The 101,304-nt window shown below is 72.6% G+C and carries 89 protein-coding genes; 40 read left to right on the plus strand and 49 right to left on the minus strand.

Annotated elements, in window-relative coordinates:
- Positions 1-135: 135 nt before the first annotated feature.
- From FH715_RS24880 to gap, 4 genes are all read right to left on the minus strand, one after another.
- Entirely contained in the window at positions 136-1,395 is a 1,260-nt protein-coding gene (locus FH715_RS24880; protein WP_281290777.1) for an outer membrane protein assembly factor BamB family protein, read from the minus strand.
- Between the two features lie 274 nt (positions 1,396-1,669).
- Positions 1,670-2,929 (minus strand): outer membrane protein assembly factor BamB family protein, encoded by a 1,260-nt coding sequence (locus FH715_RS24885; RefSeq protein WP_281290778.1) that lies wholly within the window; start codon positions 2,927-2,929, stop codon positions 1,670-1,672.
- 280 nt (positions 2,930-3,209) lie between these two features.
- On the minus strand, positions 3,210-3,656 hold the full coding sequence (locus tag FH715_RS24890) for a DUF5980 family protein (RefSeq protein WP_246108962.1): 447 nt from the start codon (positions 3,654-3,656) through the stop codon (positions 3,210-3,212).
- 277 nt (positions 3,657-3,933) lie between these two features.
- Entirely contained in the window at positions 3,934-4,938 is a 1,005-nt protein-coding gene (gap, locus tag FH715_RS24895) for a type I glyceraldehyde-3-phosphate dehydrogenase (protein WP_139649153.1), read from the minus strand.
- A gap of 151 nt (positions 4,939-5,089) precedes the next feature.
- Between gap and FH715_RS24900 the strand changes: the two genes are divergently transcribed.
- Positions 5,090-5,575, plus strand: coding sequence for a MarR family winged helix-turn-helix transcriptional regulator (locus FH715_RS24900; protein ID WP_139649156.1), 486 nt, complete (start codon positions 5,090-5,092; stop codon positions 5,573-5,575).
- A gap of 16 nt (positions 5,576-5,591) precedes the next feature.
- Here FH715_RS24900 and FH715_RS24905 read toward each other — a convergent pair whose 3' ends face one another.
- From FH715_RS24905 to FH715_RS24920, 4 genes are all read right to left on the minus strand, one after another.
- On the minus strand, positions 5,592-6,050 hold the full coding sequence (locus FH715_RS24905; RefSeq protein WP_139649158.1) for a hypothetical protein: 459 nt from the start codon (positions 6,048-6,050) through the stop codon (positions 5,592-5,594).
- Between the two features lie 156 nt (positions 6,051-6,206).
- Entirely contained in the window at positions 6,207-6,593 is a 387-nt protein-coding gene (locus tag FH715_RS24910; RefSeq protein WP_139649160.1) for a DUF7848 domain-containing protein, read from the minus strand.
- Positions 6,590-7,018, minus strand: a complete 429-nt coding sequence (locus tag FH715_RS24915; RefSeq protein ID WP_139649162.1) for a hypothetical protein — start codon at positions 7,016-7,018, stop codon at positions 6,590-6,592. The genes FH715_RS24910 and FH715_RS24915 overlap by 4 nt, the downstream gene beginning before the upstream one ends.
- The gene (locus tag FH715_RS24920) at positions 7,015-7,476 is read right to left on the minus strand and encodes an ATP-binding protein (protein WP_211367764.1); all 462 of its coding nucleotides are present in this window, start codon (positions 7,474-7,476) and stop codon (positions 7,015-7,017) included. Before FH715_RS24920 ends, FH715_RS24915 begins: the two co-directional genes overlap by 4 nt.
- 227 nt (positions 7,477-7,703) lie before the next feature.
- Here FH715_RS24920 and FH715_RS24925 point away from each other — a divergent pair, with 227 nt between their 5' ends.
- From FH715_RS24925 to FH715_RS24940, 4 genes are all read left to right on the plus strand, one after another.
- Positions 7,704-8,576: a helix-turn-helix domain-containing protein gene (locus FH715_RS24925; RefSeq protein ID WP_139649164.1), complete on the plus strand. Its 873-nt coding sequence runs from the start codon at positions 7,704-7,706 to the stop codon at positions 8,574-8,576.
- Between the two features lies 1 nt (position 8,577).
- Complete coding sequence (locus FH715_RS24930) at positions 8,578-8,814, plus strand: DUF397 domain-containing protein (protein ID WP_139649166.1); 237 nt, start codon at positions 8,578-8,580, stop codon at positions 8,812-8,814.
- A 75-nt stretch (positions 8,815-8,889) separates the two neighbouring features.
- On the plus strand, positions 8,890-9,105 hold the full coding sequence (locus FH715_RS24935) for a DUF397 domain-containing protein (protein ID WP_342782191.1): 216 nt from the start codon (positions 8,890-8,892) through the stop codon (positions 9,103-9,105).
- A 108-nt stretch (positions 9,106-9,213) separates the two neighbouring features.
- Positions 9,214-9,819: a GNAT family N-acetyltransferase gene (locus FH715_RS24940; RefSeq protein ID WP_139649168.1), complete on the plus strand. Its 606-nt coding sequence runs from the start codon at positions 9,214-9,216 to the stop codon at positions 9,817-9,819.
- Positions 9,820-9,879: 60 nt separating this feature from the next.
- On the opposite strand, the gene FH715_RS24945 is transcribed toward FH715_RS24940, so the two are convergent.
- From FH715_RS24945 to FH715_RS24960, 4 genes are all read right to left on the minus strand, one after another.
- Positions 9,880-11,136 (minus strand): PQQ-binding-like beta-propeller repeat protein, encoded by a 1,257-nt coding sequence (locus tag FH715_RS24945; RefSeq protein ID WP_139649170.1) that lies wholly within the window; start codon positions 11,134-11,136, stop codon positions 9,880-9,882.
- A 16-nt stretch (positions 11,137-11,152) separates the two neighbouring features.
- A complete protein-coding gene (locus FH715_RS24950; protein ID WP_139649172.1) occupies positions 11,153-12,058 on the minus strand; it encodes a DUF1963 domain-containing protein in 906 nt (301 codons plus the stop codon).
- Between the two features lie 54 nt (positions 12,059-12,112).
- Positions 12,113-12,598, minus strand: coding sequence for a hypothetical protein (locus FH715_RS24955; RefSeq protein ID WP_246108963.1), 486 nt, complete (start codon positions 12,596-12,598; stop codon positions 12,113-12,115).
- Positions 12,599-12,684: 86 nt separating this feature from the next.
- Positions 12,685-13,581 (minus strand): alpha/beta fold hydrolase, encoded by an 897-nt coding sequence (locus tag FH715_RS24960; RefSeq protein ID WP_281290779.1) that lies wholly within the window; start codon positions 13,579-13,581, stop codon positions 12,685-12,687.
- A gap of 93 nt (positions 13,582-13,674) precedes the next feature.
- On the opposite strand from FH715_RS24960, the gene FH715_RS24965 reads away from it, so the two are divergent.
- The 3 genes from FH715_RS24965 (at position 13,675) to FH715_RS24975 (ending at position 15,603) form a co-directional block, all read left to right on the plus strand.
- A complete protein-coding gene (locus tag FH715_RS24965) occupies positions 13,675-14,175 on the plus strand; it encodes a CGNR zinc finger domain-containing protein (RefSeq protein WP_139649174.1) in 501 nt (166 codons plus the stop codon).
- Positions 14,175-14,657 carry a hypothetical protein gene (locus FH715_RS24970; protein ID WP_246108964.1) on the plus strand — a complete coding sequence of 161 codons (483 nt, stop codon included), beginning with the start codon at positions 14,175-14,177 and terminating at the stop codon, positions 14,655-14,657. The genes FH715_RS24965 and FH715_RS24970 overlap by 1 nt, the downstream gene beginning before the upstream one ends.
- Before the next feature lie 226 nt (positions 14,658-14,883).
- Positions 14,884-15,603 carry a hypothetical protein gene (locus FH715_RS24975; RefSeq protein WP_139649176.1) on the plus strand — a complete coding sequence of 240 codons (720 nt, stop codon included), beginning with the start codon at positions 14,884-14,886 and terminating at the stop codon, positions 15,601-15,603.
- 110 nt (positions 15,604-15,713) lie between these two features.
- Here FH715_RS24975 and FH715_RS24980 read toward each other — a convergent pair whose 3' ends face one another.
- From FH715_RS24980 to FH715_RS24990, 3 genes are all read right to left on the minus strand, one after another.
- Entirely contained in the window at positions 15,714-16,088 is a 375-nt protein-coding gene (locus tag FH715_RS24980) for a VOC family protein (protein WP_139649178.1), read from the minus strand.
- 124 nt (positions 16,089-16,212) lie between these two features.
- Positions 16,213-16,641: a hypothetical protein gene (locus FH715_RS24985; RefSeq protein WP_139649180.1), complete on the minus strand. Its 429-nt coding sequence runs from the start codon at positions 16,639-16,641 to the stop codon at positions 16,213-16,215.
- A complete protein-coding gene (locus FH715_RS24990; RefSeq protein WP_246108965.1) occupies positions 16,638-17,810 on the minus strand; it encodes a molybdopterin-dependent oxidoreductase in 1,173 nt (390 codons plus the stop codon). The genes FH715_RS24985 and FH715_RS24990 overlap by 4 nt, the downstream gene beginning before the upstream one ends.
- A 246-nt stretch (positions 17,811-18,056) precedes the next feature.
- On the opposite strand from FH715_RS24990, the gene FH715_RS24995 reads away from it, so the two are divergent.
- Complete coding sequence (locus FH715_RS24995; protein ID WP_139649183.1) at positions 18,057-18,857, plus strand: SAM-dependent methyltransferase; 801 nt, start codon at positions 18,057-18,059, stop codon at positions 18,855-18,857.
- A gap of 457 nt (positions 18,858-19,314) precedes the next feature.
- Positions 19,315-20,220 carry a siderophore-interacting protein gene (locus FH715_RS25000; protein WP_139649185.1) on the plus strand — a complete coding sequence of 302 codons (906 nt, stop codon included), beginning with the start codon at positions 19,315-19,317 and terminating at the stop codon, positions 20,218-20,220.
- A 33-nt stretch (positions 20,221-20,253) separates the two neighbouring features.
- Here the strand turns inward: FH715_RS25000 and FH715_RS25005 are convergent, their stop codons facing one another.
- The 4 genes from FH715_RS25005 to FH715_RS25020 all read right to left on the minus strand — a co-directional run bounded on the left by FH715_RS25005 (position 20,254) and on the right by FH715_RS25020 (position 23,785).
- The gene (locus FH715_RS25005; protein ID WP_139649187.1) at positions 20,254-20,448 is read right to left on the minus strand and encodes a hypothetical protein; all 195 of its coding nucleotides are present in this window, start codon (positions 20,446-20,448) and stop codon (positions 20,254-20,256) included.
- A 182-nt stretch (positions 20,449-20,630) separates the two neighbouring features.
- Complete coding sequence (locus FH715_RS25010) at positions 20,631-21,587, minus strand: glycoside hydrolase family 43 protein (protein ID WP_139649189.1); 957 nt, start codon at positions 21,585-21,587, stop codon at positions 20,631-20,633.
- 372 nt (positions 21,588-21,959) lie between these two features.
- Entirely contained in the window at positions 21,960-23,117 is a 1,158-nt protein-coding gene (locus FH715_RS25015; RefSeq protein ID WP_246108966.1) for a Gfo/Idh/MocA family protein, read from the minus strand.
- Complete coding sequence (locus tag FH715_RS25020) at positions 23,102-23,785, minus strand: ThuA domain-containing protein (RefSeq protein WP_139649191.1); 684 nt, start codon at positions 23,783-23,785, stop codon at positions 23,102-23,104. The genes FH715_RS25015 and FH715_RS25020 overlap by 16 nt, the downstream gene beginning before the upstream one ends.
- Before the next feature lie 419 nt (positions 23,786-24,204).
- Here FH715_RS25020 and FH715_RS25025 point away from each other — a divergent pair, with 419 nt between their 5' ends.
- A complete protein-coding gene (locus tag FH715_RS25025) occupies positions 24,205-27,909 on the plus strand; it encodes a glycoside hydrolase family 38 N-terminal domain-containing protein (protein WP_139649193.1) in 3,705 nt (1,234 codons plus the stop codon).
- Between the two features lie 51 nt (positions 27,910-27,960).
- Here the strand turns inward: FH715_RS25025 and FH715_RS25030 are convergent, their stop codons facing one another.
- The 7 genes from FH715_RS25030 to FH715_RS25055 all read right to left on the minus strand — a co-directional run bounded on the left by FH715_RS25030 (position 27,961) and on the right by FH715_RS25055 (position 35,817).
- Complete coding sequence (locus FH715_RS25030) at positions 27,961-29,175, minus strand: methyltransferase domain-containing protein (protein WP_170184814.1); 1,215 nt, start codon at positions 29,173-29,175, stop codon at positions 27,961-27,963.
- Positions 29,172-29,318 carry a hypothetical protein gene (locus FH715_RS28390; protein ID WP_170184815.1) on the minus strand — a complete coding sequence of 49 codons (147 nt, stop codon included), beginning with the start codon at positions 29,316-29,318 and terminating at the stop codon, positions 29,172-29,174. The genes FH715_RS25030 and FH715_RS28390 overlap by 4 nt, the downstream gene beginning before the upstream one ends.
- 240 nt (positions 29,319-29,558) lie before the next feature.
- Entirely contained in the window at positions 29,559-30,422 is an 864-nt protein-coding gene (locus tag FH715_RS25035; RefSeq protein ID WP_139649197.1) for an alpha/beta fold hydrolase, read from the minus strand.
- A gap of 194 nt (positions 30,423-30,616) precedes the next feature.
- Positions 30,617-32,440 (minus strand): glycoside hydrolase family 2 protein, encoded by a 1,824-nt coding sequence (locus tag FH715_RS25040; protein WP_139649199.1) that lies wholly within the window; start codon positions 32,438-32,440, stop codon positions 30,617-30,619.
- 128 nt (positions 32,441-32,568) lie between these two features.
- Entirely contained in the window at positions 32,569-33,498 is a 930-nt protein-coding gene (locus tag FH715_RS25045) for a carbohydrate ABC transporter permease (RefSeq protein WP_211367765.1), read from the minus strand.
- Positions 33,499-33,500: 2 nt separating this feature from the next.
- Positions 33,501-34,457, minus strand: a complete 957-nt coding sequence (locus FH715_RS25050; protein ID WP_425472775.1) for a carbohydrate ABC transporter permease — start codon at positions 34,455-34,457, stop codon at positions 33,501-33,503.
- Positions 34,458-34,470: 13 nt separating this feature from the next.
- Complete coding sequence (locus FH715_RS25055; protein WP_139649201.1) at positions 34,471-35,817, minus strand: extracellular solute-binding protein; 1,347 nt, start codon at positions 35,815-35,817, stop codon at positions 34,471-34,473.
- A gap of 173 nt (positions 35,818-35,990) precedes the next feature.
- Here FH715_RS25055 and FH715_RS25060 point away from each other — a divergent pair, with 173 nt between their 5' ends.
- The 6 genes from FH715_RS25060 (at position 35,991) to FH715_RS25085 (ending at position 44,431) form a co-directional block, all read left to right on the plus strand.
- A complete protein-coding gene (locus FH715_RS25060) occupies positions 35,991-37,121 on the plus strand; it encodes a LacI family DNA-binding transcriptional regulator (RefSeq protein WP_139649203.1) in 1,131 nt (376 codons plus the stop codon).
- A gap of 262 nt (positions 37,122-37,383) precedes the next feature.
- Positions 37,384-38,535: a CaiB/BaiF CoA transferase family protein gene (locus FH715_RS25065; protein WP_139649205.1), complete on the plus strand. Its 1,152-nt coding sequence runs from the start codon at positions 37,384-37,386 to the stop codon at positions 38,533-38,535.
- A gap of 193 nt (positions 38,536-38,728) precedes the next feature.
- Positions 38,729-39,871, plus strand: a complete 1,143-nt coding sequence (locus FH715_RS25070; RefSeq protein WP_139649207.1) for an acyl-CoA dehydrogenase family protein — start codon at positions 38,729-38,731, stop codon at positions 39,869-39,871.
- Positions 39,872-40,072: 201 nt separating this feature from the next.
- Positions 40,073-41,287, plus strand: coding sequence for an acetyl-CoA C-acetyltransferase (locus tag FH715_RS25075; protein ID WP_139649209.1), 1,215 nt, complete (start codon positions 40,073-40,075; stop codon positions 41,285-41,287).
- Between the two features lie 97 nt (positions 41,288-41,384).
- The gene (locus FH715_RS25080) at positions 41,385-43,667 is read left to right on the plus strand and encodes a 3-hydroxyacyl-CoA dehydrogenase NAD-binding domain-containing protein (protein ID WP_139649211.1); all 2,283 of its coding nucleotides are present in this window, start codon (positions 41,385-41,387) and stop codon (positions 43,665-43,667) included.
- A gap of 173 nt (positions 43,668-43,840) precedes the next feature.
- On the plus strand, positions 43,841-44,431 hold the full coding sequence (locus tag FH715_RS25085) for an RDD family protein (protein ID WP_139649213.1): 591 nt from the start codon (positions 43,841-43,843) through the stop codon (positions 44,429-44,431).
- A 95-nt stretch (positions 44,432-44,526) separates the two neighbouring features.
- On the opposite strand, the gene glgX is transcribed toward FH715_RS25085, so the two are convergent.
- The gene (glgX, locus tag FH715_RS25090; RefSeq protein ID WP_139649314.1) at positions 44,527-46,743 is read right to left on the minus strand and encodes a glycogen debranching protein GlgX; all 2,217 of its coding nucleotides are present in this window, start codon (positions 46,741-46,743) and stop codon (positions 44,527-44,529) included.
- A 297-nt stretch (positions 46,744-47,040) separates the two neighbouring features.
- Between glgX and FH715_RS25095 the strand changes: the two genes are divergently transcribed.
- The 3 genes from FH715_RS25095 to FH715_RS25105 all read left to right on the plus strand — a co-directional run bounded on the left by FH715_RS25095 (position 47,041) and on the right by FH715_RS25105 (position 49,617).
- A complete protein-coding gene (locus FH715_RS25095; RefSeq protein ID WP_246108968.1) occupies positions 47,041-48,231 on the plus strand; it encodes a L,D-transpeptidase in 1,191 nt (396 codons plus the stop codon).
- A gap of 49 nt (positions 48,232-48,280) precedes the next feature.
- A complete protein-coding gene (locus tag FH715_RS25100; protein ID WP_139649215.1) occupies positions 48,281-49,057 on the plus strand; it encodes an enoyl-CoA hydratase/isomerase family protein in 777 nt (258 codons plus the stop codon).
- Between the two features lie 77 nt (positions 49,058-49,134).
- Positions 49,135-49,617, plus strand: coding sequence for an ATP-binding protein (locus FH715_RS25105; protein WP_139649217.1), 483 nt, complete (start codon positions 49,135-49,137; stop codon positions 49,615-49,617).
- A 15-nt stretch (positions 49,618-49,632) separates the two neighbouring features.
- On the opposite strand, the gene FH715_RS25110 is transcribed toward FH715_RS25105, so the two are convergent.
- Positions 49,633-49,941, minus strand: a complete 309-nt coding sequence (locus FH715_RS25110) for a hypothetical protein (RefSeq protein WP_170184817.1) — start codon at positions 49,939-49,941, stop codon at positions 49,633-49,635.
- A gap of 181 nt (positions 49,942-50,122) precedes the next feature.
- On the opposite strand from FH715_RS25110, the gene FH715_RS25115 reads away from it, so the two are divergent.
- Together FH715_RS25115 and FH715_RS25120 are read left to right on the plus strand one after the other, a co-directional pair.
- Complete coding sequence (locus FH715_RS25115; protein WP_139649219.1) at positions 50,123-51,997, plus strand: ABC transporter ATP-binding protein; 1,875 nt, start codon at positions 50,123-50,125, stop codon at positions 51,995-51,997.
- 11 nt (positions 51,998-52,008) lie between these two features.
- Positions 52,009-53,916: an ABC transporter ATP-binding protein gene (locus FH715_RS25120; protein ID WP_139649221.1), complete on the plus strand. Its 1,908-nt coding sequence runs from the start codon at positions 52,009-52,011 to the stop codon at positions 53,914-53,916.
- 129 nt (positions 53,917-54,045) lie between these two features.
- Here FH715_RS25120 and FH715_RS25125 read toward each other — a convergent pair whose 3' ends face one another.
- Entirely contained in the window at positions 54,046-54,426 is a 381-nt protein-coding gene (locus FH715_RS25125; protein WP_139649223.1) for a MerR family transcriptional regulator, read from the minus strand.
- A 64-nt stretch (positions 54,427-54,490) separates the two neighbouring features.
- Here FH715_RS25125 and FH715_RS25130 point away from each other — a divergent pair, with 64 nt between their 5' ends.
- Both FH715_RS25130 and FH715_RS25135 read left to right on the plus strand, forming a co-directional pair.
- Positions 54,491-55,180 (plus strand): alpha/beta fold hydrolase, encoded by a 690-nt coding sequence (locus tag FH715_RS25130; protein WP_139649225.1) that lies wholly within the window; start codon positions 54,491-54,493, stop codon positions 55,178-55,180.
- Complete coding sequence (locus FH715_RS25135) at positions 55,177-56,007, plus strand: TIGR03619 family F420-dependent LLM class oxidoreductase (RefSeq protein ID WP_139649227.1); 831 nt, start codon at positions 55,177-55,179, stop codon at positions 56,005-56,007. The genes FH715_RS25130 and FH715_RS25135 overlap by 4 nt, the downstream gene beginning before the upstream one ends.
- A gap of 65 nt (positions 56,008-56,072) precedes the next feature.
- Here the strand turns inward: FH715_RS25135 and FH715_RS25140 are convergent, their stop codons facing one another.
- A complete protein-coding gene (locus tag FH715_RS25140) occupies positions 56,073-56,726 on the minus strand; it encodes an NADPH-dependent F420 reductase (protein WP_139649229.1) in 654 nt (217 codons plus the stop codon).
- 66 nt (positions 56,727-56,792) lie between these two features.
- Here FH715_RS25140 and FH715_RS25145 point away from each other — a divergent pair, with 66 nt between their 5' ends.
- Positions 56,793-57,212, plus strand: a complete 420-nt coding sequence (locus FH715_RS25145; protein ID WP_139649231.1) for a winged helix-turn-helix transcriptional regulator — start codon at positions 56,793-56,795, stop codon at positions 57,210-57,212.
- Positions 57,213-57,282: 70 nt separating this feature from the next.
- Here the strand turns inward: FH715_RS25145 and glgP are convergent, their stop codons facing one another.
- The 6 genes from glgP to FH715_RS25175 form a co-directional block, all read right to left on the minus strand.
- Positions 57,283-59,859: an alpha-glucan family phosphorylase gene (gene glgP, locus FH715_RS25150; protein WP_139649233.1), complete on the minus strand. Its 2,577-nt coding sequence runs from the start codon at positions 59,857-59,859 to the stop codon at positions 57,283-57,285.
- Positions 59,860-60,202: 343 nt separating this feature from the next.
- Positions 60,203-61,282 (minus strand): ABC transporter ATP-binding protein, encoded by a 1,080-nt coding sequence (locus FH715_RS25155; protein ID WP_139649235.1) that lies wholly within the window; start codon positions 61,280-61,282, stop codon positions 60,203-60,205.
- The gene (locus tag FH715_RS25160) at positions 61,279-62,349 is read right to left on the minus strand and encodes an ABC transporter ATP-binding protein (protein ID WP_139649237.1); all 1,071 of its coding nucleotides are present in this window, start codon (positions 62,347-62,349) and stop codon (positions 61,279-61,281) included. The genes FH715_RS25155 and FH715_RS25160 overlap by 4 nt, the downstream gene beginning before the upstream one ends.
- A gap of 4 nt (positions 62,350-62,353) precedes the next feature.
- A complete protein-coding gene (locus tag FH715_RS25165) occupies positions 62,354-63,307 on the minus strand; it encodes an ABC transporter permease (RefSeq protein WP_139649239.1) in 954 nt (317 codons plus the stop codon).
- The gene (locus tag FH715_RS25170) at positions 63,307-64,311 is read right to left on the minus strand and encodes an ABC transporter permease (RefSeq protein WP_139649241.1); all 1,005 of its coding nucleotides are present in this window, start codon (positions 64,309-64,311) and stop codon (positions 63,307-63,309) included. Before FH715_RS25170 ends, FH715_RS25165 begins: the two co-directional genes overlap by 1 nt.
- Before the next feature lie 97 nt (positions 64,312-64,408).
- A complete protein-coding gene (locus tag FH715_RS25175; protein WP_139649244.1) occupies positions 64,409-66,079 on the minus strand; it encodes an ABC transporter substrate-binding protein in 1,671 nt (556 codons plus the stop codon).
- A 283-nt stretch (positions 66,080-66,362) separates the two neighbouring features.
- On the opposite strand from FH715_RS25175, the gene FH715_RS25180 reads away from it, so the two are divergent.
- The 5 genes from FH715_RS25180 to glgB all read left to right on the plus strand — a co-directional run bounded on the left by FH715_RS25180 (position 66,363) and on the right by glgB (position 76,422).
- The gene (locus tag FH715_RS25180; RefSeq protein WP_425472776.1) at positions 66,363-68,297 is read left to right on the plus strand and encodes a rhamnogalacturonan lyase; all 1,935 of its coding nucleotides are present in this window, start codon (positions 66,363-66,365) and stop codon (positions 68,295-68,297) included.
- Between the two features lie 455 nt (positions 68,298-68,752).
- Complete coding sequence (locus FH715_RS25185) at positions 68,753-70,798, plus strand: alpha-1,4-glucan--maltose-1-phosphate maltosyltransferase (protein WP_139649246.1); 2,046 nt, start codon at positions 68,753-68,755, stop codon at positions 70,796-70,798.
- Positions 70,785-72,488: a maltose alpha-D-glucosyltransferase gene (treS, locus tag FH715_RS25190; protein WP_139649249.1), complete on the plus strand. Its 1,704-nt coding sequence runs from the start codon at positions 70,785-70,787 to the stop codon at positions 72,486-72,488. The genes FH715_RS25185 and treS overlap by 14 nt, the downstream gene beginning before the upstream one ends.
- A gap of 202 nt (positions 72,489-72,690) precedes the next feature.
- Positions 72,691-74,166: a maltokinase N-terminal cap-like domain-containing protein gene (locus FH715_RS25195; protein WP_139649251.1), complete on the plus strand. Its 1,476-nt coding sequence runs from the start codon at positions 72,691-72,693 to the stop codon at positions 74,164-74,166.
- 60 nt (positions 74,167-74,226) lie between these two features.
- Positions 74,227-76,422, plus strand: coding sequence for a 1,4-alpha-glucan branching protein GlgB (gene glgB, locus FH715_RS25200; protein ID WP_139649253.1), 2,196 nt, complete (start codon positions 74,227-74,229; stop codon positions 76,420-76,422).
- Here glgB and FH715_RS25205 read toward each other — a convergent pair.
- Complete coding sequence (locus FH715_RS25205; protein ID WP_139649256.1) at positions 76,398-77,621, minus strand: amidohydrolase; 1,224 nt, start codon at positions 77,619-77,621, stop codon at positions 76,398-76,400. The two genes, glgB and FH715_RS25205, sit on opposite strands and share 25 nt — an antisense overlap.
- Before the next feature lie 549 nt (positions 77,622-78,170).
- Positions 78,171-78,812 (minus strand): TetR family transcriptional regulator, encoded by a 642-nt coding sequence (locus tag FH715_RS25210; RefSeq protein WP_139649258.1) that lies wholly within the window; start codon positions 78,810-78,812, stop codon positions 78,171-78,173.
- A 150-nt stretch (positions 78,813-78,962) separates the two neighbouring features.
- On the opposite strand from FH715_RS25210, the gene FH715_RS25215 reads away from it, so the two are divergent.
- Together FH715_RS25215 and FH715_RS25220 are read left to right on the plus strand one after the other, a co-directional pair.
- Positions 78,963-79,361: a hypothetical protein gene (locus FH715_RS25215; protein ID WP_342782193.1), complete on the plus strand. Its 399-nt coding sequence runs from the start codon at positions 78,963-78,965 to the stop codon at positions 79,359-79,361.
- Positions 79,362-79,398: 37 nt separating this feature from the next.
- Positions 79,399-80,319, plus strand: a complete 921-nt coding sequence (locus tag FH715_RS25220; RefSeq protein WP_139649260.1) for a serine/threonine dehydratase — start codon at positions 79,399-79,401, stop codon at positions 80,317-80,319.
- Between the two features lie 14 nt (positions 80,320-80,333).
- Here FH715_RS25220 and FH715_RS25225 read toward each other — a convergent pair whose 3' ends face one another.
- The 3 genes from FH715_RS25225 to FH715_RS25235 all read right to left on the minus strand — a co-directional run bounded on the left by FH715_RS25225 (position 80,334) and on the right by FH715_RS25235 (position 81,840).
- Positions 80,334-80,603, minus strand: a complete 270-nt coding sequence (locus FH715_RS25225; protein ID WP_139649262.1) for a hypothetical protein — start codon at positions 80,601-80,603, stop codon at positions 80,334-80,336.
- Positions 80,604-80,737: 134 nt separating this feature from the next.
- Positions 80,738-81,349, minus strand: a complete 612-nt coding sequence (locus tag FH715_RS25230) for an Rv1733c family protein (protein WP_139649265.1) — start codon at positions 81,347-81,349, stop codon at positions 80,738-80,740.
- Between the two features lie 167 nt (positions 81,350-81,516).
- A complete protein-coding gene (locus tag FH715_RS25235; RefSeq protein ID WP_139649267.1) occupies positions 81,517-81,840 on the minus strand; it encodes a TraR/DksA family transcriptional regulator in 324 nt (107 codons plus the stop codon).
- 293 nt (positions 81,841-82,133) lie between these two features.
- Here FH715_RS25235 and FH715_RS25240 point away from each other — a divergent pair, with 293 nt between their 5' ends.
- Genes FH715_RS25240 through secD form a run of 4 tightly spaced genes read left to right on the plus strand, consistent with a single transcriptional unit; the run spans position 82,134 to position 86,584 of the window.
- Positions 82,134-83,093, plus strand: coding sequence for a sensor histidine kinase (locus FH715_RS25240; RefSeq protein ID WP_139649269.1), 960 nt, complete (start codon positions 82,134-82,136; stop codon positions 83,091-83,093).
- Positions 83,094-83,110: 17 nt separating this feature from the next.
- Positions 83,111-83,755, plus strand: coding sequence for a response regulator (locus FH715_RS25245; protein WP_139649322.1), 645 nt, complete (start codon positions 83,111-83,113; stop codon positions 83,753-83,755).
- Between the two features lie 57 nt (positions 83,756-83,812).
- Positions 83,813-84,199 carry a hypothetical protein gene (locus FH715_RS25250; protein WP_139649271.1) on the plus strand — a complete coding sequence of 129 codons (387 nt, stop codon included), beginning with the start codon at positions 83,813-83,815 and terminating at the stop codon, positions 84,197-84,199.
- 54 nt (positions 84,200-84,253) lie between these two features.
- Positions 84,254-86,584: a protein translocase subunit SecD gene (gene secD / locus FH715_RS25255; RefSeq protein WP_139649273.1), complete on the plus strand. Its 2,331-nt coding sequence runs from the start codon at positions 84,254-84,256 to the stop codon at positions 86,582-86,584.
- Positions 86,585-86,664: 80 nt separating this feature from the next.
- Here secD and FH715_RS25260 read toward each other — a convergent pair whose 3' ends face one another.
- Positions 86,665-87,690 carry an ATP-dependent 6-phosphofructokinase gene (locus FH715_RS25260; protein ID WP_139649275.1) on the minus strand — a complete coding sequence of 342 codons (1,026 nt, stop codon included), beginning with the start codon at positions 87,688-87,690 and terminating at the stop codon, positions 86,665-86,667.
- Positions 87,691-87,898: 208 nt separating this feature from the next.
- On the opposite strand from FH715_RS25260, the gene pta reads away from it, so the two are divergent.
- The 3 genes from pta to pyk all read left to right on the plus strand — a co-directional run bounded on the left by pta (position 87,899) and on the right by pyk (position 92,731).
- The gene (gene pta / locus FH715_RS25265; protein ID WP_139649277.1) at positions 87,899-90,040 is read left to right on the plus strand and encodes a phosphate acetyltransferase; all 2,142 of its coding nucleotides are present in this window, start codon (positions 87,899-87,901) and stop codon (positions 90,038-90,040) included.
- Positions 90,037-91,239: an acetate kinase gene (locus tag FH715_RS25270; protein WP_139649279.1), complete on the plus strand. Its 1,203-nt coding sequence runs from the start codon at positions 90,037-90,039 to the stop codon at positions 91,237-91,239. Before pta ends, FH715_RS25270 begins: the two co-directional genes overlap by 4 nt.
- Positions 91,240-91,300: 61 nt before the next feature.
- Positions 91,301-92,731 carry a pyruvate kinase gene (gene pyk, locus FH715_RS25275; RefSeq protein WP_139649281.1) on the plus strand — a complete coding sequence of 477 codons (1,431 nt, stop codon included), beginning with the start codon at positions 91,301-91,303 and terminating at the stop codon, positions 92,729-92,731.
- 113 nt (positions 92,732-92,844) lie between these two features.
- On the opposite strand, the gene FH715_RS25280 is transcribed toward pyk, so the two are convergent.
- From FH715_RS25280 to FH715_RS25310, 7 genes are all read right to left on the minus strand, one after another.
- The gene (locus FH715_RS25280) at positions 92,845-94,215 is read right to left on the minus strand and encodes a hypothetical protein (RefSeq protein WP_139649283.1); all 1,371 of its coding nucleotides are present in this window, start codon (positions 94,213-94,215) and stop codon (positions 92,845-92,847) included.
- Positions 94,205-94,756 (minus strand): DUF6114 domain-containing protein, encoded by a 552-nt coding sequence (locus FH715_RS25285; protein WP_246108970.1) that lies wholly within the window; start codon positions 94,754-94,756, stop codon positions 94,205-94,207. The genes FH715_RS25280 and FH715_RS25285 overlap by 11 nt, the downstream gene beginning before the upstream one ends.
- Positions 94,757-94,862: 106 nt before the next feature.
- Complete coding sequence (locus FH715_RS25290) at positions 94,863-95,477, minus strand: DUF6230 family protein (RefSeq protein ID WP_139649285.1); 615 nt, start codon at positions 95,475-95,477, stop codon at positions 94,863-94,865.
- Between the two features lie 467 nt (positions 95,478-95,944).
- Positions 95,945-96,910: a tetratricopeptide repeat protein gene (locus tag FH715_RS25295; RefSeq protein ID WP_139649287.1), complete on the minus strand. Its 966-nt coding sequence runs from the start codon at positions 96,908-96,910 to the stop codon at positions 95,945-95,947.
- 123 nt (positions 96,911-97,033) lie between these two features.
- The gene (icmA, locus tag FH715_RS25300) at positions 97,034-98,743 is read right to left on the minus strand and encodes a coenzyme B12-dependent isobutyryl-CoA mutase large subunit (RefSeq protein ID WP_139649289.1); all 1,710 of its coding nucleotides are present in this window, start codon (positions 98,741-98,743) and stop codon (positions 97,034-97,036) included.
- A 78-nt stretch (positions 98,744-98,821) separates the two neighbouring features.
- A complete protein-coding gene (locus FH715_RS25305; protein ID WP_139649291.1) occupies positions 98,822-99,169 on the minus strand; it encodes a DUF3817 domain-containing protein in 348 nt (115 codons plus the stop codon).
- Positions 99,170-99,196: 27 nt separating this feature from the next.
- Positions 99,197-99,715 (minus strand): MarR family winged helix-turn-helix transcriptional regulator, encoded by a 519-nt coding sequence (locus FH715_RS25310; RefSeq protein ID WP_139649293.1) that lies wholly within the window; start codon positions 99,713-99,715, stop codon positions 99,197-99,199.
- A gap of 175 nt (positions 99,716-99,890) precedes the next feature.
- On the opposite strand from FH715_RS25310, the gene FH715_RS25315 reads away from it, so the two are divergent.
- A complete protein-coding gene (locus FH715_RS25315; RefSeq protein WP_139649295.1) occupies positions 99,891-100,934 on the plus strand; it encodes a glycoside hydrolase family 6 protein in 1,044 nt (347 codons plus the stop codon).
- The last annotated feature ends 370 nt before the right edge of the window (positions 100,935-101,304 follow it).

Consider the following 101,304-nt stretch of genomic DNA (forward strand, 5'->3'; position numbering starts at 1 on the left):
AGCACCCGACCAGCAACAACCCGCCCGCCGCGACGGCGGCTATCCCCCGAAACGTTCGTTTCTTACTTACGCGCTTACGTACCCGCATATCTCCCCGCCGGTTTACGTCAATTGGCACGCCGGGAGCCGAACGGCTCAGTCGGAGAGCTGGTAGGCGACCAGCCTCTCGTGGCGCAACGACCTCTGGTAGAACGCCCCGTCGTGCACGACGGTCCCCCCGTCCCAGTCGGGGCTGTCCCCCACATAGCTCTCCTCCCGGGTGATCTCCCCGGTGCGCGGGTCCCACCAGGTGAGATGGCGCGCGAACCCCCCGTCCACGATGTCCGCCTGACTCCTGAGCGGGGCTCCCCGATGAAAGGTGGGTCCGGGCCGCGCCGGGCCGTCCTCGCTCAGAAGATGCGTGCGGCTCACAGGGTCCACCGCCTCGCCCCACAGGCTCTCCCCGCTCCGCAGATCGAAGGCGGAGATACCCTGCGCGTTTTGGAAGACCAGCGTCGAGTCGCTGACCACCGGGCCGAAGAGGCCCGTGGGGGCATAGGGGATCTGGTTGGTCGCCTCCCCCGTCCCGTCGAACAGGTACACCATGCCATCGTCGGCGACAGCCAGGTCGGGTCCGGGAAGAACCGTCCCGCTGTGGACCGGGTTGTGCGCGAGATCGGACGCCTCGACCCACAGCCGCTCACCGCTGCCGGTGTCGAAGGCCGCGATCTCCGGCTCCCCCTCCGAACAGTCACCGAAGGCCAGGGTGTGCACGTCGGCGTGCCGCCAGTAGACCTCGTAGCACTCGGGGCCCCAAGGGGTTTCCAGGGCCGGCAGCTGTTCCCCGCTCCCGACGTCGACCCTGACGGTCCGGCTGGTGAAGGCGACCGAGACCACGCCCTCGCCCATGATCACCAACTCGTGCCTGCCGCCGGGGTCGAGGCCCTCGCCGGAGTAGCTCCCCTCCAGTTCGCTCTCCCACAGCATCTCGCCGCTGTACGCGTCCACGGCGGCCAGCGTCAGACACTCCGATCCGCTCCGGTACATCACAGCGCCGACGCCGTCGTCGTTCACCTCGAACGAGCGCTCGCAGAACTCGCCCCCCGGCGCCTGGAGCGACCACTCCTCGGCCCCCGTCTCGGGGTCGATACCGACGAGCTCCTCGTCGGACACGAAGACGAGTGGCCCGTCGTCGGGCGACCAGGCAGACAGCCCCGAAACGGTGACGTCGCCGTCCATCTCGGTCTCCCACAGCCGCGCCATCGTCGTCTCCGACGACGCGGATGCCGACTCCTCCCCCTCCGGGCGGGCGCCGTCCCCCTCTTCCCCACCGCCCGACGAACACCCGACCAGCAACAACCCGCCCGCCGCGACGGCGGCTATCCCCCGAAACGCTCGTCCCCCGCGATACCGCACACGTTCCCCCTGTGAGTTTTACGTTAAACGCCACCCCGGAGTATACGCATGGTGCATAGCCCGCGAGGGCAGCGCCCCCGGGCCGGGGCGCCCGCACGCGGCGCGACGAGCGGAAGCGGCAGCGCGCCGGGAGTTCGGCGAACGTCGCGCCTCCGTTGAGCGGGCATCAGGCTGGGGCCGACCGACCGCCCCGGAGAACGCACGGGCGTCCACCGCACCGCGCGTGGAGTTCCGGGAGCGGAACGGCGCGGTGGGACGCCCGGAGCCGAACGGCTCAGTCGGAGAACTGGTACGCGGTCAACAGCCCCTCGTGCAGGGGCCCCTGGTAGAACACCCCCTCGTGCACGACGGACGCTCCGCCCCAGGCGGAGCTGTCCCACGTCTGGATCTCCTCCCGAGTGCTCTCCCCGGTGCGCGGGTCCCACCAGGTGAACTGGACCGTGACCTCCCCGCTTCCCAGGCCAATGACGTCAGCCCCGAACGGGGCTCCCCGCTGGATGGTGATGCCGATCGACGCCGGGCCGTCCTCGCCCAGAACCCTTTTCCTGCTCTGGGTGTCCGCCACCTCCTCCCACAAGAGTTCCCCGCTCCGCAGGTCGTAGGCGCTGACGCCCCGGGCGTCCCGGAAGATCAGAGTCGAGTCATAGACCACGGGCGCGTAGGTGCCCGAGGTCAAGGGGATCCAGCCGGTCTGCTCCCCCGTCTCGTCGAACAGATACACCGCGCGGTCGGCGGAGACAGCCACGTCGGGTCCGGGGAGAAGCTGCCGGATGCCGTGCGGGTCGCCCGCGAACGCGGACTCCCTGACCCACAACCGCTCACCGCTCTCGGTGTCGAAGGCCGCGATCTCCGGCCCTCCTTCCGAACAGTCGCCGAAGGCCAGGGTGTTCGTGTCGGCGTGCCGCCAGGAGATCTCGGGGCACTCGGGGCCCCAGGGTGCCCTCAGGGGCGCCAGGTGTTCCCCTCTGCCGGCGTCGACCCGGACGACCCGGTAGCCGAAGGCGACCGAGATCGTGTCCCCACCCACGACCACCGACTCCTGCTCGCCGCCGGGGTTGACTCTATCGCCGGGGTGGTCCTTCTCCAGTTCGGTCTCCCACAGCATCTCGCCGCTGTACGCGTCCACGGCGGCCAGGGTCAGGCACTCCGATCCGCTCCCGTACATCACGGCGCCGACGCCGTCGTCGTTCGCCTCGAACGAGCGCTCGCAGAACTCACCCCTCGGAGCCTGGAGCGACCATTCCTCGGCCCCCGTCTCGGGGTCGATACCGACGAGTTCCTCGTCGGACACGACGACGAGCGGCCCGCCGTCGGGCTTCCAGACCCACAGCTCCACAGTGCCGAGGTCGCCGTCCATCTCCGTCTCCCACAGCCGCGTCATCGTCGCCTCCGACGACGCCGACGCCGACTCCTCCCCCTCCGGGGCGGCGCCCTCCGCGCCCTTCCCACCACCTGACGAACACCCGGCGAGCAACAACCCGCCCGCCGCGACGCCGGCTATCCCCCGAAACGTTCGTCCCCCGCGATACCGCACACGTTCCCCCTGTCAGTTTTACGTTAAACGACGGCGGGAAGTCTAGCCGCGGGAGGGCGAACACGGAAAACCGGGGGCCGAGCCGATGACCCGCGGGGCAGGTCGGGCGGTGGAGGGCGTCGGGGCAACTCGCCGCGCGCGTGGGGCACGTTGACACTCCGGCCGCTCGGCGTCGGACGGGCGACGCCGAACGGTCACGCGCCGGGGCGCGCGCCGGGTGGCCATGCGCCGGTGGCACGTTGAGGGCCGCGCGCCGGGGCGCGCGCGGCCGGGGCGGCGCTCAGCCCCGCACGTCCGCCAGGCAGTCCTCGCGGGAGGCGATCAGCAGGGGAACGGTCTGGACCTCCGTGCCGTCATCCGCCCAGAGCGTGGCGGGGTAGTCGCCGACGGGGATGGGCGCGATCGACAGGTGGAGGAACCCCGTGGCCCCGTTGATGTGTTCGATCCACTCGTTGGGATGGACCGCGCCGCCGTTGCTGTAGGAGCCCTCGGGCAGGTCCGAGATGCCGGTGGTGATCACGGTCGACCACGTCCCGCGCAACGAGGCGGTGACGTAGGTGTTGGGCCAACCCCGGTCCGGATGAACGCAGACGCGCGCGGGGCTGTCGGGATAGTGCACCAACGTCCAGGTCGACGCCGACGCGGGCGTCGCCCCGGCCAGCGAGAGTGTGCAGGTGGCGAGCAGCCCGGTGAGCAGCCCGACCACACGGCGGGATAACGTCATCATGCCTCCTTGAGAGGAACGCGCGAGGATCTGCCATGGACCTTCCGGCCGGCTCCTCCGCCCGGGAGGTCATGGCGAGTGTCGCGCGCGGCGGCACGCCGCACAAGGGCTGGTTGAACGTTGACCGTTCGGACTTTCCCCGGCTGCGGGCGGAGGCGCCGGCCACCGGTGGCGTCGCGTCAACTACCCGTATACAACGCTCAGTTGGCCGGCCGGCCGCCCTCTCCCGCCACCGCCGGGTCGACGCGCGCGGGGGCGCGGGCGCCGACCCGGCGGCAGATCACAGGGACGCCCCCACGAGCAGCGCCAGGTCGACGAGGCGGTTCGAGTAGCCCCACTCGTTGTCGTACCAGCCGACGACCTTGACCTGGGGGCCGGAGACCCGGGTGAGCGCGGCGTCGAAGACGCAGGAGGCCGGGTCGCCCGCGATGTCGGTGCTGACCAGCGGCGCGTCCACGGAGGACAGCAGCCCCTTGTAGGGCCCCGAGGCCGCCTCCGCGTACGCCTCCCGCACCTCCTCCACGGTGGTGGCGCGGCGGGTGACCACCGTGAGGTCGGTGACCGAGCCGGTGGGCACGGGCACCCGCAGCGCGAACGCGTCCAGCCTGCCGGCGAGTTCGGGCAGCACGAGGCCGATGGCCTTGGCGGCGCCGCTGGAGGTGGGCACGATGTTCAACGCGGCGGCCCTGGCCCGGCGCAGGTCCTTGTGCGGGGCGTCCTGGAGGTTCTGGTCCTGGGTGTAGGCGTGGACCGTGGTCATCATGCCGGTGTCGATGCCGACGGCGTCGTGCAGCACCTTGGCCAGCACGCCGAGGCAGTTGGTGGTGCAGGAGGCGTTGGAGATGATGGTGTGGCGAGCCGGGTCGTAGTCGCCGTCGTTGACGCCCAGCACCACCGTGACGTCCTCGCCGCTGGCCGGGGCCGCGATGATGACCTTCTTCGCTCCGCCCTCGACGTGTGAGCGGGCCTTCGCGGCGTCGGTGAAGACCCCGGTGGACTCGATCACGATGTCCACTCCGAGATCGCCCCAGGGCAGCGCGCCGGGGTCGCGCTCGGCGAGCACCCTGACCGTCCGCTCCCCCACGCGGATCGCGCCGGACTCGGCGGCGACCTCCTCGGGGAAACGCCCCAACGTCGAGTCGTAGGCGAGCAGATGGGCCATCGTGGGCACGTCGCCGAGGTCGTTGACGGCGACGACCTCCAGCTCCGAGCCGCGCGCGGTGGCCGCACGGAAGACGTTGCGGCCGATGCGTCCGAAGCCGTTGATGCCGATGCGCACGGTCATGGGGGTGCTCCTCAGTAGCGCTCTGGGGGTTCGTTGACGCGCCGTTGCGCCGAGGTGGGTCGCGAGCGGTGGGTCGCGTGGATCGCGCCGGTTCGGGGGTTCCGGCGCGATACATAAGGAGCTTATATATATCCGCGATATATTTCCAGGCGTGACTCCCTCCCAGCGCGCCGACGGCACCACCGGCCTCGACGTCGTCGACCTGACCACGGCGATCGAGAACTTCAACCGCTACTACATCCGGCTTCCGTCGGTGCAGCAGCTGTCGTTTACCACCCTGTCCGTGCTGGACGCGCTGGTCTCCGGCGGCCCGAAGCGGCTGACCGAACTGGTCAGGACGGAACAGATCAGCCAGCCGGGACTCACCCAACTGGTCACCCGGCTGGAACGCGACGGCCTCGTGGAACGCCGCCCCGACCCGGCGGACGGCCGGGCCGTCCTCGTCCACCTCACCGAGGCCGGGCGGGCGGTCCGCCAGGCGCGGCAGGACGACCGCGAACGCCATCTGGCCCCGCTGATCGCCCGGCTGACCCCGGCGGAACGCGAGGCCATCGCCTCCGCCCTCCCCGCCCTGACCCGCCTCGCGGAACTCGGCGCCGAAGCCGAGGCGGAGGCCAGGTCCAGGACCGAACGGTAGGCGCGGCTTCGGTGGTTCAGGCGTAGGCGGCGGTGGGGCGGTCGGCGTTGATCAGGAGGGGGAGGCGGCGGCGTTGGCCGGCGGCGATGATGGCGTACTGGTAGAGCGCCGGTGGTTCGTGCAGCTCCCGCATCGGCACCCAACTCGTCCCTTCCTTGGGTTCGTTGGCCGGGAGGTCGGGGAGGACTCCGCCGTCCAGCACCCAGGTCAGGCCGGTCAGCTGACCAGTGGCGTCGGTGGTCGGGGTGAACGCCAGCACATCGGAGAGGGAACGGTCACAGCCGGTCGCGTGCGTGAACAGCGCCCGCGCGGTGGTAATCACGCAACGCCCCTCCGGCACGTCCCCGTGCGGCAACACCCACCCCTCCTCCCCGTCCTCCCGCCTGCCCCGCACCATCAACACGTGGTTGGTACCGGTGGTCGCCAGGATGTGGAACGAGAGAGTGAGCGGGGAGTGGGCAATAGTGGTCAACATGTCGACTTCCTAGGAATCGAGGACTCGCACGGACAGTGGTCACTGGTCGGTGGTCGGTGGTCGGTGGTCGGTGGTCGGTGGTCGGTGGTCAGCTGACCGGTCAACCGGCGAGCTGGTGAACTGGTGGAGGAACTGGTCGCTCCACTGGTCAGTTGGTCAGTTGAGGGCCGCCGGGAGGAACCCGGACAGGGCGGTGAGCAGGCACATCAGCCCGACGAACACCGGACCGAACACCCCGCCGGTGTCCGGCGGGGACGACGCCGGGTCCTCGTCCGGCCGGGGCACCACCCGCCAGTGGGACTCGGTGCGCGCGAGGAACAACGTGTGCTCCGGATGCTCCTGCACGTGCTGGATCGACCACACGGCAACGGGCAACGCATCGTCGTCGAACAACGGCGAGTTCGCCCCACACGCCATGCACTCCGCACCGTGAATCCCCTCCGGGACACCCGGGCCACGCTCCTTCGTCAACACCCAGTCCGCCGCCTTGACCAGCGAGGTCCGAACCGGCTCACCGCGCTCGACACCGTCGACGTCGTTCATGGCGCGTTCCTCTCCCTCGGGGGCGGGTTCGTTGGCGGCGACGCGAGGCGCGTGCCGAAGGTGGTGCGGGCCCGCCGCTCGCGGCGACGACGGACACGCCCCCGGGGCGGCGCCGGCGCGGGTTCACTCGCCGGGTGCGGCTGGTAAAGCGGCACCGGCCGCCCCTCGGCGTCCTGCGGCGCGGCCCATTCGGCCTCGGTGAAGTCCCAGGCCATCGCGTGCAGTCGGTGTAGGCACCCGGCGCAGGCATACAGCGGCGCGTCGACCCCACCGGTGGTCAGGCACCCGATCCAGACGACCGCCCCGACTCGGTGGCCGCAGAAGAACCAACACGGGCCGAACGCCCGGAACTCCTCCCCCGTCACCCACCCCGGCGCCGGTATCTGGAACTCCCACTCCACGCCCCTGGCGTCCGCCGCGTTCACTCGGCGCCCGCCCCGGGAAACGCTCCCCAGCACGAGAACCAGACGACTTTCCCGAGCCGGTACGAGGCGCCGTTGCTGAACGGCATCGGCATGTACCCGAACCCGTCGGCCATCTCCCGCAGCAGCCACAGCCCCCGACCACTCTCCGAACACCAGTCGGGCGTGCGGAGAACGGGCAGCTGTTTGGACTCGTCGAAGACCTGCACCATCACGTCCGCACCCACCCGCACCGTGCGCAGGCAACACCGGCGGTTCACGGTGTGCTTGGCAACGTTGGCGAGGAGTTCGGAGACCCCGAGCCGCGCCAGTTCGACGGCCTCCCGCGTGGCCCGCCAGTCGCTCAGGGCGGCCCCCACGGTGTGCCGCCACCGCTCGATCTCCTCGGCCCTGACCGTTAACGACCAGCTGTGGTCATGGGAGCCGAACGCGGAGTCGACGGAACGGACGGGAACGAGCATCAGACACCTCCAAGGCACGCCAGCGGAAGCCCACTTCGAGGAGTTACCTCTCGGCCGCACAGCGTCGTATCCTCATGATGCGCAGCTTCAAGACACCCCGTCAACGCACTGCATGGCAAATTGCCAAATCTCTGTCTAGCATCCTTCTTTAGGGTGAGAACGGCAGTCGCCGGCCTCATCCCCTACGTAGGCTGCTTGCGCCTCAACTCATGGGAGGGAGCTCGGACATGACCGTGTTGTCCAACGTCAGTCCTCTGACAGCTCGCCGGCGTCTGGGCGCCGCACTCAGGAAGCTCCGTGACGATCACGGACTGACGGCTGATGAGGTGGGAGCCCACATCGGCTGCCACAACTCAAAGGTCAGCCGGTTTGAGTCAGGCAAGCGAACGTGCTCGCCGAAGGATCTCAAGGGACTCATCGAGCTGTACGGGGTGGAGGACGGGAAAGCGGAGGAGCTTGAGGGCCTGCTGAGGCGCGCCAGGCAACGCGTGCCACCGTGGTGGCACGTCTACAACGATGCCATCAGCGTGAACTACAGCGAGTTCATCGCCTACGAGGCCGAAGCGGCTCGCTGCCTGGAGTACCAAAACGTCTTCATCCCCGGCCTTCTCCAGACGCAGGGTTATGCGCACGCGGTCACAGCCGGTGGCTACGCCGCACTCGGTCCCGACCAGGTGGACGACCTCGTCGAGGTAAGGATGCGCAGGCAGCAGCGGCTCGTCGGGGAGGACGCGCTGATCCTCGAAGCGGTGATGAACGAAGCCGCGTTGCGACTGCGGGTCGGCGGTGCCGAGACGATGCGACAGCAACTCTGCAGACTTCGGGAAGTGGCGGAGCTTCCTAACGTCCAGCTTCGTGTGATTCCGTTCGAGGCTGGCGAGAGAGGCGCCAGCCTGGGCGCGTTCACTCTCTTCTCCTCCGAGCAGGACGATGTAGCGGACGTCGCATTCACGGAATCGGCTGAGGCCACCACGAGTTTCCGGGACGATGTGCTGGTGACGAGGCGGCTCAACCGGCTGTTCCGCAACATGACGGCCGCGTCGCTACCGTCAGGCGAAAGCCTCCAGTTGATCCAACGTATCGAAAGCGAGATGGACTGAGATGACCGTGGCAGCAGACGATTCTCCGGTGGCCATCCACACTGGTGACTGGCGCACGAGTAGCTACACGGCGAGCAACAGTAACTGCGTCGAGGTGGCCCGAAATCTCGGCGGCCCGGTGGTCGGGGTGCGTGACACCAAGGACCGTTCCGCACACACCACCATCTCCCCCGGCGCCTGGACCGCCTTCCTCGGCGCGGCTAAGGCCGGGACGTTCGACGAACCTTTCCACGTCTGACCGGCGGGCCGAGGACGGCGCTCGGTTCAGCGAGCGCCGCCCTGCCCCGCACCCGGCCCGAGATCGGAAGGAACCGTGAGGGACCCCATGATCCGGCACGACCTCCCCGCGAATCGCTGGCGCAGCTCGTCGTACAGCGCCGACAACGGGGGCCAGTGCGTCGAGATCCAGACGGTCGACGCGGGGGACATCGCGGTGGGCGACAGCAAGGACCGCACGCGCGGCGCCTTCGTCTTCACCCCCGCCTCCTGGTCCTCCTTCCTCCACCACCTCAAGACCGACGCCGGCTGAACCCCACCCCCGGCCCCTCGGAACCCCACACGACGCGGCCCCTGCCCCACCCGGGCGGGGCCGCGTCCCCGTGCTCGCGGCGAAACGGCCGCACGTAGGGTGACGCCCATGGGAAGGACCGCGAAGAACGAGACCATGCTCGGCGTAGTGGGGAACGTCGTCTACCGGCTGGCGCAGCCCGAGGACGACGAGGCTCTCTCAGAACTGGACGGGTCGTTCACGACGGACGCCGTGTTCGAAGTGACCGTGACCGACGAGGGCTTCAGGATTCGGGAGACGCCGATCGATCCGCCCCTCCACAAGGTCTTCCCCGAGGACGACGAGGAGGGCGCTGACGAGGAGGGCGCTGACGACGAGAGCGAGGACGGCGAGCCGCGCCGGACGGTGGTCGCGTTCGCCGGCGACGAGTTGTGCGGGTTCGTGGAGACGTCCTTCAGCCCGTGGAACCGTCGACTGACCATTCAGGACATCGAGGTGGCTCCGGAGTGGCGCGGCAAGGGGGTGGGGCGGACCCTGATGGGTCACGCCCTCGACTTCGCGAGGGAGCGCGGAGCCGGCCACGCGTGGCTTGAGGTGACCCACATCAACGCCCCCGCCATCCGCGCCTATCGGAAGATGGGCTTCGCCTTCTGCGGACTGGACACCTCGCTCTACGCGGGCACCGAGTCGGCAAATGAACAGGCGCTGTTCATGGTCAGGTGGTTGAACAACTGAGCCCCGCTCCCCCGGAACCCCACCTCACGCAGCTTCATCCACACCTGGATGGGCCCGCGTTCATCTGCCGCGACGTTCAACGGTCTCGTCACGCCCGGCCGGGACCTGGAAGGCCACCACCCCGAGGTCGGTGCGGACGTAGAGCGTTTCCTCTCCCTTCACCACAGCCGCTCCGGCCTGGTCGTAGCTGTCGGTCGGCTCCCGTTCAAACAACGCGTGCGGGTGCGAGATGCGCGCTCCCGCCTCGAAGTTCCACAGAACCCTTCCGGTGGCTGATGCCAGCGCGCTGATCTCACCCTGCTCCGAGGCAACATACACAGTCCCACCGTCCGCCACGGGCGCCGCGGCGATCGCGCCTCCGAACCGCCGCGACCAACGTACCGTTCCGGACGCCGCATCGACCGCGTACAGTGCTCCGCTTTCCTCCGGCTCCTCCGTCCGAGACGGCGGCTCATACAGCGCCGCACCGACGTAGAGAGTGCCGTCCGACACCACGATGGCGCCGGATGCGTACAGCTCGTGTGCGGAGTGGAGACGATGGCACCGACGTTCCACCCCCGTCCGCGGATCCAGACCGACGATCTCCAGGTCGTTCCAGGGGGCGGGATCGTCGTTCTCCCGCCGATGCCCCTCATCGTGGCCGCGGTCGCGCGGCAACCACACCAGCCCCTCCCCCACGACGGCCGGGACCGAGGAGAAAATCAACCAGTCCTCCGCGCCCTCGGACAGCGGGCAACGCTCAACCGCGTCACGCCGGCGGAAAACCTCGTCCCCGGTCGACGGGTCGAAGGCGAGCAGCCCACCGTGTGTGCGCTGTTCCTCGAATCCAAGGACGGCATAGGCCAACTCGTGCTCGTGGACCGTCGGACTCGCGCGCAGCCACCCGGTCCACCCCCTCGACCAGCGCGGTGCGAGGTCCGGCAGCCCGAACGCCCTGACTCCGCCACTTACGTGATGGACAAGGAGAAGGTTCCCGACAACGGTCGGGCAACCATGGTGGGCGAGTTCACCGACGAACTCGCCCGAGCGCAGGTCAAGTATGTGCAATCCTCCGACCGCCTCGACGAAGAGCCATTCGTTCCAGACCGCTGGCGTGACGGAGAACGGCACCCCGTGCTCTCGCCAGTCCTCCACTGGGTCGGCCCTTCGCCAACGTTCCTCTCCCGTGAGGGCGTGAAACGCGTACACGCTGCCGCCGGCATCCGCCACGATCAAGGTCTTGCCACACAGCCGCGGCGAGGCGATCACCGGCGCCGCCGTGTGGGCCGTCCACTTCGCCATCCCTCGCGCCGTCTGCCCGTGCTTTTCCCGCTCCATGTCTCTCCCAGAGCCGTCAGTGGCTCTGCCACGTGAAGCGCGCGTGGTCGAAGCGATGGGCGGCGAGGTCGTCGTCGGTCATAAGCCAGTAGAGGATGCCCGCGTCGCCCCACTCCATTTCGGCGTCCTCGTCGCTGTCGAGCTGGAGGAGGAGCCGCCACCGCGCCGCCTCGGCCTGTATGTCTCCGAGGTGAGGGTTGTCGGGGGTGAACTCCTCCAGGTCCCAGTGCGGCGGGAAGTCGGCGACCGTGTACTCGGGCCCCCAACCGCCGAGTTCCTGCGGGGCGCCGCCGACCTGGTGGCACGCGCGGGAGTGGACCAACTCCTCGACGGCGTCGCGGAACCCGACATACACCGGGTCCGTGGCCACCGTCTCGGCATCGAGACCGAGGGAGGCGTAGAACCGTTCGACCTCGGGCACGTGGAACTCGACCGCCGGCTCGACGCACAGCGGCACGTGCCGGTACGGCTCCAGCGATTCCGGCGTCGGCCGTGGCGCCGTCGGCGTGCCGGCGGGAACGTGCAGCACGCGGGCGCCGGGGGTCGTCGGCTCCGTAGGGTCCACCAGCTGCGCGTAGTTGGCAGCCCGGCCGTCGAAGTAGAAGAACAGCAGCGTGCCGCTCGTCGGCAGCGGCAGCCCGGAGACGGGCCCCTCCCCCGTGGCGGCCAGCGCCGCGCAGTCGAGCGAGGCGACGAACGACAGCGGGCCGTGGCCCTCCCACACCGGCCACTCGGCCGCTTCGGGCAGGGCGGGCTCGCCGCCGAGGGCGCCGCCCCGGGGACGGTCGGGGCCGTGGCCGTCCGGGCCGGTGGCGGCCGAGAGCATTCGGCCCTGTGGCTTCAGTCGGGAACAGAACGCGTCCGCGACCCGGGAGGGCAGTCGTTCGTGCGCCAGCGCGCCCAGATGGTTGAGGCTGATCATGCCGCGATGGTGCCACCCGCCACTGACAGTGGGCTCGTTCGCGGGTCCCGCCCGTCAGCGGTCCGAGCGGAGGCCCAGCCGGCTGTGCTGTATGACCCCGGCGGGCGCATTCGCGGAGCCGGGGGCTTGCCGGGTCAACGCGACCAGCCGCGCGCGGAGTTCGACGGCGGGCTCGCCCAGCACGATCGCGCTGATGACCAGTTCGAGCATCAGGCGGTCATACTCGTCGTCGGTGCCGCGATAGCGCTCGGGGTCCCGTTCCACCTCCGCGCTGGCTATGCGTCGACCGCCGCCCTCGACCGGCTCGAAGGTCGCCGCCACCACCTCGATGCCGGTCCAGCTGCGGTGCAGGTGGACGACGTCGCCCTCCGTGAGGACGTTCCACTTCTCGTCCATGTCGCGCGCCGCGTAGCCCCGTTGAATCCGTTCCCAGTCCTGGTCGGACCAGACCCGCTCGGGCGGTGACAGCGGTCGGGGGGCGGACATCGGCTTGAGGGAGCCGTGGAACCTGGCCCGGGTCACGCGTTCTTCGGCGGTCATGAGGCGATCCTAGGGAGCGCGGGGCGGCGCGGTCGCCCCCGCCGGCCGTCGCGTAAGGCGCGCGACCGGGCGCGGAACGGGGGCGCTCACGCGGGCGGGCCCGCCGCCTCGCGCAGGCGCGGGCGGAAGTCCCTGATCGCGGCGGCGACCTCGTCCAGGTGGCTCTCCAGCAGGAAGTGGCCGCCGTCGAGCAGCACGATCTCCGCGTCCGGGACGTCGAAGCGGAACGCCTCGGCACCGGCCGGGCCGAAGATCTCGTCGTTCCGGCCCCAGATCGCGAGGACCGGGACGCGGTAGGCGCGCAGCCAGGCGTGCACGGCAGGGTAGAGCGCGCGGTTGGTGTGATAGTCGGCGAACAGCGCGAGTTGGGCGCGGTCGACGCCGGGGCGGGCGAGCAGGGCGAGGTCGTGTTCCCAGGTGTCGGGGGCGATCAGGGTGGGGTCGGGGACGCCGTGGGTGTACTGCCACTCGACGGCCTCCCTGCTCAGGGCGGTGCGGACGCGCGCCTCGTTCTCGGGGGTGGGGCCGTCGCCGTAGGCCCAGACCGGTTCCCAGAACTCGGGTACGAAGCCGTCCTCGTAGGCGTTGCCGTTCTGCGAGACCACGGCGAGCACCGACTCCGGGGCGGCCAGCGCGAGCCGCCAGCCGACGGGGGCCCCGTAGTCCTGCACGTAGAGCGCGTAACGGCGCACGTCGAGGGCGTCCAGGAAGCGGCGGGTGACGTCGGCGAGAGCGTCGAAGGTGTAGGGGAACGCGCTGGCGTCGGGCGCGGAGGAGCGGCCGAAGCCGATGTGGTCGGGGGCGATCACCCGGTAGGGGCCGGCCAGCGCCGGGATGAGGTGGCGGAACATGTGCGAGCTGGTCGGATACCCGTGCAGCAGCAGGAGCACGGGGGCGTCCGCCGGGCCCGCCTCGCGGTAGAAGACGTTCAGTCCGTCGACATCCACGGTGCGGTGGTGCACCGGGTGGTGTACAGCGACCACGGTAACCCCTTATTTCGATTTAACCGGTTAGGTTATGCTGATCATGCACAAGGTCCGCGTGGGCTGTCAAGAAGACGTCGCGAGGGGTAGGCCGTGGTCGAGGATGAGGAGCTGCTGCTCGCCGTGCTCAACAGCGCACCGGTGATCGACGGGCGCCCCACGGACGCGCTACGCGGTGAGGGCGCCACGGAGTGGGTGCGGACGACGCTGGGCGGGCGCGGCACGGAGGCGGAGTGCGAGCGGCTGCGCCTGGTGCGCGATGAACTGCACTCGCTCATCAGGGGAACCACTTCGGACACCGCCGCCTTGACCACCACGCTGCGACGGGCGCGGCTGCGACCCGAGGTGTCCTCGGCGGGCGTCGCTTGGGAGTTGGAGACCCCACCGGACGAACGCCTCCCCGTCTGCGTGGTGTTGGCCTGGTCGCGCGTCACGACCGAGCTGGCGGGGCGGCTGCGCGCCTGCGCCAACGAGGAGTGCAACCTGTACCTGGTCGACCACAGTCGTCCGGGCACCGCGCGCTGGTGCTCCATGGCGGCCTGCGGCAACCGCATGAAGGCCCGCGCGCACGCGCGCCGCCGGCGCACGGGGTAGTGGAAACCGGCAAGGAGCCTTCCGCCGCCGTCGAGCCCTTCACTCAGGGGGGCGCCGGGCGAAGGCTGCTGACCTGGATCGCCGAGGTCGCGGAAGAGCCGCTGGTGCTGGACGCGGCCGACCGGTCGGGCGAGCTGGCCGCCAACACCTGGCGGTTGGGCGCGTCGAATGAGGACCGGCGGGCGCTGACGGTCGGGGCGGTGGCCGCCGCGTTCGAGCGGACCGCCGACGGGATCGCGGCGCGGGTCGCCAGCGCGGGGTTCGCCGGGCCGGTGACGTTCTACGTGTGGCACGACGCGCAGGCCGGGCAGTTGCGGTGCTCGACGGGATCGGTGGCACCTGACCGACTGCCGTTCCGCGGCGCGCACGTGCCGGTCGGGGAGCTGGCGCCGGTGCTGGCGCCGTTCCTCGGCGAGGACCCCGAGCCCACCGCCGAGGCGGGGCCGTTGCCGGTATGGGTGCGCGCGGTGGGGCGCCGCTGAGGAACATCCCGGGCAACGCGGCCGGGCAACGCGGCCGGGGAACGCGCTGACCGTCCGGGGCGGGTCTCGCGCGGGGGCGCGTTGCCGCGCGGGCGAGTTCGTCACCGAGCGTAGAGGGGAACGGCAGAGATCTCCCCGAACGGACGATGGCACTCCGCTATACACCCCGTGTATAGTCACGATCGGTAGCGGGCAGCAAGTGCTCCGCGCCAGACCGACGTTCGTCGTGAGCAGAGAGCAGGACACCCACATGACCCACCGCGGAACGCGTGCGCGCAAGGCCCTGATGGCGGCTGCCGGAGCCGTGTTGATCGGGGTTCTGGCCCAGCCGGCCATCGCCTCCGCCTCGCCCGGCTCGACGGGCTCGCCCGACTCAGCGGGCTCCCCCAGCTCGTCTGACTCGTCCGGCTCGTCCCAGGAAGTGGCCGCCACCCCGGTCGAGACCGTGGAGGCGTACGCGCCGATCGAGGTCGGCCCGGACTACCTGATGGCGCTGCTCCCTGAGGACGCGCCGAACTACGTGTTCTCCGGCGTGGAGGACTTTGATCGGGCGTTGGAGTGGGCGAAGGGCAGCGGCGGCGTCCCGCTGAAGCCCTCCAAGATCAGCGGCGACTTCCGACTGGAACCTGACTTCGCCGTGCTCGGCGGCGGTTGGCGCATCGACGGGGCCCCATCCCGGATCGCCGCCGAGGTCAGGAGCGGGGACGAGGTGGAGACCGTCGAGGCGAAGCTGGTCCAGCTTGAAGGCGAGGAGGGCTGGGGCGGCTACTACTTCGAGGGCACCATCCCCGTCGGAGGCGACGTGGACTCCGTCACCGTCCGCGCCTACGACGCCGAAGGACAGGTCTTCGACGAGGTCCTCGTGGAAAACAACGAGGAGGGCGGTGTCGGCCAGGAGTCGCCCGGGACCGGGTCCGCGTTCGGCACGCATCGCATAGCCAACTGACGGGGGCCGTCCGGTGCCCCGGCGTCCCCCGGGCACCGGACGGCACGAACCGCAGGCCGACACGAACGGCCGGCCGACGAGGGGCCACCGTTCGTCAGAGCGAGCCGGTCTCAGGGCCAGACGGTGGCGTGCTCCGTGAAGTCCTCGCTCTGGGTCGGCACCACGCAGAAGACCAGCCCGGTCGGGTCCAGCAGGTGAACGCAGCCGTCGGCCTCCCCGGTTCTGGTCGCGCCCAGCGCCTCCAGCCGGGCCACCTCGGCCGGCACGTCGTCGGTCTCCAGGTCGAGATGGACGCGCGCCTGTCCCTCCTCCATGCGTTGGTGAGCCAGCATCTCCCCACCTTCGAGACGGCTCAGCAAGGTGTACGGCGTTCCCTCCGCCGGCTCGGGCGTCTTCCCCAACGCGGCGCTCCAGAAGGCGATTCCGGCGTCCGCTGTCTCCGGCGGCGAGTCGATCAGGAACACGTGCAGTCTGCTGCGATGCATGAGGGAAATGCTGTCACAGGGACCGGCCGGGGGCCTCGGGTACGCGGGCCGCGACGCAGAACGAACGGCGCGTCGCGAGGGGGCGTCGCCGAGGGGGCGTCGGAGCCGCACGGCGGACCGGCGGTCAGGTGCCGGGGCCGGTGGCGTTCGGCGCGTCACCGCGTCGGCGGGCCCGGCGAACGCCCACCAGGGCCGAGGCCGCGAGCAGGACGGCGGCCACCACGCCCAGCAGGTTGAGCGGGTAGTCGAGCGCGAGCACGGTCGCGTTGCGCGGCGGCCCGGGGCGCAGCAGGATCGGCAGCGTGATCAGCGCCGCGCAGCCGGCGGTCAGCAGCGCGCCCCGGAGCACCCGCCGTTCGGGCAGTCGCCACACCGCCAGCCCGACCAGCGCCACCAGCGGCGCGAGCAGCAGGTCGTGGGCGAGGATCGCGCCGACGAACCACCAGCCGACGTCGAGGGGGGTGCCGGACGGCGTCCCCAGGACCAGCAGTCGCACGCCGGCGAGCATCGCCGCCACGCCGAGCAGCCCGAGGGTCCAGCGCAGCGGCGTCACGCCGACACCTCGATCGTGGTGACCCACTTGGTCTGGAGCACGCCGGGCCGGTTCGGCGCGATGATCCGGGCGGGGAAGCCGTGGTCGAGGGAGAGCACCTGGCCGTTGAGGCGCAGCGCCAGCAGCGTCAGGGGGTCGCGTACGAACTGCGGGGGCAGTTCGCTGACCCCGTAGCCGCCGCGCCGCTGGAGCGAGACGATCCGCGCGCTCGCGCCCGGCGGCGCGCCGACCAGCTCCAGCAGGTCGCGCAGCCGCACGCCCGACCAGTCGGCGGTGGCGCTCCACCCCTCGACACAGGCGATGGGCAGGCGCGCGCCGTGCTGCGGGAGTCGGCGCAGCTCCGCCAGCGACAGCTCCCGTGTGCGGGGACCCGCGAGCCGCAACCGCCAGTTCTCCTCGGAGACTTCGCCGACACCGGCCTCGGCCGCGGTCCGGTTGATCGGCAGGCCCTGCTTCGAGCCGTCGGGGCGGCGCGGCGCCAGCAGCGTCACCCGGCGCAGCGGCGCCACCGTCTGCCCCGCGGTCACCAGCGTGACCGTGGCGACGGCCGCGCCGAGGCCCAGCAGCAGCGACCGGCGTTCGGTTCCCTCCGGGTCGTTCCTCCTGCCCCGCCAGTGGGTGGCGATCGCGGGGGCCTGCACGGCCACGTGCAGCAGCGTCGCCCCGAGGAGCACCCAGGCCAACGCCCAGTGGACGGGCCGGAAGGAGAACGGCCAGGGGTACCACTGGACGATGTTGACCAGTCCGAGGAAGACCTGGAGCAGGGCCGCGCCGACCAGCACCGCGACGGAGAGCCGTTCGAGCGCGTGCCGGAGGGAACGCACCGGGGGGAGGACGAAGAGCCGGGGGTAGACCACCCACAGCTTGACCAGGAGCAGGGGTACCAGGGCGATACCGGTGACGACGTGCGCTCCCTGGGTCAGCCGGTAGCCCCACACCGGGCGGGTGGGCAGCCGGGTGGCCAACCAGTCGCCGGGGTGTTGAAGGCCGTGGCTTACCAGACCAGTAAGAAAGCAGACCAGTACTCCCGCGCCCAACCACCGCCCGACGACGACCGCGGTGCGTTCGTCGTGCAGCGGCGCGGAGAACCAGCGGGTCGGGTCGCCGACCCTGCCCAGCCTCCGTGCCCAGCGGGGCCGGGGGACGCGTGCCATGCCGGAGTCGCTCACCCGGCCAAACTAGGCCGCCGGCGCGGCCGATCAGTGGTCCGATGACCGGACGCCACGATCCAGCCAAACTCATATCGTCAGAACGGCGCATGAGATCATTTCCGCCCAGTCGGCGCTGCGCGAACCCCCTCCACGCGCGCACGACCACGCTCAGCCGCGCCCGCACGCGGGCGGCGACTGAACGGGCGGCGGTGGGGTAGTGCGTCTGCGCGCGAAGGAGCGCGAGAGCGAGACGAGTGGGGAAGCATGGATATACCGACGTACGACGTGCCGCACACCGCCCGGGTCTACGACTACTACCTGGGCGGCAAGAGCCACTACGCGATAGACCGCCAGGCCGGGGACACGGTGATGGGGGTCTGGCCGGGCGCGCGGGCGGCGGCGCGGACCAACAGGCAGTTCATGCACCGCGCGGTGCGCTACCTGGGGCAGCGCGGGGTGCGCCAGTTCCTGGACATCGGGACGGGCATCCCGACCGAGCCCAATCTGCACCAGGTCGCGCAGTCCGTCGCCCCCGACTCCCGGGTGGTGTACGTCGACAAGGACCCGCTGGTACTGACCTACGCGGACGCGCTGATGCGCAGCGCGCCCGAGGGCCGCACGCTGTATGTCGAGGCCGACATCTCGGCCGGCCACGAGGGCATCCTTGAGCAGGCGTTCGAGGTGCTGGACCGCGAAGAGCCGGTGGCGCTCTCGCTGGTGGCGCTGCTGCACTTCGTTCCGGACGAGCAGGGGGCGCGCGAGGTCGTCCGCGCGCTGCTGGAAGCGCTCCCCTCCGGTTCGGCCCTGGTGCTCTCGCACGGCACCCACGACTTCGACGCCACGGTGATGCTGCGGGTCGAGGAGATCTACCGCCAGGGCGGCATGGCCGCGCAGTCCAGGAGCCGCGACGAGATCCTGCGGTTCTTCGAGGGGCTGGAACTGGTGGAGCCCGGCATCGTCCCGCCGCACCTGTGGCGCCCCGACGAGCAGACCCAGCGGGAGACGGTGGAGGGTGACCTGGCCGCGCTGGTCTCGATGTGGTCGGTGGTCGGCATCAAGCCCTGACCCGCCCGGACCGACGCGCGGGGCGGGGTGACCCGGACTGACACCGGTGGTCAACAGGAAGGCGCCGAGGAGGAAGGCGACCGTGGGGCCGTGACACCACCCCGGACATTGAGTTAAGGTAAGCCTTACCTTACCGACAGCTCAATGGAGCTCACTCCCGCACCATGTCGCCTCTCCACCACGTCGAGCCCGACGCAGTCCATCACGCCGCCCCCGGCCCGGTCCATCCCGGCCCGGAGCCGCCGCTCACCTCCGGCTCACCCGGCAGGGCCCGTCGCCGAGGACTCCGCACCGCGCGTGACCGAGGACTCCGCACCGCGCGCCCCCAACAGCACGCCGAGCGCGCGCCGTTCACCGCCGGTCGTCCCGTCGACCGACCCCTCACCGCCGGTCGTCCCGTCGACCGCCCCACCCCCCGGCACGCGCTGCCGTTTGTCGAGAAGGAGCCTGAGGGCCGATGACGCTCACCATTCACCGCGCACTGGTCACCGCGACCCGCCGGCTGACGCCGGGGATGGTCCGGATCACCCTGGGCGGCCCCGACCTGGCCGGATACCCGACGACCGGCGTGGGCGACGAGTACGTCCGGGTGTTCTTCCCGGCCGAGGGCACGCACGAGCCCGAGTTGCCGACGCCCGCCGAGCGCGGCGGCTGGAGCTGGGGCGAGGAGCAGCGGCCGGCGCCGATGCGGACCTACACCATCCGTTCCGTCGACGCCGAGGCCGGCACGGTGGACATCGACTTCGTGGTCCACGACGGCGGGATCGCCGCCGCCTGGGCGCTGGCCGCCAGGCCGGGCGACGCGGTCGGGATGACCTCGCCGACCGGGCTCTACAAGCGTCCGGCGGACGCGCGTTGGCAGATCCTGGTCGCCGACGCGGCGGGGCTGCCGGCCGCGGCGCGGCTGACGGCGCAGACCCCGCCGGGTGTCAGGACCCGGGTCGTGCTGGAGGTCGTCGACCCGCGCCACCGGCAGCCGATCACCCTCGGCGACCCGGAGCGCGACGCGGAGGAGCTGACCGTGGAGTGGCTCTACGCCGGCAACGGGCACACCCCGTCGCGGCTGGACACCGTGATCCGCGACCTCGAACTCCCCGACGAGCCCGGCTATCTGTGGTTCGCCGGCGAGACCGGCGTGATGCGCGCCGTCCGCAAGAACCTTCGCCACCAGCGCGGGCTCCCCAACGGCAGCTACTCCACGGTCGGTTACTGGACGCTCAGGGCCGAGGAGCTGCGCCGGCGCTGGGACGCGCTGAACGAGGAGACCCGCGTGCACCTCTACCGGATGTGGGAGGACGAGACGCGGGACATCGAGGAGATCACCGACGACTACCACGCGCAGCTGGAGCGGCTCGGGCTCTGAACGCGCCGCACGCCGGGGCGCGTTGACGGACCGTCAGCGCGCCTCGGGGTCCCAGGTGAAGTGGCAGCCACGGCACTCGCGGTAGCCGTTGAGCCGGTCGTCCGACTCCACCACCCGACTGAAGAAGCCGCCGCAGGACGGGCAGTGCTTACCACCGCCCTTCCTCCGCGGGAAGCGGGCCCCCTGCCAGCTGTCCAGTTTTACCGCCACGAAGATGGTCAGAGCCACCAGCACGACCATTGACGCGACGACGACGGCGACGACCATCCTGGGCTCCCCCGGTTACCACTGCTGCTGACCAGTTGCCGCTTACCAGCGCGGCGAACGAGAGCATCGTGGCAGGCGGTTGACCGACCCGCCACTCCGGGGGCGGCGGTCGGGCCCCGGCGACCGGGGCCCGACCGGCCGGCTCAGTCCACCGAGGGCGTCGACCCGTCCCAGCGCAACGGCGTCACATACATGCCGCGGACCAGCGGGTCCTCGGAGAGCACCCCGTGGAAGGCGAGCCAGTCACCGTCCTTGCCCGGGATCACGTCCTGGCCGCCGGGGCCGACGATCCCGGTGTTGTCGGTGTTCATCAGCGGCTCGTCGGACTTGGTGAACGGCCCGGTCAGCGCGGGCGCGGTGGCGTAGCCGGTGAAGTAGCTGCCGTCACCGTAGAAGCCGGCCGAGTAGAACAACACGTAGTCGCCGTCCCGCTTGACCAGTGTCGGAGCCTCGATCAGCCCGCCCTCCTCCGGGCGGTCCTGCTTGAGCAGCTCCACCCGGTCACCGGCGAACGACAGCCCGTCCGGGGTGAGTTGCTGGAGGTAGATCCAGGTGTCGACGCCGACCGCGTTGCCGTCGTTCTTGTACAACAGGTAAGGCGTGCCGTCGTCGTCGGTGAAGGTGGTCGCGTCGATCGCGCCGCCCTCGTCCGCCGGACAAACCAGTGGTCCTTCGCCGACCGGGGTGAAGGGGCCGCCCGGTGTGTCGGAGACGGCCGTGCCGATGCACTGCCGTTCGGAGGCGGTGTCCCGGGCCGTGTAGTACATGACATAGGTGCCGTCCGGCTGCGCCGCGACCTCCGGCGCCCAGGTCAGCCCGGTGCGCGCCCAGTCGCCCAGCTCGGGCAGCGCGTCCGCCTGCCGCGTCCACGGGCCCTCGGGCGAGGCCGCGCTGGCGGTCTGCACGTTGCCGCCGGCCGACGAGTTGGTGGCGTACGCCCACAGCTCGCCGTCGGCGACCACCACGTCGGGGTCGGGAAAGTCGGTGTCGATGACCAGTTGGGGGGCCGCCGCGGCCTGCGCGGTCGGCGCGGTCGGTACCAGCGCGGCCAGCGCGAGAGCGCCGGCGGCGGTGAGGGAGCGACGGGCGGAGGGAGACATCCGGGACATGGTGCGGCTCCTGGGGGAACGGAGATGGTCAGTCTCGGGTCGGTCTGCCGTGTCCACCGGCCGACCGGGACCGGGCAACCAACGTTTTCCAACGATGTACAACACGGCCGCCCATAGAACAACACAGGCGCCGAGCGCGTGTCCATACCCGCGCACGCCCCGAATGACCCGGCGCCGCCCCGCGAGAGGGCGGCGCCCACCCCCCGAGAACACCCGGGCGTTCCGCGACGCCCCGGGCGCGGTGGTGCCCGAGGTGGTCCGCCAGCGGGAGGGCCCGCCGCACACCGAGTGGCAGGGGCCGCGCGACGGTCGCCCGCGGCCCCTCCCCTGCGGCGTCTAAGGGCGCCGGCCGCGCCGCGGAGCTCAGTCGACGGCGACCCGAGCCGACTCGGGCACCTGCGTGGGGCGCGCGCACGTGCTCTCGACGGCCACCGCGCGTTCCTCATCGGCCGCCCGCAACAGCGCCTCCATCACCTCCAACACGTGCAGCGCCACCTCGCCGTCCGCCCGCGCTGCCCCGTCCACGCGCACCGCGCGCGCCAGGTCGGCGAGGCCGAGGCCGCGCCCGGCCGCCGCGTAGCCGTGGGTCAGCGGCACGTCGGCCCACTCGCGGGCCGCCCGGGTGGCCAGGCGCACCGGCCCCTCGAAGGTGTTGGGGTCCGGCACCGAGACGCTGCCGGCCGTGCCGTGCACCTCGATCCTCGGCAGCTCGTGGCCGACCACGTCGAAGCTCATCACCACGGTGCTCAACGCGCCGCCCCGATGCCGCAGCACGCCGGTGACATGGGTCGCCACGTCGACGGGGAAGCGCTCCCCGGCGCGCGGGCCGGAGCCGATCGCCCGTTCCGTGCCGCTGCGCACCGCGCCACCGGTGACGGAGGCGATCGGGCCCAACAGCTGGACCAGCGCGGTCAGATAGTAGGGGCCCATGTCGAAGAGGGGGCCGCCGCCCGGCTGGTAGTAGAACTCCGGTGCGGGGTGCCAGCGTTCGTGTCCCGGGCAGGCGAAGAAGGCGGTGGCGGCGACGGGTTGGCCGATCTGGCCGGCGTCGACCAGGGCGCGCGCGGTCTGCGTTCCCCTGCCCAGCACGGTGTCCGGCGCGGCGCCGACCCGCACCCCGGCGCGGCGCGCGGCCTCCAGCACGTCGCGCGCCTCGGCGACGGTGGCGGCGAGCGGCTTCTCGCCGTAGACGTGCTTGCCGCCGGCGATCGCGGCGCGCGCCACGGTGGCGTGGGCGGCGGGAACGGTCAGGTTGAGCACGGCGTCCACGTCGTCCGCCGCGTACAACTCGTCGGGGGTGGCGGTCCTGACGCCCTCGCGTCCGCCGACGGCGTCGGCGGCCCTGGCCGGGTCGAGGTCGGCGACGGCGACCAGCCGCACGCCGGCCGCCGCGCCGTGCTCGTCGAAGTACCGCAGGTACTGGCCGCTGATCGCGCCGGCGCCCACGATGCCGACGCGCAGCGGCGCGCCCGAGGGGTCGTTCACCGAGGCGTTCGGCGAGGCGCTCAACGGGCCGCCCACAGCAGTCCCCTCTCGGTCAGCGTCCGCACCGTGGCGTCGGTGAGGTCGTCGGGCTTGTGGCCGATCGTGCTGACGAACACCCGTCCGGCGCCCCAGCCCCGCGTCCAGACGGCGGGGCAGGTGACGCCCGCGACCTCGTCGGGGACGTCCGGGTCCGTGGTGGAGAAGGTGGTCGTGGCCAGTACGTCGACGGAGGGGTCGGTGTGGACCAGATACTGCTCGGTGTGGAGCGGGATCCGGCCGGGCAGCCCCGCGACGACAGGGTGGTCGGCCCTGTCGGGCCGCACGTCCACCGAGTGGTCAAGCCAGTTCTCCGGATGCATGACGAACTGACCACCGGTCAACCACTGGTAACGGGTGTTGGCTCGGAACGCGTCGCAGATCCCACCGTGCCACCCGGCCAGCCCGGTGCCGGCGCGCACGGCGGCGGACAGCCCCTCCGTCTGCTCGGGGGTGATCTCGCCCATGGTCCAGCACTGGACGACCAGATCGGTCGCGGCGAGCGCCTCGGCGTCCAGATAGGCATCGAGGCTGTCGGAAACGGTCACCTCGAAACCCTGTTCACGCAGAAACGGAAGGAACAGGTCGGTGGTCTCGACCGGGGCATGGCCTTCCCAGCCACCCCGGATCACCAGGGCCCGGCGGGACTGCGCGGCGGTTGACGTCATGCGGACTCCGTTCGACGGGTGCGGGTCGCTCCCGGGTCGCGCGGACGGACGGCCTGGCGGCTTCTCGGGCACCGGGCGCTCCCAAGGGCCTCGCCCCTCGGGGCGGGGTCCGCGGGTCCGGGGCCTCGCCCGGACGGACGGCGTGCCCGTCGCGCCCACCGCGCCTGTCCGAAAGCGCTTGCCGGGACAACTCGGCCCATCCTTCACGGTGGCCGCCGTCGGTGACGAGGGCGCCGAAGCGGGTGTGACAAGGTGCACATAAGGGTTTGAAAGTCGACCGGTCGCGACCACCCTTGCCTTATCGGGCTTTCGCTCCGAGCCCCTCGCGCTGTGCGAACGGGTTCGGTCCGGGCCATTGCCGTGGCCTCGGGCGGGACTTCATGCTGGAGATCGAACAGCCTCGCACATGGAGCACCACGATGCGCCAAGCAGCTGCCCTCTCCTCCTCCCACCCCCTCTGGTCCGTCGGCGCCCCTGGACTGGGCCCGGAACAGTTCGGCGGCTCCTGGCCCACCGGGGAGGCGACGCCCCGCATCGCCTTCGAGGTCGGCGCCGACGACCCGGCCGAGGTCTGGCCCGCGTTCCACCCGGGCCCCTGGGACGCCCAGGGCGGTTGGCGCGGCCACCGGCTGGAGATCGACTTCGCGGTGCCGGAGCCCGCGCCCGGCTCCCCGGCCGACGGCGCCGACCCGACGGCCGGGGGCTGGCTGTTGCAGCTCTTCCTCTTCGCCTCGCACGGCCCCTGCCCCGACCTCGCCATCGAGCTGGACGGCCGGCACCGGGGCGGGTTCCGGCCCCGCATCGTGCGGGAGAGCCGCGCCGAGGTCTGGGGCCAGTCCCCGATCAACGGACACGCCCTCGTCGAAGTCCCCCTGCCCGCCGCCTGGTTGCCCCCTGGGCGGCACCGGCTGTCGGTCACCACCACGCTGCCCGGCGCGCTGGACGGCGACGGGCCGCCGGCCGAGGAACGCCGACGCCACCGCGAGCAGTACGGCAACTGGTTCGGCAGCGGTTTCACCTGGGACTGTCTCCGACTACTACCCGCCGGGCCACCCCCCGAGGCGCCGACCGCGCACCTCCGCGCGACCCCGTTCTACCGGACCCTCGACGGCGTCTCCTGCGAACTCTTCGACCTCACCGTGGAGTTGGCCCCGGGACGGCCGGCTCCACGCCGCGCCCTGGTGCGCGTCGGCGACCACCGGGCCGAACTCGACCTGTCCACCGTGCCGTTGGCAGCCAGTCGGGAGCTCGGGCAGCTCACCATCCGCTTCCCCGTCCCCGAACCGGCCCCGGACGGCGACCGGTCGACGCCGGTCGCGGCCGAGGTCCGCCTGGACGGCGGGCCGGCCACCGCGGCCGAGGTCTTCCCGGCCCGCAAGTGGACGCTGCACCTGGTCCCCCATGTCCACCTCGACATCGGCTTCACCGATTACCAGGCCAAGGTCATAGAGCTGCACAACCGCAACCTGGACCGCGCGCTGGCCGCCGGCGCGCGCGACCCGGAGTTCGCCTACAGCGTGGACGGCGCCATGGTGGTCGCCGAGTACCTCGCCAGCCGCGACGCGGGACGCGCCGAGCGGGTGCTGGCCGCGCTGCGCGAGGGCCGCATGGCGGTGAACGCGTTCCACAGCCTCTTCCTCTCCGGCCTCGCCTCGTTGGAGGAGAGCTACCGGGCCGCCACGGTCGCCGCCCGGCTGCGCGCCGAACACGGCGTCCCGGTCCGGCACGCCAACCTGACCGACGTGCCCTCCTACAGCGCGGCGCTGCCCGGCGTCCTCGCCGAGCTGGGGCTCGACGGCTTCGTCGGCATCATGAACCACGCCAGGGGCGGCAACGCGGACAGCGATCTGCCGCATCTGGACTCCCCTTTCCTCTGGGAGGGCGTCGACGGCACCCGGGTGCTGACCCACTTCGCCGACTCCTACTCACAGCTCCGTTTCATGGCCGCCGATCCGCAGACCCTGGACGGCGGCGCCCAGGCGTTCGACCGTTATGTCGCACGCTATGAACGGGACGACTACCTACCTACGGATCTGGCGTTGATCGGCACCCACGCCGACAACGAGGACCTGGCCGACGGCGACCACGGCTTCGTCGCCCGGTGGAACGCCGTCTACGACTGGCCACGACTCGTGGTCTCCACGCTCCCCGACTACCTGGACGCGGTCCGCCCGCTCGCCGACCGGCTGCCGGTGCACCGGGGCGACGGGGGCAGCTACTGGGAGGACGGCGCCGGAACGGCGGCCACCCTGACCGCCGAACACCGCCTGACGCAGGCCCTGTTGCCGGCGGCCGAGGCGCTCACCGCGCTGCTCGCGCGCGGCGGCTTCGGGCTCTCCCCGCGCACCTGGACGCTCGACGGGGCCTGGGACGACGCGCTCTACGGCTGCGAGCACACCTTCACCTGGTCGCACGCCAACGCCCACCCGGAGGCGCACCAGGTCCACGACCAACTCGACTGGAAACGCAGCCGCGTTCACCGCGCGCACCGCACCGCGCTGGACGAGATCCGGCGTGCGCTCAGCCAGTTGGGCGACCTGGTCACCACTCCGGGTCCCGCGCTGCTGGTGGCCAACCCCGGTTCGACGCCCGTCTCCGGCGATGTCGTCGTCGAACTCCCGGCGGACACCGTGGTGTTCGACGGCGCGGATCGGCCGTTGCCGGCGGAGGTGCTGACCGTTCACACCGGTGGGCTGCGCCGGCTGCGTATCCCCGTTCCCGAGGTGCCGGCCTTCGGCTGGCGGGTGCTGCCGCTGGGTGGCGGCGAGGCCGAGGTGGGGCCGGGTGGGGCGGAGAGTTCGAGGGAGGCGGAACCGGCGGCGGCACGGCCGTTCACCGAGCCGCCGGCGCCGCCGGAACGGCTGGAGACCCCGCGCTGGTCGGTCGAGTTCGACCAGGAGAGCGGACTGGTCAGACAACTGGTCCACCGGGAGTCCGGACGCGCGCTGCTCGACCCGGCGGCGCCCTGGCGGCTCGGCCAGCTGCTCCATGTCGCCGACGGACCCGAGGAGTTGACCAGGGGCGACGGCAGCGGCCCGTTCGCCGGGCACCACCCCCACGACGGGGACGCAGGCGCACACGACGGGGACGCGGACGCACATGAAGGGGAGGCGTACGCACCGATTCCCACCGCGGCGGGTCGGACCACGCTCCACGACCGGCTGCCACCGGCGCCCCCGCCGGCCCTCTCCGTGACCCCGGCGACCACCCGGGCGGTGGGCGTGCGCCGAACCCACGACGGGCACCGGCTGCGGTGGGCCGGCTCCGCGCCCCACATCCCGACCATGGACGTCGAGCTGCTGCTGCGCGACGAGGACGACCGGGTGGAGGTCACGGTCACCCTGGAGAAGGAGGCCGTGCTCTCCAAGGAGTCCGTCTACGTCGCCTTCCCGTTCGCCGCCGAGCGGCCCACCGTCCACTACGACCGCCAGCAGGGCTGGATCGACCCGGCGGTCGACCACACCCCCGGCGCCTGCCACGAGTGGTTGACCACCCAGTACGGGGTGACCGTCACGGAGGGCGGCCCCGAGGGCGCCGGCGTGGTGTGGAGCTCGGCGGACGCACCGCTGTTCACGGTCGGCGACATCGTGCGCGGGACCTGGCCCACCCGCTTCGCGCCGGCCAACGGCACGGTCCTGTCCTGGGTGATGAACAACTACTGGCCGACCAACACCCCGCCGTCGCAGGCCGGTTCACTGACGCTGCGGTACGCGTTCGCCCCGGTCGCGCGCTTCGCCCCGGCGACCGCCGGGGCCTTCGGCCGCCGCCTGCGCCACGGGCTGCTCGCCTCCGAGGTCACCCGCCTCGACCGCCACGAGCACGGCGCCGGCCCTCTCCCGGCCACCGGGACCCTGCTCGACCTGCCGACCCCGCCGCACGTCCAGGCCTCCGTCGCCGCCGCCAGGACCGGCGAGGGGTTGCTCGTCCGCCTCCAGAACCTGACCGAGGACGAACAGGAGGTCACCCTCCCCCACCCCGACCTGACCACCGCCCCCGGGGCCCGCGCGCTGCGCTGCACTGCCGACGAACGCCCCGTCGCCGAACTGCCGTTGGCCCCGGACGGCACCTTCGGCGTGACACTCAGGGGGTACGGAGTGGTCAGCGTGCTCCTGGTCACCGGGTAAACCAACAGGTAAACAGGTCAGCGGACGGGTGGACAGCCGGGGCGCGGAGCCTCACGGCCGGACGGAGCCGGAGGGCAGCGGGCGTTCCGGGGCGTCCAGCCAGAGCCGGGAACCGCCGCCGGCGGGGTCCCGCGAGTAACCGAAGCGGGTCATATCCGGGGAGCCGGCCGCCAGCCACCAGTGCCAGGCGGCGGACACCTCGTCCCACAGCCGCCGCGGGCCCCGCTGACGCACCGTCGTGCGCCCCCCGACCGCCCCGACCTCGACCAGCGCGGTCGAGGCGTCCCCCTCCGCGCGCACCCACAACCGGGCGTGGACGCCCGGCCGGCGCTCCCCCGTCTCCCACGCGTGCCAGACGCCCGGCGCCAGCAGCCCGATCACGAACTGCGCCTGGTAGTCCTCGCCGGCGACGGCCCACGGGGAGAGCGCCGTCGACTCGGGGCGTGCGCCCTCCGTCTCCTCCACCTCCGCCGCGGCCCCCGGGACCGGGTCCGGCACGGGGGCGCCGGCGTTGGCACCGGGCTCGGCGCGGCGCAGCGGCATGTAGGAACCGCCCGGATTCCAACGGCCGGTGGCCGCCCCGTGCGCGTCGGTCTCCACCACGAGCGTGCCGTAGGAGCACCAGGCCGAGTCCCAGGGGGCCACCAGCCGCCCCGGGGAGGCGAGTTGGTCAAGCCAGGCGGGCGGGACCCCGCGCACGGAGCAGGTGGCCACCACCCGCTGGTAGGGCGCGCCGGCCGGCCAGCCCTCGGCGCCGTCGCCGGTCACCACGCGGGGCGTGCGCCCGGCGCCCGCCAGCGCGGCGCGCGCCCCGTCGGCCACCTCGGCGTCCACCTCGACGGTGACGACGCCGCCGTCGCCGACCCGGGCGGCCAGCAGCGCGGCGTTCCAGCCGGTGCCGGTGCCGATCTCCAGCACCCGGTCCCCGGCACGGACGTCGAGCGCCTCCAGCATGGCGACGACCGTGCCGGGCGCCGAGGCCGAGGAGAGCGGGTACGTCCCGCCGTCCGGCTCCCGGGCCAGCCTGGTCACCACGGGCGCGTCCGCGTAGGCCGCCTCCCACCAGCGCTCCGGCTCGCGCGCCCGGTCGCACGGCGCGTGGCCGCCGCGCCCGTCCCGCAGCCACACCCGGTCGGGCAGAAAGCGGTGACGGGGCACGGCGCGCAGCGCCAGGGCCCACTCCCCGGGCACGGGACGGCCCAGGAAGTCGGCGACGCGCGCGAGGAGTCGGGCCTGCGCGCCCTCCTCGGCCGGGGCGGTCGTCACGCGTCGTCCTGCTCCGACGTGTCCTCCTCGCGGCGCGGCGGGTCCGGCTCGTCGGGCAGCGGCGGCGGGATGGGCCGGCCCGGCTGGTGTCCGTCGTCTCCTACGGGTGAACGGTGCTTGCGCCTGGGGATCTGCGGGGACAACGCCACCACCTCCTGGTGCTCGGTTCCGCACGCACCGTAACCCGCCTCCCCGGGGCGCATGAAAGGGCGCAGGCGCGACACCACCCCTGCGCGCCGCTTTCACGCTGAGTGCGCCGCCTCTGTGGGGCACACTCCGTACCTAGGTGCTCACCGCGCGGACGCTTTACCAGTCGCTGCCACTATTACCAGTGGTCACCAACCGTTACCAGTGGCGGTATCCGTTACCCGTGGCGGTATCTCTTACCAGCGGTCGGCATCCGCCCCCGCCGCCACCGCCCGCCGCAGCAACTCCCCCAGCTCCTCCGGCTGTTCGCGCCAGGGCTGGTGACCGGCCGCCGGGAGCAGGTGGAAGCGACCGCGCGGCAGGGCCCGGGCCAGCGCGGAGGCCGGCCCGGCCGGGCGGGGGTCGCCGGCGCCGTGGACGACCGCGGCCGGGGCGGTGATCCGGCGGCAGCGGGCACGCACCCATGCCTCCGACCAGCCGTCGGCCTCGGCGGCCAGGCGCCGGTTGGCCGACCAGTTGATCGCGTGCGGCGCCGCGGCGTCCTCGGCCGCCCACTCCCGCGCCCGCGCCCGGTCCGCGTGGTCGGTGCACCAGGACAGCGTCCTGAACTCCCGCTCCTCCGCGGCGGATCGCGTAGCCAGCCCGGCCAACTCCGCGAGCCGCGCCCGCTCCCGGGCCGTCGCGCGGCGGTCGCGTTCGGTCCGGTAGGCGGCGCGCCACTCGCCGAGACCGGTACCGCTCAGGGCCACCAGCGAGGCGACGCGCTCCGGGTGCGTCCAGGCGTAGGCGAGGGCCAGCGTGGCACCGAACGAGTGCCCCATGACCGTCCACCGTTCATGGCCGAAGTGCCTTCGCAGCGCCTCGATGTCGGCGACCGCGCGCGCCATCCGCTGGTCGTCCGAGGGGTCCGAACGGCCGCAGCCGCGCTGGTCGAAGCGGTGCACCGTCCCGTCGGCTTCGAGGAGTGCGGCGACCGGCCGCAGCTGGTCCCACAGCCCTGGCCCGCCGTGCAGCAGCACCACCGGGCGGACGGCGGCGCCGGAGGGCCCCGTCGTCTCGGTCCACAGCCGCACCCCGTCGTCGGTCATCACCCGTTCCACGGTCCCAGTCTGCCCGGACGCGCGCCGGCGCGACCGTGGACGCGCACGCCCCGCGGCGCGCCGGAAGCGGAGCCGGAAGCGGACACGGACACGGACACGGACGCGGAGACGGCCCCGCGCCCGCGCCGGAGTGCGTGGCACGGGCGCGGGCGCGGGGCCGGTCAGGACGTCGGCGCGTCCAGGACGTCAGCGCGTCACTCCTCGCCGTCCTCGATGGCCGCCGGCCGCAGCTGCGCCGCGCGGACCCGTTCGACGTCGAGCTTGACCGAGCGGTCGAAGCGGTAGACGCCGTTCTGCTCCTGGAAGACGTCGGTCAGCTGCGTGTAGCAGTAGCCGAACATGTCGGGGTCCTCCAGCAGCACCCCGGTCAGCCCGGCGAAGCGGACCTGGAAGTCCTCCTCGTCGCGCGGCCGGTCGCCGTAGCCCCAGGACTCGGCGCGGTCGTCGCCGCGCGCCTCGGCGGCGGTCTCGGGGCACCACCAGATGCCGCCGAACTCGCTGACGAAGTACGGCTGTCCGTTGTAGGGCAGCGACCAGGGCTTGGACGCCTCGTGGAAGTTGGCGTACGGCTCGCCCTTGCTCAGCCCGCCGACCTGCTCGGCGAACTTGGCCGGGTCCTGCTCGTAGTTGTGGGAGTCCCACACGTCGGTCTCCGGGACCCGGTGCGAGTAGCCGGAGGCGTCGAGCACCGGGCGGGTGGTGTCCATGGCCTTGGTGGCCAGGAACATCCCGCGGGTGATGACGTCAAGTTGACCAATCCTGTCGTTCAACTCCTGGAAGGTCTCGTTCAACGGGCACCAGCCGATGATCGAGGGATGGGAGTAGTCGCGCTCCACGGCCTCCAGCCACTGGGAGACGTAGGAGGCGTCGGGCTGCTGGCGGTCGTCGGGGCGGCCACCGAGGTTGCAGCCCCAGTCGCCGAACTCGCCCCAGACCAGGTAGCCCAGTCGGTCCGCGTGGTAAAGGAACCTCTCCTCGAACACCTTCTGGTGCAGCCGGGCGCCGTTGAAACCGGCCTCCAGGGACAGCTCGATGTCGCGCAGCAGCGCCTCGTCGCTGGGGGCGGTCATCAGGCCGTCGGGGTACCAGCCCTGGTCAAGAACCAGTCGCTGGAAGACCTTCTTGCCGTTGATGGTGATGGCCTTGCCGTCGATGCCGACCGAGCGGAGCCCGGCGTAGCTGTCGGCGCTGTCGACCACGGTGCCGTCCGCGTCGAGGAGTTCGAAACGCAGGTCGTACAGGTGCGGGTCGTCCGTGCTCCACACCCGGCGGCGCTCGGCGGGGACGGGCAGGTAGAGGCGCGGGGCCAGGTCGAGGTCGGCGCGGGCGGTCGCGGAGGCCACCTCGCCGTCGGCGTCGCTGAGGACGGCGCGGACCTGGTAGCCCGGGCGGTTGCCGGAGAGCGGCAGCTCCAGGTGGAACGCGGAGCCCGCCAGGTCGGGGGTGATCCGGGGCCGCTTGAGGTGGTCGGTGGCCACTGGTTCCAACCACACGGTCTGCCAGATGCCGGTGGTCCTGGTGTAGTGGCAGTCGGTGTTGGCGTAGCGGATGGCCTGCTTGCCGCGCGCCTGCGGACCGTTCTTCGGGTCCCGGGCGCGCACCACGATGGTGATCTCCTCGCCGGCCGTGGCGACGTCGCCCAGGTCGGCGGTGAAGGGGGTGAACCCGCCCCGGTGGCGGACCACCTCGGTGCCGTTGACCCAGACGGTGGTGTCGTAGTCCACGGCCTGGAAGTGGAGCAGCACGGTGCGGCCGGCCCAGTCGGCGGGGACGGTCACGGTGCGCCGGTACCAGACGGCTTCGAGGAAGTCGGTCTCGCCGATGCCGGAAAGCTCCGACTCCGGGCAGAAGGGAACAGTGATCTCGCCGTTGAGGTCACGTTCTGCCAGTCCTCGGTCGATTCCGCTGTCACCGCGGTCGAACTCGAACTGCCAGGTGCCATTGAGGTTGAGCCAGTCGCCACGGACGAACTGCGGCCGCGGGTACTCGGGCCGCGGGATGGCGGAGGGGGAAGGCACAGGAACTCCAGTGAGATGGGTCGTTCGCGTTGCGAGGTTCCGCAGCGCGCGGGTCGTGCTCGTGGTGCGGGCGCGGGAGCGGCCCCGGTGGCTCCGGGGCCGCTCCCCTTCCGGGACGCGCCCGACGATCAGGTACCGCCCAGGCCCGTGGTGGCCACGGACTTGACGATGCGGCGTTGGAAGAAGAGGAAGACGATGATCAGGGGCGCGGCGGCCAGCAGCGCCGAGGCCATGCTCTGGGCGTAGACCACCCCGTAGGCGTCCTTGACGGTGGCCAGGCCGACCGGCAGCGTCATCAACGCCGGGTCGTTGGTGACGATGTAGGGCCACATGAAGTTGTTCCACGCGCCGATGAAGACGAACACCGACACGGCGGCGACGATCGGCCGGGAGAGCGGCAGCACGATCGACCAGAAGACCCGCAGGTCGGAGGCGCCGTCGATGCGGGCGGCCTCCTCCAGCTCGCGCGGGATGCCGTCGAAGAACCGCTTGAGGATGAAGACCATCATCGGGGCGACCACCTGCGGGAGGATGACCGCCCAGTAGGTGTCCACCAGGTTGAACGCCAGCATCTCCTGGAAGAGCGGCACGATCAGCAGCTGCGGCGGGACCATGATCGAGGAGACGGTCAGCGCCAGCAGCAGCTTCCGGCCCCGGAACGTGCCGCGGGAGAGCCCGTAGGCGGCGAGCGTGGAGATCGCGATGGTGATCGCGGTGACCAGCACGGCGACCAGGATGCTGTTGAACGCCCAGATCGGCACGTTGCCGCGTTCGAGGATGACGCGGTAGGGCTCCAGTGTCAGCGCGCCCTTGATCGGGTTGAGCCCGGGTTTGGCCACGTCCTGTTCCTGTTGGAACGAGGTGGCGATCGCCCATACGAAGGGCAGCAGCCAGAGCACGGCGAAGGTGATCAACGCGCCGCTGGCGAGTACCTTCGGCAGCCGGCCGTGGCCGAGCAGCAGCGGGGCGCCCTCCGGCTCGGCGGACTTCGGGCGGCGGCGCCGGTCCAGCGGGCCTCCGGCGGGGTGGAGACGGGGACGCGTGGTCGTCGCGGACACGGTCAGCCCTCCTGACGCGGGAAGAACCGCAGCTGGGCGATGGAGATGATGATGATCAGGGCGAAGAACAGGTAGGAGATGGCGGAGGCGTAGCCCAGCCGGTAGCCCGTGAAGCCGACGTCGTAGATGTATTCGAGGATCGGGCGGGTGGAGTTATTCGGTCCGCCCTTGGTGAGGATGAAGATCTGGTCGAAGACCTTCAGCGAGGCGAGTACCTGGAGCATCCCCACCAGCGCCGTGGTGCGGCTGAGCTGCGGCAGCGTGACGGAGAACAGCCGCCGCCAGGCCCCGGCGCCGTCCAGCGCGGCGGCCTCGTACAGCTGGTCGGGGATCGACTGGAGGGCGGCCAGATAGAGCAGGAAGTTGAACCCGACCGTCCACCAGACGGTCAGCGCCGCGATGGACCACATCGCGAACTTCTCGTCGGAGAGCCAGCCGATCGGCTCCATGCCCAACGTGTCCAACAACTGGTTGGCCATGCCGAGGTCCGGCTGGTAAAGCCACTGCCAGATCAGGGTGACCACCGTGACGGGCAACAGGAAGGGCGCGAAGTAGGCCAGCCGCCACACCCACTGGCCGGCCAGCCCCGAGTGGACGAGCAGCGCCATGCCCAGGGCCACGACCACCAGCGGGACCACGGTGATCACCGTGAAGAACACGGTGTTCCCGAGGCTGCTCCACACGTCGGGGTCGCCGAACGCCTCGGCGTAGTTGTCGAAGCCGACGAAGTTGGTGCCGTTGAGGGTCAACGACTCGTCGGTGAAGCTCATCCACAGGCCCTGGACGATCGGCCAGACCATGAACAGGCCGAAGGCGAGCGCGAAGGGCAGCACGAAGAGCCAGCCCGTGGAGCGGGTGCGGCGCTCCCTGGCGGCCGGGCTGGACGCGGGGCGAGGCTCGGGGGCGCCGCCGTCCTCGGTCGCGTTGGCACGCGAAGTGGTGGTGCTCACGTCAGACACTCCTTGCCTCTCGTCACGCGACCGGGTTGGGCTGGTCGAGCAGGGACTTGGAGGCGCTGATCATCCGGGCCACGGCCGCCTCAGGCGACGTGTTGCCGAGCAGCGCCGCCGACATCGGCTGCGTCATCTGGTTCTGGAAGTTGGACCCGGAACCGGTGAACCAGTTCGGCGGGTCGAGCACCGCGATCTCGGAAGCGCCTGCGTAGGAGGCCTGCGGGTCCAGCTCGGCGTAGCGGTCCTCGGCGATCACCGGCTGGTAAGCCGGGATATGACCAGCCGAGGCCCAGGTGTAGCTCGCCTTCAACATGGTGGCCACATAACGGTGGGCTTCCCTGCGCCGGGCCTGGTCAACTCGCTCCTGGCGGGGTAGGACGAAGCTATGGGAATCGGCGTTGACGGCCGGCTGGTCGAAGATCTGCGGGAACGGGGCGGCGCCCAACGGCCGGTCCGTGATCCGCAGGTTGGGCAGCTCCCATTCCCCGGCGAAGATCATGGCGCCCCTGCTGCCCTGGAAGGCGGCCATCGCGCCGATGTAGTCCAGGTTGTTGGGGTTGCGCCGCCCGTCGAACATCTCGGTCATGAACGTGAGCACCCGCACGGCCGCCTCCTCGTCGACCTGCGGCTCGCCCCCGTCCGGCAGCTCCCAGACGGCGCCGGTCTGGGCGTAGAGCCCGTTGAAGAGCCGCCAGCACTGGGCCTCGTCGGCGATGTGCCCGAAGAGGACCCCGCTGCCGCCCTGCGCCTCGGCGAGCGCCTCGCTCGCCGCGTACATCGCCTCGGGCGAGCCGATGGGCGCCAACTCGCCCTCGCTGTCGAGGAGTCCGGCCTCGCCGGCGATCTCCTTGTCGTAGAAGACGATGAAGGGGTGGGTGTCCAGCGGGATCGCGAAGACCTCCCCCTCCCACTGGGCGCGTTCCCAGATCGCGGGCGCGAAGTGCTCCTCCTCGACGCCGAACTCGGCCAGGAGATCCAGGTCGAACGGTTCTATGAGGCCGCCCGGCGCGTAACCGGCCATCCGGGAGAGGTGCAGCACCGCCACCTCGGGCGCCCGACCGCCGGCCGCCGCCATGGCGAGCTTGGTGTAGTAGGAGGCGCCCCACTCCAGGATGGTCCGGTCCACGTCGAAGGCGTCGGGCCCGGTGCTGACGGCCTCGATCATCTCGTCCATCAACAGGCCGTCGCCGCCCGAGAAGAGGTCCCACACCCGCAGCGAGGAGGCCCCCGAGGGCGAGGCGGGCGAGGCGCAGCCGGACAGCAGCCCGGGTGCCGCCAGCGCGCCCGCGCCCGCGAGGCCCCACCGCAGGAAGCCCCGACGCCCCATCCTGAGCCGGCCACCATGTCCGGAATGATCAAAGCTCATTTCGCACCTTTCCCACCCGACGCTGGGTTGTTGGTACGTCTTACATCGATGTAAGAAGGTGTGTAAAGAGGTTGCTAAGAGTTTCTTTCTGTTGGAGTTTCCGCACGTAAGGTCACTGTTCGACCAGTCGGTCACCGCGGGTACGATCAGGCCCGGGCAAGAGGGAGGTTCGGGTGGCGAGGCCCAGGATCAAGGACGTGGCGCAGCGCGCCGGAGTCTCCGAGAAGACCGTGTCGAACGTCATCAACGACTACATCCACGTGTCCGACCGCACACGTCAAGTGGTCAGGCAGGCGATCGACGACCTCGGCTACCGCGTCAACCTCGCCGGCCGCCACCTGCGGCGCGGCAGGACCGGCATCATCGCGCTGGTCGTCCCCGAGCTGGACCTTCCCTACTTCGCCGAACTGGGCAACCTGATCATCACCGAGGCCGCGCGCAACGGGCTGACCGTACTGGTCCACCAGACCCGCGCCGACCGCGAGCACGAGCTCGCCGCGCTCGACGGCTTCGGCTCCGACTTCGCCGACGGCGTGATCCTCAGCCCGCTCGCCCTGGTCGACGAGGACCTGAGGGCCCGCCGCGGCGCCCTGCCCACGGTGCTGCTCGGCGAGAAGCTGAACGCCGACCGCGCCGACCACGTCGCCATCGACAACGCGTCCGCCGCCCGCGAGGCCACCGCCCATCTGCTGGCGCTGGGCCGCCGCCGCGTGCTGGTGGTCGGCGGCGTGAACGGCCCCAGCGAGGGAACGGCCGAGGTCCGCACCCGGGGCCACCGGGCGGCGCTCGCGGCGGCCGGCGTCCCGTTCGACCCCGAACTGGTGGCGCCCGTCAGGCAGTTCGCCGCCCCCTTCGGCGCCGAGGCCACCCACGAGGCGCTGGCCCGCGGCCTCGCGTTCGACGCGGTGCTGGCGCTCAACGACCAGATGGCGATCGGCGCGATGCGCGCGCTCCACGAGCACGGGCTGCGGGTCCCCGACGACGTGGCGGTGATCGGCTTCGACGACGTGCAGGCGGGGCGGTTCAACGTGCCCACGCTGACCACGGTGGCGCCCGACAAGACGGCGATCGCCGCGGAGGCGGTCGCGATGCTGATCGCGCGCATAGCCGAGTCCAACGCCCCGGTCGCGGACGGCGCCGAGGACCCGACGGCTTCGCCGAACGGCCGACGCCAGCCACCGAAGGAACTGGTGGTCCCTCACCACCTGATGATCCGCGAGTCCACCGCCGGCTTCCCCGCGCCGCGCGAGGCCCCCGTCTCCCCCGTCTCCGGCGGCGTCCCCGGCCCGCGCGCGGCCCGCTGAGCCTCCCCGACCGGCTCCGGCCGATCCCCTCGGCCCCCGGCCCCGATCCGCCGGTGGCTTACCAGTAGGACGGGCACTGGTTGGTCACGTGGTCAGGTGAGTTTCCGCGCGGTACGCCCGCCGCATCCTCCGCGTGGGGGCGGCGGCCCGGCGGCCCCGCACCGGTCGGCGGCGGAGGTGCCTTGCGCGGGAGGCTACCCGTTCGTAACATCGCGGAACGGGGTGGCGCCGCGGCCACCGTTCGCCGACGGCGGGGAGCCCGATGACCAGCAGCGACACGGCGTTTGGGCCGCTGACCGGAGTGCGGGTCGTGGAGCTGGCCGGCATCGGCCCCGCGCCCTTCGCCACGATGCTGCTGGCGGATCTGGGTGCCGACGTGGTCCGCGTCGACCGGCCGGGCGGGCAGCCCATCGGCATCGACCCCGCGCGGGACGTCACCAACCGCAACAAGCGTTCCGTGCTCGTCGACCTGAAGGCGCCCGAGGGCGCGGCGACCGTGCTGGAACTGGTGGCGGCGGCGGACGTGCTGGTCGAGGGGTTCCGGCCCGGCGTCGCCGAGCGGCTCGGGGTCGGCCCCGAGGAGGCGCTCGCGCGCAATCCGCGCCTGGTCTACGGGCGGATGACCGGCTGGGGCCAGGAGGGCCCGCTGGCCGCGAGCGCCGGGCACGACATCGGCTATCTGGCGACGGTCGGCACGCTGGGCCTGATCGGTGAGGCCGACCGGCCGCCGGCGATCCCGGCCAACCTGCTGGGTGACTACGGCGGGGGCTCTCTCTACCTGGTCAGCGGGGTGCTCGCCGCCCTGCTCCATGTCGCGCGCGGCGGCGAGGGCCAGGTGGTGGACGCCGCGATCGTCGACGGCGCCGCGCATCTGGGCACGATGCTCTGGGGCCTGCTGGGCGCCGGCGCGTGGCGGGACGGGGCCCGCGGCGCCAACCTGCTGGACGGCGGCTGCCCCTACTACGCCGTGTACGCCACGGCCGACGGCGGCTGGATGGCGGTGGGGGCGTTGGAGGATCGTTTCTACAGGGAGTTCGCGCGGCTGCTGCCGCTGCCCGAGGGGGCGCCCGACCGTGCCGACATCACCCGCTGGCCGGAGCTGCGCGCGCTGATCGCGGCGCGGTTCGAGGAGCGGGAACGGGACGAGTGGGCGGCCCTGTTCGAGGGGACGGACGCCTGTGTCGCACCGGTGCTCTCGCTGCGCGAGGCGGCGCTCCACCCGCATCTGGCGGCCCGCGGGACGCTGGTGACGGCGGACGGGCTCACCCAACCCGCGCCGGCGCCCCGCTTCTCGCGCACGCCGGGGGCGCTGCGCCGGGCGCCCGCGCGCCCCGGCGCGGACACCGCGGAGGTGGCCGCCGACTGGGGCGTCGCGGCGCTGCGCGCCGGGGACGAGGGCGAGGTCCGGGGGTGAGGGCGCCGCGGTGCGGCCACGGCGCGAGGAACGAGTTGACCAGTTGAACGGTTGACCAGCTGCACGCTTGACCAGTCGAACGGGTTGACCAGTCGAACGGGCGGCACGGGTGGGCACAGGTTGGCACGGTGCGACGGCGGCGACGGTGGGTACGGCACCGGCCGGCGAGCCGAGAGAGACGGGGAGCTGCGAGATGCGTCGGGAGATCTTCGAGACGGAGCACGAGGCGTTCCGCGAGAGCGTGCGCGCCTTCGTGGAGCGCGAGGTGCTGCCGCACCACCAGCGGTGGGAACGCGAGGGCGCGGTGGACCGCTCGCTGTGGCGGGCGGCCGGCGCGCAGGGCCTGCTCGGCCTGGCGGTGCCCGAGGAGTACGGGGGTGGCGGCTCGCGGGACTTCCGCTTCCCCATGGTGCTGGCCGAGGAGCTGGCCCGGGTCGGGGCGACGGGTCCCGGCTTCCGGGTGCACAACGACATCGTGGGCCCCTATCTCACGGAGTTGGCCACCGACGAGCAGAAACGTCGTTGGCTGCCCGGTTTCTGTGCGGGTGAGACCATCGCGGCCATCGCGATGACCGAGCCGGGGGCGGGTTCCGATCTCCAGGGCATTCGCACCACGGCGGAGGACCGGGGCGACCACTATCTGCTCAACGGCGCCAAGACGTTCATCTCCAACGGCATCCTCTCCGACCTGGTGGTGGTCGCGGCCAGGACGACGCCCGAGGGCGGGGCGAAGGGGCTGAGCCTGCTGGTCGTCGAGCGCGGCATGGCCGGCTTCGCGCGCGGGCGGAACCTGGAGAAGCTGGGGATGCACGCCCAGGACACCGCCGAGCTGTCGTTCACCGATGTGGCCGTGCCCAGGGAGAACCTGCTGGGCGAGGTGAACGGGGGCTTCTCCCATCTGATGGCGCGGCTGCCCCAGGAGCGGCTGACCATCGCGGTGGGCGCGATCGCCGCGGCCGAGGCGGTGCTGGCCGAGACGGTCGGCTATGTGAAGGAGCGGGAGGCGTTCGGGCGACCGCTGGCCAAGCTGCAACACGTGCGGTTCCAGCTCGCCGAGTTGGCCACCGAGACCGCCGTGACCAGGACGTTCGTCGACCGCTGCGTGATGGAGCACAACGCGGGCGGGCTGGACACCGTGCACGCCTCGATGGCCAAGTGGTGGGCGACGGAGCTGGCCAACCGGGTGACCGACCGCTGCCTCCAACTGCACGGTGGATACGGCTACATGACCGAGTACCGGGTGGCTCGGGCGTTCGCCGACAGCCGCGTCGGCACGATCTTCGGCGGGACCACCGAGATCATGAAGGAGATCATCGGCCGCTCGCTGTTGAAATGACCGGCCGACCACTTTGACCAGTTGAGTCGCACCGGTCGTCTCCTCGTCCGATCATTCCCTTGACCACTTCATCACCGGCCACCACCGTGCCTCACCGGTCCTCGACCGTCCGGCCCCACCACCCGTCCCGACCACTCGTCCCCACCACTCGTCCCGACCCCCTCCCCGTACCCCGCACCTCCCCAGAAAGGGGCTCCGACGTTGAGCAACGACGCCTATGTCTACGAGGCCGTCCGCACCCCCCGCGGGCGCGGCAAGGCCAACGGTTCGCTCCACGAGGTCAAGCCGGTCGACCTGGTCGTCGGGCTGATCCATGAGATCCGACGCCGCTTCCCGGAGCTCGACCCGGCGGCGATCGACGACATCGTGCTCGGCGTGGTCACCCCGATCGGGGACCAGGGCGCCGACATCGCCCGCACCGCGGCGCTGGCCGCCGGACTGCCGGAAACGGTGGCCGGCGTCCAGGAGAACCGCTTCTGCGCCTCCGGCCTCGAAGCGGTCAACCTCGCTGCGGCGAAGGTCCGTTCGGGCTGGGAGGACCTGGTGCTGGCCGGCGGCGTCGAGTCGATGTCGCGGGTGCCGATGGGCTCCGACGGCGGCGCCTGGGCGCACGACCCGATGACCAGCTACACCACCGGGTTCGTCCCCCAGGGCGTGGGCGCCGACCTGATCGCCACCGTCGAGGGCTTCGGCCGCGCGGACGTGGACGACTACGCCGTCGAGTCCCAGAACCGGGCGGTCGCGGCCTGGAAGGACGGCCGCTTCGCGCGTTCGGTGGTGCCGGTGCTCGACCGCAACGGGCTGCTGGTGCTGGACCGGGACGAGCACCCGCGCCCCGGCACGACGCGGGAGTCGCTGGCGAAGCTGAGGCCGTCGTTCGCGGCCGTCGGCGAGCAGGGCGGCTTCGACGCGGTCGCGCTCCAGAAGTACCACTGGCTGGAGCGGATCGACCATGTCCACCACGCGGGCAACTCCTCGGGCATCGTGGACGGCGCCTCGCTGCTGCTGGTCGGCTCGCGGGAGGCCGGCGAGCGGTACGGGCTGCGGCCCCGCGCCCGGGTCGTGTCGGCCGCGGTCTCCGGTTCCGAGCCGACGATCATGCTGACTGGCCCGGCGCCGGCGACCAGAAAGGCCCTGGCCAAGGCCGGGTTGACGGTCAAGGACCTGGATCTGGTGGAGATCAACGAGGCGTTCGCCGCCGTGGTGCTGCGCTTCGTCCGGGAGCTGGGCATCAGTCACGACATCGTGAACGTCAACGGCGGCGCCATCGCGCTGGGGCACCCGCTGGGCGCCACCGGCGGGATGATCGTGGGCACCCTGCTGGACGAGTTGGAGCGCAGGGACGGCCGGTACGGGCTGGTGACGCTGTGCGTGGGCGGCGGGATGGGGGTCGCGACCGTGTTGGAACGTCTCTGACCACCCGCCCCGCCCCCGTTCCCTCATTCCGCACGACCGAGCCGTCCCAGCCGTCCCAGCCGACCGAGCTGTCCCAGCCGTCCGAGGAGTAAGCCCCATGTCCACCACCCCGCCCGCGCCCGCCACCCCGCCTGGGCCGCAGGAGTCGGCGCAGCCCGCCTCCTTCACCGCACCGGAACGCGACACCGTCCGCCTGGAGTGGGACGCCGAGGAACGGGAGGGCGCCGGGCGCGTCGTCACCCTGGTCCTGGACGATCCGATGCAGTCGGCGAACACCATGAACGCGGCGTTCATCGACTCGCTGGAGCACGCCGTCGCGCAACTGGTCAGTTCACGTGACCAGTTGCGCGGAGTGGTCGTTACCTCCGCCAAGGAGACCTTCTTCGCCGGCGGTGACCTCAACGACCTGCTGGCCGCGACCCCGGAGCTGGCCGAGGACGTCTTCCAGCGGAGCCTGCGGGTCAAGCGCGCCCTGCGCGCCCTGGAGACGCTGGGCCGCCCGGTGGTCGCCGCGCTCAACGGCACCGCGCTCGGCGGGGGCCTGGAGATCGCGCTGGCCTGCCACCACCGGATCGCGCTGGACGCGCCGAAGGCCAGGTTCGGGCTGCCCGAGGTGACACTCGGCCTGCTGCCGGGCGGCGGCGGGGTGGTCCGCACGGTGCGGCTGCTCGGACTGGCCGACGCACTGGTCAAGGTGCTGCTGGAGGGCAGGCGCTACCGGCCGCGGCAGGCCGTCGAGGTCGGACTGGTCGACGAGATCGCCGCCGACCAGGCCGAACTGCTGTCCCGCGCGCGGGCGTTCATCGAGGAGCACCCGGAGTCCGCGCAGCCCTGGGACGTCCCCGGCTACCGCATTCCGGGCGGTGCGCCGAGCCATCCGAAGCTCGCCGCGCAGCTGCCCGCGTTCCCCGCGCGGCTGCGCCAGCAGTTGAACGGCGCGCCCTATCCCGCGCCGCGCGACATCCTGGCGGCAGCCGTCGAGGGCGCGCAGGTGGACATGGAGACGGCGGCAGTGATCGAGGCGCGGTACTTCACCGAGCTGGTGGTCGGCCAGACGGCCAAGAACATGATCCAGGCGTTCTTCTTCGATATGCGCGCGGTCAACTCCGGTCGTGCGCGTCCGCAGGGCGTTCCCGCCCGGTCCGCGAGCCGGGTCGCGGTGCTGGGCGCCGGGATGATGGGCGCGGGCATCGCGCACGCCTGCGCGGTCGCCGGCCTCGACGTGGTGTTGCGGGACGTCACGGCCGAGGCCGCGGAGCGCGGAAAGGACGCCGTGCGGGACGTGTTGGACCGCGCGGTGAAGCGCGGGCGGCTGAGCGCCGAGGGCAGGGACGAGGTGCTGGGGCGGGTCACCGCGACCGCCGAGGTCGCCGAGGTCGCCGGCGTGGATGTGGTGATCGAGGCCGTCTTCGAGGACCCCGAGCTGAAGCGGAAGGTCTTCCAGGAGGTGCGGGAGGTGGTGGCGCCGGACGCGCTGCTGTGCTCCAACACCTCGACGCTGCCGATCACCCAGCTCGCCGAGGGGGTGCACCGCCCGGAGGACTTCGTCGGGCTGCACTTCTTCTCGCCGGTCGACCGGATGCCGCTGGTCGAGATCGTGGTGGGCGCCCGCACCGGGGAGGCGGCGCTGGCCCGCGCGTTCGACCTGGTGCGCGCGCTGGGCAAGACGCCGATCGTGGTGCGCGACGGGCGTGGCTTCTTCACCTCGCGGGTCATCGGGCACTTCCTGACGGAGGGGCTGGCCATGGTCGGCGAGGGCGTGGCGCCGGCCACCGTCGAGCAGGCCGCGGCCCAGGCCGGTTATCCGGCGAAGGTGTTGGCGCTGCTGGACGAGTTGACGCTGACCCTGCCGCGCCGGATCAGGCAGGAGAGCCGGCGGGCGGTCGAGGAGGCCGGCGGGGTGTGGCCGGAGCACCCGGGGGACGCGGTGCTGGACCGGATGGTCGACGAGTTCGGCCGCGCCGGCCGCTCGACCGGTGCCGGGTTCTATGTGTACGAGAACGGTGAACGGGCCGGCCTGTGGCCGGGGTTGGCCGAGCACTTCGGGCCGGCGGCGGGCGTCGAGGAGGCGCCGCCGTTCGAGGACCTGGTGGACCGGCTGCTGCTGGCCCCCGCGTTGGACGCGGTGCGCTGCCTGGAGGAGGGGGTGCTGACCTCGGTCGCCGACGCCAACGTCGGTTCGCTGCTGGGCATCGGCTTCCCCGCCTGGACGGGGGGCGTGTTGCAGTACCTCAACGGCTTCCCGGGCGGCGTGAACGGCGCGGCGGCCCGCGCGTCCGAGCTGGCCGCGCGGTACGGCGAGCGTTTCGCGCCCCCGGCGCGGCTGGTGCTGCTGGCCGCCGAGGGCGGGCGGTTCACGGACGCGCCGGCCGCGTCCTGAACGGCCTGAACGGGGGGACTCGCCCGCCGCGCCGTCGCCGTTCCCGCCCCCCTGTCACCGCCGCCAGCGCCGCCAACGCCGCCAACGTCGAGGTTTCGTGACGTGCCCGGCACGTGGCCGTCGCCGGGGGGCGCGTAGCGTCGGGGGCGCACTTGTGACACCCGTGACGGGAGATGGCATTGATACCGAAGGAAGCCGGAGGCGGACGCCTCGGCCTGGCGACGTTCCTCGACATACTGGTGGCGACGTTCGGCGGCTTTCTCATCGTCAGACAGCTGGAGGACGGCTCGGTCGACCTCGGGGAGCATGTGCTGACCGTCGCCGGCTACATCGTGGCGGTCGGCTTCGTCAACCAGGTGTTCGGCATGTGGGTGCTGCGGGGCAGCGTCGGCAAGTTGCTGACCGGTCTGGTGGTGATCCGCGCGAAGGACGGCGGGCGGGTCGGGCTGTTCCGGGCCGTCGGCCGGTGGCTGGTGGGCTATGTGCTGCTGGTCGTGATGGTGGCGTTCGGCGAGGGGGACACCATCGGTCAGGCGGCCGGCGTGCGCACGGTGCGCCGCGCTGACCTCCGCGCTCCCGCGCCGGCGCACGCGCCCTACGGCGAGCCGGCCCCGTACGGCGGTCCGGCGCCGGCGCCCCACGGCGGCCAGCCGCCCTCGCCCCACGGAAACCCGCAGCCCCACGGCACCGCGAACCCGTACGGCACCCCGAACCCGTACGGCGGTCAGACCCCGTACGGCGGTCAGCCGCCGGGCCGGCGCTGAGACGACGGGCCCCGAGGGGCCGGACGGGGGCGCGCACCGCGACAGGCGGTGCGCGCCCCCGTTCCGCATCCCACGCCCCGTTTCGCGCCCCCGTCTCACGCCCCCGCGCGGATCTCCGGTGTCGTCGGCTCCACGCGCAGCAGCAGCACCGCCCGCTCCGGGACGCGCAGCGTCGTCCCGCCCAGATGGGTGGAGTCGGGCGGCGCGTCCTGGAGTTCGCGCGAGGTGTCCAGCAGCAGCCGGTAGACGGAGCCCCACGGCGGTCCGGGCAGGGGGAAGTCGGTCGGCTCCTCGCCCGCGTGCAGCACGACCAGGAAGCTGACGTCGGTCACCGGCCGCCCCTTCGCGTCGCGCTGCGGGATGTCCCGCCCGGAGAGGTACATCGCCACCGTGCGGCTCGGCGAGTGCCAGTCCTCCCCCGTCATCTCCCGGCCGTCGGCGGTGAACCAGCCGAGGTCCCTTATCCCCGCGGGCGCCTGCCGGCGCCCGGAGAAGAACGCGCGCCGGCGCAGCACCGGATGCTCCCGGCGCATCCGGATCAGGCGCCGGGTCAGGTCCAGCAGCGGACGCCAGTGGGGGTCGGCCGGCAGCGACCAGTCCACCCAACCGGTCTCGTTGTCCTGGCAGTAGCCGTTGTTGTTGCCGCCCTGGGTGCGCCCGAACTCGTCGCCCGCCACCAGCATCGGCACCCCGGTGGAGAGCAGCAGGGTGGTCAGCAGGTTGCGCAGTTGACGGCGGCGGAGCGCGTTGGTCGCCGGGTCCTCCGTCTCGCCCTCGGCGCCGCAGTTCCACGAGCGGTTGTCGTCGGTGCCGTCGCGGTTCTCCTCGCCGTTGGCCTCGTTGTGCTTGCGCTCGTAGGAGACCAGGTCGCGCAGGGTGAAGCCGTCGTGCGCCGTGATGAAGTTGACCGAGGCGTAGGGCCGTCGGCCGCCCCAGGCGTAGAGGTCGCTGGAGCCGGAGAGCCGGTAGCCGAGGTCGCGCACGTCCGGCAGCGCGCCCCGCCAGTAGTCGCGGACGGTGTCGCGGTAGCGGTCGTTCCACTCCGTCCACAGCGGGGGGAACGCGCCGACCTGGTAGCCGCCGTCCCCCACGTCCCAGGGCTCGGCGATCAGCTTGACCCGCCGCAGCACCGGGTCCTGGGCGATCACGGCGAGGAACGGGGAGAGCATGTCCACGTCGTGGAAGGAACGGGCCAGCGCGGCGGCCAGGTCGAAGCGGAAGCCGTCGACGCCCATCTCCTGCACCCAGTAGCGCAGCGAGTCGGTGATCAGCCGCAGCACCTGGGGCTGGACGACATGGAGGGTGTTGCCGCAGCCGGTGTAGTCCGCGTAGTGGCGCGGGTTCTCGGCGAGGCGGTAGTAGCCGGGGTTGGCGATGCCGCGCAGGGAGAGGGTGGGGCCGCCCTCGCCGGCCTCGGCGGTGTGGTTGTAGACGACGTCGAGGATCACCTCGATGCCGGCCTGGTGCAGGGCCCTGACCATGTTCTTGAACTCGCCGACCTGTTGGCCCCTGGTGCCGGAAGCGCTGTAGGAGGCGTGCGGGGCGAAGTAGCCGATGGAGTTGTAACCCCAGTAGTTGACCAGTCCCCTGCGCAACAGGTGGTCCTCGTGGGCGAACTGGTGAACCGGAAGCAACTCGACGGCCGTCACGCCGAGTTGGACGAGGTGTTCGATCGCGGCCGGGTGCCCGAGGCCGGCGTAGGTGCCGCGCAGCTCGGGCGGGATGCCGGGGTGTCGCATGGTGAAGCCGCGCACATGCAGCTCGTAGATGACCGAGTCGGGCCAGGGCGTCTTGGGCCTGCGGTCGTCGATCCAGGCGTCGGCGTCGTGCACCACCACGCCCTTGGGCACGTGCGGCGCCGAGTCGTGGTCGTCCCGCACGGTGTCGGCGCGCTCGGCGGGCCGGTGGTGCCGGTCATGGGCGTAGACGGCGTCGGGGAGGGCGAACTCGCCGTCCACGGCGCGGGCGTAGGGGTCGAGCAGCAGCTTGGCCGGGTTCCAACGGGCCCCGGCCGACGGGTCCCAGGGGCCGTGGACCCGGTAGCCGTAACGCTGTCCCGGGCGGACGCCGGGCAGGAAGCCGTGCCAGATCTCGTGGGTCAACTCCTCCAGATGGCGGCGGGTCTCGCGCCCCTCGTCGTCGAAGAGACAGATCTCGACGGCCTCGGCGCCGCCGGCCCAGAGTGCGAAGTTGGTGCCCTCCGTGCCGTCGGGGCCCACCCGGAAGCGGGCGCCGAGGGGCTGGGGGTGGCCGGGCCAGACGTCGGTCCTCGCGTGCTCAGGTACCAGGGACACGGGGCGCCCTCCATATATGTCTGTGACCCGATGGTTCCCGGTTCGGGGGTGTCCGCACGCGTGGGTGGCGCCGTGTTCTCCCTCGGCTCCGCCACGGTGCCGCCCCCGGCCCGGGATCACGGCATTTTGCCATGAAATGCCCCAATAACCCGCTCGTGACCGCGCGCACGCCGGGCGCGGAATCACGCGCCCCGGCGCCCAAAGGCGCGCACCGGCCTGAACTGCGACGGAACGGTGACAGGACCGAATCCGTCACACCGGTATTGCTGTGATTATCTGATCACCAATTCCGGGGTCCTGAGGGGAGCAACAGGCGTGCTGACGGGGAGTGGAAGACGGCGCGGGAGAACGGGTGCGCTGCTGGGGGTGTTGCTGCTGGCGTTGACCGCGTGCGGAGGCGACGAGAACGCGAAGGAACAGCCGGAGGGGGACGGGCCGGCGCCCGTGGCCCTCACCATCGCGCCCGAGGACGGCGCCCAGGACGTGCCCACCCAGGGCGAGTTGGCGGTGACCGCCGAGGGCGGGACCCTCACCGGGGTCACCGTCGCCGGCCCCGAGGGCGAGGAGGTGCCCGGCGCGCTCACCGAGGAGGCCGACGCCTGGGCGCCCGACGAGGCCCTGGCCAACGACACCGAGTACTCCGTGACGGCGGTCGGCGAGAACGCCGAGGGCGACGAGGAGACCTCGACCGCCACCTTCACCACCGTGGCCGCCGACGCGACCTTCTCCAGCTACTGGAACATCCCCGACGGCTCCGAGGTCGGCGTCGGCATGGAGCTGTCGGTCACCTTCGACACCCCGATCCAGAACACCGCCGAGGTCGGCGAGGCCGTCCGGATCACCACCGACCCGCCCGTCGAGGTGCGCGGCCACTGGTTCGGTGACCAGCGGATCGACTTCCGGCCCGAGGAGTACTGGGAGCCGGGCACCGAGGTCGAGATCGGCTTCCGTCTGCGCGGGGTCGAGGGCGCGGACGGGGTCTTCGGCACGCTGCGCGAGAACGTCTCCTTCACCGTCGGCCGCGGCCAGGTCAGCACCGTCGACGCGGCGGCGCACACCATGACGGTCACCCGGGACGGCGAGGAGATACGCACCATCCCGATCACGGCCGGCGCCCCCGGCAACGAGACCTGGAACGGGAAGATGGTGATCACCGAGAAGCACAAGGAGACCCGGATGGACGGGGCGACGGTCGGCTTCGGCGGTGAGTACGACATCCCGGACGTGCCGCACGCGATGCGCCTGTCCACCTCGGGCACCTTCATCCACGGCAACTACTGGGCCTCGTCCGGCACGTTCGGCAGCGCGAACGTCAGCCACGGCTGCGTCGGGCTGGGCGACGCGCAGGGCGCGGGCGACCCGGGCACCCAGGGCGCGTGGTTCTACGAGAACTCGATGATCGGCGACGTCGTCGAGGTGATCAACTCCGACGACGACGTGATCGCCCCGGACAACGGGATCAACGGCTGGAACATGGACTGGGCCGAGTGGGGCGCCGGTCAGTGATCCGCCGGAGCCATCCCGGCGTCGGTGAACGTGCCCTAGCCTGAGCGGCATGACGGTACATCTGGAAGTGGCGGACGGCGTCGGCACCCTGCGTCTCGACCGTCCGCCACTCAACGCGCTGGACATCGCGCTCCAGGACCGGATCCGCGCGCTGGCCACCGAGATCGCCGGCCGCGAGGACATCCGCGCCGTGGTGCTGACCGGCGAGGGCAAGGCGTTCGCCGCCGGAGCGGACGTCAAGGAGATGGCGTCCATGGACCAGGCCGCGATGATCGCGCGCGCCCGGGACCTCCAGGACGCCTTCACCTCCGTGGCGAGGCTGCCGCAGCCGGTGGTGGCCGCCCTGCACGGCTACGCGCTGGGCGGCGGGCTGGAGTTGGCGCTGACCGCCGACGTCCGCTTCGCCGCCGAGGGCACCAGGCTCGGCCAGCCGGAGATCCTGCTCGGCCTGATCCCCGGCGCCGGCGGCACCCAGCGGCTGCCCCGGCTGGTCGGCCCCTCCCGGGCCAAGGACCTGATCTTCACCGGGCGGCAGCTCACCGCCGACGAGGCGCTGGCCATCGGCCTCGTCGACCGGGTGCTGCCGGCCGACCGGCTGCTGCCCGAGGCGCACGCCTGGGCGGCCGGGCTCGCGGCGGGACCCGCCACCGCGCTGCGCGCGGCCAAGGAGGCCGTCGACACCGGGCTCGACGCGGGCATCGACACCGGACTCGCCGTCGAACGCACCTGGTTCGCCGGCCTCTTCGCCACCGAGGACCGGGCGGAGGGCTTCCGCTCCTTCGTCGAGGACGGCCCGGGCAAGGCGCGCTTCCGCCGCGGGAGCTGAGCCGGACACCCCCCGGTGCGGGGGCAGTTCTCCCGAAACGGCCCCCGCGCCCGGCCCGCGCCGCCATGATGGGGCACATGGCTGCACCGGCGGACGTCCCCACGAGCGATCTCGAAGCGACCGAACTCCCCGACCGGGACGTCACCGCAGCCCGCCACCGGCTGGAGGACCCCTCCCTCGCCGAGATACTGCTCCCCTCCGAACCGGCGTCCGCCGGGCGCGCACGCCGGCTCACCCGCCGCCAGCTGGGCGGCCGTTGGCTGCTGCCGGAGGAGCTGACGGAGAACGCCGTGCTGCTCGTCTCCGAGCTGGTCGGCAACGCCGTCCAGCACGCCGGGGCCGCCGAGTTCGGCCTGCGGATCAAGCGGCGCAGGGGCTGGGTCCGCGTCGAGGTGCGCGACCCGTCCCGCGCGCTGCCCGCGCTGCTGCCCGTGCGGGACATGGAGGTCATCAGCGGGCGGGGCCTCTTCCTCGTCGACACCCTCGCCGACCGGTGGGGCGTGGACCTGCTCGCACACGGCAAGTCCACCTGGTTCGAGATGCGCGTCCCCCACCGCTGACCCCCTCCCGGCCCCCTACCGCACCTGCCTGCGGCGGGTGCTGGCGCGGCGCCGCCGGTCGTTGCACAGCAGGCAGCGGCCCCAGCCGGGCGGCAACGGGTCCTCCGGGTCACCGTGCAGCGGGTCGACAGCGCCCCTGGGATGCTCACGGCACCCGGTCTCCCCCGGCCCCTCGGTCAGCGCCTGCGCGGCCGACAGCGCCCGGCGCAACGCGTCGACCAGCACGGCGGCCTGCTCGCCTGACGGCGGCTCCTGGTCGAACGCGACGTCGGACGCCGTCGACAGCGCCGCCTGGAGCTCGCGCAGCTCAGCCTGTTGACTCATGGGGCACACAGTAGGCGCCCCCACTGACACCGTGCGCCGGACGTCGCCCCCGCTTCCCTCCCCGGACGCGTCCCATCCATGGAATCCGCAGGTGGACGCGGGTTCCGCCGGCCGTCTCAGCCGCTGGTCCTAGGGCAAAAACCCATGGGCGTTGTCAGTGGCAGCTCGTAGTCTCAAGGAGATGTCTCCCACAGCCTCCTCCCCCGCCGCGCCCACCGCCCCCAGACGAAAACGCTCCGTCGTCCGCGCCCTGCTGCGGCTGTGGCCCTACGTGTACCCGGCGCGCGTCCGCGTCTTCAGCGCCGCCGCCATCGCCGTCGTCGCCGCCTCCATGGGGCTGGCGATGCCCCTGGTGCTCAAGTGGATGGTGGACGGCCCGGTCGCCGACGGGGACACCGGCGGCGTGTGGCTCGGCGGGCTGGTGCTGCTGTTCGTCGGGCTGGCCGAGGCGCTGCTCTTCGGGCTGCGCCGCTGGCTGACCGCCCGCCCGCTGGCCCGGGTCGAGGCCAACATGCGGGACTCGCTCTACCGCCACCTCCAGCGGCTGCCCGTCACCTTCCACGACCGCTGGCCCACCGGGCAGCTGCTGTCCCGCGCCACCGGCGACCTCCAGCTGCTGCGGATGTTCCTGGCGTTCGGCCTGACCTTCCTGATCGTCAACAGCGCCACCATCCTCATCGGCTTCGGGGTGCTGCTCGCCCAGGACTGGACGCTCGGCCTGGTGCTGGTGCTGCCCGTGGTCCCCCTGATCGTGCTCTGCGCCCTCTTCGAGCAGCGGTTCTCCGCGGTCGCGCGCCGCGCGCAGGACCAGATGGGCGACCTGACGACGGTCGTCGAGGAGTCGATCCTCGGCATCCGCGTCATCAAGGGCTTCGGCCGCCACCGCAGCCAGGCCCGCGCCTTCAGGCTGCTCTCCGGCGAGCTGCGCGACACCGAGATGCACAAGGCCCGCCTGCTGGCCGGGATCTGGCTGGTGATCCTCGCGCTGCCCGAGCTGTTCCTCGGCGCCGCGCTGGTCCTGGGCGTCTCCCAGGTCGCCGACGGGCAGCTGACCGCCGGCACCCTGGTCGCGTTCATGGCCACGGCGATGGTGCTGCGCTGGCCGGTGGAGTCCATGGGCTTCCTGCTGGCGCTGTGCAACGAGGCGGCCACCGCGACCGACCGCTACTTCGAGGTGCTGGACACCGACATACCCGACGAGCCGAGCGGATCGGCCGCCGAGGCGTCGCGCGCCGCACCCGAGGATCCGCCGGGCGACGGGCTGCGCCTGACGGACGTCGTCTTCCGCTACCCCGACGCGCCGCCCGACACCCCGCCCGTGCTCGACGGGATCACGCTCCATGTCCGCCCCGGAGAGACGATGGCGCTGGTCGGCGCCACCGGCAGCGGCAAGACCACGCTGCTCGCGCTGCTGCCCCGGCTCCACGAGGCCACCTCGGGCCGCATCACCCTGGACGGGGTGGACACCGCCACCCTCTCCCGTGCCGAGGTGCGCGAGCGGATCGCGATGGCCTTCGAGGAGCCCACGCTCTTCTCCGCGTCCGTCGGGGAGAACGTGCTGATGGGCGGGGAGGACGCCGACGAGGCCGCGCTGGCCAGGGCGCTGCGGGTCAGTCAGGCCGACGGCTTCGTCCGCGCGTTGCCCGAGGGGCTGGAGACCGAGGTCGGCGAGCAGGGCCTGAGCCTGTCCGGCGGCCAGCGGCAGCGGCTGGCACTGGCCCGCGCGGTGGTCGGCAGGCCGAGGTTCCTGGTGCTGGACGACCCGCTCTCCGCCCTCGACGTGCACACCGAGGCGCGCGTGGAGGCCGCGCTGCGCGAGGTGCTCGTCGGCACCACGGCGCTGGTCGTGGCGCACCGGCCCTCCACGGTGCAGCTCGCCGACCGGGTCGCGCTGCTCTCCGAGGGCCGGGTCGCCGCCGTCGGCACCCACACCGAACTGCTGCGCGACAACGCCGAGTACCGCCGGCTGATGACCGGCGAGTCCCAGCTCTCCGGGGGCCGGGGCCGGCCCTCCCCCTCCGGCGGTCCGCTGACCGCCCCGTCCCGATCCGCGTGAGGCGCCCGCCCATGACCACCTCCGTTACCGGCCAGGACACCGACCACGACGACGAACGCCGCCCCGACGACGCGCCCCTCGCCGACGGGCCTGACGAGCCGATCGAGCCGATCGAGCCGGTCGGCTCGTCCGACGACTACACCGACGACCGGCTCCCGACCCCGAAGGGCGCCTCCCGACGGCTGCTGCTCTCCCTGCTGCGCCCGCACCGCGCGCGGGTGGCGCTGGCCGCCGTGCTGCTGCTCGCCCAACAGGCCGCGGTGCAGGCGGTTCCGCTGCTGGTCGCCTACGCCATCGACTCGGGCGTTCCCGCGCTGCGCGACGACGACAACGGCCCGCTGATCGCGGTCGCCGTCGCCTACCTGCTCTGCGCGCTGGGCGCCGGGGTGCTCCAGTCGTCCTTCATCCTGGTCTCCGCCAGGGTCAACCAGAGCGTGCTGCTCGACCTGCGGGGCCGCATCTACCGGCACGCGCAGGCGCTGAGCCTCGACTTCCACGACCGCTACACCTCGGGCCGGCTGATCTCCCGCTCCACCAGCGACGTCCAGTCGCTGCGCGAGCTGCTGAACGAGGGCCTCCAGGAGATGCTGCTGATCCTGGTCTCCGTCACCTACATCGGCGGCCTGCTCTTCTATCTCGACGTCGGCCTCGGCGCCGCCGCCCTGGTCTCCTTGGTGCCGCTGGCGCTGGTGGTGCGGAGCTACCGGCGGCGTTCCGCCGAGAAGTTCAACGAGCGCTCCACGGCGATCGCCGCCGTGATCGTGAAGTTCACCGAGACGGTCAACGGCATCCGGCCGGTGAAGGCGTTCCGCAGGGAGAAGGCCAACGACGCCTCGTTCGACCGGCTCAACCGCCACCACGAGCGGCTCAACGGCGACACCATCATGGAGATGTGCCGCTTCGTGCTGTTCACCCGGCTGATCGGCGCCGTCGCGGTAGCCTCCATCGTGCTCTGGGGCGCGCAGCGGGTGCGGGCCGGCGACATGGAGCTGGGCGCGCTGGCCGCCGGCGCGCTGTACATCCGGCGGCTGTACGACCCGCTGGACCGGTTCGCCATGCTGCTCAACAGCTACCAGGCGGCCGTCGCCTCGCTGCACAAGATCTCCGGGCTGCTGGGCCAGCGGCCCGACGTGCCGGAGCCGCGGGACCCGGCGCCCCTGCCCGAGCGCCCGACCGAACGCCCGGGGCGCGAGGTCGTCTTCGACGACGTCCGCTTCGCCTACCGCACCGGCGGCGACGTGCTGCCGCGCTTCCGGCTGACGCTCGCCGCCGGCGAGACGACGGCGCTCGTCGGGGCGACGGGCGCGGGCAAGTCGACGCTGGCGAAGCTGCTCGCCCGCTTCTACGACCCGACCGAGGGCCGGGTGCTGCTGGACGACACGGACCTGCGGAGGCTGACCACGACGGAGCTGCGGCGCGGCGTGGTGATGGTGACGCAGGAGGCGTTCCTCTTCTCCGGCACCATCGCGGAGAACATCGCGCTGGGCAAGCCCGACGCGACCCGTGAGGAGATCGAGGCCGCCGCCCGCGCGATCGGCGCGCACGACTTCATCGAGGAGCTGCCCGACGGCTACGACACGGACGTCCGCAAGCGCGGCGGCCGGATCTCGGCCGGCCAGCGGCAGCTGGTGGCCTTCGCCCGGGTGCTGCTCGCCAACCCGGCGGTGGTGATCCTCGACGAGGCGACCTCGTCGCTGGACATCCCGGGCGAACGCGCGGTGCAGGACGCGATGGTGACGGTGCTGCGCGACCGCACGGCGCTGGTGATCGCGCACCGCCTGTCCACGGTGGAGATCGCCGACCGGGTGCTGGTGATGGAGCGGGGCCGCGTCGTCGAGGACGGCACCCCGGCCGACCTGGTCGCCGGCACCGGCCACTTCTCCGAGCTGCACCGCGCGTGGCGCGAGTCCCTGGTCTGAGCCGCCGGGACACACGGGTGGGGCGCACCGCACGGGGAACGGCGAGTCCCCGTGCGGCTGCCCGTCTCGGTGCCTGGCACCGCATCGTGCGCGCGGTGGGCCAGGGCCTCATCGAGGCGGCCGGTGCCCTCAGTGCCCCTGCCCCTGCCCCCGCTCCTGCCGCGCCTCGGTCGCGTCACGGAACGCGGCCAGCGCGGCCCGGCGGCGACGCCGCTCCGCGATGTCCGCGTCCATCCGCTCCAGATACGCGGTCATCGTCCGCAGCACCTCCGGGCAGGGCTCGATCCCCGGTCCCGCGTCGGTGACGCACGGCAGCATCTCGCGGATGGCGTCGGTGGTCAGCCCGGCCGCCAACATGCCGCGGATACGGGCGACGACAAACGGGGCGTCGGGCCCGTACACGCGGTATCCGCCGCTGTCGCGGCCGGGTCGCAGCAGGCCCTGCTCCTCGTAGTACCGCAGCAGCCGGGCCGCCACTCCGGTCCGCCGTGACAGCTCGCCTATCAGCACCGACTCTCCTCACCGCGCCCGCCGCTTGACCTTCACACTCATGTGAGGGGTCAACGTATGAGGCATGCGCGTTTCATTCCCCGCCCTCGACACCACCGTCACCGGAACCGGCCCAGGACTGCTGCTCGCCCACGGAGCCACCGGCAGCATCGAGGACAACTTCGCCTCGGTCCTGACCCCCCTCGCCGCCGACCATACCGTCGTCGCCCCGGACTACCCCGGCTCGGGCGACACCCCGGTCGCCGGCGCCCCACTGGACCTCGACGCGCTCACGGACGCGGTCGTCGACTCCGCCGTGCGGCGCGGCGTCGACCGGTTCGCGGTGCTCGGCTTCTCGCTCGGCACGCTGGTGGCGGTGCGCGCCGCCGTACGCCATCCCGAGCGGGTGACCGCGCTCGTACTGACCGCGGGGTTCGCGCGGCCCGACGACCATCTGCTCGGCCTCCTCCCCGGCTGGCGGGCCGAGGTGCCGCCCGCACTCCACCCGCACATCGACGCGATCCCCACCCTGGACGTCACCGGTGACCTGGCCGAAGTCGCCGTCCCGACGCTGGTCGTCGCGACGACCGCCGACAGCATGGTCCCGCCTGCCGGCTCCCGCGCCCTGGCGTCCGGTATCCGGGACGCGCGGTACGCGGAGATCGACAGCGACCACGTGGTCATGGTCGAGCGGCCGGAGGAGTGGCTGGAGCACGTCCTCGGCTTTCTCCGCTCCCTCTCGCTCTCGGAGGGGAAGGACGGTGAGGTGGCGTGAAGCTGCAGGTCGTCCTCCCCAACGAGGCCGCGGGCGCCGACCCGCGCCGACTCGCCGACCTGGCGCGGCAGGCCGAGGACCTCGGCTACGACACGGCCTGGCTCCCCGACCACATCCTGCCGCCCGGCGCGTACGGACCGGTGTACGGAGGGGTCTTCGAACCGCTGGTGACCATGGGCTGGCTGGCGGCAGCGACCACCCGGATCCGGTTCGGCACCTCCGTGCTCGTCCTGCCCCTCCGCAGCCCCTTCGTGGTGGCCAAACAGGTCGCGACCCTCCACGAGCTGACCGGCGGACGGATCGTCCCGGGCGTGGGGATCGGCTGGGACGAGCGCGAGTTCGCCGCCGTCGGCGCGGACTTCGCGAGCCGGGCGGCCCGCACGGACGAAGCCATCGCGCTGCTCCGGCACCTGTTCCGGGCCGGCCGGGGGCCCTTCGAGGGGCGCTGGTACGGCTTCGAGACGGGCGTCTTCGAGCCCCGCCCCGACGGTCCGGTGCCGGTGATGACCGGCGGTGTCAGCGACGGCGCCCTGCGTCGGGCGGCCCGGTACGCCGACGTCTGGCAGGGCGTGCGCCTGGACCCGGCGGCGTTCGCCGAACGGCTGGCGTATCTGCGGGCGCGGACGGACGGCCGCGCGGTGTCCCCCGGCACCCGGATCGACTGGCACGGCCCGGACAGCACCGTCGGCGAGGCCGCCCGCACCGCCGAGGCCTTCCGGGCCGCCGGAGCCGAGCACCTGGCGGTGCACTTCGGCGACCCGGACGGTTACGCCCGACGGATGGAAGCCTTCGCCCGGCACGCTCCCGACTTCCTCCCGCCACGGTGACCCGGTGCCCCGGTGCCCCGGTGCCCCGGTGCCCCACGGCAGCGTCCGGGTCCCGGCCGGCGGGCTCAGCCCTCCGTAGCCGACGGCGGGGCGCCGGGCACCGCGGAGTCGGGGGCGAAGCCGGCGAAGGCCAGGCCGATGACGAACCCGCCCGCCTCCTCCAGCTGGCGGGCGCGGTCCAGCGGGCCGAGCACCGCCGGCGTCCCGCCGACGTCGCGCGCCAGCTCCCCGACGACGCCCAGCGCCGCCGGATCGTCGCCGCACATCGCCACCGTCACCCCTGGCCGGCCGTCCTCCGGGGGGCTCGTCCACTGGTCGGCGGGGAAGAGATGGAACGCCTTGACCACGCGGGCGTCCGGCGCCAGCGCGGCGATCCGCCCCGCCATGGACGCGCCGCGCTCGGTGAGCAGCACGCCGACGCCGTGCGCGACGGCGTTCGTCGGGTCGATCAGCGGGGTCCCCGCGAGCGAGCCCTCCTGCGCCCCCGCCCGTTCCAGCATCTCCTCGACGCCGTCCCAGGCCACGGCGAGCAGCACGGCGTCGCGCCCGGTGGCCGCCTCGCGCGGCGTGACGGCGCGCGTTCCGTGGCCCAGCCGTGCGGCGAGGGCCTCCGCCCTGTCCCGTGACCGTCCGCCGACGGCCACCTCGTGGCCCGCGCGAACCCAGCCCTCCCCGAGGGCCGCGGCCAGTGTTCCCGTTCCCAGAATGCCGATGCGCATCCTCGTTCCCTCTCCGCTGTCAGTCGCTCGGAGGCCCACGCTAGAAAAGGCGTTACGCACCGGACGGTGCGTGACGGGCACGGCATGATGGACGACGAGATGACCGAGCACCGAGACCACCCCGACGAGTGGGTCGCCGACTGCCGGCTGCGCGCGGCCACGGATCTCCTCGCGCACGCCTGGGACCCCGTCGTCCTGGCGGCGCTGCGCGCGGGGCCGCGCCGGCGTCGCGAGCTGCGCGCGGCGATCGGCGGGATCAGCGACAAGGTCCTGACCGACACGCTGCGCCGGCTGCTCGCCCACGGTCTGGTCGACCGCCGCGCGCACGCCGAGGCGCCCCCACGGGTCGAGTACGCCCTGACGCGGCTCGGCGAGAGCCTGGTCGAGGGCCCGCTGGCCGCGCTCGGACGCTGGGTGACCGAGCACGGTGACGCGCTGCTGCGGGCCCAGGAGAACGCGGCGCCGCGCCCCCCGGAGCCGGCGTGAGCCCGTTCCACGCGCCCTCGCCCACCCGCCGGGGCCGGCGGGTGGGCGAGGGTCGGGGAGGGGCAGGGGGTCAGTGGGGCAGGGCCGCGTCCCCCGCCTCCGCGACGAGGCCGAGCTCGGCGCGTGAGGCCAGCAGGGGGTGCGCCGGCAGGACCCGGACCGTGTAGCCGTAGGGGCCGGGCCGGTTGAGGGTCAGCTCGCCCTCGAAGGTCCAGCGGCCCGCCAGGTCGGGACCGCCGGTGGCCTTCAGCGGGACATAGCCGGGCTCGGCGAGCGTGTCGTCGACGTCGACGCGGCCGGTCACCGCCTGCACCTCGACCGCCGACGGCTCCAGGCCACCGAGCGCGACCCGCACCCGCAGCGAGACCGTGCCGCCGAGCGTCGGCGGCTCGTTGCCCGGCTCCACGTGCTCGACGGCGACGCCCGGCCACTCGCCGGTGACGCGTTCGGCGAACGCCGCCAGCTCGCCGGCCGCCTCCGCCGTCATCGCCCGGTGGCCGGCGGCGGCCGGCGCGTAGTAGGTGGTGATGTACTCGCGCAGCATCCGTTCGGCCAGCACCCGGGGGCCCAGCCGGTCCAGCGTCGCGCGGACCATCTCCAGCCAGCGCCCGGGCAGGCCGCTGCCGTTGACGCCCCGGTCGTAGAAGCAGGGCGCGACCTGCTGCTCCAGCAGGCCGTAGAGGGCGGCGGCCTCGATGGCGTCCCTGCGCTCCGGCTCGGCGGCGGCGACACCGTCGGCGGTGGGGATCTCCCAGCCGAAGTCCGGGTCGAACCACTCGTCCCACCAGCCGTCGCGGACCGAGAGGTTCAGGCAGCCGTTGAGCGCGGCCTTCATCCCCGAGGTGCCGCACGCCTCCAGCGGGCGCAGCGGGTTGTTGAGCCAGACGTCGCAGCCGGCGTAGAGCGAACGCGCCATGCTCATGCCGTAGTCGGGCAGGAAGACGATCCGGCGGCGGACCTCCGGGTCGTCGGCGAAGCGGACCAGCTCCTGGATGAGGCGCTTGCCGCCGTCGTCCGCCGGGTGGGCCTTGCCCGCGACCACGATCTGCACCGGCCGCGTCGGGTGCAGCAGCAGCGCCCGCAGCCGGTCCGGGTCCTGGAGCATCAGCGTCAGCCGCTTGTAGGAGGGAACGCGGCGGGCGAAGCCCAGGGTGAGCACGTCCGGGTCGAAGACCTCGTCGACCCAGCCCAGCTCGGCCTGGCCGGCGCCGCGCTGCCGCCAGGAGGCGCGCAGCCGCACCCGCACGTCGTGCACCAGCTGCTCGCGCAGCGAGCGCCGCAGCTCCCACAGCTCGGTGTCGGAACGGCCGCCCTCCGCGGTCCTGCGGGTGGCGTCGGCGGTCCAGGTCGGGGCGTGCACCCCGTTGGTGACCGAGCCGATCGGCGCCTCCCGCTCGTCGAACCCGGGCCAGAGCCCCGCGAACATGCCCCGGCTGACCTCCCCGTGCAGGGTGGAGACGCCGTTGCAGCGCTGCGCGGTACGCAGCCCGAGCACCGCCATGTTGAACGGGGCAGGCTCGCCCTCGTTCACCGGCTGCCCGCCGGGGGCCGCCGCGCCCAGCGGCTCGCGGCCCAGGCCCAGCAGCGCCTGGAGGTCGAGGGACGCCAGCTCGCCGCCGTCGCCGAAGTGCCGGGCGACCAGCTCCTCGGCGAACCGGTCGATGCCGGCCGGCACCGGCGTGTGCGTGGTGAAGATCGTGCCGGCCCGCACCGCGCGGAGCGCGGCGTCGAAGCCGATGCCCAGCTCGCCCAGCTCCCTGATGCGCTCGGGGCCGAGGAAGCCGGCGTGCCCCTCGTTCATGTGGAACACCTCCGGCTCCGGGTGCCCCGTCAGCCGGCAGTAGGCGCGCACGGCGCGCATCCCGCCGATGCCGAGCAGCATCTCCTGGAGCAGCCGGTGCTCGCTGCCGCCGCCGTAGAGGCGGTCGGTGACGTCCCGTTCGGCCGGGCCGTTCTCCGCGACGGACGAGTCGAGCAACAGCAGCGGCACCCGGCCGACCTGGACCTGCCAGATCTGCGCGGTCAGCGTCCGCCCGCCGGGCAGCGCCAGGGTCACCCGGGCGCGGCTGCCGTCGGCTTCCAGCAGCGGGGTCAACGGCAGCTCGTGCGGGTCGATGACCGGATACTGCTCCTGCTGCCAGCCGTCGGGCGACAGGCTCTGGCGGAAGTAGCCGTGCCGGTAGAGCAGGCCGACGCCGATGAGGGGCGCGCCCAGGTCGCTGGCGGCCTTGAGATGGTCGCCGGCGAGGATGCCCAGGCCGCCCGAGTACTGCGGGAGCGCGGCGGTGATGCCGAACTCCGGAGAGAAGTAGGCGATGGCGCGCGGCAGTTCGCCGCCGGCGCGGGCGTCGGTCTGCTGGTACCAGCGGGGTTCGGTGAGGTAGTCGCGCAGATCCTCGACGGCCATGCCGAGGCGGCGCTGGAAGCCGCGGTCGGCGGCGAGCGCCTCCAGCCGGCCTGCCGTGACGGTGCCCAGCAGCCGCACCGGGTCCTCACCGCCGGAGTGCCAGCCGTCGGGGTCGACGGAACGCAGCAGCTCGCGGGTCTCGGGGTGCCAGGACCAGCGCAGGTTGCGGGCCAGTTCCTGGAGGGGTCGGAGGGGTTCGGGAAGGACGGGGCGTACGGAGAAGCGACGGATGGCCTTCACCCCTCGACCGTAGCCGTGCCTCGGGGGCGGTTGTGGGGGATTCCGGCCGATTCAGCACGAACGCCGCCGACAACCACCCCCGGGGACCAGCCGCCGCCCTCCGGGCGGTGCCGGTGGGCGACCACGGGAGTGGGGCTGGCGGGTGCGTCGTCGACCGCGGCGGGGTGGGGGTGGCGGTGGGCGACCACCGAAGTGGGGCTGGCGGGTGCGTCGTCGACCGCAGGCGCGGCGGGGGTTACTCGCGCCGTTCCCCGCACCCCTGGCGCCGCGCGGCTCGGCGCCGGCGACCGCCGTTCCCCGCGTCGCTGACACGGCCGCGGGGCGCGGGGAACGGCGGCGGGGGTTATTCCTTGGTGTCGGCCGTCTCGGGGACGGCCACCGGCTCGTCGTCGGGGATGATCCGTTCGGCCAGTTCCCTGACCGGCTGGATCGTCCCGTCGGCGATCTCCGCCGCGTAGTGGCAGGCCACGCGGTGGCCGTCGGCCAGTTCGGTGAGCGCCGGCCGTTCCGTGTCGCACCGCTCCGGCTGCCGCCAGGGGCAGCGGGTGTGGAAGCGGCAGCCGGTCGGCGGGTTCGCCGGGGACGGCAGGTCGCCGCGGAGCAGGATGCGTTCGCGGTTGTCCTCCACCTCCGGGTCGGGCACCGGGACGGCGGACATCAGCGCCCGGGTGTACGGGTGCCGGGGCTCGGCGTAGAGCAGGTCGCTGGGCGCCTCCTCGACGAGCGCGCCCAGGTACATCACGCCGATCACGTCGGAGATGTGCCGCACCACCGCCAGGTCGTGGGCGATCACCAGATAGGTGAGGCCCATCGACTCCTGGAGCTCCTCCAGCAGGTTGATGACCTGCGCCTGGATGGAGACGTCCAGCGCGGAGACCGGCTCGTCGCAGATGATCAGGTCCGGCTCCAGGACCAGGGCCCTGGCGATGCCGATGCGCTGCCGCTGCCCGCCGGAGAACTCGTGCGGGTAGCGGGAGAGCGCGTCGGCCGGCAGCCCGACCCGCTCCAGGACCTCGACGATCTTCGCGCGGCGCTCGGTGCGGTCCGCGCCGATGCCGTGGGCGGCCATGCCCTCGGCGAGGATCGACTCGATGTTCTGTCGGGGGTTCAGGCTGCCCAGCGGGTCCTGGAACACCATCTGGAGGCGGCGCCTGCTGCGGCGCATCTCCTCGTCGGGGAGCGCCGCCAGGTCGGTGCCGTCGAAGACGACCTCTCCCGAGGTGATCTCGTTGAGCCGCAGCACGGCCCGGCCCAGGGTGGTCTTGCCGCAGCCGGACTCGCCGACCAGGCCGTAGGTCTGGCCCGCGTCGATGGTCAGCGAGACGCCGTCCACGGCGTAGACGTGACCGACCGTCCGGTCGAAGAACACCCCGCGCTTGACCGGGAAGTGGACCTTGACCTCGTTCAGTTCCAGCAGGCTCATTCGGAGGTCTCCTCCTTCTGGGTGACCGGCTCGGTCGGGGAGTCGCCGGCGCCGACGTCGGCGAGGGTGACGGTCTCCAGCCGTTCGCGCACCGGGTTCACACAGCGGACGTGGTGGCCCGCCGGCGCCTCGGTCCCGGCCAGCGGGCCGAGTTCCGGGGTCCCGTTCAGGCACTCCAGGGTGTAGTGGTCGCAGCGCGGCGCGAACGCGCAGCCGTCCGCCCAGGCGATCTGGTCGTTGATGGAGCCGCGCACGGGGTTGAGCGGCTGGCCGCGCGGGGCGTCCAGCCGGGGGATGGAGTTGAGCAGCCCGTGCGCGTAGGGGTGGGCCGGCTCGGCGAAGAGGTTCCGCCGGTCGGCGGACTCCACGACCTTGCCGGCGTAGAGCACGTTGACGTCGTCGCAGAGCCCGGCGACCACACCCAGGTCGTGGGTGATCATCAGCAGGGCGGTGCCCTCCTGGTCGACCAGTTCCTTGAGGAGTTCGAGGATCTGCGCCTGGATGGTGACGTCGAGCGCCGTCGTCGGCTCGTCGGCGATCAGCATGCGGGGCGCGCAGGCCACCGCCATGGCGATCAACGCGCGTTGCCGCATACCGCCGGAGAGCTGGTGCGGGTACTCCTTGAGCCGCCGCGTCGGGTCGGGGATGCCGACCCGCTCCAGCAGCGCGGCGGCCTCGGTGCGGGCGGCCTGGCCGCGCATCCCCCGGTGCCGGCTCAGGATCTCGGTGACCTGGACGCCGATGGGGACCACCGGGTTCAGCGAGGAGAGCGGGTCCTGGAAGATCATCGCCAGCTGGGTGCCGCGCAGGTCGCGCATCGCCGAGGGGCGCAGCGACAGCAGGTCGGTGCCCCGGTAGTCGGCCCGGCCCTCGACGCGCACCCCCTTCTTCGGCAGCAGGCCCATCAGGGCGAGCGAGGTGACGCTCTTGCCGCAGCCCGACTCGCCGACCAGGCCGACGACCTGGCCCTCGTCCACGTCGAAGGAGACCCCGGAGACGGCGGTGCTCGCGCGGCGGCCTTGCCCTTGGAAGGTGACCTTCAGTTCGTCCACGGAAAGCAGGGGCATGGGATCAGCTCCGCAGTTTCGGGTCGAGCGCTTCCCGCATGGACTCGCCCAGCAGGGTGAAGCCAAGGGCGGTGATGATGATGCCGAGTGCGGGGCAGATGGCCATGAACGGCGCCTCGTCGAAGAACCGTTCGGCCTGCGCCAGCATCACGCCCCACTCGGGTTGCGCGGCGTCGGGGTTGCCCAGGCCCAGGTAGGACAGGGCGGCGGCCTCGATGATGGCCGTGGCCAGGGCCAGCGTGGACTGGACGATGACCGGGCCCAGGGAGTTGGGCAGCACGTGCCCCATCACCACGCGCCGGCGGCGCACGCCCAGCGCGCGGGCGGCGAGCACGTAGTCCGCGTTCGCCTGGGAGAGCATCGAACCGCGCAGCAGCCGGGCGAAGATGGGCACCTGCACGACGCCGACGGCGATCATCACCGTGGTGAGGCTCTGCCCCATGACCGCCGCGATGCTCACCGCGAGCAGCAGCGAGGGCATCGCCAGCATCATGTCGATGAAGCGCATCAGCACGGTGTCCAGGCGCTGCCCGGCGCGACCGCCGAAGGCGAGGGCGGCGCCGGAGACGCCGCCGATCAGCGCGCCGACGACGAAGCCGAGGACGGTGGAGATCACGCCCACCATCAGCGTCTGCCGTGCGCCGACCAGCATCCGGGAGAGCTGGTCGCGGCCGAGGTGGTCCAGGCCCAGCCAGTTCTCGCCGCGGGGGCCGACGAACTCGCCCCGGTTGGTGAAGACCTCGTCCCGCCAGAGCTGGGAGGTCGGGTTGTGCGGCGCGATCCACGGCCCGATCAGCGCGATGACCACGAACAGCGCCATGATGGCGACGCCGATCAGGGCCATCTTGCTGGACCGCAGCCGGCGGAACGCCTCCACCCACAGGCTGCCGCCGGTGGTGGTCTCCCGCTGGGCGGTGAGTGCGGCGAGCCGGTCGATCTTGTCGGTCTTGGTGGACATCAGTTCACCCGCACTCTCGGGTCGATCAGCCCGTATGTCAGATCCACCACCAGGTTGATCAGCATGTAGAGCAGGGCGATGAAGAGGATGAAGCCCATCAGCACGGGGTAGTCACGGTCGGAGATCGCCTGCCGGATGAAGCTGCCGATACCGCCGAAGGAGAACGCCGACTCCGTCAGCACCGCGCCGGAGAGCAGGCTCCCGGTGAGCAGGCCGACGGTGGTGACCACCGGCAGCAGCGCGTTGCGCAGCACGTGCCGGCCGCGCACCACGCTCTTGCGCAGTCCCTTGGACTCGGCGGTGCGGACGTAGTCCTCGCTGAGCACCTCCAGCACGCTGGCGCGGGTGATCCGGACGACGACGGCGAGCGGGATCGAGGCGAGCGCGAGCCCGGGGAGGATCAGGTGTTGGATCGCGTCCCAGGAGGCGTCGAACTCGCCGGTCAGCACCCCGTCGAGGACGGCGAACCCGGTCACGTCCGTGGCGTCGATGCCGGTGGTCAGCCGGCCGCCGCTGGGCAGCCAGCCGAGGTTCACGGCGAAGATCGAACGGAGGATCATCGCCAGGAAGAAGACGGGGACGCAGATCCCCAGCAGCGATCCGGAGACCGCGGTGACGTCCAGCCAGCTGCCGCGGCGGCGGGCCGCGAAGTAGCCGAGCGGGATGCCGATGATGACGGCGAACAGCAGGGCGGTGACGCCGAGTTCGAAGGTGGCGGGGAACCGCAGGGTGAACTCGTCCCAGACCGGCTGGCCGGTCTTGACGGAGTTCCCCAGGTCGAGCTCCAGAAGGCGACGCAGCCAGCGGCCGTACTGCACGAGCAGCGGTTCGTTGAGACCGAGTTGCTCCTCGATCTGGCGGCGGGCCGCCTCGTTGCCGCGCTCGCCGAGCAGGGCCCAGGCGGGGCCGCCGGGTAGTCGGTGGATCCAGATGAACAGAAGGACCGTCAGGCCGAACAGCGTGGGTATCAGCTGCAACAGCCTGCGGACGACGAGACGGAGCACCTAGGGGCTCCCCTTTCTCTCTTCGCTACCGGGGAAGGCCGCCGCCCGGCCACGGGTCCCGTGGCCGGGCGGCGGAGCGACCCCTTGCCCGCTGGGGCTACTTGAAGGAAACCTCTGCGAAGTTCTCCTGGGTCAGCGGGGAGACCGTCGGCAGGTTGACGTCGGGCGAGAAGGCGATGGACGGGGGCGAGCTGGAGATCGGCACGCCGGGCAGGAACTCCATGATCGCCTCGTTGGCCTCCTGGTACATGGCCTCACGGGTCGCCACGTCGGGCTCCGTGCGGACCTCGCTCAGCAGGTCGAAGATCTCGTCGTTCTGGAAGCCCCACTCCTTGGTGTAACCGTCGAACCAGGTGCCCAGGAAGTTGTAGGCGTCGTTGAAGTCACCGGTCCAGCCGAGCAGGTACACGTCGCACCCGCCGGACCTGGTGGTCTCCTGGTAGTCCGGGTTCCAGGTGAGCGGCTTGGGCTCGACGGTGATCCCGACGGCCTCCAGGTCGGCGCGGAGCAGCTCGTAGATGTCGGCGGGCGCCGGCATGTACGGGCGGGTGACCTCGGTCGGGTAGCAGAACTCCAGCGTCAGGTCCTCGGCGCCGGCCTCGGCCAGCAGCTCCTGGGCCAGCTCGGGGTCGTGCTCGTAGGTCCGCACGTCCTCGGAGTAGCCGGCGACGGTGTCCGGGATGAACTGGGTCGCCGCGACGCCGCCCTCGGGCAGCTGGGTGTCGACGATGTTCTGCCGGTCCAGGGCGTGGGCGAGGGCCTGGCGGACCTGCACGTCCTCCAGCTCGGGCTGGCGCTCCTGGATGATGCCCATGTAGAGGATGTTGAAGACGCCGCGGATCGGGACCTGGAAGCCCTCCTCCTCCAGCGTGCTGACGTCCGCGGGCGCGACCAGGTCGTAGCCGTGGATGTCACCGGCCTGGAGCGCCTGGCGGCGGGCCGACTCCTCGGGGATGGTGCGGAAGACCAGTTCCTCGACGCCGGCGTCGGTCTCGCCCCAGTAGTCGTCGAAACGCTCCAGGGTGACCTCGCCGTTGCCCTTGTTCCAGTCGGTGACCTGGAACGGGCCGGTGCCGGCGACGGTGCCGGCCTCCTGGCTGTAGCCGGGGAAGGTGATGTTCTCGCCCTCGCCGCTGGGGTCGTCCTCGGCGTAGGCCTCGATGGCCTTGGGCGAGTGGAGGGAGAACGCCTGGAGCGAGAAGCCGCCGGGGTAGTTGGCCGAGGGCTCCGCGACGGTGATGGTCGCGGTCAGCTCGTCGGGCGCCTCGCAGCCGACGTAGTTCGGCTCGGGAACGTCCTCGCTCTCGTTCTCGGCGAAGCCGCCGAAGACGGCCTGCCAGTAGTAGGAGAGCGTGGTGTTCTGGTAGGTGCCGGCCCAGTTGAACCAGCGGTCGTAGTTCTGGCAGACGACCTCGCCGGTGAGCGCCTCACCGTCGTGGAAGGTCACGCCCTCCTCAAGCTCGAACGTCCACTCGGTGCCCTCCTCGTTGGAGGACCAGTCGTGGGCGAGGCCGCCGACCAGCTCGGTGCCGCCCGGCTCGTGGTCGATCAGGGTCTCGAACGCCTGCCTGGTCACGCGGAAGGTCTCTCCGTCGCTGCCCAGGGAGGGGTCGATGGCGGCCGGGTCGCCGGCCGCACCGAAGACGAACACCTCCGAGTCGCCACCGGAGTTGTCGTCGTCGCGCTCGCTCGCGCAGCCGCTGGCGACCAGGCCGATCGCCAGGGCCGCCACGAGCGTCCTCGCGGCGCGGGGTCTTGCTATGCGCATTGATCCACCTCAGAGGGGTCGGGGCGTGTGCCCTGTCCGGTGGACCGCACATTACTGCGCGGGAATTTCACTGTGAACATCGTCAAGCTCGGCGATACCGAGCTGAGACGTGGCGCGCGGGCCGCGCGCGCGGCGTTCTCCGTCCCCGGGGGCCGTACGGGGCGCGGCTCGCGCGGTCGTCCCGCGCCGGCGTGAAGTTCCCCGCCGGGCGCGGCAACCTCGCGCGCCCCGGCGACCACCGGGAGGGGAGAGACCCGCACTCCCCCACGAGCGAGGAGATCCCGTGCCTTCCCGCACACGCGCACGATCCCCCAGGCGCCGCAGGGCGCTGCTGGCCGCCGCCCTCTGCGGCGCGCTGGCCTCCGGCGGCATGGCCGCGCTGGCCCGGGCCGACGAGACGCCCGCGGGCGCCGCACCGGCCGCCTCGGCGCCGGCGGACGGTCTGGGGCGCGGCCTGGTCAGCGTCGGCAACGACCGGGGCAACCTGGTGAGCTGGCGTTCGCTGGCGGCCGACCCCGACGACATCGCCTTCCACCTCTACCGGGACGGCTCCCGGGTCACCGAGGAGCCGCTGACCGGGCTCACCAGCTTCCTCGACGAGGGTGCGCCGGCCGACGCCGCGTACTCCCTGGCCACCGTGGCCGACGGCGTGGAGACGATGGCCGCCGACGAGGCGCTGGCCCTGCCGGCGGCGTCGACCGACATCCCGTTGGACCGCCCCTCGGGCGAGCACGTGCCCAACGACGCCTCGGTGGGCGACCTGGACGGGGACGGCGAGTTCGAGATCGTCGTCAAGTGGGACCCGGAGAACGCGAAGGACAACTCGCAGGCCGGGGTGACGGGCAACGTCTATCTGGACGCCTACACCCTGACCGGCGAGCAGCTGTGGCGGATCGACCTGGGCCGCAACATCCGGGCCGGCGCCCACTACACCCAGTTCCAGGTGTTCGACTACGACGGGAACGGCACGGCCGAGGTCGCGGTGAAGACCGCCGACGGCACGGTGGACGGCGCGGGCACCGTGATCGGGGACGCCGGCGCGGACCACCGCAACAGCGCGGGCTACGTGCTGTCGGGGCCCGAGTTCCTGACCGTGTTCGACGGGGCGAGCGGCGCGGCCGTGGACACCGTCGACTACGCGCCGCCGCGCGGCAACGTCGGCGACTGGGGCGACGACTACGGCAACCGCGTCGACCGCTTCCTCGCCGGCACCGCCTATCTGGACGGCGAGGGGCCCTCGTTGATCATGGCGCGCGGCTACTACACCCGTTCCACGGTCGCGGCCTGGGACTTCGACGGGCAGTCGCTGAGCCAGCGCTGGTTCTTCGACAGCGACGTGTCGGGGAGCCAGTACGCGGGGCAGGGCTCGCACAGCCTCTCCGTGGGCGACGTGGACCTCGACGGCCGGGACGAGATCGTCTACGGCGCGATGGCGATCGACGACGACGGCTCGCCGCTGTGGACGACCGGCACCGGGCACGGCGACGCCCAGCACCTGGGGGACTTCGACCCGACGCGCGAGGGGCTTGAGTACTACAAGGTCTCGGAGAACAGCGGTTCGCCGGCCTCGCTGCTGATCGACCCGGCCAACGGCGACGTGCTGTGGGAGACCCCCGGCGGCTCGGACAACGGGCGCGGTGTGGGCGGCGACATCTGGGCGGACAACCCGGGCGCCGAGTTCTGGTCCAGCGCCGACGGTTCGCTGCGGGACCTGTCGGGCGACGAGATCGGGCGGAAGCCGTCGAGCACCAACTTCCTGGTGTGGTGGGACGGCGACGCGACCCGCGAGCTGCTGGACGACACCCACATCGACAAGTACGGCCCGGACGGCGACGAGCGGCTGCTGACCGCGGAGGGCGTCGCGTCCAACAACGGTACGAAGGCGACGCCGGCGCTGTCGGCGGACATCCTCGGCGACTGGCGCGAGGAGGTCGTCTGGCGCACCTCGGACAACAGCGCGCTGCGGATCCACTCGACGGACATCCCCACGGACCTGTCGTTCCCCGCGCTGATGGAGGACCGCCAGTACCGCACGGGCGTGGCCTGGCAGAACACGGCCTACAACCAGCCGCCGCACCCCGGCTTCGCGCTGGACGCCTCCACCGCCTCCACCGCCTCCACCGCCTCCACCGCTTCCACCGCCTCGACGGCCTCCGGCGTCCTCCCGCCGGACGGCACCCACCGCCCCTCCGCGGAGGACGACATCTCCCACCGGTAGCCCGCCCATCCGGTGATCCCCGCCGAACCGGGGTATCACCGGGGAAACCGGGGGAATGTGCCAGCGGCTCATTCCCCGATTCGCCGTACGCCGGCCCCCGCCTGTTTCCCGCAGGTGGGGGCCGGCTTTCCGTTGTGCGCTTCCGCGAGGGCGCCGCGCGGCACGCGGGCCGTGTTTGTTCCGGCCGTAATGCCGTGCCGTGTATACGACATCACCTGACCTTCGGCGGCGACTCCAGAGTTTTCCCGACCGGATACGTGACGGTCATCGGGGAGCGGATTGTGCGGGGCCCCCGCGTGGGCAGGCTTGCCACACGGCAACCCCCACACGAGTGAACGCGCACCGGAGCGGCCATGCCCGAATCCCGCCATTCAGCGGTTCAGCGGATACAAAGGACGAAGTTCCCTCCCGGTGAGGGAAAAAGCCCGCCCCCGACGCATCCAGGTGATCCCCACATGATCGGTCGTATCCCTGTCCTCGACGTCCAGCCGCGCGTTGACTGCGGGCGCCGCCCGGTGAAGGCCGTTCCGGGCGAGACGTTCTCGGTGACGGCCACCGTCTTCCGCGAGGGGCCGGACGCGGTCGGCGCCAACGTCGTGCTGCGCGACCCCGGCGGTCGCGGCGGCCCGTGGATCCCCATGCGGGAGCTCCAGCCGGGACTCGACCGGTGGGGCGCCGAGATCACCCCCGACCGCGAGGGCCGCTGGACCTTCGCCGTGGAGGCGTGGGGCGACCCGGTCACCAGCTGGCGGCGGCGCGCCGCCCTGAAGGTCCCGGCCGGCGTGGACGTCGAGCTGACGTTCCTGGAGGGCGCCGAACTGCTGCGCCGGGCGGCCGGTGGCGTGCCGAAGAACGCCGGGCGGGAGGCGGTGCTGCGCGCCGCCGACGCGTTGGAGGACGTCGAACTGCCGCCGGCGACCCGGCTGGCGGTCGCGCAGTCCGCCGAGGTGGCCGAGGTGCTGACGGCCCATCCGCTGCGCGAACTGGTCAGCGCCTCCCGGCCGCTGCCGCTGGTGGTCGAGCGTGAGCGGGCGCTCTTCGGCTCCTGGTACGAGCTGTTCCCGCGCTCGGAGGGCGCGCGCGTCCGGCCGCACACGCCCCCCGTCTCCGGCACCCTGCGCACCGCCGCCGAGCGGCTGCCCGCCGTCGCGCGGATGGGTTTCGACGTGGTCTACCTGCCGCCGATCCACCCCATCGGCACGGCGTTCCGCAAGGGCCGCGGCGGCGCGCTCTCGGCGCGCCACGACGACGTGGGCTCGCCGTGGGCGATCGGCTCGGCCGACGGCGGCCACGACGCGGTCCACCCGGACCTGGGCACCCTCGACGACTTCGACGCCTTCGTCGCGCGGGCCGGGGAACTCGGCATGGAGGTGGCGCTCGACTTCGCCCTCCAGTGCAGCCCCGACCATCCCTGGGTGAAGTCCCACCCGGAATGGTTCGCGCGGCGCGCCGACGGCACGATCGCGTTCGCCGAGAACCCGCCCAAGAAGTACCAGGACATCTATCCGATCTCCTTCGAGCAGGACTTCCGCGGCCTGGTCACCGAGACGTTGCGGGTACTGCGCTTCTGGATGGCGCACGGGGTGCGGATCTTCCGCGTGGACAACCCGCACACCAAGCCGGTGGTCTTCTGGGAGAAGGTCATCATGGAGATCAACAGGACCGATCCGGACGTGCTTTTCCTGGCCGAGGCGTTCACCAGGCCGGCGATGATGCAGACGTTGGCGCAGATCGGTTTCCAGCAGTCCTACACGTATTTCACCTGGCGCAACACCAAGGACGAACTGACGGAGTACCTGACGGAACTCAGCGGGTCGGCCGCGTCCTCCATGCGGCCGAACTTCTTCGTCAACACCCCGGACATCCTGCACGCCTATCTCCAGAACGGCGGCCGGCCGGCGTTCCAGACCAGGGCCGTGCTGGCCGCGACGCTCTCCCCGAGCTGGGGGATGTACGCGGGCTACGAGCTGTGCGAGAACACGCCGGCGGCGCCGGGCAGTGAGGAGTACGCGGACTCGGAGAAGTACCAGCTCCGTCCGCGCGACTGGGCGGGCGCCGAGGACTCGGGGGAGAGCATCACGGGGCTCGTCTCGCTTCTCAACGCGCTCCGGCGGCGCCACCCCGCGCTGCGGCAGCTTCGGAATCTTCACTTTCATCGCACCAACAACGAGCACATCCTGGCCTACTCCAAGCGGACGCGGACACCTCAGGCCGACTGCGTGCTGATCGTGGTCAACCTCGATCCCCACCACACCCACGAAGCGACGGTCTCGTTGGATATGGAGCAACTCCATGGGTGCGGCCTCACGCCCGCGCAGGAAGGTGGCGCCGAGCCCTTTCCGGTGTGCGACCAGCTCACCGGGACGACCTACTACTGGGGCAGGGACAACTATGTGCGGCTTGAGCCGGGCCGTGCGGATGCGTACGCCTCCTCGGCCCACGTGCTGGCCCTGCGACCGTCCTCACAGACCGGAGGGTCACCCAACGATGAGCGTCAATGAGCCGGTCCTCGACACCTTCGAGGACACGCCAGCCCGCGACCGCGATCCCGAGTGGTTCAAGCGCGCGGTCTTCTACGAGGTCCTCGTCCGCTCCTTCCAGGACAGCAACGGCGACGGTATCGGTGATCTGAAGGGGATCACCGCGAGACTCGACTATCTCCAGTGGCTGGGCGTGGACTGCCTGTGGCTGCCGCCCTTCTTCAAGTCCCCGCTGCGCGACGGCGGGTACGACGTGTCGGACTACACGGACGTGCTCCCCGAGTTCGGGGACCTCGCGGACTTCGTGGAGTTCGTGGACGCGGCCCACCAGCGGGGGATGCGGGTCATCATCGACTTCGTGATGAACCACACCAGCGACCAGCACCGCTGGTTCCAGGAGTCCCGCAAGGACCCGGAGGGCCCCTACGGCGACTACTACGTCTGGGCCGACGACGACAAGGGGTACGCGGACGCCCGGATCATCTTCGTCGACACCGAGTCGTCGAACTGGGCGTTCGACCCGGTCCGCAAGCAGTACTACTTCCACCGTTTCTTCTCCCACCAGCCGGACCTCAACTACGAGTCCCCGGCGGTCCAGGAGGAGATGATCTCCGCGCTGAAGTTCTGGCTGGACCTGGGCATCGACGGCTTCCGGCTGGACGCCGTGCCCTATCTCTACGCGGAGGAGGGCACCAACTGCGAGAACCTGCCGGCCAGCCACGGGTTCCTCAAGCGGGTACGCGCCGAGATCGACGCGCTCTACCCCGACACGGTGCTGCTCGCCGAGGCCAACCAGTGGCCGGAGGACGTCGTCGACTACTTCGGCGACTACGACAAGGGCGGCGACGAGTGCCACATGGCGTTCCACTTCCCGGTGATGCCGCGCATCTTCATGGCCGTGCGCCGGGAGTCCCGCTACCCGGTCTCGGAGATCCTCGCCAAGACCCCGCAGATCCCCGGCGGCTGCCAGTGGGGGATCTTCCTGCGCAACCACGACGAGCTGACCCTGGAGATGGTCACCGACGAGGAGCGCGACTACATGTACGCGGAGTACGCCAAGGATCCGCGGATGCGCGCCAACATCGGCATCCGGCGGCGGCTGGCGTCGCTCCTGGACAACGACCGCAACCAGATCGAGCTGTTCACCGCGCTGCTGCTGTCCCTGCCCGGCTCGCCAATCCTGTACTACGGCGACGAGATCGGGATGGGCGACAACATCTGGCTCGGTGACCGGGACGCGGTCCGCACCCCGATGCAGTGGACCCCGGACCGGAACGCGGGCTTCTCCTCCTGCGACCCGGGCCGGCTGTCGCTGCCGACGATCATGGACCCGGTCTACGGGTACCAGGTCACCAACGTCGAGGCGGCGATGAGTTCGCCGGCCTCGCTGCTGCACTGGACGCGGCGGATGGTGGAGATCCGCAAGCAGAACCCGGCGTTCGGGCTCGGCACCTACACCGAGCTGCCCTCGTCCAACCCTGCGGTGCTCTCGTATCTGCGGGAGCACGGCGACGACCTGGTGATGTGCGTCAACAACTTCTCGCGGTTCTCCCAGCCGACCGAGCTGGACCTGAGGCCGTGGACGGGTCGGGTGCCCGTCGAGCTGATCGGCGGGGTGCGCTTCCCGCCCATCGGGGAACTGCCCTATCTGCTGACCCTGGCGGGTCACGGGTTCTACTGGTTTCGGCTGCGTAAAGCCTCGGAGTCATAAGGCGTAGAAGGGCGCCGCACGGGCTTACCCCCAGCACGCTGGGGGAAGCCTCCCCCCGGCAGGGCATTGGCCAGGGCCTCCCTCTCCGTTACGGCCCTCACCCGCACGGCCGTTCCTGCACGACACGTCCCGCACGACCAGGCAACTCACGCCTCGATCCGGGACACTTCGTGACATATCCCATGCCCGGGGAAAGGATGATATGTCGGATAGTTCCGCGCCCCGGACCGCTCGGGCATCCGGCTCGCAGGGTCAGTCCGCGCCCCCGCGGGCGCAGGGCAGCGCCCTGTTGCGTTCCCTCAGTGGGCCGCTCGCCAACTGGCTTCCGGAGCAACGCTGGTTCGCGGGCAAGGGGCGGCCCCTCGGCGAGCTGGCGTTGATCTCGGCGACCGAGCTGCTCCCCCTCTCCCCCACGGGCACCGCCCCCGGCCTGCTCCACCTGCTGGTGCGGGCCGGGGCGCGGCCGGGCCGCTCGCCCGAGTCCGCGGCGGGCGACTGCTACCAGCTGCTGCTCGGCGTCAGGACCGCGCTCCCCGACGCGCTCGGCCCCGCGCTGGTCGGCCGCCCCACCGAGGGGCCGCTGCGCGGGCTGGCCGTCTACGAGGCGCTGCACGACCCGCGGCTGGCGGGGCTGCTGCTGGAACGGCTGCGCACCCCCGGCCGCCTCGGCACCCTCACCTTCGGCCGGGCGCCGGGCGCCGCCATCCCCTCCGGCCTCGCGCCCCGCGTGCTCACCGGCGAACAGACCAACTCCTCCGTGGTCTTCGGCGACGCCCACATCCTCAAGCTCTTCCGCCGGGTCTCCCCCGGCGTCAACCCGGACCTGGAGCTGCCGCTGGCGCTGGCCAGGACGGGGTGCGCCCGGGTGCCGGCGCCGGCCGCCTGGTTCGAGGCGCACTGGCCGGGCGGCCCTGAGGAGCCCCTGACGCTCGGGGTGCTCCAGCCGTTCCTCGCCGGCTCGACCGACGGGTGGCAGCTGGCCCAGCGCTCGCTCGCCGAGGGCCCCGACTTCACGCCGGCCGCGCACGCGCTCGGCCGGGCGACGGCCGAGGTGCACGCCGCGCTGGCCGAGGTGCTGCCGACCGACCTGCTGACGGGACGTCGGCTGGAGGGCATCGCGCTGGGCATGATGGAACGGCTGGACCAGGCCGTCGAGGTCGTCTCCGCGCTGCGTCCCTACCGCGACGGGCTGCGCCGTTGCTATGCGGCGCTCGCCGACCACGCGGCGCGCGGCGGTGGCGCCCGCGTCCAGCGGCTGCACGGCGACCTCCACCTCGGCCAGGTGCTCACCGCCGACGGCCCGGTCGGCGAGGCCGGCGCCCACTGGACCATGATCGACTTCGAGGGGGAGCCGGCGAGGCCGCTCGCCGACCGCAGGGAGCCGGGGCCGCCGGTGCGGGACGTGGCGGGGATGCTGCGCTCCTTCGACTACGCGGCCTGCCAGCACCAGGTGGACGGGGACTCGCGGGCCGCCGAGTGGTCCCGCGCCAACCGGGCCGCCTACTGCGCCGGCTACGCGGACGGCGGGGGCGAGGACCCGCTGGCCGAGCGGGAGCTGCTGCTCTCCTACGAGACCGACAAGGCGGTCTACGAGGTGCTGTACGAGGCGCGCCACCGGCCCTCCTGGCTGCCGGTCCCCATGATGGCGATCCGGCGGCTGGCCGAGGCCGCCGCCTGAGCGCGCCCTCTCCCCGCTCCGACTCCCCACCCCCGCCGTTTCCCCAAGGAGACCCGCACCGTGAAGCTTTCCGCACGAGACCGCGCGCTGTTGCTCGAAGGGGCGCACTACGACCCGCACGCGCTGCTGGGGGCGCATCCGGTCGCCGAGGGGACGCTCGTTCGCGCGCTGCGCCCGCTCGCACGCCGGGTCTCGGTGCGCGTCGGCGGCGCGGACACCGCGTTGGAGGCACTGGGGGACGGCTTCTTCGCCGGCGTGCTGCCCGGCCCGCCGCCCGAGGAGTACCGGCTGGTGGTGGCCTACCCGGACGGCTCCGGGTCGGTGGACCACGACGCCTACCGCTTTCTGCCGGCCCTCGGCGAGCTGGACCTCCACCTGATCGCCGAGGGCCGGCACGAACGGCTGTGGGAGGCGCTCGGCGCGTGCCCGATGGTCCACCAGGGGGTGGCCGGCACCCGTTTCACGGTCTGGGCGCCGAACGCGCGCGGTGTACGGGTGGTCGGCGACTTCACCCACTGGGAACGGACGGCGCTGCCGATGCGCTCGCTCGGCGCGAGCGGCGTGTGGGAGCTGTTCGTCCCCGGCGTGGACGCCGGCGCGCTCTACAAGTACGACGTCCTGGGCGCCGACGGCGCGCACTCCCTGCGCGCGGACCCCCTCGCGCGCCGCACCGAGTGCCCCCCGGCCAACGCCTCCGTCGTGCACCGCGGCGAGTACGTCTGGGGCGACGACGCCTGGCTGGCCTCCCGCGCGCGGCGCCGGCCGCACGCCGCCCCGATGTCGGTCTACGAGCTGCACCCCGCCTCCTGGCGCCCCGGGCTCGGCTACCGCGAGCTGGCCGAGGAACTCCCCGCCTACGTGAGCGACCTGGGCTTCACCCACGTCGAGCTGATGCCGCCCGCCGAGCACCCGTTCGGCGGCTCCTGGGGCTACCAGGTGACCGGCTACTACGCGCCGACGGCCAGGCTCGGCACCCCGGACGACTTCAAGCACCTGGTGGACGCGCTCCACCGGGCCGGGATCGGGGTGCTGATCGACTGGGTGCCGGCGCACTTCCCGAAGGACGAGTGGGCGCTGGCCCGCTTCGACGGCACCCCCTGCTACGAGCACCCCGACCCGCGCCGCGCCGAGCACCCGGACTGGGGCACGTTGGAGTTCGACTACGGCCGCCGCGAGGTGCGCAACTTCCTGGTGGCCAACGCCGTCTACTGGTGCGAGGAGTACCACGTGGACGGGCTGCGGGTGGACGCCGTCGCCTCCATGCTCTACCTGGACTACTCGCGCGAGGACGGCGAGTGGCTGCCCAACGCGCACGGCGGCCGGGAGAACCTGGACGCCGTCGCCTTCCTCCAGGAGATGAACGCCACGGTCTACCGCCGCTGCCCCGGCGTCTTCACCGTCGCCGAGGAGTCCACCGCCTGGGACGGCGTCACCCGCTCCACCGACCACGGCGGCCTGGGCTTCGGCTTCAAGTGGAACATGGGCTGGATGCACGACTCGCTGAAGTACCTGGCGGAGGACCCCGTGCACCGGGCGTGGCACCACCACCGGATGACGTTCGCCATGCACTACGCCTACTCCGAGAACTACGTGCTGCCCTTCTCCCACGACGAGGTGGTCCACGGCAAGGGCGCACTGGTCAACAAGATGCCGGGCGACTGGTGGCGCCGCCGGGCCGACCTGCGGGCGGCGCTGGGGTTCATGTGGTCCCACCCGGGCAAGCAACTGCTGTTCATGGGGCAGGAGTTCGCCCAGGGCGCCGAGTGGTCGGAGACCGAGGGCCCGCAGTGGTGGGTGCTGGCCGACGACTACGTGGCCACCGGCGACCACCGGGGGGTGCGCGACCTGGTGCGCGAGCTGAACGCGCGCTACCGCGCGACCCCCGCGCTCTGGGAGCGCGACACCGACCCCGGCGGTTTCGCCTGGGTCGCGGCCGACGCCGCCGCCGACAACGTGCTGGCGTTCCTCCGCTTCGCCGCCGACGGCTCCCCGCTGCTGGCCGTCAGCAACTTCTCCGCCGTGGTCCGCCCCGACTACCGGCTCGGGGTGCCGGGGGCGGCCGACGCCTGGCGCGAGGTGCTGAACACCGACGCGCTCCGCTACGGCGGCGGCGGGGTCACCAACCCCGAGCCGCTGAAGGCCGAGACGGCCCCGAGCCACGGCCAGCCGGCCAGCGTCACCCCGACGCTGCCGCCGCTGGCCACCGTCTGGTTCGCCCCGGCCCCCGACCCCTACGAGCGGCCGTCCTCCCGGTAGAACGGGTCGACGACCTCGCCGACGCCGCGTGCGGTGTCGTAGGAGTAGACCTCGCGGCCCTCGACGAAGACCCGCAGCGCGCGGCTCATCACGTCCAGCGGGTCGCCGGACCAGATCACCACGTCGCCGTCGAGCCCCGGCCGCAGCGCGCCGACCCGGTCGTCGAGGCCGAGGATCGCGGCCGGGTTGGTGGTGATGGTCGCGAGCGCCCGGTCCCGGTCCAGGCCCTCCTTGACGCTCAACGTCACCTGGTGGACCAGGAAGTTGATCGGCACCACCGGGTGGTCGGTGGTGATCGCCACCCGCACGCCGGCGCGGTCCAGGATGCCCGGGTTGGCCAGGGTGCGGTGGCGCACCTCCACCTTGCTGCGCGAGGTGAAGAGCGGCCCGCTGATCACCGGGATCTCCCGGCGGGCGATCTCGTCGGCCAGCAGATGGCCCTCCGTGCCGTGGTTCAGCACCAGCCGGTACCCGAACTCGTCGGCCAGCCGGATCGCGGTGGCGATGTCGTCGGCGCGGTGGCTGTGCTGGCACCACGGCAGCTCGCCGTCCAGCACCCGCACCAGCACCTCAAGGGTGAGGTCGCGTTCGAACGGCTTCCCCTCCTCCTCGGCGCGCGCCCGGCGCGCCCGGTAGTCCTGCGCCTTGGTGAACTGGTCCCTGATCACCGCGGCGACGCCCTGCCGGGTGGAGGGCAGCTGCTTCTTCTCGCCGTAGACCCGCTTGGGGTTCTCGCCCAACGCGCTCTTCACACTGACCGGTTGGCGCACCAGCATCTCGTCGACGGTCCGGCCCCAGCACTTGACCGCGACGGTCTGGCCGCCGATGGGGTTGCCCGAGCCCGGCTTGATCACGGCGCTGGTGACCCCGCCAGCCAGGGCGTCGGCGAAGCCGAGGTCAGCCGGGTTGATGGCGTCCAACGCCCGCATCCGCGCGCCCACGGGGTCGGTCATCTCGTTGGTGTCCTGGCCGGCCCAGCCCTCGGCCTCCTCGTGGACCCCGATGTGCCCGTGGGCCTCCACGAACCCCGGCAGCACCCACCGCCCCGCCGCGTCCACGACCCGCACCCCGTCCGGCACCGCCACCTCGGCGTCGGGCCCGACGGCCGCGATCCTCCCGTCAACCACCAGCACCGTGCCCCGGGTGATGGGTTCGCCGTCCACGGGCACCACATAACCGGATCTGATCGCTATGTCCATGCCGCCCGAACCTATCGCCTTGCCGGCGGTTCCGGGAGCGACGGCCTTGCCGGCGCTTCGGGGAGCGACCACCGTCCGCGACTGATCGGTGCTCTGTCGCCCTCACCACGGCGGCCGGCCCCCTCGGGGGCGCGGGGAACTGCGCGAATGTTGGGTGGCGGGGCGCGGTCGACTACTCACGTGCGTGGCCTGGGCCGGTTGTCGACGTAACCCCGGCGGCCGGTTGCCCGCGCAGTTCCCCGCGCCCCTGTCACGCCGGTGGGCGGCTTGGGGGCGCGGGGAACTGCGCGAATGCTGGGTGGCGGGCCGCAGTCGACTACGGAGCTTCATGGGTGGGTGAGTTGTCGACGTGACCCCGGTGCGTGGTTGCCCGCGCAGTTCCCCGCGCCCCCCAACCCCCTCAGGGGCGCGGGGAACTGCGCGAATGCTGGGTGGCGAGGCGCGGTCGACTACTCACGTGCGTGGCCCGGGCCGGTTGTCGACGTAACCCCGGCGGCCGGTTGCCCGCGCAGTTCCCCGCGCCCCCACCCCCGCCGCGTCCCTCGTTCCTCACGGGGCCCGCCGGCCCGAGGCTTCGCGGCCAAGGTGGATCAGGCGCAGGCGGAGCCTGGTCGCGGCGGCGACCTCCGCGGTGGTGGGGCCCTCGTCGAGCATCGCGGAGAGGAAGGCCGAGACGGCCAGCACCATCTGGTCGACCAGCAGCCCGGCGAGCATCTCCAGTTCGGGCTCGCTCCAGCCGCCGGACTCCTCGTCCAGGGCGAGGACGGCGGCCACCTCCCGCACGAAGCGGTCGAGTTGGGCGGCGATGGCCAGGCGCACGGCGCGGACGCCCCCGTGCCGTTCGCGCACCAGGAAACGCAGGTGCGCGGGGTGGGCGCGGACGTGGCGTTCGATCAACGCGACGGTGTGGTCGATGCGGTCCTCGGCGTCGTCGTGCTCGACGAGGGTGGCGCGGACGAGGGTGTGGAGGTTGCCCAGGGCCTGGTCGACGAGGGCGACGCCGAGGTCCTCGATGTCGCGGAAGTGCCGGTAGAAGGCCGTGGGCGTGACGCCGACGGCGCGGGTGACCTCGCGCAGGCCGAGGCTGGAGAGGCTCTGCTCCTCCAGCAGCCCGAGCGCGGCGTCGAGCATCGCCTGGCGCGTCTTCAACTTCTGGGCCTCGCGGGCCCCGATCACTGTGGTGCGGCTCATCGGATTCAGTAAACAACTGTTTCCTCGAACGCACCAGGACCGCTACACTCGAACTCGGTGCACAACTGTTTCTACAACCGTTCACCGAAACCGTTCCACCACAAACCGTTCCACCGAAAACTGTCTCACCGCATCCGAAGGTGGCCGATCGTGCTGTTCCTCGTCCTCGCGCTCGCCGGTCTCTCCGTCCTGACGGGCGCCGCCGCCCATCTGCCGGTGGATCTCACACTGGTCGCGGGGTTCGGCATCGCGACCTGGCTGGCGCTCTTCGCCGTCAGGGAACGGCTCGCCGCCCGTGGGGATTCGACGAGGCGGCGGACCGTGGACGACACCGCCGTGGCCGCGTTCGTCGCCGGGCTGACCGGGCTGCTGGTCGGCAACCTGCTGCTCGGGCCGCTGGCCCTCGCGTTCTCCGCCGCGGCGCTGCTGCGCGGCACGCGCCGCCGGGGCCGCGCGCTGCTGGGCGCGGCGTTGGGCGTCGCTGACCTGGCGGTGCTGGCCACGCTGGTCTCGCTCAACGGCACCCTCTTCTGGTCGGCCGCGGGCTGAGCCGCCGGCCGTGACCGGCCCTGGCTAGGGTGACGGCATGAGCGCGAGTGGGCTGGGGTACGCGGACGTGCGGGCGGCGAGCGAGCGGATCGCGGGGGTCACGCGACCCGTCGCGCTGGCTCACGGGGGTGAACGGACCTGGTTCGCCCTGGAGTTCCTCCAGCACACCGGGTCGTTCAAGGCGCGCGGGGCGCTCAACTTCCTCAGTGAACGGCGCGCCGCGGGACGGCTGCCGGCCGCCGGCGTGGCGATCGCCTCCGGCGGCAACGCGGGACTCGCCGCCGCCTGGGCGGCGGCGCGCGAGGGGGTGCCGGCGACGGTGTTCACGCCCACCACCGCGCCCGCCGTCAAGGTCGCGCGGCTGCGCGCGCTCGGCGCCGAGGTGCGGCAGGTCGGCACGGAGTACGCCGAGGCCGCTGAGGCGTGCGCGGAGTTCGTCGCCGAGAGCGGCGCGCTCGCCTCCCACGCCTACGACCAGCCGCTGGTCGCCGCCGGCGCCGGGACGCTGGTCGAGGAGATCGTCGCGGCCCGCCCCTCGGTGACCACCGTGGTCGTCGCGGTGGGCGGAGGCGGGCTGCTGGCCGGCGTCGCGGCGGCGGCGGCCGAACACGGGCTGGACGTGGTGGGCGTGGAGCCCGCGCACTGCCGGGCGTGGCACGCGGCGCTGGAGGCCGGGCGGGTGGTGGACGTGCCCGTGGCCTCGGTCGCGGCCGACTCGCTGGGCGCGCGCCGGGTCTCGGCCGACGCCCTGTGGTGGGGCCGGCAGCCCCATGTGCGGGCGGAGTTGGTGGAGGACGAGGCGATCGTCGCCGCCCGGCTCCGGCTCTGGCGCGAGCACCGGATCGCGGTGGAGCACGCGGCGGCGACGGCGCTGGCCGGAGCGCCGGAGGGGACGGCGGGCGAGGTCTGCGTCGTGCTCTGCGGCGCCAACACGGACCCGTCCGACCTCGCGGGCTGAGGCGCCGGGACCGCTCAGTCCTCGTCCTCGTCGTCCTCCGGGTCCAGCTCGAAGACGAAGTAGAGGCTCAGCGTGTGGGGCTCGTCCTCGCCGAGCATGTTGTCCCAGGAGACGTCCGTCACCCGGACGTCGTGCTCCGCCACCCAGCGGCTTGCCCTGGCGAACGCCTCGGAGGCGGTGACGCCCATGAAGAGCTTGCAGGCGACGGGGTAGACCTGGGTGTCCTCGTCCGAGTCGTCGAACCCGGCGGGGAGTTCGATGCAGAGGTCGGGATCGATGGCCATGCGGCTGCCTTTCCGGTCACGGGACGGTCGGGCCTGTCACGACGGGGCGCGCCCGGGACCTGGACACCGGGAAAGACGGGAAGGCGCGCTCCGGGGTTGCCCGCGCCCGCGCGCACGGGGGCGCACGTGCGGGCTCACGGCGGCGCGGTCCAGCGCGCCGAGGCGCGCCGCCACGCCTCGTCCCAGGCGGCGGCGCGACGGCGGTCCAGGAGGCAGGCGGTCGCCGCGTAGGCGCCCCTGCCGGTGACGGCGACCGCGCCGCCGCCGGCCGCGCCCCAACCCACCGCGCGGTAACGGATGGCGTCCTCGGTCATCGGCGGCTCCGCGACGTGCCCCTCGCCGTTCACCCAGATCCGGGTGCGGGCCCCGGCGGCCAGTCCGGGCGGCACCTCGGCGGTGCCGGTGCGGACGGTGCCGTCCGGCGCGGTGTATCTGACCTCGGCCGGGTAGCGCGTCTCCCGCGCCTCCGCCGAGCCCGGCTCCGGATGGCGCGGCGCGTCGGCCACCAGCGCCGCTTCGAGATGGCGTCCCTCCCCCGCCTCCCGCCGCGCGGCGGCGGTCAGCGCTTCGTGGACGGAGAAGCCGACCGTCCAGGCCACCAGCGGGGCGGCGACGGCGACCGTCGACGCCAACAGCAGTCCCACCCATGCCTGGACGAGGTCCGCACGGCGGCGGAGCGGGTTGCGCCGCCACCGCCACCAGCGGTCGGCGGGCGGGGGTTGGGCGCGCGGGATCGGTTCTGACATGGTTCCGTCCCTTCGGGCGGGGGGCGCGGGGCGTGGGGAACGGGGTCCGTTCCCCACGCCCCTCCGGGAGGGGGCCCGGAGGGCGGGCGGCCCGGCGGAAAGGGTCCCCAAAAAGAAAAAGACCCCGGCGGCGGCCGGAGCTGACGGTGTCGGTGGGTGTCCGAGGGTCAGCCCGCGCGCTCCCGGCACGGGACGCACAACCGGGCGTGCGGCAGGATCTCCAGGCGTCCCGCCGGGATCGGCGCGGCGCACCCCTGGCAGTCGCCGTAGGTGCCGGCGTCGAGCCGGGCGAGCGCGGCGTCGATGTCCTCCAACGCGGAACGCACGGCGCCCCGTTGCGTCACCGTCAGCGCGTCGTTGGCCGCGCCGTTCGCGGACTCGTCCAGAGCCCGCGACTGCTCCAACCGGGTCGCGCGCTCGTGGGCGAGCCGCTCCCTCACCTGCCGTTCGTCCAACCGTTCGGCCGGGGGCCTGGACGTCTCCGGTGCCATAGCGAACTTGGTCCCTTCGCCACACAATCGTATGGAGGAGCGGTCCGGCGCACCGGTCCACTCCTCCCTGAAATTCCCAGTGTCACCCGCCCCCGCGGGGTCCGCCATGGGGCGCGGACCCCATCTCGGGTGGGTAGCGTGGTGTAGAAGGGGCGCGGCCGGAGGGCCGCCCCTCCGCGTGAATGAGGCCCGGTCGCCATCGACCCGCCGCGACGCACGAGGCAGGCTTGGCCGGGGACGACGCCGTGTCGTTCCCGGCACACGCGAGGGCGGAACGAGGAGGCGCGGGTCCGGTGTCGCTCTTCTGGCGGATCTTCGCCCTGAACGCGGTGGTGCTGGGCGCCGCCACGGCGCTGCTGCTGTGGGCGCCGGTGACCGTCTCGGTGCCGATCCTGCTGCCCGAGGCGGCCATCCTGCTCGGCGGCCTCGCGGTGATGCTGATCGCCAACGCGGCGCTGCTGCGGATCGGGCTGGCCCCGTTGGAACGGCTGTCGCGGCTGATGTCCACCGTCGACCTGCTCCGGCCGGGGCAGCGGCTGCCGCCCCCGGCGCGCGGCGGCATCGCCGAGCCGGTGCACGCGTTCAACTCCATGCTGGACCGGCTGGAGGCCGAGCGCGCCCTGTCCAACGCCCGCGCGCTCTCCGCGCGGGAGACCGAACGCCGCCGGGTCTCCGCCGAGTTGCACGACGAGGTGGGGCAGAGCCTGACCGCGGTGCTGCTCGGCGTCAAGCGCGTCGCCGACCAGGCGCCCGAGCCGCTGCGCGGGGAGCTGCGGCTGGTGCAGGAGACCGTGCGCGACAGCCTGGACGAGGTGCGCCGCCTCGCCCGGCGGCTGCGGCCCGGGGTGCTGGAGGATCTCGGCCTGGTGGCGGCGCTGACGTCGCTGGCCACCGACGTCGCCACCCACACCGGGGTGAAGGTCGCGCGCGACCTGCGCGCCGGGCTGCCGCCGCTGGGCCCCGAGGCCGAGCTGGTGGTCTACCGGATCGCCCAGGAGGGGCTGACCAACGTCGCCCGCCACGCCGAGGCCACCCGCGTCGAACTCGCGCTTCTGAGCGAGGGGTCGGGAGTGGTGCTGCGGATCGACGACGACGGGCACGGCCTCGGCGACGCGCCCGAGGGCGCCGGGATCAGGGGGATGCGGGAGCGCGCGCTGCTGGTCGGCGCCGCCCTGGACATCGCCCCCGGGCCCGACGGCGGCACCCGCGTGCTGCTGACCGTGCCGACCACGCGAGAGGGCGACCGACCGTGACCGAGAACCGCGCCGCCATGACGCGCATCCTGCTCGCCGACGACCACGCCCTGGTGCGCCGCGGGGTGCGGCTGATCCTGGAGGGCGAGCCCGACTTCACGGTGGTCGCCGAGGCCGGCGACGGCGCCGAGGCCGTGCGGGCCGCAGCGACCCACGAGGCGGACCTCGCCATCCTCGACGTCGCCATGCCGCGCATGACCGGGCTCCAGGCGGCCCGCGAACTCGCCCGCACCCGGCCGGCGCTGCGCATCCTGATGCTGAGCATGTACGACAACGAGCAGTACTTCTTCCAGGCGCTGAAGGCCGGGGCCTGCGGCTATGTGCTCAAGTCGGTCGCCGACCGCGACCTGGTCGAGGCCTGCCGCGCGGTCCGGCGCGGCGAGCCGTTCCTCTACCCGGGGGCCGTGACCGCGCTGATCCGCAACTACCTGGACCGGGCGCGCGACGGCGAGGAGGTGCCGCAGAGCCTGCTGACGCCGCGCGAGGAGGAGGTGCTGAAGCTGATCGCCGAGGGCCACACCTCGCAGGAGATCGCCGACACCCTGGTGATCAGCGTCAAGACCGTGCACCGCCACCGGGCGAACCTGCTGCACAAGCTGGGGATGCGGGACCGCCTGGAGCTCACCCGTTACGCTATCCGCGCCGGCCTGATCGAGCCCTGACCCCGACGGGCCCGCGCCGTCGGACCGTTGCCGCCCCGGACGCCTGAGGAGGCCGCCATGCCCCCGTGGCACGTCGCGGCCCTCCGGCGGCCCCGCGCGCGGCGCTGGCTGGCGCCGCTGGTCCTACTGCTCGCCGTCGTCGGCCTCTTCGCCCAGCCGGGGACGGTCCACGCGGCGAGCGCGCCGCCCGCGGCGGCGGCCGAGGCGCCGGCCGACCGGGCCACGGGCTCGGCCGGCGCCGAGCGGCCGGAGGCCGTCGCGCCGCCGCGCGTGCAGCAGGCGGCGCAGGGCGAGGCGCAGCCGCAGCCGTGGGTGCCGCCCGCGCGCCCGGTGCCGCCGGTGGCGCACGCCACGGCCGCCGGGCCGGCGCGCGCCGGGCTCCCCGCCGCGCACCCGCCGTTCGCCGCGCCGCGCACCGGACGCGCTCCGCCCCAGGGCAGCTGACCCACCCCAGGTCCGTCCGCCCCCACGCGGCGCACGTTCGCCGTGCGCCGCGGTATGCCCGTTGGAGCCGTTCCCTTGTCCCGTGCCACCCGGGTGCGCTGCGCCCTGTCCCTGCTCGTGCTCGTCCTGTCGGCCGTCGTGGCCGTCGCCATCCCGCCGCGCCTCGGGCTCGACCTGCGCGGCGGCACACAGATCGTGCTGGAGACCCGCGACACCGAGGACGCGCGGGCCGACGCCACCGCCACCGACCGCACCCTTGAGGTGCTGCGCCAGCGCGTCGACGCGCTCGGCGTCGCCGAGCCGACCCTCACCCGCTCCGGCGAGAACCGGATCATCGTCGAACTCCCCGGCCTCCAGGACCCCGCGGAGGCCGCCGACGTCCTGGGCCGCACCGCCCAGCTGACCTTCCACCCGGTGCTCGGCGCCGCCGCGCCGGACGAGGAGGGGAACGAGGAGGGCGAACGGGTCCTGCCCGACGAGGACGGCCGACCGCTGCGGCTGGGGCCCGCCGAGCTGACCGGCGCCCAGGTCTCCGGCGCCGAGGCGCTGCTGGACACCCAGCGGGCGGCGGGCTGGTACGTCACCGTGGACTTCGACGGCCGGGGCGAGGCCGCCTGGGCGGCGGCGACCGGCCGCGCCGCGTGTGCCGCGCCCGGCGACCCGACGCGCCGCGTCGCCATCGTCCTGGACGACGAGGTGATCTCCTCCCCCTCCGTCGCCCCCTCGGTGACCTGCGGCACCGGCATCACCGGCGGCACGACGCAGATCAGCGGCGACTTCACCGCCGACGACGCGCGTGAGCTCGAACTGCTGGTCAACGGCGGTGCGTTGCCCGTGCCCGTGGAGACCGTCGAGCAGCGCACCGTCGGCCCGACCCTCGGGGAGCGCGCCATCGAGGCCAGCGCCTGGGCCGCGCTCATCGGCGCCGCGCTGACCTCGCTCTTCATCGTCGTGGTCTACCGGCTGCTCGGGCTGCTGGCCGCGTGCGCGCTGGCCTGCTACGCGTTGATCTCCTACGCGGCGCTGGTCGCCCTGGGCGCGACCCTGACGCTGCCGGGGCTCGCCGGGTTCGCGCTGGCCATCGGGATGGCGGTGGACGCCAACGTGCTGGTCTTCGAGCGCGCCCGGGAGGAGTACGGGGCGCGCCGCGCCACCACCGTGCGCACGGCGCTGGCCGCCGGCTTCCGCAGGGCGTTCAGCGCGATCGCCGACACCAACGTGACCACGCTGATCGCCGCCGCCCTGCTGTTCCTCCTGGCCTCGGGGCCGGTGCGCGGCTTCGGCGTGACGCTGGGGATCGGCGTGCTGGCGTCGATGTTCAGCGCGCTGGTCATCACCCGCGCGCTCGCCGGGCTCACCGTCGACCGGCCGGGCGGCGGCCGGCGGGCCGCCGGTTCCGGCGTGGCGGTGCCGGGCCGGGTGCGCACCTGGCTGGAGCGGCGCGGGCCGCGGCCGATGCGCCGGCACCGGCTGTGGCTGGCGCTCTCGGCCGTCGCCGTCGCGCTGGCCGCGTGCGGCATCGGGGTGCGCGGACTTGAGCTGGGCGTGGAGTTCACCGGCGGGCGGATGGTCGAGTACGCGACCGAGCGCCCGGTCGGCGCCGAGGAGGCGCGGGACGCGCTGGCGGACGCCGGCTTCCCCGGCGCGGTCGTCCAGACCACCGAGGAGGGCGAGGTCGCGGTGCGTGTCCAGGAGCTGTCGAACGAGGAGGAGGCGGAGGTCGGGCGGGTGCTCGACGGGCTCGGGGACGGCGCCGAGAAGGTCAGGGACGAGATGATCGGCCCCAGCATGGGCGCGGAGCTGCGCACCGCGGCGCTGCTGGCGCTCGGCGCCGCGCTCGCCGTCCAACTGGCCTATCTGGCCTTCCGGTTCCGCTGGACCTACGCCACGGCCGCGGTCGTCTCCCTGGCGCAGGACGCGGTCATCCTGGTCGGCGCGTTCGCCTGGCTCGGCAGGCCGGTGGACGGGGTCTTCCTCGCGGCGCTGCTGACCGTCATCGGCTACTCGGTCAACGACTCGGTCGTCGTCTTCGACCGGCTGCGGGAGCTGCGCGCCACCGGCGAAGGCGCGGGTGGGGGCGCGGGCCGCCGGCCGTTCGCCGAGGACGCCGACGCGGCGATCGTGCAGACCGTGCCGAGGACGGTCAACACCGGGATGGGGGCGCTCTTCATCCTGAGCGCGCTGGCGCTGCTGGGCGGCGGCACCCTGACCGACTTCGCCCTGGCGCTGCTGATCGGGCTCGTCGTCGGCACGGCGTCCTCGGTCTTCACCGCCACGCCGCTGGCCGTCGCGCTGCACGGGGGCGCGCGCGGACAGAAGCCGGACCGGGACCGCGAAGGGGACGGCGGCCGGGAGCCGGAAAGGGAACGCTCCGCGGCGCGTTGAACGCCGGTGCGCGGCCGGCCCCGACGTCGGGGACCGGCCGCACACCACGCCGCCCGGGCGTCAGGACGCCCGGGGAACGGTCAGAAGACCGCCTCGGTCTCGTCCATCCGGTTCTGCGGCACCCGCTTCAGCTCGGCGGTCGCGTCCGCCAGCGGGGTCATCACGATGTCCGTGCCGCGCAGCGAGGTCATCATGCCGAACTCGCCCCGGTGCGCGGCCTCCACGGCGTGCCAGCCGAAGCGGGTGGCCAGCACCCGGTCGTAGGCGGTGGGCGTGCCGCCGCGCTGGATGTGGCCGAGGATGACCGGCCTGGCCTCCTTGCCGAGCCGCTGCTCCAGCTCGGCGGCGAGCCGGGTGCCGATGCCGGTGAACCGCTCGTGGCCGTAGGGGTCGATCTCGCCGCGCTCGTACGGCATCGAGCCCTCGGCCGGCCGGGCGCCCTCGGCGACGCAGATCACCGCGAACTTCTTGCCGCGCTCGAAGCGGTCCTCGATCATCTTGCACATCGCGTCGACCTCGAACGGCCGCTCGGGCACGCAGATCCCGTGGGCGCCGCCGGCCATCCCGGCCTCCAGCGCGATCCAGCCGGCGTGCCGCCCCATCACCTCGACGACCATCACCCGCTGGTGCGACTCGGCGGTGGTCTTCAGCCGGTCGATCGCCTCGGTGGCCACGCCGACGGCCGTGTCGAAGCCGAACGTCCGGTCGGTGGCGGAGATGTCGTTGTCGATGGTCTTCGGGACCCCCACCACGGGGATACCGGCGTCCGCCAGCATCCGCGCCGCGGTCAGGGTGCCCTCGCCGCCTATCGGGATCAGCGCGTCCAGGCTGAGCTTGTGGCGGAACTGCTCCGCGTTGTCGCACGCCTCCCGCAGCCGGGAGCGCTCCAGCCGGCTGGAGCCCAGGATGGTGCCGCCCCTGGCCAGGATGCCGCTGACCTCGTTGATGTCGAGCGGACGGTAGCGGCCTTCGAGCAGCCCCTTGAACCCGTCCTCGAATCCGATCACCTGGTCCTGGCGATCGACCACGGCACGGTGCACAACCGACCGGATCACCGCGTTGAGACCAGGGCAGTCGCCGCCCGCAGTGAGTACTCCGATGCGCATTTTGGGACCGCTCTTTCCTCGTCGGCACTGTTGGGGATGAGGGTGGGATGAGGGTGGCCGGCCTCGCCTTCGGGGCCGTCCGGATTGTTTCACGAGAGGCTGGGTGACGACGAACGTCGCCGGCGACGGCCCGGGGAAGCCACCGCGCCCGCCGGGCGAGCGCCGGGTTACGGTCAGGCGGAGGAGCGGCGAGGAGAGGGAGGGGAACGTGCCAGGCAGCGTGTATGTGACCGGCATCGGCAGGGGCGACGGCCGCCAGCTGGTGGAGCTGGGCGTCATGGAGCTGTTGACCAGGACGGTCGACCGGGTCGGGCTCTTCAGGCCGCTCGCGCACGACGGCCGCTCCGACCAGGTGGTGGAGCTGCTGCGGGCCCGCTACCGGCTGAGCCAGCCGGCCGACGAGATACTCGGCCTCGACTACCAGCGGGCCGCCGCGCTGCTGGCCGAGCGGGGGATGGACGAGCTGGTCACCGAGCTGGTGCGGCGCTACCACCGGGTGGCCGACGCCTACGAGGTGGTCCTGGTGCTGGGCACCGACTACGCCGACACCCAGCTGCCGGCCGAACTGACGCTCAACGCCCGGCTGGCCAACGAGTTCGGCGCGCCCGTGCTGCCCGTCGTCGCCGGCGTCGACCAGGACGGCGAGGCGATCGCGGCCGAGGTGCGCAACGCGCACAACGCGTTCGCCGCCCTCGGCTGCGACGTGCTGGCGATGGTCGCCAACCGGGTGCCGGCCGCCGAGACGGAGGCGGCGCTGGAGGCGCTGGCCGGGCGGCTGCCGGTGCCGGTCTCCGTGCTGCCGGACGACCCGACGCTGGCCGCGCCGACGGTGGCGCAGGTCGCGAGGGCGCTGGGCGCGGAGACCGTGCTGGGCGACCACGCGGGGATGGCCAGGGACGTGCGGGACTTCGTCTTCGGCGGGGCGACGCTGCCGACGTTCCTCGCCGCGCTGACCGAGGGCGCCCTGGTGATCACCCCGGGGGACCGGGCGGATCTGCTGGTGGGGGCGTTGGCCGCGCACTCGGCCGGCTCGCCGCCGATCGCCGGGGTGCTGCTGACGCTGGGCGAGCGGCCGGACGAGGCGACGACGCGGCTGGCGGCGCGGCTGGCGCCGGGCACGCCGGTGCTGTCGGTGGCGGCGGGCTCGTTCGTCACCGCGACGGAACTGTCCGGGCTTGAGGGGCAGTTGACGGCGGCGACGCCGCGCAAGGCGGAGCTGGCGCTCGGCCTCTTCGAGACCCATGTGGACACCGCGGCGCTCGCCGAGCGGCTGGCGGTGGCGCGCGGGGACCGGGTGACGCCGATGATGTTCGAGCACGGCCTGATCGAGCGGGCCCGCACCGACCGGCGCCACGTGGTGCTGCCCGAGGGCACCGAGGAGCGGGTGCTGCGCGCCGCCGAGGTGCTGCTGCGGCGCGGGGTCTGCGACCTGACGCTGCTCGGCGAGGAGCCGGCGGTCCGCCGCCGGGCCGGCGAACTCGGCCTGAACCTGCGCCTGCTGGGCGCGGACGAGGCGGCCGACGGCGCCGGGCCGGTGGCCCGCGTGGTGGACCCGGTGACCTCGCCGCTGCGGGAACGGTTCGCCGAGGTCTACGCGCGGCTGCGGGCGCACAGGGGCGTCAGCGAGGAGCTGGCGTACGACGTGGTCTCGGACGTCTCCTACTTCGGCACGCTGATGGTCAACGAGGGCCTGGCCGACGGCATGGTCTCCGGCGCCGCGCACTCGACGGCGGCCACCATCAGGCCGGCGTTCGAGGTGATCCGCACCAAACCGGACGCGGCGATCGTCTCCTCCGTCTTCTTCATGTGCCTGGCCGACCGGGTGCTGGTCTACGGGGACTGCGCGGTCAACCCGGACCCCGACGCGGCCCAGCTGGCGGACATCGCGGTCCAGTCGGCGCGCACCGCCGCCGAGTTCGGGGTCGAGCCCCGGGTGGCGATGCTCTCCTACTCAACGGGCACCTCGGGCTCGGGCCCCGACGTGGACAAGGTGCGGGAGGCCACCGGGCTGGTGCGGGCGGCCAGGCCCGAGCTGCTGGTGGAGGGCCCGATCCAGTACGACGCGGCCGTCGAGCCCTCGGTGGCGGCGACCAAGCTGCCGGAGTCCGAGGTCGCCGGCCAGGCCACCGTGCTGGTCTTCCCCGACCTCAACACCGGCAACGCCACCTACAAGGCCGTGCAGCGCTCGGCCGGCGCCGTCGCCGTCGGCCCGGTGCTCCAGGGGTTGCGCAAGCCGGTCAACGACCTGTCGCGGGGCGCGCTGGTGCAGGACATCGTCAACACGGTGGCGATCACCGCCGTCCAGGCCCAGGAGGCCGCCGCCCGGACCCGAAAGGACTCTTCGGCGTGAACGCCACCCAGGTACTGGTGCTCAACTCCGGTTCCTCCTCGCTGAAGTACCAGCTGCTGGAGATGGCCGACGGCGGCCGGCTGGCCTCCGGGCTGGTGGAGCGGATCGGCGAGGAGGGGCCTGGACGGCTGGTCCACACCCCGGCCGGCGGGGAGCGCAGGGAGCGCGCGCTGCCGGTGCCCGACCACGCGGCGGCGCTGCGCGCGGCCGGCGAGGAGCTGGCGGCCGACGGCACCGGGCTCGACTCGCCCCGGCTGGCGGCGGTCGGCCACCGGGTGGTGCACGGCGGGCGGTCGTTCACCGAGCCGACGCTGGTGGACGACCGGGTGCTGGCGGAGATCGAACGGCTGGTGCCGTTGGCGCCGCTGCACAACCCGGCGAACCTGGCCGGCATCCGCACCGCCCGCGCCATCAACCCGGGGCTGCCGCAGGTCGCGGTCTTCGACACCGCGTTCCACACCACCATCCCCGACCACGCGGCGTGCTACGCGATCGACGCCGACGTGGCGGCCGAGCACCGGGTGCGCCGCTACGGCTTCCACGGCACCTCGCACGCGTTCGTCTCGCGGGGGACGGCCGCGCTGCTGGGCCGCCGGCCGGACGAGGTCAACGTCATCACGCTGCACCTGGGCAACGGCGCCTCGGCGGCGGCGGTGGCCGGCGGGCGGTGCGTGGACACCTCGATGGGGCTGACGCCGCTGGAGGGGCTGGTGATGGGCACCAGGTCCGGCGACGTGGACCCCGCGGTCGTCTTCCATCTGCACCGGGTGGCGGGGATGTCGGTCGGCGAGATCGACGAGCTGCTCAACTCCCGTTCCGGGCTGCGGGGGTTGTGCGGGGACAACGACATGCGCGAGGTGGTGCGGCGGATGGACGGGGGCGACGAGCGGGCGCGGCTGGCGTTCGACGTGTACGCGCACCGGCTGCGTTCCTACATCGGCGCCTACTTCGCGGTGCTGGGCCGGGTCGACGCGGTGACCTTCACGGCCGGGGTCGGGGAGAACGCCTCGCGGGTGCGAACGGCCGCCGTCGCCGGCCTTGACGCGCTGGGACCCGCCGTCGACGAACGGCTGAACACCGCCGCCGATCGCGGCCCCCGCCTGATCTCCCCGGAGTACGCTCGGGTCGCGGTCGCCGTGGTGCCGACGGACGAGGAACTGGAGATCGCCACCCAGGCGTTCGCCCTGGTCAACGACTGAACTCCGCTAGCCTGAGCCCGCACATTATTCCAACATGGAACAAAACGATAGGATCGCTTCCATGCGCCGCTCCAAGATCGTCTGCACCCTGGGTCCCGCCGTCGACTCCTTCGAGAACCTGAAGTCGCTGATCGATGCCGGCATGAACGTGGCTCGGTTCAACTTCAGCCACGGCAGCCACGAGGAGCACGAGGAGCGCTACCACCGGCTCCGCAAGGCGAGCGAGGAGACCGGGCGTCCGATCGGGGTGCTGGCCGACCTCCAGGGTCCGAAGATCCGTCTGGAGACCTTCGCCGGCGGACCGGTGGAGCTGACCCGGGGCGACGAGTTCACCATCACCACCGAGGACGTCCCCGGCGACCGCACGATCTGCGGCACCACCTACAAGGGGCTGCCCGGCGACGTCGCCAAGGGCGAGTCGATCCTGATCAACGACGGCAACGTCTCCCTCCAGGTGCTGGAGGTGGACGGCCCGCGGGTGCGCACCATCGTCATCGAGGGCGGCGTGATCTCCGACCACAAGGGCATCAACCTGCCCGGCGTGGCGGTCAACGTGCCGGCGCTCTCCGAGAAGGACGTCGAGGACCTGGAGTTCGCACTCCGGCTCGGCGCCGACCTGGTGGCGCTCTCCTTCGTCCGCAACGCCGACGACGTGCGGGACGTGCACCGGGTGATGGACCGGGTGGGCCGCCGGGTGCCGGTGATCGCCAAGGTCGAGAAGCCGCAGGCCGTGGAGAACATGGAGGAGGTCGTCCTCGCCTTCGACGGGGTGATGGTGGCCCGGGGCGACCTGGCCGTCGAGTACCCGCTGGAGCAGGTGCCGATGGTGCAGAAGCGGCTGATCGACCTCTGCCGCCGCAACGCCAAGCCGGTGATCGTGGCGACCCAGATGATGGAGTCGATGATCACCAACTCGCGCCCGACCCGCGCCGAGGCCTCCGACGTGGCCAACGCGATCCTGGACGGCGCCGACGCGGTGATGCTCTCGGCCGAGTCCTCGGTGGGGCGCTATCCGATCGAGACCGTCAAGACCATGTCGAAGATCGTGGTCGCCGCCGAACAGGAGCTGCTCTCCCGCGGCCTCCAGCCGCTGGTGCCGGGCAAGAAGCCGCGCACCCAGGGCGGTTCGGTGGCCAGGGCGGCGGCCGAGATGGCGGACTTCCTGGACGCGCGGGCGCTGATCGCGTTCACCAAGTCGGGAGACACCGCCCGCCGTCTCTCCCGCTACCGGGCGGTGCAGCCGATCCTGGCCTTCACCACCGAGGCGTCCACCCGCAACCAGCTGACGCTCAGCTGGGGCGTGGAGACCTTCGTGGTGCCGCTGGTCAACCACACGGACGAGATGGTCGAGCTGTGTGACGCCGAGCTGTCCCGGCTCAACCGCTACGAGACCGGCGACACCATGATCATCACGGCCGGCTCGCCCCCCGGCGTGCCCGGCACCACCAACATGGTCCGCGTCCACCACCTGGGCGGCCACGGCGGCGCCTGAGCCCCGGCGGCCGGTCGCCGCGCACACGACTTCCCCGCCGTCTTTCGAGGGTTCGAAAGACGGCGGGGAAGTCGTGTGCGGGGACGGGGAGTCGGGGCCTCCCCCGCCGCTCGTCAGGGAACGGTGGGGCCGTCGGCCGTGGTGTAGCTGTGCATCCCCTCCATGGAGAGGGTGCCGCCGAACTGCCCGGCCTGGGTGACGAAGACGTCGGTGAAGTGGGCGATCGGCAGGTCGAGCGGCGGCTGGTGCTCGGCGTCGAAGGTCACCGGGATCACGCCGAAGAGATTGCCCTCAAGACGCTCGGTGTACATCGTCACCGTGCCCTCCCTGAAGGTCGAGTTGGAGCCGGGCGCGGTCGCCACGTGGTAGCGGACGCCGTTCTGGGCGTCGACGATCTGGTGCAGGTCGCCGATGTCCAGCTTGTCGGCGGTGAACTTGAGTACCTGCTTGACCGTCCCGTTGGCCGTCGTCACGTTGACCACGCCGTGGTAGCTGAGCCCGCGCAGGGTCAGATAGGTGGCGTCCAGGTACCAGGGCTCGTCCGGCAGCGTCAGCGCGGTCTGCTCGTTCTCGCCCGGCACCTGCTCCTCGGTGGGGCAGGGGAACGGTTCGCCGGCACCGGGGATCGCGCCGGCCTCGGCCTCCCCTTCGGCGGCCTCCTCGTTCTCCTCGCTCTCCTCCTCGCGCGCGGCTGCCTCCTCTTCCTCCTCCCTGGCGGCGGCCTCCGCCCGTTCGCGCTCGGCCCGTTCGGCCTCCTCGCGTTCGGCGCGCTCGGCCTCCTCCGCCTCACGGCGGGCCGCTTCCTCCTCCTCGGCGGCGGCGCGCTCGGCCTCCTCGGCCTCCCGCTCCTCCGCCTCGCGGCGTTCGGCCTCCTCGGCCTCGGCCGCCTCGGCTTCCTCGGCCTCGCGCTGCGCCTCGGCCAGCTCCTCGCGCTCGCCGGGGGTCAGCAGGTCCCAGACGCCCTCGCCCAGGTCGGCGAGCCCCTGCCCCAGGCCCAGCGGGTCCCAGGGGTTGAACTCGTCCTCCTCCTCGCCCTCGTCGTCCTCGGGGGCCTCGCCGGCCGGCGGCGCCTCGTCGGCCGACTCGTCGGGGGCCTCGGGCGCCTCGGAGGTCCCGCCGGCCGGCGGCGCCTCGTCGGTCTCCTCCGAGCCCTCGGACTCCTCGCCCTCGTCGTCCCCGGCGTCCTCCGGGTCCCCGGCGTCCTCCGGGGCCTCGGTCTCGCTCTCCTCGGCGTTCCCTTCGGCGTTCTCCTCGGCGAGCGGCTCGTCGGGCATCTCGACGCAGGACTCGCCCGCGAACGGGTTCTCCGGCTGCGAGTCGGCCTTGGCCAGCGGGGAGGTGAACCCCATGCCCAGCAGCGCCGCCGAGGGCATCGCGGCCAGGGCTATCGCCTTGCCCACCGGCATGTGCAGCCGGCGGATCAGTGACCGCCGCGAGGCGATCCGGGCCGCCTCGCCCGCGGCGGATATGTCTTCAGTCGGCACGTTGGTTTCCCTTCCCCGTTCCCTCCCCGGACGCCGGCGCGGTGCTCCCGAAGGAGGCCAGCGCGCTGCCGGTGCCGGGCGTCGGAACCGGAGGCTCCCGGTCAGCGGTGTCGTCCGCCTCGTCCGCGTCCGAGGCGACGGGCTCGCCGGGCACCCAGGCGATGCTCATGCCACCGCCGACCATGCCGAAGACGAACCCCACGAGAAATCCGCCGAAGTTGGACACCACCAGTGAGACCAGCGACAGCAGGATGGCGGCGACACCGGCGAATATGCGCGCCTGCGGCTGGAACCATATGGTCAGCCCGAGCACCACCAGCAGGATGCCGATCACCAGCGAACCGGCGCCGGCCGTGGTGGCCATCCGGATGGTCAGCTGCCCCAACGTCAGGTTGGCGTAAGGAAGATAGGCGATGGGCAGCCCGGCGATGATCGTGAACAGCCCGGCCCAGAACGGCCGCCCCCACCGGAAGCGGCGGAAGGCCAGCCTCCCCCGGGTGACGAACGACTCGGTGGGCGCGGCATCGATGTTGGTGCTCACGGCACGTACTCCCCTTGGCGCGGTTCAGTGGCGGGACGCACGATACGGCGGTGGCCCCTGGGGCAGAGGCAGCACCTCCGCCCTGCCCCAGGCGCGGTTCAGACCGTCAGAAGCACTCGTTCGCGCCTCGGTGCAGGGACAGGTCCAGGTCGCTGAGCTTGAACGTCCCAGCGGAGGTCGCCCATGCGGTCTGGCGGACATCGGTCAGGACCGCGCCGTCAGCCTGCTGGGCGAACGACCCGGGCAGCGTGCCGGCCTCGGGGGTGGGCCCCTTGGTCGTCTGGTCGGCGGCGACACCGATGTCGATGTTGGTGAAGGTGGCGTCCGCGTTGAGCTGCTCCAGGTCGATGAAGAGGTTGTCCGCCTCGACCGGGTTGTCCGGGTTGGAACCCGCGCCGATCTTGACGGTGACGTCCCCGAAGAACGGGACCGGCAACACGACCGACTGACACAGGTTGTTGATGGTGGCGTGGTCGAACGCGGAGACCGCGACCGGCCGTTCCTCACCGCCGGCCGGGGTGACCATGGCTCCGTACTGAACGAAGCCATCACCGTCCAGCTTGTCGACGCTGACCTTGAACTGCTGCCCCGAAACGGCGAACGAGGCGGCGAGTGCCCCCTGGGAGAGGGCGACGCCTATCGCAGCGGTAGCGGCCACGCTCGGCACCATGACCAGACCGAAACGCCGCCATCTGGTGCCGCCGCGAGCCTGTGACTCCATGACTTCCTCCTTCTCGGACGAACATCTCCCTCGGAGCCGGCGATCGATGAGGTGTACCGCCCGGGAACCCCGGTGGGGAGAGGTGCGTTGTCCCCGACAGATGAGCTGAGGGGGACAGCCACTGGCCGCCGGGAGACGGCCTTCGGTTGCGTGGCACACCGGCGTCGCCCGGGGGCGGCGTCGCACACCACGGCCGACGCGTGGCCGAGTCGGCCCCGCCGATCGTGGTCTATCTCACGGCAGGACACAAGAGGTTCGTTACTTGCCAGTAATGGCGATATGCCGGAGCGGGGTGAAACGTGTCCGTTCACCCACGCAGGGTGTCGACGCGAAAACCACCCATAGTCTGCCGAAACACCCGTAACCCGCGCGCCCCGAAAGGTTGAGCGCACCGAATGTGACGGCGGCCACGTTTACCAAGTTTTGGTAAAACGCAGCCGCCGGGGAACGGTTGAGGACGGTACGGCTCAGAAGAGCACGCGGGCGAGCGCGGAGCGCGCGGCGACCACCCGCGGGTCCTCGTGCCCCACGACCTCGAACAACTCAAGCAACCGCACCCGTGTCGCCTCCCGGTCGTCACCGAAGGTGCGCCGCACGGTGGAGATCAACCGGCTGAAGGCGTCCTCCACATGACCGCCCACCAGGTCCAGGTCGGCGGCGGCGAGTTGCGCCGGCACGTCGTCGGGGCGGTCGGCCGCGTCCTTGCGCACCTGCTCGGGCACGAGGTCCTGCACGCGCGCCAGCAGCCGGGCCTGACCGAGGCCGAGCGCGGCCTCCAGGTTGCCCGGGTCGGCGGCCAACAGGGACTCGTAGGCCTTGATGGCGCCGTCCAGGTCGCCGTCGTCCAGCGCGCCGTGCGCGGCGGCCAGCGCCGGGTCGACCGGCGGCTCCTCCGGCTCGGCGGCGCGGGCCGCGGCGGCGGCCTCCGGGTCGACCTGCACGCCCACGATCCCGAACCGCTCCTCGGCGGCCTGGATCAGCTGGTCGAGCACCTCGCGCACCTGCGCCTCGGGGGCGACGCCCTGGAAGAGCGGCAGCGCCTGGCCGGCGATCACCGCGAAGACGGCGGGGATGCCCTGCACCCCGAACTGCTGGAAGAGACGCTGGTTGGCGTCGACGTCGATCTTGGCGAGAACGAACTTCCCCGCGTACTCCGCGGTGAGCCGCTCCAGCACCGGACTGAGCTGCTTGCACGGCCCGCACCACTCGGCCCAGAAGTCGATGACCACCGGGACCTCGGCGCTGCGCTGGACGACCTCCTGCTCGAAGGTCGCCTCGTCGACGTCGATCACCAGGGGAACGGCCGCCGCCTCCCCCTCCGGCTGCGCCGCCCGCTGCGCGCGGGCCTGCTCGGCCTTCTGCTTGGCCTCGGCCGCGGCCTTGACCGCGGAGAGATCGACGGCTCCGCTCATGGACATGTTGCGTGGCTGCATGGGACCAGTCTCCCCCCTCCGGCACGCGTTCGGGAACGCGGTGTCCCCGTTCGGGAACGCGGTGCCACCCCCGGCGGGACGGCACCGCGCCGCCGGGGGTGTGCGCCGGCGTTCAGGGGGCGCTCAGAAACCCGCCGGCTCGGTGTAGCCGCCCCACACCTCGCGCAGCGCGCCGCAGATCTCGCCCAGCGTCGCCTCCGCCCGCACCGCGTCCAACATCGGCGCGATCGTGTCGCCCTCGCCCCGCGCCACCCGCACCAGCTCCGCCAGCCGGGCCCGCACCGCCGCCTCGTCGCGCTCCGCCCGCCGGGCGCCGAGCGCCCGCACCTGCTCGCGCTCCACCTCGTGGCTGACCCGCAGGATCTCCAGCTCGTCGGTGACGGACGCGGTGTGGCAGTTGACGCCGACGACCCGCTTGTCCCCCTTCTCCAGGGCCTGCTGGTACTGGAAGGCGGACTCCGCGATCTGCCCGGTGAACCAGCCGTCCTCGATGCCGTTCAGCAGCCCCGAGGTCATCGGCCCGATGGCGTGCTCCCCGCCGCCCGAGGTGGCCAGCGCCCGCCGGCCGCGTTCGGCGATCTCCTCGAAGATCCGCTCCGCGTCGGCCTCGATCCGGTCGGTCAGCGCCTCCACGTACCAGGAGCCGCCCAGCGGGTCGGCGACCGAGGTGACCCCGGTCTCCTCCATCAGCACCTGCTGGGTGCGCAGCGCGATCTCCGCAGCCCGCTCACTCGGCAGCGCCAGCGTCTCGTCCAGCGCGTTGGTGTGCAGCGAGTTCGTGCCGCCCAGCACCGCCGCCAGCGCCTCGACCGCGGTGCGCACCACGTTGTTGTACGGCTGCTGCGCGGTCAGCGAGACGCCCGCCGTCTGGGTGTGGAACCGCAGCCACTGCGCGCGCTCGCTGGTCGCGCCGTAGACGTCCCGCATCCAGCGGGCCCAGATCCGGCGGGCGGCGCGGAACTTGGCGATCTCCTCGAAGAAGTCGACATGCGCGTCGAAGAAGAACGACAGCCCGCGCGCCACGTCGTCCACCGGCAGCCCCCGGCTGAGGCCCAGCTCCACGTAGCCGAAGCCGTCGGCGAGGGTGTACGCCAGCTCCTGCGCCGCCGTGGCCCCCGCCTCCCTGATGTGGTAGCCGGAGACCGACAGCGGCTTGTAGGCCGGGATGCGGGCGGCGGTGTACTCCATCAGGTCGCCGATCAGCCGCAGATGCGGCTCGGGCGGGAAGAGCCACTCCTTCTGGGCGATGTACTCCTTGAAGATGTCGGTCTGGAGCGTGCCGTTGAGCGTCTCGACGGGCACCCCCTGCCGTTCGGCGGCGACCAGGTACATGCAGAAGACGGGCACGGCAGGGCCCGAGATGGTCATCGAGGTGGTGACCTCGCCCAGCGGGATGTCCCGGAAGAGGATCTCCATGTCGGCGGCCGAGTCGATGGCGACCCCGCAGTGGCCCACCTCGCCCAGCGCCTTGGGGTCGTCGGAGTCGCGCCCCATCAGCGTCGGCATGTCGAAGGCGACGGAGAGCCCGCCGCCGCCGTTGCGCAGGATGGTGCGGTAGCGCTCGTTGGTCTGCTCGGCGTTCCCGAAGCCGGCGAACTGGCGGATGGTCCACGTCCTGCCCCGGTAGCCGGTGGGGTGGAGTCCCCTGGTGAAGGGGTACTCCCCCGGCCAGCCGATCCGCTCGAAACCGGCGAGGTCGTCGCCGGGGGCGGGGCCGTAGACGGGCTCCACGGGGTCCCCGGAGAGCGTGGTGAAGTCGGCGTCCCTGGTGCGGGCCGCGTCGTACCGGGCCTGCCAGCGTCGGCGGCCCGCTTCGATGGCGTCAGCGTCCATGGGACCAATTTACTTGGACGTCCAACTATCTGTCCAAGGAAGTACCCGGCCGGTTCCCCACCGGCCGGGAGGGTGGCCTCAGGCGCCGACGGCGCCCTCGGCGACGGCCGCCTCGTCGTCGTCCTCCAACAGCGGCCGGGTCTCGGCGGTGATCCGCGGCTCCAGCCAGAAGGAGACGAACGGGATGGAGCCGGCGACCAGCACCCACAGCAGCTTCCCGAACGGCCAGCGGGCCTTCTGCCCCAGGTCGAACGCGAAGACCAGATAGACGATGTACAGCAGCCCGTGCACCTGTGAGACGACCAGGGTCAGCCCCTCGCCGGTGTCGAAGCCGTACTTGAAGACCATGCACGTGCCGAGGACCAGCAGCATCACCGCAGTGACATAGGCCATGACCCGGTACCGGGTGAGCACACTCCGCTTCATGCCGGCGAGCCTATCGGGTCATACCGGTCACGCCTCGCCCGGGGCCGCGAAGTCACCGGCCGCCACCCGCAGCGGGCGCAGCATGGCGAAGACCTCCCGGCACTCCTCGTCGTCGTAGGCGCCGAGCCCGAAGTCGGCGGCCATCAGGTCCCTGGTGGCCTCGTCGCAGACCTCCCGGCCGCGCTCGGTGATGGAGGCCAGCACGCCGCGTCCGTCGTTCGGGTTCGGCCGCTTGGTGACCAGCCCCGAACGCACCAGCCGGTCCACGGTGTTGGTGACGGAGGTGGGGTGCACCATCAGCCGCTCGCCGATCTTGGACATCGGCAGCTCGCCGGCCCTGCTGAAGGTGAGCAGCACCAGCGCCTCGTAGCGGGCGAACGTCAGGCCGTGCGGCCTGACCACCGAGTCGACCTCCGCCAGCAGGATCTGGTGCGCCCGCATGATCGAGGTGATCGCGGCCATGGACGGCACGGAGCCCCATCGCTGCTTCCACAGGTCGTCGGCTCGCGCGATGGGATCGAACGGGAGACTCAGCGGCTTCGACACGAGGGCGACCCTACCCGGCACGCCGGTGACGGATGCGGCCGTTGTGGTGAATCTCCCGGGGGCGCGGGCCAGTTCCCGCGCGCCCCGTCCGGGGGCGGTGCGCGCCCGGGAACCGTCCGCACGCTCCGTCATGCCTCGACTACGACAGGTCGCGGGTCGTGGCACCATGACGCACATGCCCGGCCCCACCACCGCAGTGTTCCGCGCGCCCGACCGGCCCCTGTCGCTCCCCCTGGCACTCTCCTCGCTGACGCTCGCCCTGCTCGCGCTCGGCTGCTCCTCGGGCGACACGACGCCGCCCGGCGGCGAGAGCGGCTCCGAGGGGCAGCTCATCAACGACACCTCGGAGTTCTGGGTGGACTCCGACTCGCCCGCGGCCCGGCAGGCACGGGAGTGGGAGGAGTCCGGCCGCGCGGACGAGGCCCGGTTGGTGCGGCGGATCGCCGACCGCCCGCTGTCGCACTGGCCGCCTGAGGGCGACCCGGCGCCGCTGGTCAGGGACGTCACCGAGGCCGCGACCGAGGCGGGGCGGACGGCGCTGCTGGTCGCGTACAACATCCCGCACCGCGACTGCGGCCAGTACTCGGAGGGCGGCGCGCCCAGCGACGACGCCTACCGGGACTGGATCGACACCCTCGCCGACGCCGTCGGCGACGCCGAGGCCGTCGTCGTCCTGGAACCGGACGCCGTTCCCCACACCCTCGACGGCTGCACGGCGCCGATGTACGTCCAGGACCGCTACGCGCTGCTCTCCGAGGCCGTCGACCGCCTCAAGCGGCAGCCGGGCACCCGCGTCTACCTGGACGCGGGCAACCCCGACTGGGTCACCGACGTCGGCCAGCTCGCGCGGGCGCTGCGCGACTCCGGCGTCGAACGGGCCGACGGCTTCGCGCTCAACGTCTCCAACTTCCAGACCACCGAGGCCAGCACGGAGTACGGCCGGGAGCTGTCAGGGATGCTGGACGAGGCCCACTTCGTCATCGACACCAGCCGCAACGGCAACGGTCCCTGGGAGGACGGCGGCGACGAACGCTGGTGCAACCCGCCCGGGCGGGCGCTGGGCACGCCGCCGACCACGGAGACGGGGGACGACCTGGTCGACGCCTATCTGTGGGTGAAACGGCCCGGCGAGTCCGACGGCGAGTGCCGCGGAGGGCCACCGCCGGGCCAGTGGTGGCCCGACTACGCGCTGGGCCTCGCGGAACGCGCGGAGGGGTGAACGGGAGCGACCACCCACTAGCCGGTGCCGCACCGTGGTCGACTGACCCCCGCCACGACCAACCCAGGGGCGCGGGGAACTGCGCGAGCAACCGACCGCCGGGGCGAGGACGACACCTCACCCAGACCGGCAAGGTCAGTAGTCGACTGACCCCCGCCACGAATGCACCGCGCAGTTCCCCGCGCCCCCAAACAGGCCGCCACCTGCCGAAGGCGAAACCCGCACCCAACCCACCACGCCAGCCCAACCCAGGGGCGCGGGGAACTGCGCGAGCAACCGACCGCCGGGGCGAGGACGACACCTCACCCAGACCGGCAAGGTCAGTAGTCGACTGACCCCCGCCACGAATGCACCGCGCAGTTCCCCGCGC

This window comes from Streptomyces sedi (assembly GCF_006335015.1).
In the GTDB taxonomy this organism is placed as follows: domain Bacteria; phylum Actinomycetota; class Actinomycetes; order Streptomycetales; family Streptomycetaceae; genus Streptomyces; species Streptomyces sedi.

What these genes read in the sequence shown, in the direction of transcription:
- FH715_RS24920 (WP_211367764.1), bottom strand. Translation starts at nt 7,476, where the DNA reads ATGCTCGTTCCCGTCCGTTCCGTCGACTCCGCGTTCGGCTCCCATGAC.
- FH715_RS24955 (WP_246108963.1), bottom strand. Translation starts at nt 12,598, where the DNA reads ATGACCGCCGAAGAACGCGTGACCCGGGCCAGGTTCCACGGCTCCCTC.
- FH715_RS25315 (WP_139649295.1), top strand. Translation starts at nt 99,891, where the DNA reads ATGCCCGGCCCCACCACCGCAGTGTTCCGCGCGCCCGACCGGCCCCTG.
- FH715_RS24995 (WP_139649183.1), top strand. Translation starts at nt 18,057, where the DNA reads ATGGATATACCGACGTACGACGTGCCGCACACCGCCCGGGTCTACGAC.
- FH715_RS25155 (WP_139649235.1), bottom strand. Translation starts at nt 61,282, where the DNA reads ATGAGCCTGCTGGAACTGAACGAGGTCAAGGTCCACTTCCCGGTCAAG.
- FH715_RS25010 (WP_139649189.1), bottom strand. Translation starts at nt 21,587, where the DNA reads ATGTCTCCCTCCGCCCGTCGCTCCCTCACCGCCGCCGGCGCTCTCGCG.
- FH715_RS25140 (WP_139649229.1), bottom strand. Translation starts at nt 56,726, where the DNA reads ATGCGCATCGGCATTCTGGGAACGGGAACACTGGCCGCGGCCCTCGGG.
- FH715_RS25235 (WP_139649267.1), bottom strand. Translation starts at nt 81,840, where the DNA reads ATGGCACCGGAGACGTCCAGGCCCCCGGCCGAACGGTTGGACGAACGG.
- FH715_RS25220 (WP_139649260.1), top strand. Translation starts at nt 79,399, where the DNA reads ATGAGCGCGAGTGGGCTGGGGTACGCGGACGTGCGGGCGGCGAGCGAG.
- FH715_RS25080 (WP_139649211.1), top strand. Translation starts at nt 41,385, where the DNA reads ATGTCCACCACCCCGCCCGCGCCCGCCACCCCGCCTGGGCCGCAGGAG.
- FH715_RS25230 (WP_139649265.1), bottom strand. Translation starts at nt 81,349, where the DNA reads ATGTCAGAACCGATCCCGCGCGCCCAACCCCCGCCCGCCGACCGCTGG.
- FH715_RS25120 (WP_139649221.1), top strand. Translation starts at nt 52,009, where the DNA reads ATGACCACCTCCGTTACCGGCCAGGACACCGACCACGACGACGAACGC.
- FH715_RS25020 (WP_139649191.1), bottom strand. Translation starts at nt 23,785, where the DNA reads ATGACGTCAACCGCCGCGCAGTCCCGCCGGGCCCTGGTGATCCGGGGT.
- FH715_RS25210 (WP_139649258.1), bottom strand. Translation starts at nt 78,812, where the DNA reads ATGAGCCGCACCACAGTGATCGGGGCCCGCGAGGCCCAGAAGTTGAAG.
- FH715_RS24945 (WP_139649170.1), bottom strand. Translation starts at nt 11,136, where the DNA reads ATGGAGCGGGAAAAGCACGGGCAGACGGCGCGAGGGATGGCGAAGTGG.
- FH715_RS25100 (WP_139649215.1), top strand. Translation starts at nt 48,281, where the DNA reads ATGACGGTACATCTGGAAGTGGCGGACGGCGTCGGCACCCTGCGTCTC.
- treS (WP_139649249.1), top strand. Translation starts at nt 70,785, where the DNA reads ATGAGCGTCAATGAGCCGGTCCTCGACACCTTCGAGGACACGCCAGCC.
- pyk (WP_139649281.1), top strand. Translation starts at nt 91,301, where the DNA reads ATGCGCCGCTCCAAGATCGTCTGCACCCTGGGTCCCGCCGTCGACTCC.
- FH715_RS25195 (WP_139649251.1), top strand. Translation starts at nt 72,691, where the DNA reads ATGTCGGATAGTTCCGCGCCCCGGACCGCTCGGGCATCCGGCTCGCAG.
- FH715_RS25225 (WP_139649262.1), bottom strand. Translation starts at nt 80,603, where the DNA reads ATGGCCATCGATCCCGACCTCTGCATCGAACTCCCCGCCGGGTTCGAC.
- FH715_RS25025 (WP_139649193.1), top strand. Translation starts at nt 24,205, where the DNA reads ATGCGCCAAGCAGCTGCCCTCTCCTCCTCCCACCCCCTCTGGTCCGTC.
- FH715_RS25175 (WP_139649244.1), bottom strand. Translation starts at nt 66,079, where the DNA reads ATGCGCATAGCAAGACCCCGCGCCGCGAGGACGCTCGTGGCGGCCCTG.
- FH715_RS25205 (WP_139649256.1), bottom strand. Translation starts at nt 77,621, where the DNA reads ATGGACATAGCGATCAGATCCGGTTATGTGGTGCCCGTGGACGGCGAA.
- FH715_RS25245 (WP_139649322.1), top strand. Translation starts at nt 83,111, where the DNA reads ATGACGCGCATCCTGCTCGCCGACGACCACGCCCTGGTGCGCCGCGGG.
- FH715_RS24930 (WP_139649166.1), top strand. Translation starts at nt 8,578, where the DNA reads ATGACCGTGGCAGCAGACGATTCTCCGGTGGCCATCCACACTGGTGAC.
- FH715_RS24925 (WP_139649164.1), top strand. Translation starts at nt 7,704, where the DNA reads ATGACCGTGTTGTCCAACGTCAGTCCTCTGACAGCTCGCCGGCGTCTG.
- FH715_RS24950 (WP_139649172.1), bottom strand. Translation starts at nt 12,058, where the DNA reads ATGATCAGCCTCAACCATCTGGGCGCGCTGGCGCACGAACGACTGCCC.
- FH715_RS25065 (WP_139649205.1), top strand. Translation starts at nt 37,384, where the DNA reads ATGACCAGCAGCGACACGGCGTTTGGGCCGCTGACCGGAGTGCGGGTC.
- FH715_RS25070 (WP_139649207.1), top strand. Translation starts at nt 38,729, where the DNA reads ATGCGTCGGGAGATCTTCGAGACGGAGCACGAGGCGTTCCGCGAGAGC.
- FH715_RS25260 (WP_139649275.1), bottom strand. Translation starts at nt 87,690, where the DNA reads ATGCGCATCGGAGTACTCACTGCGGGCGGCGACTGCCCTGGTCTCAAC.
- FH715_RS25295 (WP_139649287.1), bottom strand. Translation starts at nt 96,910, where the DNA reads ATGCAGCCACGCAACATGTCCATGAGCGGAGCCGTCGATCTCTCCGCG.
- icmA (WP_139649289.1), bottom strand. Translation starts at nt 98,743, where the DNA reads ATGGACGCTGACGCCATCGAAGCGGGCCGCCGACGCTGGCAGGCCCGG.
- FH715_RS25000 (WP_139649185.1), top strand. Translation starts at nt 19,315, where the DNA reads ATGACGCTCACCATTCACCGCGCACTGGTCACCGCGACCCGCCGGCTG.
- FH715_RS25185 (WP_139649246.1), top strand. Translation starts at nt 68,753, where the DNA reads ATGATCGGTCGTATCCCTGTCCTCGACGTCCAGCCGCGCGTTGACTGC.
- FH715_RS25165 (WP_139649239.1), bottom strand. Translation starts at nt 63,307, where the DNA reads ATGTCCACCAAGACCGACAAGATCGACCGGCTCGCCGCACTCACCGCC.
- FH715_RS25250 (WP_139649271.1), top strand. Translation starts at nt 83,813, where the DNA reads ATGCCCCCGTGGCACGTCGCGGCCCTCCGGCGGCCCCGCGCGCGGCGC.
- FH715_RS24905 (WP_139649158.1), bottom strand. Translation starts at nt 6,050, where the DNA reads ATGTTGACCACTATTGCCCACTCCCCGCTCACTCTCTCGTTCCACATC.
- FH715_RS25130 (WP_139649225.1), top strand. Translation starts at nt 54,491, where the DNA reads ATGCGCGTTTCATTCCCCGCCCTCGACACCACCGTCACCGGAACCGGC.
- FH715_RS25055 (WP_139649201.1), bottom strand. Translation starts at nt 35,817, where the DNA reads ATGAGCTTTGATCATTCCGGACATGGTGGCCGGCTCAGGATGGGGCGT.
- FH715_RS24910 (WP_139649160.1), bottom strand. Translation starts at nt 6,593, where the DNA reads ATGAACGACGTCGACGGTGTCGAGCGCGGTGAGCCGGTTCGGACCTCG.
- FH715_RS25105 (WP_139649217.1), top strand. Translation starts at nt 49,135, where the DNA reads ATGGCTGCACCGGCGGACGTCCCCACGAGCGATCTCGAAGCGACCGAA.
- FH715_RS24980 (WP_139649178.1), bottom strand. Translation starts at nt 16,088, where the DNA reads ATGCATCGCAGCAGACTGCACGTGTTCCTGATCGACTCGCCGCCGGAG.
- FH715_RS25290 (WP_139649285.1), bottom strand. Translation starts at nt 95,477, where the DNA reads ATGGAGTCACAGGCTCGCGGCGGCACCAGATGGCGGCGTTTCGGTCTG.
- FH715_RS25110 (WP_170184817.1), bottom strand. Translation starts at nt 49,941, where the DNA reads ATGAGTCAACAGGCTGAGCTGCGCGAGCTCCAGGCGGCGCTGTCGACG.
- FH715_RS25115 (WP_139649219.1), top strand. Translation starts at nt 50,123, where the DNA reads ATGTCTCCCACAGCCTCCTCCCCCGCCGCGCCCACCGCCCCCAGACGA.
- FH715_RS25160 (WP_139649237.1), bottom strand. Translation starts at nt 62,349, where the DNA reads ATGCCCCTGCTTTCCGTGGACGAACTGAAGGTCACCTTCCAAGGGCAA.
- FH715_RS25085 (WP_139649213.1), top strand. Translation starts at nt 43,841, where the DNA reads ATGGCATTGATACCGAAGGAAGCCGGAGGCGGACGCCTCGGCCTGGCG.
- FH715_RS24940 (WP_139649168.1), top strand. Translation starts at nt 9,214, where the DNA reads ATGGGAAGGACCGCGAAGAACGAGACCATGCTCGGCGTAGTGGGGAAC.
- secD (WP_139649273.1), top strand. Translation starts at nt 84,254, where the DNA reads ATGCCCGTTGGAGCCGTTCCCTTGTCCCGTGCCACCCGGGTGCGCTGC.
- FH715_RS24890 (WP_246108962.1), bottom strand. Translation starts at nt 3,656, where the DNA reads ATGATGACGTTATCCCGCCGTGTGGTCGGGCTGCTCACCGGGCTGCTC.
- gap (WP_139649153.1), bottom strand. Translation starts at nt 4,938, where the DNA reads ATGACCGTGCGCATCGGCATCAACGGCTTCGGACGCATCGGCCGCAAC.
- FH715_RS25305 (WP_139649291.1), bottom strand. Translation starts at nt 99,169, where the DNA reads ATGAAGCGGAGTGTGCTCACCCGGTACCGGGTCATGGCCTATGTCACT.